The organism is Marinobacter mangrovi, assembly GCF_016798325.1.
GTDB lineage: Bacteria > Pseudomonadota > Gammaproteobacteria > Pseudomonadales > Oleiphilaceae > Marinobacter_A > Marinobacter_A mangrovi.
On sequence record NZ_JAERVO010000005.1, the window covers coordinates 171459 to 284825 of the forward strand.

General features: G+C 62.7%; 106 protein-coding genes and 1 other RNA gene (2 of these 107 running past the window's edge). 63 read left to right on the forward strand and 44 right to left on the reverse strand.

Annotated elements, in window-relative coordinates:
• From JL474_RS15640 to JL474_RS15655, 4 genes are all read left to right on the forward strand, one after another.
• Positions 1–1016, forward strand: the 3' portion of a protein-coding gene (locus JL474_RS15640; protein ID WP_123634005.1) for a TRAP transporter substrate-binding protein. 22 nt of this gene lie to the left of the window's left edge; only the last 1016 of its 1038 coding nucleotides appear in the window; its start codon lies beyond the left edge, outside the window; it ends in the stop codon at positions 1014–1016.
• A gap of 96 nt (positions 1017–1112) precedes the next feature.
• Positions 1113–1673 (forward strand): TRAP transporter small permease, encoded by a 561-nt coding sequence (locus tag JL474_RS15645; protein WP_203142812.1) that lies wholly within the window; start codon positions 1113–1115, stop codon positions 1671–1673.
• Entirely contained in the window at positions 1670–2995 is a 1326-nt protein-coding gene (locus JL474_RS15650; protein ID WP_203142813.1) for a TRAP transporter large permease, read from the forward strand. Before JL474_RS15645 ends, JL474_RS15650 begins: the two co-directional genes overlap by 4 nt.
• A gap of 118 nt (positions 2996–3113) precedes the next feature.
• The gene (locus JL474_RS15655; protein WP_203142814.1) at positions 3114–4841 is read left to right on the forward strand and encodes a tannase/feruloyl esterase family alpha/beta hydrolase; all 1728 of its coding nucleotides are present in this window, start codon (positions 3114–3116) and stop codon (positions 4839–4841) included.
• Between the two features lie 286 nt (positions 4842–5127).
• Here the strand turns inward: JL474_RS15655 and JL474_RS15660 are convergent, their stop codons facing one another.
• The 3 genes from JL474_RS15660 to JL474_RS15670 all read right to left on the reverse strand — a co-directional run bounded on the left by JL474_RS15660 (position 5128) and on the right by JL474_RS15670 (position 8336).
• Positions 5128–6411 carry a porin gene (locus JL474_RS15660; protein ID WP_203142815.1) on the reverse strand — a complete coding sequence of 428 codons (1284 nt, stop codon included), beginning with the start codon at positions 6409–6411 and terminating at the stop codon, positions 5128–5130.
• Positions 6412–6712: 301 nt separating this feature from the next.
• Positions 6713–7195, reverse strand: a complete 483-nt coding sequence (locus JL474_RS15665) for a MarR family winged helix-turn-helix transcriptional regulator (RefSeq protein WP_203142816.1) — start codon at positions 7193–7195, stop codon at positions 6713–6715.
• 268 nt (positions 7196–7463) lie between these two features.
• Entirely contained in the window at positions 7464–8336 is an 873-nt protein-coding gene (locus tag JL474_RS15670) for an aldo/keto reductase family oxidoreductase (RefSeq protein WP_203142817.1), read from the reverse strand.
• 98 nt (positions 8337–8434) lie between these two features.
• On the opposite strand from JL474_RS15670, the gene JL474_RS15675 reads away from it, so the two are divergent.
• Positions 8435–9337 carry a LysR family transcriptional regulator gene (locus JL474_RS15675; protein ID WP_203142818.1) on the forward strand — a complete coding sequence of 301 codons (903 nt, stop codon included), beginning with the start codon at positions 8435–8437 and terminating at the stop codon, positions 9335–9337.
• Between the two features lie 131 nt (positions 9338–9468).
• Here the strand turns inward: JL474_RS15675 and JL474_RS15680 are convergent, their stop codons facing one another.
• Entirely contained in the window at positions 9469–10071 is a 603-nt protein-coding gene (locus tag JL474_RS15680) for a PEP-CTERM sorting domain-containing protein (protein WP_203142819.1), read from the reverse strand.
• Between the two features lie 772 nt (positions 10072–10843).
• On the opposite strand from JL474_RS15680, the gene katG reads away from it, so the two are divergent.
• Together katG and JL474_RS15690 are read left to right on the forward strand one after the other, a co-directional pair.
• Complete coding sequence (katG, locus tag JL474_RS15685) at positions 10844–13057, forward strand: catalase/peroxidase HPI (protein ID WP_203142820.1); 2214 nt, start codon at positions 10844–10846, stop codon at positions 13055–13057.
• Between the two features lie 148 nt (positions 13058–13205).
• Positions 13206–13934: a hypothetical protein gene (locus JL474_RS15690; protein WP_203142821.1), complete on the forward strand. Its 729-nt coding sequence runs from the start codon at positions 13206–13208 to the stop codon at positions 13932–13934.
• Between the two features lie 161 nt (positions 13935–14095).
• Here JL474_RS15690 and JL474_RS15695 read toward each other — a convergent pair whose 3' ends face one another.
• Positions 14096–14269: an RSP_7527 family protein gene (locus JL474_RS15695; protein WP_203142822.1), complete on the reverse strand. Its 174-nt coding sequence runs from the start codon at positions 14267–14269 to the stop codon at positions 14096–14098.
• Positions 14270–14395: 126 nt separating this feature from the next.
• Between JL474_RS15695 and gcvA the strand changes: the two genes are divergently transcribed.
• A complete protein-coding gene (gene gcvA / locus JL474_RS15700) occupies positions 14396–15307 on the forward strand; it encodes a transcriptional regulator GcvA (protein WP_123634016.1) in 912 nt (303 codons plus the stop codon).
• 168 nt (positions 15308–15475) lie between these two features.
• Here the strand turns inward: gcvA and JL474_RS15705 are convergent, their stop codons facing one another.
• Positions 15476–15910 carry an Rrf2 family transcriptional regulator gene (locus JL474_RS15705; protein ID WP_203142965.1) on the reverse strand — a complete coding sequence of 145 codons (435 nt, stop codon included), beginning with the start codon at positions 15908–15910 and terminating at the stop codon, positions 15476–15478.
• A gap of 124 nt (positions 15911–16034) precedes the next feature.
• On the opposite strand from JL474_RS15705, the gene JL474_RS15710 reads away from it, so the two are divergent.
• A complete protein-coding gene (locus tag JL474_RS15710) occupies positions 16035–16958 on the forward strand; it encodes an NAD(P)/FAD-dependent oxidoreductase (protein ID WP_203142823.1) in 924 nt (307 codons plus the stop codon).
• A 111-nt stretch (positions 16959–17069) separates the two neighbouring features.
• Here the strand turns inward: JL474_RS15710 and JL474_RS15715 are convergent, their stop codons facing one another.
• Positions 17070–18518: a helicase HerA-like domain-containing protein gene (locus JL474_RS15715; protein ID WP_203142824.1), complete on the reverse strand. Its 1449-nt coding sequence runs from the start codon at positions 18516–18518 to the stop codon at positions 17070–17072.
• 322 nt (positions 18519–18840) lie between these two features.
• Here JL474_RS15715 and JL474_RS15720 point away from each other — a divergent pair, with 322 nt between their 5' ends.
• Together JL474_RS15720 and yghU are read left to right on the forward strand one after the other, a co-directional pair.
• Positions 18841–19338, forward strand: a complete 498-nt coding sequence (locus JL474_RS15720) for a DUF1993 family protein (RefSeq protein ID WP_203142825.1) — start codon at positions 18841–18843, stop codon at positions 19336–19338.
• Between the two features lie 259 nt (positions 19339–19597).
• Entirely contained in the window at positions 19598–20470 is an 873-nt protein-coding gene (yghU, locus tag JL474_RS15725) for a glutathione-dependent disulfide-bond oxidoreductase (protein ID WP_203142826.1), read from the forward strand.
• Positions 20471–20525: 55 nt separating this feature from the next.
• Here yghU and JL474_RS15730 read toward each other — a convergent pair whose 3' ends face one another.
• Positions 20526–21377: a hypothetical protein gene (locus JL474_RS15730; RefSeq protein WP_203142827.1), complete on the reverse strand. Its 852-nt coding sequence runs from the start codon at positions 21375–21377 to the stop codon at positions 20526–20528.
• Positions 21378–21467: 90 nt separating this feature from the next.
• On the reverse strand, positions 21468–22295 hold the full coding sequence (locus JL474_RS15735) for a helix-turn-helix domain-containing protein (protein WP_203142828.1): 828 nt from the start codon (positions 22293–22295) through the stop codon (positions 21468–21470).
• A gap of 171 nt (positions 22296–22466) precedes the next feature.
• Between JL474_RS15735 and JL474_RS15740 the strand changes: the two genes are divergently transcribed.
• The 6 genes from JL474_RS15740 to JL474_RS15765 all read left to right on the forward strand — a co-directional run bounded on the left by JL474_RS15740 (position 22467) and on the right by JL474_RS15765 (position 29213).
• The gene (locus JL474_RS15740; protein WP_203142829.1) at positions 22467–23942 is read left to right on the forward strand and encodes an alanine/glycine:cation symporter family protein; all 1476 of its coding nucleotides are present in this window, start codon (positions 22467–22469) and stop codon (positions 23940–23942) included.
• Positions 23943–24011: 69 nt separating this feature from the next.
• The gene (locus JL474_RS15745) at positions 24012–25415 is read left to right on the forward strand and encodes an aspartate ammonia-lyase (protein WP_123634023.1); all 1404 of its coding nucleotides are present in this window, start codon (positions 24012–24014) and stop codon (positions 25413–25415) included.
• A complete protein-coding gene (locus JL474_RS15750; protein ID WP_203142830.1) occupies positions 25412–26425 on the forward strand; it encodes an asparaginase in 1014 nt (337 codons plus the stop codon). Before JL474_RS15745 ends, JL474_RS15750 begins: the two co-directional genes overlap by 4 nt.
• 120 nt (positions 26426–26545) lie before the next feature.
• Entirely contained in the window at positions 26546–27391 is an 846-nt protein-coding gene (locus JL474_RS15755; protein WP_203142831.1) for a substrate-binding periplasmic protein, read from the forward strand.
• Positions 27392–27566: 175 nt separating this feature from the next.
• Positions 27567–28520 (forward strand): bile acid:sodium symporter family protein, encoded by a 954-nt coding sequence (locus JL474_RS15760; RefSeq protein WP_203142832.1) that lies wholly within the window; start codon positions 27567–27569, stop codon positions 28518–28520.
• 9 nt (positions 28521–28529) lie between these two features.
• Positions 28530–29213: a YoaK family protein gene (locus JL474_RS15765; protein ID WP_203142833.1), complete on the forward strand. Its 684-nt coding sequence runs from the start codon at positions 28530–28532 to the stop codon at positions 29211–29213.
• A 2-nt stretch (positions 29214–29215) separates the two neighbouring features.
• On the opposite strand, the gene JL474_RS15770 is transcribed toward JL474_RS15765, so the two are convergent.
• From JL474_RS15770 to JL474_RS15780, 3 genes are read right to left on the reverse strand one after another with little or no spacing between them, the layout of a single operon-like run.
• Positions 29216–30124, reverse strand: a complete 909-nt coding sequence (locus tag JL474_RS15770) for a DMT family transporter (protein WP_203142834.1) — start codon at positions 30122–30124, stop codon at positions 29216–29218.
• 19 nt (positions 30125–30143) lie between these two features.
• On the reverse strand, positions 30144–30920 hold the full coding sequence (locus tag JL474_RS15775; RefSeq protein WP_123634029.1) for a 2OG-Fe dioxygenase family protein: 777 nt from the start codon (positions 30918–30920) through the stop codon (positions 30144–30146).
• A gap of 1 nt (position 30921) precedes the next feature.
• Positions 30922–32163, reverse strand: coding sequence for an argininosuccinate synthase-related protein (locus JL474_RS15780; protein ID WP_123634030.1), 1242 nt, complete (start codon positions 32161–32163; stop codon positions 30922–30924).
• A 147-nt stretch (positions 32164–32310) separates the two neighbouring features.
• On the opposite strand from JL474_RS15780, the gene JL474_RS15785 reads away from it, so the two are divergent.
• From JL474_RS15785 to JL474_RS15820, 8 genes are all read left to right on the forward strand, one after another.
• Positions 32311–33255, forward strand: a complete 945-nt coding sequence (locus JL474_RS15785) for a LysR family transcriptional regulator (RefSeq protein WP_123634031.1) — start codon at positions 32311–32313, stop codon at positions 33253–33255.
• 111 nt (positions 33256–33366) lie between these two features.
• Complete coding sequence (locus JL474_RS15790; protein WP_203142835.1) at positions 33367–34557, forward strand: AGE family epimerase/isomerase; 1191 nt, start codon at positions 33367–33369, stop codon at positions 34555–34557.
• 72 nt (positions 34558–34629) lie between these two features.
• Positions 34630–35418: a hypothetical protein gene (locus JL474_RS15795; RefSeq protein ID WP_203142836.1), complete on the forward strand. Its 789-nt coding sequence runs from the start codon at positions 34630–34632 to the stop codon at positions 35416–35418.
• Positions 35419–35605: 187 nt separating this feature from the next.
• Positions 35606–36037 (forward strand): c-type cytochrome, encoded by a 432-nt coding sequence (locus JL474_RS15800; RefSeq protein ID WP_203142837.1) that lies wholly within the window; start codon positions 35606–35608, stop codon positions 36035–36037.
• 509 nt (positions 36038–36546) lie between these two features.
• Positions 36547–37059, forward strand: a complete 513-nt coding sequence (locus tag JL474_RS15805; protein ID WP_203142838.1) for a hypothetical protein — start codon at positions 36547–36549, stop codon at positions 37057–37059.
• A gap of 163 nt (positions 37060–37222) precedes the next feature.
• Positions 37223–38200, forward strand: coding sequence for an HlyD family secretion protein (locus JL474_RS15810; protein ID WP_203142839.1), 978 nt, complete (start codon positions 37223–37225; stop codon positions 38198–38200).
• The gene (locus tag JL474_RS15815; RefSeq protein WP_203142840.1) at positions 38190–39122 is read left to right on the forward strand and encodes an ABC transporter ATP-binding protein; all 933 of its coding nucleotides are present in this window, start codon (positions 38190–38192) and stop codon (positions 39120–39122) included. Before JL474_RS15810 ends, JL474_RS15815 begins: the two co-directional genes overlap by 11 nt.
• The gene (locus JL474_RS15820) at positions 39119–40234 is read left to right on the forward strand and encodes an ABC transporter permease (protein ID WP_328797834.1); all 1116 of its coding nucleotides are present in this window, start codon (positions 39119–39121) and stop codon (positions 40232–40234) included. Before JL474_RS15815 ends, JL474_RS15820 begins: the two co-directional genes overlap by 4 nt.
• 7 nt (positions 40235–40241) lie before the next feature.
• Here JL474_RS15820 and JL474_RS15825 read toward each other — a convergent pair whose 3' ends face one another.
• A complete protein-coding gene (locus JL474_RS15825; protein WP_407944066.1) occupies positions 40242–41177 on the reverse strand; it encodes a choline ABC transporter substrate-binding protein in 936 nt (311 codons plus the stop codon).
• 621 nt (positions 41178–41798) lie between these two features.
• On the opposite strand from JL474_RS15825, the gene JL474_RS15830 reads away from it, so the two are divergent.
• Positions 41799–43724, forward strand: coding sequence for a methyl-accepting chemotaxis protein (locus JL474_RS15830; RefSeq protein WP_203142842.1), 1926 nt, complete (start codon positions 41799–41801; stop codon positions 43722–43724).
• Between the two features lie 209 nt (positions 43725–43933).
• Here JL474_RS15830 and JL474_RS15835 read toward each other — a convergent pair whose 3' ends face one another.
• The 3 genes from JL474_RS15835 to JL474_RS15845 form a co-directional block, all read right to left on the reverse strand.
• Positions 43934–44938, reverse strand: coding sequence for a Gfo/Idh/MocA family protein (locus JL474_RS15835; protein WP_203142843.1), 1005 nt, complete (start codon positions 44936–44938; stop codon positions 43934–43936).
• 87 nt (positions 44939–45025) lie between these two features.
• Positions 45026–45790 (reverse strand): molybdopterin-binding protein, encoded by a 765-nt coding sequence (locus tag JL474_RS15840; protein ID WP_203142967.1) that lies wholly within the window; start codon positions 45788–45790, stop codon positions 45026–45028.
• On the reverse strand, positions 45780–46631 hold the full coding sequence (locus JL474_RS15845; protein ID WP_203142844.1) for a cytochrome b/b6 domain-containing protein: 852 nt from the start codon (positions 46629–46631) through the stop codon (positions 45780–45782). The genes JL474_RS15840 and JL474_RS15845 overlap by 11 nt, the downstream gene beginning before the upstream one ends.
• A 206-nt stretch (positions 46632–46837) precedes the next feature.
• Here JL474_RS15845 and JL474_RS15850 point away from each other — a divergent pair, with 206 nt between their 5' ends.
• Genes JL474_RS15850 through JL474_RS15860 form a run of 3 tightly spaced genes read left to right on the forward strand, consistent with a single transcriptional unit; the run spans position 46838 to position 49999 of the window.
• Entirely contained in the window at positions 46838–49420 is a 2583-nt protein-coding gene (locus JL474_RS15850) for a YdbH domain-containing protein (RefSeq protein ID WP_203142845.1), read from the forward strand.
• Between the two features lie 2 nt (positions 49421–49422).
• Positions 49423–49626, forward strand: a complete 204-nt coding sequence (locus tag JL474_RS15855; RefSeq protein WP_123634043.1) for a YnbE family lipoprotein — start codon at positions 49423–49425, stop codon at positions 49624–49626.
• A gap of 28 nt (positions 49627–49654) precedes the next feature.
• Positions 49655–49999, forward strand: a complete 345-nt coding sequence (locus JL474_RS15860) for a YdbL family protein (RefSeq protein ID WP_123634044.1) — start codon at positions 49655–49657, stop codon at positions 49997–49999.
• 122 nt (positions 50000–50121) lie between these two features.
• Here JL474_RS15860 and JL474_RS15865 read toward each other — a convergent pair whose 3' ends face one another.
• Genes JL474_RS15865 through JL474_RS15875 form a run of 3 tightly spaced genes read right to left on the reverse strand, consistent with a single transcriptional unit; the run spans position 50122 to position 52554 of the window.
• Positions 50122–50787: an ABC transporter ATP-binding protein gene (locus JL474_RS15865; RefSeq protein ID WP_203142846.1), complete on the reverse strand. Its 666-nt coding sequence runs from the start codon at positions 50785–50787 to the stop codon at positions 50122–50124.
• Entirely contained in the window at positions 50780–51574 is a 795-nt protein-coding gene (locus JL474_RS15870) for an ABC transporter permease (RefSeq protein ID WP_203142847.1), read from the reverse strand. The genes JL474_RS15865 and JL474_RS15870 overlap by 8 nt, the downstream gene beginning before the upstream one ends.
• Positions 51575–51585: 11 nt before the next feature.
• Complete coding sequence (locus tag JL474_RS15875; protein ID WP_203142848.1) at positions 51586–52554, reverse strand: ABC transporter substrate-binding protein; 969 nt, start codon at positions 52552–52554, stop codon at positions 51586–51588.
• Positions 52555–52730: 176 nt separating this feature from the next.
• On the opposite strand from JL474_RS15875, the gene JL474_RS15880 reads away from it, so the two are divergent.
• Positions 52731–53312, forward strand: coding sequence for a rhodanese-like domain-containing protein (locus JL474_RS15880; protein ID WP_203142849.1), 582 nt, complete (start codon positions 52731–52733; stop codon positions 53310–53312).
• Positions 53313–53421: 109 nt separating this feature from the next.
• The gene (locus JL474_RS15885; RefSeq protein ID WP_203142968.1) at positions 53422–54096 is read left to right on the forward strand and encodes a response regulator transcription factor; all 675 of its coding nucleotides are present in this window, start codon (positions 53422–53424) and stop codon (positions 54094–54096) included.
• A 195-nt stretch (positions 54097–54291) separates the two neighbouring features.
• Here JL474_RS15885 and JL474_RS15890 read toward each other — a convergent pair whose 3' ends face one another.
• From JL474_RS15890 to JL474_RS15905, 4 genes are all read right to left on the reverse strand, one after another.
• Complete coding sequence (locus tag JL474_RS15890; RefSeq protein ID WP_203142850.1) at positions 54292–56934, reverse strand: hybrid sensor histidine kinase/response regulator; 2643 nt, start codon at positions 56932–56934, stop codon at positions 54292–54294.
• Positions 56867–58030 carry a nitric oxide-sensing protein NosP gene (gene nosP, locus JL474_RS15895; RefSeq protein WP_236012321.1) on the reverse strand — a complete coding sequence of 388 codons (1164 nt, stop codon included), beginning with the start codon at positions 58028–58030 and terminating at the stop codon, positions 56867–56869. Before nosP ends, JL474_RS15890 begins: the two co-directional genes overlap by 68 nt.
• A 230-nt stretch (positions 58031–58260) precedes the next feature.
• On the reverse strand, positions 58261–59355 hold the full coding sequence (locus JL474_RS15900) for a porin (protein WP_407944067.1): 1095 nt from the start codon (positions 59353–59355) through the stop codon (positions 58261–58263).
• Between the two features lie 213 nt (positions 59356–59568).
• Complete coding sequence (locus JL474_RS15905; RefSeq protein ID WP_328797835.1) at positions 59569–60957, reverse strand: WS/DGAT domain-containing protein; 1389 nt, start codon at positions 60955–60957, stop codon at positions 59569–59571.
• A gap of 494 nt (positions 60958–61451) precedes the next feature.
• Between JL474_RS15905 and JL474_RS15910 the strand changes: the two genes are divergently transcribed.
• Positions 61452–62381, forward strand: a complete 930-nt coding sequence (locus tag JL474_RS15910) for an alpha/beta hydrolase (RefSeq protein ID WP_203142853.1) — start codon at positions 61452–61454, stop codon at positions 62379–62381.
• Between the two features lie 123 nt (positions 62382–62504).
• Here the strand turns inward: JL474_RS15910 and JL474_RS15915 are convergent, their stop codons facing one another.
• Positions 62505–62786, reverse strand: a complete 282-nt coding sequence (locus JL474_RS15915; protein WP_123634052.1) for a polyhydroxyalkanoic acid system family protein — start codon at positions 62784–62786, stop codon at positions 62505–62507.
• Positions 62787–63008: 222 nt separating this feature from the next.
• Here JL474_RS15915 and ubiE point away from each other — a divergent pair, with 222 nt between their 5' ends.
• From ubiE to JL474_RS15960, 9 genes are all read left to right on the forward strand, one after another.
• The gene (gene ubiE, locus JL474_RS15920; protein ID WP_236012302.1) at positions 63009–63794 is read left to right on the forward strand and encodes a bifunctional demethylmenaquinone methyltransferase/2-methoxy-6-polyprenyl-1,4-benzoquinol methylase UbiE; all 786 of its coding nucleotides are present in this window, start codon (positions 63009–63011) and stop codon (positions 63792–63794) included.
• Entirely contained in the window at positions 63794–64441 is a 648-nt protein-coding gene (locus JL474_RS15925) for a ubiquinone biosynthesis accessory factor UbiJ (RefSeq protein ID WP_203142855.1), read from the forward strand. The genes ubiE and JL474_RS15925 overlap by 1 nt, the downstream gene beginning before the upstream one ends.
• Positions 64438–66081, forward strand: a complete 1644-nt coding sequence (ubiB, locus tag JL474_RS15930) for a ubiquinone biosynthesis regulatory protein kinase UbiB (protein WP_123634055.1) — start codon at positions 64438–64440, stop codon at positions 66079–66081. The genes JL474_RS15925 and ubiB overlap by 4 nt, the downstream gene beginning before the upstream one ends.
• 26 nt (positions 66082–66107) lie before the next feature.
• Positions 66108–66533, forward strand: a complete 426-nt coding sequence (gene hisI, locus JL474_RS15935; RefSeq protein WP_123634056.1) for a phosphoribosyl-AMP cyclohydrolase — start codon at positions 66108–66110, stop codon at positions 66531–66533.
• Entirely contained in the window at positions 66530–66874 is a 345-nt protein-coding gene (locus JL474_RS15940; RefSeq protein WP_203142856.1) for a phosphoribosyl-ATP diphosphatase, read from the forward strand. Before hisI ends, JL474_RS15940 begins: the two co-directional genes overlap by 4 nt.
• Positions 66875–66994: 120 nt before the next feature.
• Positions 66995–67228: a Sec-independent protein translocase subunit TatA gene (gene tatA / locus JL474_RS15945; protein WP_203142857.1), complete on the forward strand. Its 234-nt coding sequence runs from the start codon at positions 66995–66997 to the stop codon at positions 67226–67228.
• An 11-nt stretch (positions 67229–67239) separates the two neighbouring features.
• Positions 67240–67686 carry a Sec-independent protein translocase protein TatB gene (gene tatB, locus JL474_RS15950; RefSeq protein WP_123634059.1) on the forward strand — a complete coding sequence of 149 codons (447 nt, stop codon included), beginning with the start codon at positions 67240–67242 and terminating at the stop codon, positions 67684–67686.
• A gap of 104 nt (positions 67687–67790) precedes the next feature.
• A complete protein-coding gene (tatC, locus tag JL474_RS15955) occupies positions 67791–68522 on the forward strand; it encodes a twin-arginine translocase subunit TatC (protein ID WP_223807854.1) in 732 nt (243 codons plus the stop codon).
• On the forward strand, positions 68519–69241 hold the full coding sequence (locus tag JL474_RS15960) for a 16S rRNA (uracil(1498)-N(3))-methyltransferase (protein ID WP_123634061.1): 723 nt from the start codon (positions 68519–68521) through the stop codon (positions 69239–69241). Before tatC ends, JL474_RS15960 begins: the two co-directional genes overlap by 4 nt.
• A 4-nt stretch (positions 69242–69245) precedes the next feature.
• Here JL474_RS15960 and JL474_RS15965 read toward each other — a convergent pair whose 3' ends face one another.
• The 4 genes from JL474_RS15965 to JL474_RS15980 are packed head-to-tail and all read right to left on the reverse strand — an operon-like array spanning position 69246 to position 73682.
• Positions 69246–70475, reverse strand: a complete 1230-nt coding sequence (locus JL474_RS15965) for an FAD-dependent monooxygenase (RefSeq protein ID WP_203142858.1) — start codon at positions 70473–70475, stop codon at positions 69246–69248.
• Complete coding sequence (ubiH, locus tag JL474_RS15970; protein WP_203142859.1) at positions 70472–71746, reverse strand: 2-octaprenyl-6-methoxyphenyl hydroxylase; 1275 nt, start codon at positions 71744–71746, stop codon at positions 70472–70474. Before ubiH ends, JL474_RS15965 begins: the two co-directional genes overlap by 4 nt.
• A 14-nt stretch (positions 71747–71760) precedes the next feature.
• Positions 71761–73077 carry a Xaa-Pro aminopeptidase gene (gene pepP / locus JL474_RS15975; RefSeq protein ID WP_203142860.1) on the reverse strand — a complete coding sequence of 439 codons (1317 nt, stop codon included), beginning with the start codon at positions 73075–73077 and terminating at the stop codon, positions 71761–71763.
• Positions 73078–73091: 14 nt separating this feature from the next.
• Positions 73092–73682 (reverse strand): UPF0149 family protein, encoded by a 591-nt coding sequence (locus tag JL474_RS15980; protein ID WP_203142861.1) that lies wholly within the window; start codon positions 73680–73682, stop codon positions 73092–73094.
• A 296-nt stretch (positions 73683–73978) separates the two neighbouring features.
• Here JL474_RS15980 and JL474_RS15985 point away from each other — a divergent pair, with 296 nt between their 5' ends.
• The 4 genes from JL474_RS15985 (at position 73979) to JL474_RS16000 (ending at position 75566) form a co-directional block, all read left to right on the forward strand.
• Positions 73979–74185 (forward strand): TIGR02449 family protein, encoded by a 207-nt coding sequence (locus JL474_RS15985; RefSeq protein WP_123634066.1) that lies wholly within the window; start codon positions 73979–73981, stop codon positions 74183–74185.
• Positions 74186–74239: 54 nt separating this feature from the next.
• Positions 74240–74530 carry a cell division protein ZapA gene (locus JL474_RS15990; RefSeq protein ID WP_203142862.1) on the forward strand — a complete coding sequence of 97 codons (291 nt, stop codon included), beginning with the start codon at positions 74240–74242 and terminating at the stop codon, positions 74528–74530.
• 85 nt (positions 74531–74615) lie between these two features.
• Positions 74616–74797: non-coding RNA, 6S RNA (gene ssrS, locus JL474_RS15995), on the forward strand.
• A gap of 61 nt (positions 74798–74858) precedes the next feature.
• The gene (locus JL474_RS16000; protein WP_236012303.1) at positions 74859–75566 is read left to right on the forward strand and encodes a 5-formyltetrahydrofolate cyclo-ligase; all 708 of its coding nucleotides are present in this window, start codon (positions 74859–74861) and stop codon (positions 75564–75566) included.
• Positions 75567–75618: 52 nt separating this feature from the next.
• On the opposite strand, the gene JL474_RS16005 is transcribed toward JL474_RS16000, so the two are convergent.
• Together JL474_RS16005 and ilvA are read right to left on the reverse strand one after the other, a co-directional pair.
• Positions 75619–75780, reverse strand: a complete 162-nt coding sequence (locus tag JL474_RS16005; RefSeq protein ID WP_190294844.1) for a hypothetical protein — start codon at positions 75778–75780, stop codon at positions 75619–75621.
• 330 nt (positions 75781–76110) lie between these two features.
• Positions 76111–77640 (reverse strand): threonine ammonia-lyase, biosynthetic, encoded by a 1530-nt coding sequence (ilvA, locus tag JL474_RS16010; RefSeq protein ID WP_203142864.1) that lies wholly within the window; start codon positions 77638–77640, stop codon positions 76111–76113.
• Positions 77641–77861: 221 nt separating this feature from the next.
• On the opposite strand from ilvA, the gene rpiA reads away from it, so the two are divergent.
• Entirely contained in the window at positions 77862–78533 is a 672-nt protein-coding gene (rpiA, locus tag JL474_RS16015; RefSeq protein WP_203142865.1) for a ribose-5-phosphate isomerase RpiA, read from the forward strand.
• A 203-nt stretch (positions 78534–78736) separates the two neighbouring features.
• Here the strand turns inward: rpiA and oadA are convergent, their stop codons facing one another.
• Together oadA and JL474_RS16025 are read right to left on the reverse strand one after the other, a co-directional pair.
• A complete protein-coding gene (oadA, locus tag JL474_RS16020) occupies positions 78737–80539 on the reverse strand; it encodes a sodium-extruding oxaloacetate decarboxylase subunit alpha (protein WP_203142866.1) in 1803 nt (600 codons plus the stop codon).
• A 12-nt stretch (positions 80540–80551) separates the two neighbouring features.
• Positions 80552–81973: an acetyl-CoA carboxylase biotin carboxylase subunit gene (locus JL474_RS16025; protein WP_123636449.1), complete on the reverse strand. Its 1422-nt coding sequence runs from the start codon at positions 81971–81973 to the stop codon at positions 80552–80554.
• 285 nt (positions 81974–82258) lie between these two features.
• On the opposite strand from JL474_RS16025, the gene JL474_RS16030 reads away from it, so the two are divergent.
• Entirely contained in the window at positions 82259–83401 is a 1143-nt protein-coding gene (locus JL474_RS16030; protein WP_203142867.1) for an acyl-CoA dehydrogenase family protein, read from the forward strand.
• A 17-nt stretch (positions 83402–83418) separates the two neighbouring features.
• On the opposite strand, the gene JL474_RS16035 is transcribed toward JL474_RS16030, so the two are convergent.
• Both JL474_RS16035 and JL474_RS16040 read right to left on the reverse strand, forming a co-directional pair.
• Positions 83419–83910 carry a hypothetical protein gene (locus JL474_RS16035; RefSeq protein ID WP_123636451.1) on the reverse strand — a complete coding sequence of 164 codons (492 nt, stop codon included), beginning with the start codon at positions 83908–83910 and terminating at the stop codon, positions 83419–83421.
• 2 nt (positions 83911–83912) lie between these two features.
• Positions 83913–84236 (reverse strand): DUF883 family protein, encoded by a 324-nt coding sequence (locus JL474_RS16040; RefSeq protein WP_123636452.1) that lies wholly within the window; start codon positions 84234–84236, stop codon positions 83913–83915.
• Between the two features lie 299 nt (positions 84237–84535).
• Here JL474_RS16040 and ppa point away from each other — a divergent pair, with 299 nt between their 5' ends.
• Positions 84536–85066 (forward strand): inorganic diphosphatase, encoded by a 531-nt coding sequence (ppa, locus tag JL474_RS16045; RefSeq protein WP_123636453.1) that lies wholly within the window; start codon positions 84536–84538, stop codon positions 85064–85066.
• Between the two features lie 94 nt (positions 85067–85160).
• Here ppa and JL474_RS16050 read toward each other — a convergent pair whose 3' ends face one another.
• Positions 85161–86207: a DUF2333 family protein gene (locus JL474_RS16050; protein WP_407944064.1), complete on the reverse strand. Its 1047-nt coding sequence runs from the start codon at positions 86205–86207 to the stop codon at positions 85161–85163.
• A 118-nt stretch (positions 86208–86325) separates the two neighbouring features.
• Positions 86326–88308: a bifunctional diguanylate cyclase/phosphodiesterase gene (locus JL474_RS16055; RefSeq protein WP_203142868.1), complete on the reverse strand. Its 1983-nt coding sequence runs from the start codon at positions 88306–88308 to the stop codon at positions 86326–86328.
• Positions 88309–88647: 339 nt separating this feature from the next.
• Here JL474_RS16055 and JL474_RS16060 point away from each other — a divergent pair, with 339 nt between their 5' ends.
• From JL474_RS16060 to JL474_RS16120, 13 genes are all read left to right on the forward strand, one after another.
• Positions 88648–90261 carry a diguanylate cyclase gene (locus JL474_RS16060; protein ID WP_203142869.1) on the forward strand — a complete coding sequence of 538 codons (1614 nt, stop codon included), beginning with the start codon at positions 88648–88650 and terminating at the stop codon, positions 90259–90261.
• Between the two features lie 332 nt (positions 90262–90593).
• A complete protein-coding gene (aroQ, locus tag JL474_RS16065) occupies positions 90594–91028 on the forward strand; it encodes a type II 3-dehydroquinate dehydratase (RefSeq protein ID WP_203142870.1) in 435 nt (144 codons plus the stop codon).
• A 47-nt stretch (positions 91029–91075) separates the two neighbouring features.
• Entirely contained in the window at positions 91076–91540 is a 465-nt protein-coding gene (gene accB, locus JL474_RS16070; RefSeq protein ID WP_203142871.1) for an acetyl-CoA carboxylase biotin carboxyl carrier protein, read from the forward strand.
• Positions 91541–91563: 23 nt separating this feature from the next.
• Entirely contained in the window at positions 91564–92904 is a 1341-nt protein-coding gene (accC, locus tag JL474_RS16075) for an acetyl-CoA carboxylase biotin carboxylase subunit (protein WP_203142969.1), read from the forward strand.
• Between the two features lie 156 nt (positions 92905–93060).
• Positions 93061–93957 (forward strand): 50S ribosomal protein L11 methyltransferase, encoded by an 897-nt coding sequence (gene prmA, locus JL474_RS16080; protein ID WP_203142872.1) that lies wholly within the window; start codon positions 93061–93063, stop codon positions 93955–93957.
• Positions 93958–94162: 205 nt separating this feature from the next.
• On the forward strand, positions 94163–95491 hold the full coding sequence (locus JL474_RS16085) for a DUF3426 domain-containing protein (protein ID WP_203142873.1): 1329 nt from the start codon (positions 94163–94165) through the stop codon (positions 95489–95491).
• Positions 95492–95724: 233 nt separating this feature from the next.
• Complete coding sequence (gene dusB / locus JL474_RS16090) at positions 95725–96723, forward strand: tRNA dihydrouridine synthase DusB (protein ID WP_123636463.1); 999 nt, start codon at positions 95725–95727, stop codon at positions 96721–96723.
• Complete coding sequence (gene fis / locus JL474_RS16095; protein ID WP_123636464.1) at positions 96720–97037, forward strand: DNA-binding transcriptional regulator Fis; 318 nt, start codon at positions 96720–96722, stop codon at positions 97035–97037. The genes dusB and fis overlap by 4 nt, the downstream gene beginning before the upstream one ends.
• An 83-nt stretch (positions 97038–97120) precedes the next feature.
• A complete protein-coding gene (gene purH, locus JL474_RS16100) occupies positions 97121–98698 on the forward strand; it encodes a bifunctional phosphoribosylaminoimidazolecarboxamide formyltransferase/IMP cyclohydrolase (protein ID WP_203142874.1) in 1578 nt (525 codons plus the stop codon).
• Positions 98699–98716: 18 nt separating this feature from the next.
• Entirely contained in the window at positions 98717–100006 is a 1290-nt protein-coding gene (gene purD, locus JL474_RS16105; protein WP_203142875.1) for a phosphoribosylamine--glycine ligase, read from the forward strand.
• Between the two features lie 65 nt (positions 100007–100071).
• Positions 100072–101028: an alpha/beta fold hydrolase gene (locus tag JL474_RS16110; protein WP_203142876.1), complete on the forward strand. Its 957-nt coding sequence runs from the start codon at positions 100072–100074 to the stop codon at positions 101026–101028.
• Between the two features lie 76 nt (positions 101029–101104).
• On the forward strand, positions 101105–101878 hold the full coding sequence (locus JL474_RS16115) for a substrate-binding periplasmic protein (RefSeq protein WP_203142877.1): 774 nt from the start codon (positions 101105–101107) through the stop codon (positions 101876–101878).
• A gap of 91 nt (positions 101879–101969) precedes the next feature.
• Positions 101970–103547, forward strand: a complete 1578-nt coding sequence (locus JL474_RS16120) for a cation:proton antiporter domain-containing protein (protein WP_123636469.1) — start codon at positions 101970–101972, stop codon at positions 103545–103547.
• A gap of 5 nt (positions 103548–103552) precedes the next feature.
• On the opposite strand, the gene cadR is transcribed toward JL474_RS16120, so the two are convergent.
• The 3 genes from cadR to JL474_RS16135 are packed head-to-tail and all read right to left on the reverse strand — an operon-like array spanning position 103553 to position 106493.
• On the reverse strand, positions 103553–104005 hold the full coding sequence (gene cadR, locus JL474_RS16125) for a Cd(II)/Pb(II)-responsive transcriptional regulator (RefSeq protein WP_123636470.1): 453 nt from the start codon (positions 104003–104005) through the stop codon (positions 103553–103555).
• Positions 104006–104022: 17 nt separating this feature from the next.
• A complete protein-coding gene (ybaK, locus tag JL474_RS16130; RefSeq protein ID WP_123636471.1) occupies positions 104023–104493 on the reverse strand; it encodes a Cys-tRNA(Pro) deacylase in 471 nt (156 codons plus the stop codon).
• Positions 104490–106493, reverse strand: coding sequence for a CASTOR/POLLUX-related putative ion channel (locus JL474_RS16135; RefSeq protein ID WP_203142878.1), 2004 nt, complete (start codon positions 106491–106493; stop codon positions 104490–104492). Before JL474_RS16135 ends, ybaK begins: the two co-directional genes overlap by 4 nt.
• Positions 106494–106936: 443 nt before the next feature.
• On the opposite strand from JL474_RS16135, the gene JL474_RS16140 reads away from it, so the two are divergent.
• Both JL474_RS16140 and JL474_RS16145 read left to right on the forward strand, forming a co-directional pair.
• Positions 106937–108337 carry a sigma 54-interacting transcriptional regulator gene (locus JL474_RS16140; RefSeq protein WP_203142879.1) on the forward strand — a complete coding sequence of 467 codons (1401 nt, stop codon included), beginning with the start codon at positions 106937–106939 and terminating at the stop codon, positions 108335–108337.
• The gene (locus JL474_RS16145) at positions 108334–109380 is read left to right on the forward strand and encodes a transporter (protein WP_123636474.1); all 1047 of its coding nucleotides are present in this window, start codon (positions 108334–108336) and stop codon (positions 109378–109380) included. The genes JL474_RS16140 and JL474_RS16145 overlap by 4 nt, the downstream gene beginning before the upstream one ends.
• Positions 109381–109394: 14 nt before the next feature.
• On the opposite strand, the gene JL474_RS16150 is transcribed toward JL474_RS16145, so the two are convergent.
• The 5 genes from JL474_RS16150 to JL474_RS16170 form a co-directional block, all read right to left on the reverse strand.
• Positions 109395–110018, reverse strand: a complete 624-nt coding sequence (locus JL474_RS16150) for a hypothetical protein (protein ID WP_203142880.1) — start codon at positions 110016–110018, stop codon at positions 109395–109397.
• Between the two features lie 5 nt (positions 110019–110023).
• The gene (locus JL474_RS16155; RefSeq protein ID WP_123636476.1) at positions 110024–110722 is read right to left on the reverse strand and encodes a C39 family peptidase; all 699 of its coding nucleotides are present in this window, start codon (positions 110720–110722) and stop codon (positions 110024–110026) included.
• A gap of 12 nt (positions 110723–110734) precedes the next feature.
• Positions 110735–111085 (reverse strand): hypothetical protein, encoded by a 351-nt coding sequence (locus JL474_RS16160; RefSeq protein ID WP_123636477.1) that lies wholly within the window; start codon positions 111083–111085, stop codon positions 110735–110737.
• Positions 111086–111142: 57 nt separating this feature from the next.
• Positions 111143–111865, reverse strand: a complete 723-nt coding sequence (locus JL474_RS16165; RefSeq protein ID WP_203142881.1) for a dentin sialophosphoprotein — start codon at positions 111863–111865, stop codon at positions 111143–111145.
• A 416-nt stretch (positions 111866–112281) separates the two neighbouring features.
• Positions 112282–113367 carry the 3' portion of an isocitrate lyase gene (locus tag JL474_RS16170; RefSeq protein WP_123636517.1) on the reverse strand. It continues 507 nt past the right edge of the window, so 1086 of the gene's 1593 nt are visible here — the last part of the coding sequence; the start codon falls outside the window, past its right edge — the gene reads right to left on this strand; its stop codon occupies positions 112282–112284.

Genomic DNA, 113367 nt, shown 5'->3' on the forward strand with positions numbered 1-113367 from the left:
GGTTGCTGGTGGTTCTCTTCCTGGCAGGAAGTGCAGCATCCGCCCAGGCTGCCGATGTCGTCCTGCGCCTGCACCAGATGCTCCCGCCGCAGGCGACGATTCCCGCCAAAGTCCTTGAACCCTGGGCCAAGAAGATCGAAGCGGAGTCCGGTGGGCGAATCGAAGTCCAGCTGTATCCCTCCATGCAGCTTGGCGGCCGCCCCGCCGATCTCGTCGATCAAGTACGGGACGGCGTGGTGGACCTCACCTGGACACTGTTCGGCTATACACCGGGCCGCTTCCCCAAGACCGAAGTGTTCGAACTGCCGTTCATGATGACCAACGCCACCGCCACGTCCATGGCGTTCCAGGCGTACTACGAAAAGTATATGAAAGGGGATCTGAAGGGCATCCATGTGCTTGCGGTCCATACCCACGGTCCCGGCCTGCTCCACACCCGCAACCAGGCGGTCCGCTCCCTTGAGGACCTCGACGGTCTGAAAATCCGCGGCACGTCACGGGTGGTCAATGCCATGCTGGGCTCCCTGGGCGCCAGCGCCATCGGCATGCCCGTGTCCGCCACCCCGGAAGCCCTCTCCAAAGGGGTGATCGACGGCACCGTGATGCCCTTCGAGGTCACCACCGCCCTGAAGATCGCGGAGCTGGCGCCCTACCACACCCAATTCTCCGGCAAGCGTGGCCTGTATACGGGCACCTTCCTGTTCGCCATGAATGAGGCCCGCTACCAGAGCCTGCCCGCCGACCTGAAGAAAGTCATAGATGACAACTCCGGCATGGCGCTCGCCAAGCGCTTCGGCCAGGCCATGGATGAGGGCGACCGCGAAGGCCGCGCAGCCGCGGACAAGGCCGGCAACACGACCGTCACCCTGGACGCGAAGGAAACCGCGCGCTGGCACAAGGCCAGTGAGGCGGTGACAGCTGACTGGATCGAGGAAATGAACGACAAGGGCCTGCACGGCCAGGAACTCTACGACGCGGCCAAATCGCTGATCGACAAATACGACGCCGAGATGTGAGGGGCAGGCGAACACCGCCTGCCGTTCTCCATGACAACGGCCCGGCCGCAAACGGCCGGGCCTCTGAGCCCAAGCCGTTCCAGATCAAGGTAACCAATGACTTCTTCCTCCGCCGGTCTCTATAGCCGTATCGAGGCGCTGGTCACCGCATCCGCCCGAATACTGATTGTCTTCAGCGGGTTCCTCCTCATCAGCGCCATTCTCATTACCTGTTCCAGCATCACCGGGCGAGCCCTGACATCGGCCGGGTTGTCCGCGATCCCCGGGGATTACGAGCTGGTGGAAATCCTCTGCGGCCTGGCCGTGTTTGCCTTCATGCCCTATTGCCAGCTGTCCCGGGGCCATATCAGCGTGGATCTGTTCATCCAGGGCCTGGGCCCCAAAGCGATGGCCTGGACGCAGCTGCTGGGCGACGTAGTGATGACCGGACTGGTGACGGTCATGGCCTGGCGTCACTTTGCCGGCACCCTCGACAAGCACGCCTACGGCGAGACCTCGTTCATCCTGCAGATTCCCGTCTGGTGGTCCTATGCCGTGGCCATGGTCCTGCTGGCCCTGTTCTGGCTCACCAGCCTGTTTACCGTGTGGCGGGACATCGTCGCGCTGCGTACGGGATCGTTCGACGATCACTCAGCTTCCGGAGGCGAGCACGCATGAGCAGTATCGACATCGCCCTGTGGTCGTTCCCGGTCCTGATCGCGCTGATCTTTATCCGAATTCCCATCGGCGCGGCCATGCTGCTGACCGGCCTGGTGGGCACCTGGCTGGTAACCGGGAGCTGGACGCCCATCCTGGCCCAGATGAAGAACCTGAGCTGGTCCAACTTTGCCAACTATTCCCTGTCGATTATCCCGCTGTTCCTGTTGATGGGGCAGTTCGCAGCACACGGCGGCATGTCCCGGTCGCTGTTCAAGGCGGCCGAGGCGTTCCTGGGGCATCGCCGGGGCGGCGTCGCCATGTCCGCCGTCGGCGCCTGTGCCGGATTCGGGGCCATCTGCGGCTCCTCACTGGCCACCGCCGCCACCATGGCCCAGGTGACCCTGCCGGAACTGCGCCGCTACGGCTACTCGGGTGGTCTGGCGACGGCGGCACTGGCCGCCGGCGGGACGTTGGGCATCCTGATTCCACCGTCGGTGGTGCTGGTGATCTACGCGATCCTGACCGAGCAGAACATCGCAAAGCTGTTCGTCGCCGCGTTCGTGCCGGGCATCCTCGCCGCCGTGTTCTACCTGGTGGCCATTTCGGTGATCGTGCGGGTCTCGAAGGACGCCGAAACCACCTGTGACCGCGTCCCCTGGCCGGCCCGGCTGTCGGCCGTCATCGAAATCTGGCCGGTGCTGTTGATCTTTTTCCTGGTGGTGGGCGGCATCTACCTGGGCTGGTTCACGCCCACGGAGGCCGCCGCCATTGGTGCGGCCGGCACCGGACTGGTGGCCTGGATCAAGGGTGGCCTGGACCGCGTGCGCCTGATGGATTGCCTGAAGAAGACGGCGGTGTCATCCGGCATGATCTTCTTTATCGTGCTGGGGGCCGGCGTCTACAACACGTTCCTGGCCTTTTCCCAGCTGCCCCAGAGCGGCGCGGCCTGGGTGGTCGAACAGGGCTTCTCTCCCTGGCTGATACTGACGATCATCCTGGCGCTCTTCATCGTTCTGGGCTGCATCATGGACTCCATGTCCATGATCCTGCTGACCGTACCGATCTTTTTCCCGATCGTCAGCGCCATGGATTTCGGCCTGCCTCCGGAGGAATTCGCCCTCTGGTTCGGCATCCTCATCCTCGTGGTCGCCGAGGTGGGCCTGATCACCCCGCCCGTCGGACTGAACCTGTTCATCATCAACTCGATGGCGCCCGGCGTTCCCATGCGCGACACCTACCGCGGCATCCTGCCTTTCATCTCGGCGGACATCCTGCGCACCTTGGTGCTGGTGCTGTTCCCGCCGATCAGTCTGTGGCTGGTCCGACTGCTTTATTCCTGACCCGCCGCTTTTCGGTTCGAGCCCTGCGCTGTACTCGAATCCATTCGCAAAGGGTCGCCCGGCGGCCCTTTGCTTCATGAGTGCCTTAAATAATTAAGACAATACCAAGGAGCTAATCATGATCAGAAAAAGGTATCCGGCATGGGTACTCGCCGGTTCCGTGCTGCTCACCGGGTGCAATTCGGACGACTCGTCTGACGATGCAGCCGCCAACACCCCAGCCCAGCGCTGCGAGTCACTGAAGCACCAGGCGCTGGACGAGACGCAACTCACCTCGTCCACCCTTGAAACCACCGGCGATAACGGTGTGCAGGCCTGCCACGTCGCCGGCAAAATCAACGAGCGAACCAGCCCCGTGGACGGACAGACCTACGCCATCGGCTTTGAGCTGTGGCTGCCGGTGGACTGGAACGGCCGGTTTTACTATCAGGGCGGCGGTGGCACCGACGGGGCGATTCAGTCCGTGGATCCGGCCATGCTGGCTGAGGGTTGGGCGGTCGTGGTTTCCGACAGCGGTCACAGTAACGACACCAACGTCTCGGAACTGGCCGGCACCAACGAATTCGGCCTCGATCCCCAGGCCCGGTTGGACTATGGCTACAACGGCCCGGCCCAGGCGACCCTGAAAGCCAAGGCCCTGACGGAATCGTTCTATGACGACGCCATCGATTACTCGTACTTCCAGGGTTGTTCCGAAGGCGGGCGTGAGGGGCTGATGTTCTCCCAGCGTTATCCGACCTACTTCGACGGCATCGTCGCGGGCAACCCGGGCATGGACCTGCCCAAGGCGGCAGTCGCGGAAGCCTGGGATTCGCAGGCCTTCGCCGAGGCCGCGACGCAAACCACCGAGTTCGGCAACCCGGACCTGGCCAGCGCCTTCAGCGATGACGACCTGTCGACCATTGGCGACGCCATTCTGGATGCCTGCGACGCCGACGACGGCCTGGTCGATGGCATGGTCTTCGATCCCCAGGCCTGCGACTTCGATCCCAGCACCCTGGGACCCGGCGGTACGGGTGATCTGACGGCCGCGCAGGTGACCGCACTGCAAAAGGTCTTCGGCGGCGCCAGAAACGCCCTGGATGAACCACTTTATGCCGGCTGGTTCTGGGATCCAGGCGTTGCCGCCCAGGGTTGGCGCGTGTGGAAAACCGGCCCACTGTCCCCGGACCTTCCCGGCAACAGCGGCCTGAACGTCACGCTCGGCGGCGGTTCGTTGCCTTTCGTTTTCACCACTCCACCCAATTCGATGACCAACGGCACCGCGATCACCACCGGGAGCCAGGTGGAAGACGCCAATCCCCTCGATCAACCGGGCATGAGCGGTTATGGCGGCGCCTTCGTGCAGTGGATCCTGGGCTTCAACATGGATACGGACGCCCCCAAGATCTACGCAACCGATGACACCTACACCGAAGCGGCCATGACCTTCATGGGCACCAGCTCCACGGACTATGCCGGCTTCCGGGACCACGGCAGCAAGCTGCTGGTGTACACCGGCCAGGCGGACCCGGTGTTCTCATCGAAATACCATCTGCAGTGGTACAACAACCTGGTCTCGGCCAACGGCGGGCTGGCGGCAACCCAAAGCTTTGCCCGGATCTTTGTCGTTCCCGGCATGAACCATTGCGGCGGCGGCCCGAGCACCTCCCAGTTCGACTCGCTCAATGCGCTGCAGCAGTGGGTCGAAAAAGACCAGGCACCCGAGCGCATCACGGCGACCGCGCCGGAAGGCACGCCCTGGCCCGGCAGGACGCGGCCCCTCTGCGCGTATCCAGAGCAGGCCCACTACACGGGATCCGGCGACATCGAGGACGCCAGCAACTTTGAGTGCCGCACCCCCTAGGCACGGCCTCGCGGCCCTGGGGATTCCAATCCGGGGCCACGCCTGATGGCGTGACGGCATGGGGCCGGGTGTCTTCCCGGTTACCATCGCCGCCACGCCATTTTTGTTGGGGGCTTTGTCAGGGGCCGCCCGGCCCCCACGACTCGAGGGTGCAGAGCCCTATGCCCGACGTCGAAGAGGCTTCCCTGTTGCGGGCCCCGAACACCACCCAAGCGCCGTGAGCCGCCCACAAAAAAGGGGCTGACATCCGCCAGCCCCTTTCTTCCCGCGTTGCAGCACCTGGGTTTCAGAACTTGTAACGCAACCCCACCATGTAGCCTTCCTGGCTCTCGCCGGCGGCCGGCGCGGTATTGGGACCGGCACCGGATACGGCGTAGGCCGCATTGTCGCTGTTGGTGATGTACCCCATCTGGGCATAGGTATCCAGGCCCGAGGCCAGGTTATAGATACCCCGGATCACCGCCAGCGTCGCGTCGGCATCCTGGTCGTCGTTCGTGATGTCGTACACCCCGCCATCCAGCGTGAATTTGGGCGTGAACTTGTAATTGGCAGTCACGTAGTACGCATCCGATTGGATGTTGGTGGCCGCGGTGTCCAGTTCGCGGCCCAGCCAGCCCACGCCGACCTTGCCATCCCCCAGCTTCACGTAGCCGCCCAGGCTGGTGCGGCGATCCGTGTCGCCGGAGTCGCTCATATCCACGGGCGGCTGGCCGTTGAAGAAGAACGCCTGCGCACCGTCACCGCCGTTGAGCGTGTCGATCGCCGCGGCGAGACCAAACGTACCGGTATCGTATTTGAGCATGGCCGACCAGGCCTGACAGGCGGAGGAGTCGCCCACCTGCAGGGACTCGCCGCCGCAGGTACCGGACGCCGGCACCCCCCCGCTGGTGTCGCGACCGAAGGAGTAGCTGACGCCGGCGGAAATCCGGTCGGTGAAACGATGCATCCAGGACAGGGAATTGTCGTAGCGGGCATTGGGCAGATAGGCATCCAGGGAACCCAGCGCATAGATGTTGGGGCCGATGAGATCGGAGGTCCCCTGGGCGAACAGGAAGACCGAGTACTGACGTCCTACGGTCAATCGGCCATAGGGGGTTTGCAGCCCGACATAGAGCTGGCGACCGAACAGTCGACCGCCCTGCCCCTGGGTGCCGTCATCGGCGTTGAACCCCATCTCCAGCTTGGCCAGACCCCGGTAGCCCTCGGCGATATCAATGTGGGCGTCGATACCCAACCGCGATGCCATGGTGCCGGTGATGGCGGGGATTCGTGTCAGCCCGTCGCTGTCTTCCCCGATGTTGGTGATGTGTTCGACGCCGGTATCCAGAACACCGTAGAGGGACACGTCGGAGCGATCCGCAAGCGACCCCGGCTCCGGTGCCTGCGCCTGTTGCTTCTGCAGCGCTTCAATCTGCTGGCGCTGGACTTCGAGCTGTTGTTGAAGATCCTCCAGGCTCGTTGCTGCCACAGCAGGCAGCGCCGGGAGAGACAGAGCCGCGATCAGGGCCAGGTTCAGCCCCCGTTTTGCAGGTAGGCTCGTTCGTTGTTGTTTTGTTGTTTTTGTTCTCATTCATCAACCTCCTATCAGGCTTTTGTCGGGCGTTGCTGCGCCCGGTCTCCGGAACGGTGCGTTGATCGCTGCGAGTGACGCCTAAGTGGAACGCACTCCGGCAATCAATTAAATATCAACTAAGTTGATATTTAATTGATGCTATTCCTATTATTGAACAAAAGCAAGACAATGCCGGCAGCGCCTCAGCAGCAGGCGCTATGCGGCCGACAGGTCACCATCCAGGGAGTGGAATGCGATTGACATCTTCGAATCGGAAAGGCCGGCTGTCCGGCGGAAACGCGAGTCAAACAGGAGAGGCTTAGAGTTCCGCCAGCATTCTGACCAAGCCGCGCAACTGGTTCTTCAGCGCCAGACTCTCGTCAACGGACAGTTCAGCCAGCATGCGACGCTCAAGCTCAGCGATCACCTTGTCTCCCTCCGCGAGGATATCCTTGCCCGCGTCGGTCAGGCTGATCTGAATGATGCGTTTGTGGGTGGGATCCGGTTTGCGTTCGATCCAGGCGTTTTTTTCCATCACCTTGATCAATTCGTTGGCCGCCTGCGGCGACACCATGGTGCGCTCTGCCAACTGCGCATTGGACTGCTGCCCGCGAATGTCGACAACAGACAGCGCGGTGTATTGCCCCACCGTCAGCCCCAGTGGCGACAAGGCGTGCCGTATATGGCGATTCAGCGAACGGTCCAGACGACCAATAATGTAGGCCACCCCCAGAGGCTTCTCCGTCGGCAAATCGTCTGAGCCTCTGAGCTTGTCTTCCGGCAGCGTCTTCTTGGTCGACAATTCTGAATCCTCCATCGAGTCTTTGAACAAACTGATACCCAGTCGACGCCGATTATAGAGTATCAACATCAAATCAAGCTACTTCATACAATTTAGCTTCCGCCTGATCGTGCCCCGTTCTTGATGGTTCCGCCCAAACGCCTCTTGCTCAAATACCAGCCACAGTCCGCCACGCCGCCGTTCATCAGGCTGACGGTCATTCATCCTGAGCTTACCCACGCTCTTATCCACAGATTTTGTGGATGGCGTGGGCAGGCCCGGCATGGATTCACTCAGGTTTGGCCACGCGCTCCAACGCCGTCAGCGCGGCGTCGGGCAAGGTCAGTGAAGCCGCCGCCAGATTTTCGCGCAAGTGCGCCAGCGACGAGGTACCGGGAATCAGGAGAATGTTGGGCGACCGCCGCAGCAGCCAGGCCAGCGCCACCTGCATCGGCTGAGCGTCCAGATCGTTGGCCACCTGGTCGAGAATCGACGACTGCAATGGCGAAAACCCACCCAGGGGAAAGAACGGGACATAGGCGATGCCATGGCGGGCCAGCTCGTCGATCAGGCCATCATCATCCCGGTGGGCCAGGTTGTACTGGTTCTGCACGCAAACGACCGGCGCAATACGGCGCGCTTCCGCCACCTGCGCAGCGGTGACGTTGCTTAATCCGAGGTGACGGATCAGTCCCTGCTGCTGCAGTTCGGCCAGCACAGTGAAAGGCTCTTCCAGGGAGCCTTCGGCCGGGCCGTGAGTGTCGAACATGGCGCGCAGGTTCACCACGTCGAGCGCCTCGATGCCAAGGTGCTCCAGGTTATCATGCACCGCCTGGATCAACGCCTGCCGCGAAAAAGCGGGCAACCAGTTGCCCTCGCCATCGCGACGGGCGCCGATTTTGGTGGCAATCGTCAAGTCGTCGCCATAGGGATGCAGTGCTTCCCGAATCAGTCGATTGGTGACGTATGGACCGTAAAAGTCCGACGTGTCGATGTGATTCACGCCACGGGCAATCACTTCCTTCAGAACGGCTTTTGCGGCCTGCGGATCTTTGGGCGGGCCGAACACACCGGGGCCCGCCAGCTGCATGGCGCCATACCCCAGTCGATTCACCCGTCGGTCGCCCAGCTGGTATGTGCCTGCGTCATGGATTGCGGTCATGGAAACTCTCCTTTGATGGGAACCGCAAACAGTCTAAAAAGCCGCCATCTGTGCGACAATCAGGTAAATTAAAGACGGGCTGTACGGATATTCGGACAATGACAACCGACCTGAACGACCTGGGCGCCGTCGTAGCCGTAGCGAAAGCCGGCGGCTTCCGGGAAGCAGCACGCGCCACCGGAAGTAGCGCCTCACGGCTGAGTGATGCCGTACGCCGGATGGAAGCTTCATTGGGCATTCGCCTGTTTAACCGCACCACACGAAGCGTGGTTCCCACCGAAGCCGGCACGCTGTTGCTGTCCCGGCTGGCGCCGGCCATGAGTGAGATCGACACGGCCCTGGATTCCCTGAATCGCCTGCGGGACCGGCCAAGTGGCACCCTGCGGCTGAATGTCCCCGTCAGTGCGGCGAAGCTGGTGCTGCCGGATATCGTGGTGCCATTCCTCGAGGCCTACCCCGAGATCAAGCTGGAGATCATCGCGGAAAGCAACGTGGTCGACGTCTTCAAGGCCGGCTGCGACGCGGGCATTCGCTATGACGAGCGTCTGGAACAGGACATGATCGCCATCCCCATCGGCCCGCGCACCCAGCGTTTTGCGGTGGCCGCCGCGCCGTCCCTGCTGGACCGTTTGGGCCGTCCCGGCCATCCGCGCGACCTGCTGGACTATCCATGCATCCGGGGGCGCTATGCCTCCGGCATGTCAACGGCGTGGGAGTTCGAAAAATCGGGAGAAATCATCCGGATCGAACCGACCGGACCGCTGACGGTCAGCATCGGCGCGGCGGTGGATCTGTCCGTGCAGGCTGCCGTTGGCGGAACGGGCGTCATCCAGCTGTTTGAGTCCTGGCTGCAGCCCCACCTCGACAGCGGCGCCCTGGAGCCGGTACTGGAGCCCTGGTGGCAGACCTTCTCCGGCCCCTATCTGTACTACCCCGGCCACCGCCTGGTGCCGGCGCCGCTGCGCGCCTTTATCGATTTCATCAAGGCCCGGGATCTTTGAGGCGATAGTCCGCCTCCAAAGTGCCCTGTGATGTCCGCAGTCGGCGCTTACGGCCCCTCAGATCCAACCCGAAGCGCTAACCCCGGGCCCGCTCTAAGCATGCCAGTCAGAGGGGCCAGCCCAATCACGTTTCAGACAGGCGTATCATTTTTTGCGAAAGCCGGGACCGGCTCGCCACATCGGTCACACGGTCGACCGATCCCGGTTCCGCGGCGTTTGCGCCGACCGGCCAGTATTCCCGCCAGCCCCAGACCGAACAACGCCATGCTGGCAGGTTCGGGTACATCAACCGTGCTGATCTTGGTCAAGCCGGCCATGAAAAAGTAGCCGGTGTGGGTACTGACCACCTCGACGGAAGCCCCTTCGAACGGAGCCGTTTTATCCAGGTTGTGGAAAATGTCCTCACCGGCTTCCAGGAAGAAAAGATCCAGATACAGGAAGCAGGACACATCCCCTACGGTAAACGGCTCAAAACCATTTTCGTAAAGTTGTCCGACATCCGATACCGGCTGATCGTACATCAGCGGCACGAAGCCCTCCCACTCGAAGTTCACCGGTGTACTGGCAAACGTGGCAGACACCAGGCCCCGGCGCTGGTCATCTACCGTAAAAAGTCCGACCGCATCATAGGACTCATACGGGTTTTCAATCTTGTTGGTATACGCATAGGTAATCAGTGCGGCATGAGCGGGTGCGATAACACTCAGCGCCAGCAGCAGTAGCAGGGCTCTCATAACGATCTCCGGATCCTTGCTCGGATGACGTGATAACGGGCCTGAATATCCCAGAGCAGGAAGTTGTCATTGTTGAAGCCGGAATCCTCACACATGGCGGGTTGAAAAGCAGGCGTTACCGCAAAGACCCGGGGGTCGCTTTTTCTCACCAAATCCCTGTCGGATTCTGACCAGTTACGTCTTCGGAAAAACACGGGCAATAACCGGGCCACAAACTGTTATCTCAGGGAGTTGCGGGGCAACGTGAAGGAGGACCGTAAAATAACCTGACACTTTGCGATTGGGAGGCTGCAGCCCCTTTTACACCGGTATCGGACAAACCTGAATCCGGCGTGGCCAACGGCTTGTTTTGACTCCCCATATCATCGGTGCGTCGGAAATATTGCCATCGACTGTTCAGGTACACGCCCCTGTCAAAGGCTCGCCATCAGTGAAACGGCCATAAAGCCCCCGGGCGGGAAACGGGTCAATTGCCGACCATCTTCACGCAGCCCATACCCCGTCTCGTTCTGATCGCTTCGTCTCCAGCCTACCCACACGCTTATCCACAGTTTCTGTGGACAGTGCCGGTTTCTGGAGCCCCATAATTTTAATCAATTGAACCAATTACCGGCTTGGCATGTCAAAGTCAAAAACTATTGCTCTGGTTAAAAAAGCAAATTTGTGCATTGGCCGCGGGTTGCTACGTTTATTAAATCGACAGACGCGACATCCGAGGTGTCGTCAAGCCTCGATCGCTGTTCCAACAACGCAGGAATAACGGAGAGAACAAATGGCCGAGAACATAGGAAAGTCAGGCGGGTGCCCGGTGATGCATGGGGCCCATACGAGGCTCGAAGACAAAGGCACCTACAACAAGGACTGGTGGCCCAACCAGTTGAACCTCAGCATCCTTCGCCAACACACCAGCAAATCCAACCCGCTGGGCGAAGACTTTAACTACGCCGAAGAATTCAAGAAGCTGGACCTGGCCGCGGTCAAGCGCGACCTGACCATGCTGATGACCGATTCCCAGGACTGGTGGCCGGCGGACTTCGGGCACTACGGCGGCCTGATGATCCGCATGGCCTGGCACAGCGCCGGCACCTACCGTATTGGCGATGGCCGTGGTGGCGCCGGTGGCGGTCAACAACGTTTCGCACCGCTCAACAGCTGGCCGGACAACGTGAACCTGGATAAGGCCCGTCGCCTGCTCTGGCCGATCAAGAAAAAATACGGCAACAAGCTGTCCTGGGCGGATCTCTACATTCTTGCCGGTAACGTGGCGCTGGAATCCATGGGCTTCAAGACCTTCGGTTTTGCCGGCGGCCGTGAAGATACGTGGGAGCCGGAAGAAGACGTTTACTGGGGCGCCGAGAAAGAGTGGCTGGGCAGTGACGAGCGTATCGTCGACAAGGCCAACCGCGAGCTGGAAAACCCGCTGGGTGCGACCCACATGGGCCTCATCTACGTGAATCCGGAAGGTCCCGAGGGCGAACCGGATCCGGTGAAAGCCGCCCACGACATCCGTGAAACCTTCAAGCGCATGGCGATGAACGACGAGGAAACCGTCGCCCTGATTGCCGGCGGCCATACTTTCGGCAAAACCCACGGTGCCGGCAGCGAAGACCAGATGGGGCCCGATCCGGAAGCCGCTCCCATCGAGATGATGGGGATGGGCTGGAAGAGCAGCTACGGCAAGGGTAAAGGCGAAGACACCATGGGCGGCGGTCCCGAGGTCATCTGGACCCAGACGCCGACCCAGTGGAGCAATAACTTCTTCGAGAACCTGTTCGGCTATGAGTGGGAGCTGACCACCAGCCCGGCCGGTGCCAAGCAGTTCGTGGCCAAGGGCGCCAAAGGCGATGAAATGCCGGGACCGGAGAAGGACTCGCCGCGCCGCGCCCCCACCATGCTGGTGACCGACCTGTCGCTGCGCTACGACCCGGAATACGAGAAGATTTCCCGTCGCTTCTACGAAAACCCGGAAGAGTTCGCCGACGCGTTCGCCCGCGCCTGGTTCAAGCTGACGCATCGTGACATGGGCCCGAAATCCCGCTACCTCGGCCCGGAAGTGCCGGCCGAAGATCTGCTCTGGCAGGATCCGGTACCGCCGGTGGATCACGACCTGATGAACGATCAGGACGTGGCCGACCTGAAGAGCAAGCTGCTGAATTCCGGCCTGTCTGTCTCTGAGCTGGTGTCCACGGCCTGGGCGTCCGCCTCCACTTTCCGCGGCTCCGACATGCGCGGCGGCGCCAACGGCGCCCGTCTGCGTCTTGCCCCGCAGAAAGACTGGGCGGTGAATGAGCCGGCCAAACTCGGCAAGATCCTGCAGACGCTTGAAGGCATCCAGAAATCCTTCAACGACGCCCAGTCCGGCAACAAGAAGATTTCGCTCGCCGATCTGATTGTGCTGGGTGGCAGTGCCGGTATCGAGAAGGCCGCGAAGGACGCCGGCCACAACATCGAGGTGCCGTTCGCGCCGGGACGGACCGACGCCAGCCAGGACCAGACGGACATCGAGGCATTTGAGCCGCTGGAACCCCAGGCTGATGGTTTCCGCAACTACCGTCGCACCAAGTTCGCGGTGCCGGATGAGGACATGCTGATCGATCGCGCCCAGCTGTTGCAGCTCACCGCGCCGGAAATGACGGTGTTGGTCGGCGGCCTGCGGGTCCTCGGCGCCAACTCGGGCGATTCCGGGCACGGCGTGTTCACGGACAAGGTCGGCGCGCTGACCAACGACTTCTTCGTCACCGTCACCGACATGGGTCTGGAGTGGAAGCCCTCACCCAGCGACGGCGATGTGTTCGAAGGTCACGACGTGAAGACCAACGACGTGAAATGGACCGGCACCCGGGTGGATCTGATCTTTGGTTCCAACTCGCAGCTGCGGGCCCTGAGTGAGGTCTATGCCCAGGACGACGCGAAGGAGAAATTCGTGAAGGACTTCGTGAAAGCCTGGACCAAAGTAATGAACGCCGACCGCTTCGATCTCGCCTGATCGCGTCGTCGGAAACCGAAGGGCGCCACGACCGGTGGCGCCCTTTTTTATGGCCGGCTGCCCGGCCGCATCACAGACAAGCCCGCTGTCCTGCGCTAACCTGTTGTTTCTGAAACGTTCAAGCCGCCCGCTCAAAACAGGTTTTCCCTTGCGTACCTACATCAAACAGTCTTTCCATTTCCTGACCGCCCACTTTCGCCGGATCTTCAGTCTGTTCCTGGTTTACCTGGTGTTCTTCGCCGCCGCGGACTGGCTACACACCCAGCTCTACCCTGTGGTGGCACAAAAGCAGATGCTGAGCTGGGGATTCATGATCGTCGACTGCGTGATCACGGCCTTTGCCTTTTCGTCCATACTTCAGCTGTTTGAAGATCTACGGGTGGATGCCGCGCAACCCGTGCTGAGCTACCTGAACCGGGCGCCGCGCTTCTTCGCGCCCCTGTTCACGTTGTTGCTGGCACTGAAGTTGGCAGCATTGCCGCTGCTGTTCTGGCCGTCCTGGGTGCTGATGCTGCTGATTTTCCTGGCGGGCGTGAAGCTGTCGTTTGCGGTCTTTGAAGTGGTCCGCATGCGGCGGGGAGTGCTCGACTCCCTATCGGCCAGCTGGGCGCGAACACAGGGGTTCATGGTCGCACTGGTGTTGTCATCGGTACTGGCGGGCGTCGGATCGGGACTGTTTGCCTGGCTGGTGCATGTCGTCTTTGTGAAGCTCGCGCTGGCCGGTGAGCCAGCCGTGTCCTACGACCCGGGCGTCGCCTTGCTGGTCCGCTTTATCGCGTCACTGTCCCTGTTTTTCTACGTTGCGGGCGGCGTCTTTGCGTATCGGCTGTATTGCGCGGCGGTGGAAGCCGGGGAAGGCTCATCCGTCAGGGAATGAGTATGAACGGGCTTTTCCGTTCAACGAAACGGAAGCAAATTGATTCAATCGATGACTTGCACAGGGTGCCCCTCTGTCCGAGACAGGGTGTCCCGGTGGCGCCGTGAGGCAGACGGGCCGGCCTGGAAGGCCAGCCAATCTCCACACGAGGATCGCAGCGCTTAGTGGCTGGGAGACAACTTCGTGGGTTGGGCGCTGAACAGTCCCTTGATCTTGGCTTTCAGTGCAGAACCCAGTTCAGCAACGTATTCGCTGCGCTGTTGATGGGCAACCTGGATGTAGTAATCAATATCGATGTTACCGAGAGAATCTGTTTTCAGTGCTTGCTTGGCCATGGTGGGTGTCCTCGTCTGGCTGTGTTTAATCTCTACGCTGCCAATGATATGGACACCGCCGCTGTTGAAAAAGCGATCATTTCTAAGGAGAATGCTGAATATTTCTCAACAGTAGTGGAAACCCGTATGCGCCGTCTTCCACCCCTGAATGCACTCCGTGTATTCGAGTCATCGGCCCGTAACAAGAGCTTTGCAGCGGCAGCCGAGGAACTTTTTGTCACCGCATCCGCGGTCAGTCACCAGATCAAGACGCTTGAAGAATATTTGGGTCTTTCCCTGTTCAGCCGCAGCAAACGCAAGGTGGAACTGACGCCGGCCGGGGAACAGTACCTGACCTCCGTCAGGCACGCGCTGGACGAAATCGAGATGGCGACCCACCGATTGACGGCCGCCCAGGAAACCAACGTGGTGCAGATCAGCGTGGCGCCCAACTTCCTGACGCGCTGGCTGATGCCGAGGATGGCCCGCTTCCAGGCGCTCTACCCGGACGTGGAACTGCAGATCAACGCGTCCATGGGCCTGCTGGACTTCAACCGGACCAGCACCGATATGGCGGTCTATTTCGGCAGCGGCGAATGGGACGATATCGAAGTGCATTTCCTGCGCAAGGTCATGCTGGTCCCGGTATGCAGCCCGGAGCGGCTGAAAGGCCCCTACCCCCTGGAGAAACCGGAAGACCTGCAACACCACACGCTGATCTACGTCAGCAAACGCACCTGGGAATGGGAAGACTGGATGCAGCAGGCAGGCGTGGAATTCATCACCCCCAAGGGCAGCCTGCAGATGTCCAGTGGCCAATTGGCCACCGCCGCTGCGCAGGAAAACCTGGGCGTAGCCCTGGCGGACAGCACGCTCACCTCACGGGAAATCAAATCCGGCCGTTTGGTGGTGCCGTTCGACATCAAGCTCGATACCCACAAGGCCTTCTATCTGGTCTATCGCAAGCACCGCCCCCTGACCACCGGCATGCGTGCATTCAAGGAATGGCTGATGAGTGAAATGCAGGCCCACGACGAAGAGGACGCGGCGACGGTCTGAACCGATCACTTTTCCAGCGGTTTGATCACGAAACAGACCGCCCTGCCAGGCCCTGGCCAATTGCGCGCCAATCCGCTGGAAGCCTCTCGCCACCCCGCCTCGAACCACTTCTCCTGCCACTGCTCACAGTGTTATCCACAGAATTTGTGGACAAGCCCGGCGAGCCTCTTACCCGCTGTTTGAGACCTTCTCGGAGCGGCTCCGGAACTGCAGCCGATCCAGGGTAACGTCCCGGAAGCGTGCCAGCAGAAGCGATTCCGCTTCTTCCAGGACATCATCAATCGCACCGTTGACGGCCTGTTCGATTGGGCAGTCGGTATGTTCGTCCGTCAGGCCAATGGTGAAGACCGAGCCCTCGCCCAATGCCCTGTGAACGTCGTAGAGCGTAATGGCTGAGAGCGGCCTGGCCAGCGACCAGCCGCCACCGTGCCCCTTCACAGACGTGACGTAACCTTCTGTTTTCAGGAGAGCCATGGTCCGGCGCACCACCACCGGGTTGGTGTTGAGCATCCGGGCAATGGTGTCGGAGGTGGCCGGTCCGTCCAGTTGATCCATATGAACGAGAACGTGGAGAACGCGGGATAAACGGCTGTCTTTGCGCATGACCATAAGGCTTCGTGAATGTCGCATCAGCTTATCATGTAACTTTTAATGTTTCATGTATTGCCAACCCGCCAGCCTTCAGGTAACAATAAATGTTACATGAAAGCCACTCAGGAGATGGACGATGGATGCCGATGTGATGGTGATTGGCGGCAGCTTTGCGGGCATGTCCGCGGCCCTGCAACTGGTGCGGGGACAGCGACAGGTGATCGTGATTGACGGTCGCAGCCCAAGAAACCGGTTTGCGGCGGCGTCCCACGGCTTTTTCGGCCTGGACGGCGTCTCGCCGGAGGAGATTCATGAACGGGCCCTGGAGCAGTTGCTTCGATACCCAACCGCACGGGTGATTGAAGGCCAGGCCTCAACGGCGGCGCAGATCGAAGGCGGGTTCCTGGTGACACTGGCCTCTGGTACCGCGTTCAGCGCCCGCAAACTGATCCTCGCCACCGGCCTGAAAGACGAACTGCCGGACATCCCGGGCGTCGAGGAGCGTTGGGGACAGACCGTCATACACTGCCCGTACTGCCACGGTTTCGAGTTGCGAAACCGACCATTGGGTGTGCTGGCCACCAGCCACCTCTCTGCCCACCAGGCCGGCATGATTCCGGACTGGGGCCCGACGACCTATTTCACCCAGGGCACTTTTGAGCCGGACCCGGAGCAACGCGACTATCTCCAAAAACGCGGCGTGACGATTGAACATGCCCCCGTGGTCGAGGTTCTGGGCGAGGCTCCGGCATTGTCCGGCGTCCGGCTCGCCGATGACCGGGTGATCGAACTCGGTGGGCTGTACGTCGGCCCCAAAACGCGAATGGCCAGCCCCCTGGCGGAGCAGCTTGGCTGCGTGTTTTACGACGGCCCCATGGGACCGGTCGTACAGATCGATGATCTCAAACAGACGACGGTCCCGGGCGTCTTTGCCGCCGGCGATATGTCCAACCCCATGCAGAATGCCACCCTGGCGGCCGGCTCCGGGGTGATCGCCGGCTTCAATGCCCATCGCATCCTGATGCAGGAAGATCCCGGAAGGATCGCCGCCCAGGCCTGATCACGGACTCGCCAGAACCGCGACAGGGTAGGTAGCTGGCGGCTTACCCGCGTCTCTACAGCGGTTGCTCACAGGGTTATCCACGGATTGTGTGGACAACCGTGCTGCCGCTCAACGGCGGGGTTTCATCATCTGTTTGAGCATCTGCACCAGGATGCGGCTGATCTGGGTGGCGAGGCTGCGCAGGAAACTCTTGGTGAACGCTTCGGTGGGTGTTTGTCGGCGACTGCGCTTGAGGCTGGCGTCCTTTTCGGGGACCGGCTGCTTTTCCGCCGCTTTTTCCTGCTCGACACGACGCGCCTGCAAACGCTCATGGGCACTGTCGCGATCAATGGCTTCGGCGTATTTGGCCGCCAGCGGGGAGTCGTCCCGCAGCGCATCCATCGCCGCGCCGTCGATGGGTCCGATCTGGCTGCGCGGTGGTGCGATCAGGGTCTTTTCCACCACTGAGGGCACGCCCTGGTCATCCAGCGTCGACACCAGCGCCTCCCCCAGGCCCAGCTCGGTAATCACCTGCGCGGTATCCAGGGCCGGATTCGGGCGGAATGTCTCGGCGGCCGCCTTGACGGCTTTCTGGTCGCTGGGTGTGTAGGCCCGCAACGCATGCTGTATGCGGTTACCGAGCTGGCCCAACACACTGTCGGGAATATCCGACGGCGACTGGGTGACGAAGTAGATCCCCACACCCTTCGAACGGATCAGGCGGACCGTTTGCTCCAGCTTTTCCAGCAGGGCCGGTGGTGCGCTGTCGAACAGCAGGTGCGCCTCGTCGAAGAAGAACACCAGCAACGGCAGGGGCTGGTCGCCCCGCTCCGGAAGCTGCTCGAACAACTCCGCCAGCAACCACAACAGGAAGGTGGTGTAGACCCGCGGCTGCATCATCAGTTGGCGGCCATCCAGCAGGTTGATCACGCCCTGGTCCTGTTCCGTGGCGATCAGGTCCTGGATCGCGAGCGCTGGCTCACCGAAGAAAACCTCGCCGCCCTCGTTTTTCAACACCAGAACCCGCCGCAGGATGGCCCCCAGACTCTGGGTCGAGAGGTTGCCGTAGTCGGCTTCCAACGCCTTGCGGTGGCCCATCATCCAGTTGATAACGGCTTCCAGGTCTTTCAGATCCAACAACGGCAGGTTCTGCTTGTCCGCGTAATCGAAGGCCAGCTGCATCAGGCCACTCTGGGTGTCATTGAGCTCCAGCAGGTTGGCCAGCAACGTTGGCCCGAGATCGGCGACGGTGGTGCGCACCGTTTGCCCGCTCCGGCCGAAGATATCCCACAACCGGGTGGGACAGCCGGTCGGTGCCCAGTCGGTGATTCCAATGGCTTCGATGCGCTTATCCACAGGCTTGTTGCGGCTGCCCGGCGCGGAAATGCCACTCAGATCGCCCTTGATGTCGGCGCTGAATACCGGAACGCCCAGCCGGGAAAAGCCTTCCGCCAGCACTTGCAGCGTGACCGTCTTGCCGGTTCCGGTGGCGCCGGCGACCAGTCCGTGGCGATTGGCCATGGCGCCGAGCAGATATTGCGGCTTGCCATCCGCCGCACCGATCAGAACGCGATTCATCACCACCGTCCCTGCCGGCGAAGATCCGGCCTTAGGCGATTTTTGGGAGGGAACCTTTGGATTTAAGGCCAGGGTCAGAAAATAATCAATCGCAGCGACCACGGCTCATGGATTGGGCAGCCGGACCCGTGCCGGTCATTCTGGAACCAGAACGCTGAAGGCCAGACGCCGGCCGGCTTCGGGATGGTTCTCCTTCCGTTACCCACAATGTTATCCACGGATTCTGTGGACAATAGGCGGTTGTTTTCCGGTCAAAAAACAGGGCATCCTTTGATCGGGACCCAACCCCCGCCCCCAACCTCCCAATCGCCGGAAACCCGCCATGATGACAGGCCCCAAACAATGGCTCATGCGGCCGCTGGAACAACTGGACGGCATGCTGACCGGAATACCGGACCGACTGTTTGGCGAAGCCCTGGCGCCGGACATGTTCCCACTGGGAACGAATGCGAAGATCGCCGCCAACTTCAGTCTGCGCGGCTATTGTCCGCTACTGGGGCAAGACGTGGTGTCGTTCGACGGGGGTGGAGATGACAAGACAGCCGTCATGCAGCAGGTTCGCCAAACGCTCAACCACCTGGCCTCGTTACCCGACGTCGACGACCTGGATCCGGACAAGACGGAACGGGACCGTGCCGGGTTCAATGAGATCGCCCTTCCCCAGCCGGCGTTTATCCAACACTACATCCTGCCCAATCTGTTGTTCCACAGCAGCATGGTGTACGCGATTGCCCGTTTGCACGGTGTCGAACTCGGTAAAGCGGATTTCGACGGCTTCCACAGTTATCCATCCGGGTTCCATTTTGTGAGCGGGAATTGACCAATACGATCAACCCGTAATCGACATCGCCACGCCTGATCAATTGCGCGCCATATCGCTGAATCGAAGTGACGGTGGCGCTTACCGGACCTTCTCCCGGAGTTGCTCACAGCGTTATCCACGGATTGTGTGGACAAGCGCTCGGCAGTGAACGAAAGCCCCGCGCGGGTCGTACCTTGTTGTTTGCAGAAACCCGACAGCTTGTCTCACTCCGGCCCTATGGGCACTATGAGGCATCGAACCGACACAGAGGGCAGTGATGAGCGACTCAACCTATACCCCACCCAAGGTCTGGAAATGGGATAACCAGAGCGGCGGCAAATTCACCAGCATCAACCGTCCGATCGCAGGCCCGACCCACGACAAGGCCCTGCCGGTTGGCAAGCACCCACTCCAGCTGTACTCGCTGGCGACGCCCAATGGCGTGAAGGTTACCGTGATGCTGGAAGAGCTGCTGGAGCGCGGTATCCGTGAGGCCGAGTACGACGCCTGGCCGATCCGCATCCTGGATGGCGATCAGTTCGGCAGTGGCTTTGTCGACGCCAACCCCAACTCCAAGATCCCGGCCATGGTCGATCACAGTATGGATCCGCCGCAGCGGATCTTCGAATCCGGCAGTATCCTGCTGTACCTGGCGGATAAGTTCGGGGCGTTTATCCCGGAAGACGTGGCGGGCCGGACCGAATGCCTGTCCTGGCTGTTCTGGCAGATGGGCAGCGCACCGCTACTCGGTGGTGGCTTCGGGCATTTCTACGCCTACGCGCCGGAAAGCTACGAATACCCGATCAACCGCTACACCATGGAGGTGAAGCGCCAGCTCGATGTGCTCAATCGCCAACTAGCGGAGCACACCTACATTGCGGGTGAAGACTACACCATCGCCGATATGGCGATCTGGGCCTGGTATGGGGCGCTGGTGAAAAACAAGGTGTATGACGCGGCTGAATTCCTGGAAGCCCACACTTACACCCATGTGGTGCGCTGGGCGGAGATGATTGCGAAGCGGCCGGCCGTACGCCGGGGCCGGATCGTCAACCGCACCTGGGGGGAGCCCGATCAGCAGCTGCACGAGCGGCATGACGCGAGCGACTTCGAACTGCGCACCCAGGACAAGCTGGAAACGGCGGACTGATCCCATGCCCGGCGCCCTGCGAATGGGGGCGTCGGGCATCGTCAGGGGCAGGAAATCAGGACCCCTGGGTGAACCGGGTCATCTCTTGTTTGACCTTTTCAACCTGCTCGCCCCACGCTTTCTGGTAAGCCGCAAAACGATCTCCAAGCCGATTCAGTGACAGCTGCACCTGGGCCAGCGCCTTGCTGCCGTCGGCGACGGACTGAACGGTGGGATCGTCCAGCTCTTCGCGATTCTCATCCAGTCGAATCACCGCCTGCTGCAGGGTCTGACGATCCTGGGGGGCCGCCTGGGGATTGTCTTCCAGGGCATTGCTGATGGACTCGGACAATGCCTCCATGGCCTCGTCGAGTTTCTCGGCGAAGTCGTCCATCTGCTTCGAGACATCCTCATTGGCGGTAGCCATCCGGTCCTTGAGCTGCTCCGACATGCGCTCGATGTCCTTGGCCGCCTTGTCCGACGATTCCGAAAAGCTGCTGCGCATCTGCTCGCCGAAGTCTTCCAGCTTGCGCATCATCTGGTCGAACAGCGGCCGGTTGGTGAACGCCTCTTTGGTGTGGGCGTAGTCCACCCGCCAGTCGCCGTCCTCCTGGACCAGATAGGTTGTGGTTTCCAGTGGCGTGTCGTCTTGGTCCTTCAGCCCCTTGATCCGGGTCGTAATCCGGGCGGTTGGCCCTTCAATCACGATCCGGCCAGACGAGGCCGTGGCACCCTGCCAGTCCTGCCCAAACCCGTCGAAGCGGCTTGCATCATCCAGGGTCGACAGATCCGCGACCTCGCCGGCATCGCCTTCGATGACCGATTGCCAGAAGGCTTTTGAAACCTCCTGTGGGGTTTCCGGACCGCCGCAGGCGGACAGCATCAGCGTACCGAGGATGACCAGGGAATAGCGTTTGATAGCGCGCATAAATCAACGTCTTCAGTGAACGGGAAAACGCAGTCTATCGGGCGACTTTCGTACCGCCAAATAACGATTGTTAAGGATTCGTCGGGGCGCTCAGTGGCGGGCCCGGAACAGCATCTCACCCGGCGCCATGTCGTTACTGACGGCATCCAGGATGGATTGGTCCACCCGGGGATCGTCGGTGCGGTACAAGCCACACAGCCGCAGGGCTTTTCTCAATTGCACGCTGGGCCCGAGGTATTCGTAGAGCACCCGGGCGCAACACGGCATGCGCTGGCTGTTGTCGGACACGCCGATCTTGATGCCCGTCAGGCGGGTCACCCGGTTGCGGAAGCTGGGGAACAGGATGGTCTGGGTAATTTCGTGGCGGTTCAGGGTCTCGTAGTCCACCAGGAACAGGCGGTCGCTCAGCAGGAAGGCCATGCCCTGATAGCGGTTGTGGCAAGGCGGCTCGCCGGCAACCGGCTCCATCCGCTCCGTACGCTGGAAGACCACCTGCCCGTCGCGCTGTTCCAGGCACACCAGGTTACGCAGGAGTTTGCCCGGCGCCGACATGGACAGGTAATACTCGAAGTAGTAGCCCAGGTAACGATCCATCGAACCGCCGGCGTGCTGCAACCGGTCCAGATGAGGGCCGGCCGAGCCTGACCGTTCATCGTCGACCGGCCGCACGCGGGGACGAACCTGCACCAGGCGCTCAAACTCCTGGTGAGGCCGCTCGATGTCCTGCACATCCACCCCGAAAAACTCACAAAGCCGGCGCAGGGTGTTGGCTGACGGCCGATGCTGGCCGCTGAGATAGCGGTTGAACTGGGGCCGGTTGATGTTGAGCCGCCGGCAGACTTCGGCGATGGACTTGTAATAGCTGCACAGCAGCCGGAGATTCAGCGCCAGGTCTTCGTGGACACCTGCTTCGCTCATAACCGATGGTTCCCGTGGGTGTGTATGGCGCCAGACTGCGATGGCGCACTATGACGCACTTAGCGCATCAGAGCGCGCCACTGTGCCGCCAATGCGCAAAATTCTATCAGCCCCCGACGGTTGTTTAAATGAGTTGCCTGTTTACAAGAACAACTTCCAGAGAGGCCCTTTATGTTGGAATTCCTCAATGATCTGCTCTGGGGCAAGGTACTCATTGCCCTGCTGATCACCGTCGGCGTTGGCTTCAGTGTCGCGTCCCGCTTTGTCCAGTTCCGCTATTTCGGGCGGATGTTCCGAATTCTCAGTGCCAGCCAAGCCTTCCAGCGCGACCAACACGGTCACCTGAGCTCCTTCCAGGCGCTGTTGCTGTCCATTGCCGGTCGTGTCGGTGGCGGTAACATTGCCGGTGTGGCGGTCGCCATTACCCTGGGCGGTCCCGGCGCCGTATTCTGGATGTGGGTCGTCGGCCTGATGGGCATGGCCACCAGTTTCCTGGAATGCACCCTGGCCCAGACCTACAAACAGTCGGAAGCGGACGGCACCTATCGGGGTGGTCCGGCCTATTACATCGCCCGGGGCCTCGGGCCGAAGTGGCGCTGGATGGCGGGCATCTATTCCCTGCTCCTGCTGGTCACCTTCGGCTTTGGCTTCACGGCCCTGCAGTCCTACGCGGTCGCCACATCGGTGGGCGACGCCTTCGGTGTTCCTGTCCTGTATACCGGCATTGCCCTCGCCGTCATCGTGGCCGCGATCATCTTTGGCGGCGTCAAGCGGATTGCCCGGGTCTCCGAGGTGCTGGTACCGATCATGGCGGCGGGCTACCTGATCATTACGGCGGTCGTCCTGGCGATGAACATCGAGCGCATCCCGGACGCCATCACCCTGATCGTGAAGAGCGCCTTCGGCCTCGAGCCGATGATCGGCGGCGGTATCGGTGCGGCCATCCTGATGGGCGTCAAGCGTGGCCTGTTCTCCAACGAGGCCGGCCTGGGCAGCGCCCCGAACGTGGCGGCGGTGGCCTACGTGCCACACCCGGCCAACCAGGGTGTGGTGCAGGCGTTCTCGGTGTTTATCGACACCATCATCATCTGCTCCTCCACCGCGTTCATCATCCTGCTGAGCGGCATCTACGATCCGTCGAACATGGCCGATATTGGTGGCGTCGCACTGACCCAGTCCGCCCTGGCGGACCACGTGGGCGATTGGGGCCGCAGCTTTGTGAGTATCGCGCTGCTGTTGTTCGGTTTCAGCACGATCCTCTACAACTACTACCTGGGTGAGAACAGCGTCGACTTCCTGAGCACGGCCAACCGCCCGCTGGCAAACACCTTCCGCGTGGCCGTTATCGGCCTGGTGTGCTGGGGCGCGACTACCGACCTGGGCACCGTGTTCGGCTTCGCCGACGTCACCATGGGCCTGCTGGCGCTGGTCAACCTGATCGCGCTGATCGGCCTGTTCAAGCCGGGCCTGCGCATCCTGAAGGACTTCGATCGTCAGATTGCCGAAGGCAACGAGCAGCCGATTTTCGAGGCCCGCAACTTCAAGGACATGAACATCGACCTGAAGGCCTGGGACCTGGAACCGGAAGACGTCGAGCGCCTGCGCGAACGTAACGAGGCAACCGGCGCCTTTCAGAGCCAGTCCTGATGCCATCCGGGCGGCGCCACCCGGTGCCGCCCTACTCCAACCTGAGAACACCGAAGGTGCCACGACACCATGAACACCCGCATTGAGCACGATCTCCTGGGCGATCTGGCGGTGCCCGCCGATGCCTGGTACGGCATCCAGACCCAGCGCGCGCTGGACAACTTCGCCATCACCGGCGTGCCGATCAGCCACTTCCCGCCGTTCATAAAGGCGCTGGCGATGGTCAAGAAAGCGGCGGCCCTGGCCAACCGCGACCTGGGTAGCCTGGCCCCGCACAAGGCCGACGCCATCACCGCCGCCTGCGACGACATCATCGCGGGCCACCTGCACGACCAGTTCGTGGTGGACCTGATCCAGGGCGGTGCCGGCACCTCCACCAACATGAACGCCAACGAGGTCATCGCCAACCTGGCGCTGGAGAAGCTGGGCCATCCCAAGGGCGCCTACCAGCACCTGCACCCCAACGATGACGTCAACCGCTCCCAATCCACCAACGACGCCTACCCCACGGCCGTCTGCCTGGCGGTGCAATTCTCTGCCGAGCCGCTGGAAACCGCGATCCTCAACCTGAAAGCGTCGCTGGAAGCCAAAGGCCGGGAGTTTGCCCACATCGTCAAGATGGGCCGGACCCAGTTGCAGGACGCCGTGCCCATGACCCTGGGCCAGGAGTTCGAGGCGTTTGCGGTCAATCTGGGCGAGGACATCGACCGCCTGCACGAAGCCAGCCGGCTGCTGTGCGAAGTGAACCTGGGCGGCACCGCCATCGGCACAGGCATCAACACCCACCCCCGCTACCAGGCGCTGGCGGTAAACTACCTGGCCGAGATCAGCGGCAAGCCCATCGTGTCCGCCAGCAACCTGGTGGAAGCGTCGTCGGACATGGGGGCCTTCGTGCTCTTCTCCGGCATTCTCAAACGCTTCGCGGTGAAACTGGGCAAGATGTGCAACGACCTGCGCCTGCTCTCCAGCGGACCGCGCACCGGCCTGGGCGAGATCCTGCTGCCGCCGCGCCAGCCCGGCTCCTCGATCATGCCCGGCAAGGTGAACCCGGTGATTCCGGAGGCGGTGAACCAGACCGCCTACCAGGTGATTGCCAGCGACTTGGCAGTGACCCTCGCGGCCGAAGCCGGCCAGCTCCAGCTCAACGCCATGGAGCCGATGATCGTCTACAACCTGCTCAACGCCATGAAGATGCTGGGGGCCGCCTGCTCCATGCTGGAAGAGCGCTGCATCCGCGACATCCGCGCCAACGTCGAGCAATGCGCCCGGCATGTGGATAACAGCATCGGCATCGTTACCGCGCTGGTGCCGCACATCGGCTACGCCAACGCCACCCGGATCGCGTCACAGGCCCTGCACACGGGCTCGACGGTGCGCGAGCTGGTGCTGGGCGAAGGCCTGCTGGCACCGGAAACCCTGGACCGGCTGCTCAGCCCGCAGGCGATGCTGGCGCCAGCCGCGGTGGACGCATGACGGCCCGGGTGTTGGTGGTCTACACCGGCGGCACCCTGGGCATGGTGCCGTCGGATCAGGGGTACGTTCCGGCGGCCGGATTGGAGGCGCGCATCCGCAAGCAACTCGCGGATGCCGCCGCGATACTGCCGAGCTACGATCTGCTCGAGCTGGACCGACTGATCGACAGCGCCAACCTGCTGCCGGCGGACTGGCAGCGGATCGGGCAGGTACTGCAGCAGCACTGGTCCGATTACGACGGCTTCGTGGTCCTGCACGGCACGGACACCATGGCCTACACCGCGTCGGCGCTGTCGTACCAATTGCGCGGATGCAACAAACCGGTGATCCTCACCGGCGCCCAGATCCCGCTGGGTCAGCCACGCAATGATGCCGTCGACAACCTGACCCATGCGCTGCTTTTGGCCGCTGACGCCCGTATCAGCGAAGTCTGCCTCTGTTTTCGGGGCAGGCTGTTGCGCGGCAACCGGGCCCGCAAGGTGAACAGCACCGCCTTCGCGGCCTTCGATTCGCCCAATGCGCTGCCGCTGGGACACATTGGCATTGACGTGGCGCTGTATGGGGACCGGCTGATGGCACCCGGCACTCCGGATTTTGCCTTCCCCGACAGCCAGCCGGACGCCGTCGCGCTGCTCACGCTTTATCCCGGTATTCCCGCACGGCTGGTGGACGCCGCCCTGGACCCGGACCAGACCCGGGGCCTGATTCTCCAGAGTTACGGGGTCGGCAACCCGCCCAATGCCGATGTGACGTTGATGGATGCGCTGGGCGCGGCGATCGATCAGGGGGTGACCGTGGTCAACGTCAGCCAGTGCCACCAGGGTCCGGTCAACCAGGGGGCGTATGCAACCGGCGCGGAACTGAACAGCCTGGGTGTCTTACCGGGCCTTGACCTGACGCCGGAAGCCGCATTCACCAAGCTGCATTTCCTGCTCGGCCTGGACTGCCCCGTGGACATCATCCGCGAGCTCATGGTGCGGCCGCTGGCGGAGGACTGCACACCGGCATAAGCGCCGTCGATCATCGTGTATCGTACGCGCCACCCTTTTTTGAGACGATGTTTGCCCGTAAACGTACTATGATTAGACAGCATTCTCTGCGAATCAGGGTATGTTCCCGGGGGGTGGTGTGTGACATCAGCGCATCCTGCGATCCTCGCCCTGGCAATGGCCATGGTCTCCGGTTGGCTTTGGTTTGAGCGATCCGCCCAGGCCCAGGAGGCCTTACCGCACGAGCTCACCTTTGCCGCCATTCCTGACAACCCGCTGAACCAGGTCGGCTTTCCCCTGATCCGCGATGTCTATGCCGAACTGGGCATCCGCATCCAGGTGCGTGAAGTACCTCCGGCGCGGGCCCGGGCCATGCTCCGGGACCAACAGATCGACGGTGTCATCGCGCGCCCTGCCGGGCTCAATCGTCAAATCCCTAATGCCGTGCCTATTGAGGTTCCCCTGACCCAACTGCAGCTGGTGGCTTTCGCCCGAAACGATGGGGTCACCGGGCTGCGACAGGGCGGCCATTATCGTCTGGGTCTGCTACGCGGTGTGACGTCCGGCCTCGATGCGCTGCCGGTCGAGCCGATCCTCACCAATACCACCGAACAGTTAATGGAGCTGCTGGCGCGCAATCGCATTGATGTCGCCGTGGATTCAGACCTGGTGGGCGCGTATTTCATCCAAAGAAACGGATTGAAAGACCTTCGCATCGTCAGCGCCCCGCTGAAGATAATGCCGGTCTACCATTACCTCGAAAGCCGCCACCGGGCACTGGTTCCTCGGGTCCGGAAGGTACTGGAGCGCCTGTCGCAGAACGGTGAGCTGGCGGCCCGGCACGCCGCCTTCGCCCAACAGCTGAAACTGGAAGACATCACCCTCCCCGTCGCGGAACAGTTGACGCCGGCCGACCTGAAAATCGAGCGGCATGTGTGGATGGGCCCTCTGCCCACACTGGGCCGCCGCCCGGCGTTGACCCCGTAGACGCGACTCCGTCGATCGGCGACGATTTGGCGAGCGAAGCACCTGCAGTCAGCCGCAGGCATGAGTCAGGCGATGACCAGGACAAGACCCGGCCGCTCAAATATCGTACGCTTGCACCCCATAATCAGAACCCTCTGCAGAGGGCCTTACCGTTAGCCAACTTGCAGGACTCTTCATGCCCGTATTCGAACGCATCAACCGACTGTTTCCCGTCTGGGCGATCCTTTTCGCCGCCGTCGCCGCTTGGCAGCCCACCTGGTTCACCGATTTTGCCTTCCTTATCAAGCTGCTGCTGGGCGTCATCATGTTTGCCATGGGGCTTACCCTGTCACGCCACGATTTCATGGGCGTGATCCGGGCCCCGTTGCCGGTCGGTGTGGGCGTGGTGCTGCAGTTTACCGTGATGCCGCTGGCCGCCCTGTTCGTGTCCTGGTTCCTGCAGCTGTCGCCGGAACTGACCATCGGTATGGTGCTGGTCGGCGCGACCGCCGGGGGCACGGCCTCCAACGTCATCACCTGGCTGGCCAACGGCCACGTGGCGCTGTCGGTCTCCATGACGCTGACCAGCACGCTCATCTCGGTTGCCGCCACACCGCTGCTGACCGCGCTGCTGGTGGGTCAGACCGTGGACGTACCGGTCGCCGGCATGTTCCTGAGCATCGCCCAGTTGGTGATCGGGCCGATTGCGGCGGGCGTGATCATCCACCATTTCCTGGGACGCCAGATCAAGCAGGTGGAGCCGGCCCTGGCGACGCTCGCGATGGCCGCCATCGTTTTCATCATTGCCATTGTGGTCGCACTCAATGCCGGCAAGCTGTCCACGCTGGGCCCCCTGGTGATTGTGGCAGTGGTGCTGCATAACATGATCGGCCTGGCCGGTGGCTATGCGGCCGGTCGCGCTTTGGGTTTCAGCAAGCGGGTGGCACGCACCATGGCCATCGAGGTGGGCATGCAGAACTCGGGACTGGCGGTGGCACTGGCCAACCAGTTCTTCACGGCGACGGCGGCCCTGCCGGGCGCCCTGTTCTCCATCTGGCACAACGTGTCCGGGTCGTTGCTGGCCGGCTACTGGAAACGCCGGCCGGCTGAAGACGACGGTCGGTCCATGCAAGCCGATACCTCCGCCTGAGGCAATGCCATGACCTCGCGATTGCCACGGTGGGTGGAATACGGCGCGTTCGTACTGGCCCTGACAGCCGGCAGCATCAATGCCATCGGGCTACTCGGGGTCTCCCACCAGGCACTGTCCCATCTGTCCGGTACGGCCACATCGGTCGGCACCTCTTTGGCCGCACTCGACCTGTCGGGTGCCCTGCTCCTGGTGGGTATTCTGGGGAGCTTCCTGCTGGGGGCGGCGCTGTCGGGATTCATGCTCTCCGGGCAGTCCCTGGAGCTGGGGCGCCACTACGATTCGCTGCTGGTGATTGAGGGCGTTCTGCTGCTGGCAGCAATCTACCTGCTCGAAAACGGGCACTTCCTGGGGGCCTGCCTCGCCTCCGCCGCCTGCGGCACCCAGAACGCCCTGGTCACCACCTACAGCGGTGCCATTGTACGCACCACCCATGTCACCGGTATTTTCACGGATCTGGGCCTGATGCTGGGCGGCGCCCTGCGCGGCGAGAGCTTTGACCGGCGCAAGGCGATCCTTTTCCTGTTGATCATTTCCGGCTTCGTATTGGGTGGCGCCGTGGGCGCGAGCCTGTTTGCCGCGCTGCACTTTATGGCCCTCGCCGCACCGGCGATCACGTGCCTGGTACTGGCCCTCAGCTATCGCATCTACACCATGCGCGCTCGCCCCCAGGCCAGCGATCTCGGCGACTGAAATCAGTTCAAACCGGTCGCCACCACGCCACGCGGCGTTCTCGGCACCATGGAGTACAGCGCCGAGAAGATGATCAGGCAGCCGCCGACCCAGCCGGACAGGGCAACCTGCTCGCCCAGCCACCAGACCGCAAACAACGCCCCGAAAGCAGGCTCGGTTCCCATCAGCAGCGAGACCCGGGTGGGCGCGATATTACGGGCACCGAAGTTCTGCGCGAAGAAGGCAAAGACGGTGCAGAACAGCACCAGGTACACCACGATCAACCAGAAACTCACATCCATCGGCAGTTGAACGAGGGCGGCCGGGTCCGACAGGGCCAATACCGCCAGCGCGCCCACCCCGACCACGCCGGACTGGATACCGGTCAGGCTGAGGGTGGAAATCCGCTTACCGGTGGTGACCTTGCGGGTCACGGTTACCATCAGCGCCCGCAGGACCGCCGCGCACAGGATCAGCAAGTCGCCGATATTCAGCGTGACGTCACTGCCGGTGGTCAGTAACCCGACACCGACAAACGACACACCGGCCAGCACGACATTCTCGAACGAGGGGCGCTGGTGCAGGACCAACCACTCGGTAAACGGGGTGAACAGCACGCACAGGCTGATCAGGAAGGCGGCGTTGGCGGCGGTGGTGTGCAGTACCCCGAACGTTTCGCAGATAAAGACCGATAGCAGGATCAGCCCCGTCGGCAGGCCGACCCGCCAGTCCCGGGCGCCACCGCCGCGATACTCCCGCACCAGCACCGGCAACAGCGTAAAGAACGTGGCGAGAAACCGGATGGCGATAAAGCCCATCACCGGATAGAAAACCAGGGCCTGTTTTGACAGACCATAGCTGGTGCCCCAGAAGGCAGCGACCAGCAACAGCAGGCACTCGGCCACCGGAAAACCGTGTCGTGTGTGTGTCATGGTTGAATCCTTTCCTGTGCTAAAGGAGCGCTTCCATACGCTCGAAGGCGATCACCAGGACGTCCCGGTAGGCCGGGCCCTGGTCATCCAGGGGATGAATCTCCGAGACCTCATGCAGGGTGGTTTCGTCGTCGGACAACAGCAGATCCATCGGTTCGGCGAGGGTGACTGACGACAGGGTGCCCCCCTCGGTATCGGTGACGCGCGTCTCGCCACCGGTCAGGTTGTGCCGGTTCACCAGCATCGAGGCGATGTAGGTCACACCATCCCGGTGCAAACCCTCCGGCGTTGGCCGGCCCGGCGCTTCCGTCGCCGCCAGGATCCGGTAGGGATGCAGGCGGATACGCCAGTTGGAGGCGTATCCGTCGGCAGCGGCGTAGATTTTGGCCATGGTCCGCAACAGACGTTGCAGCACCGGGCTGGCCACGAATACGTCCTCCAGCGGATCGAAGTAACGCTGGATCCCACCGTTCAGCGGGTTCACCGACAGGGGCTGGGAATAAGGCTGGTGCGGCAGCAGCCTTAGCGAGTCCCGGTCCGCCCGGTATTCGAAGCGGCCATAGCGTCGGTATCGGTATCGCCCGTGATCGGCCATATAGTTATCCCGGGTAAGCCGGTTCCAGCAATGGGCAAAAGCCCGCCACTCGGCGTCCGAAGTTCCGGGCGCCAGGTCCAGCAGGCCGGCCAGGGTCTGGCCGGGCACAAACGCAAAGTCCTGGATGATCAGGTCGGCTGCGGCCGCCTCCGCTGCCGGCACCAGGTTCTGGCGGGGCAGCGGTACTTCCTGCGCGCTCATGTCAGGCTCCCATGGCAAGACGGGTGGCCAGAGGCAGCACGTCCTCTTCCGGCTCCAGGTCGGCCAGTGAGCGGGCGCTGGCTGTCGCGGCGGTCTGCGCCTCCCACTCGTCGCGGTTGCGCAAATAGCGTGGGCAGACGCCCTGGATGGCTTCCAGGCAGAGCGTGCCGGCGGACAGGTCGTAGGTGACCTTGCCGGACACGTCCTGGGACGCACGCAACAGGAACTCGTCGATCGACGCCCGCAAGGTGCCGTACCAGCGCCCTTCCACGGCTTCCCGGACCCACAGTTGCTCCAGCGCCTGTTTTTCCCGCAGCAGTTCGTAATCCTGCACTGCGGTTTCCAGGTGGCGGTAGGCGTCCATCAGCGCCAGAGCCGCCGGCGCCTCGCGCACTTCCAGCACCTTCTCGCCGCCGGCCAGGTGCTCCAGTCCGGCAAAACGGCCGATGCCGTAGGCGCCCACCACGTTATTGAGGTGCTTGATCAGCGGCAGCGGTTCCATGGCACCATCGTTGACGGCCACCGGTTCGCCGGCACGGAACGTAATGGAGAGTTTGTGGCCGGTCGATTCCGACTGGCGAGTGGCATCGACCCGGGTCCAGGCGTAGAGGTTTTCCGGCACGCTGAAGCCCTCGGGGTTATCCAGCACGCCGGACTCGAACTCCCGGCACCAGAGGTTGCTGTCACCGCTGACGATGCGCTGCTCGAACGACATCAGTCCGGCCGACTTGAGCGCGCGAATCTTGTCGCTGCGGCTGATGGAGGTGTACTCGTAGGGTGAACCGTAGAAACCATTGAACCCGAGCTGCTCGATGGCGCCGTTGAGCCGCCGCAGGCTATTCTGCGATTGGGTCGCGGTGTGGAAAATGGCACCGCATCCCAACGACTCGGCAATATCCACCGCGGCCCGTGCTATAAAGGGACGTGACAGCGAGGAGCTGATTGGAAAGGTACTGAGGTAGCGGGCCTGGGCTCGAATCGCCGGCAGGGCCGCTTCCCGTGTGAACAGTTGCTTGAGATCAACAATGCGCAGCCGCGCACCGAACTTCGCGGCGACATGGTGCAATGTCGCAATATCCGGATCGTCGCCCAGGTCCACCGCGACAGCGGTGACAGCCACGTTCCGGTCGTTGAGTAATTTCAGGAGGTAAGTGCTGTCCAGGCCACCACTGAAAAGGGCCACCACGTGGTCAACCCGTTCACACACAAAATCCAGATCCGTCACACTGCGCAGCTTTTTCATCGTCACGCCTTCCCGTTTGAATTTCATGGTGTTATTGGAGGGGAGAACCGCAGGAAGCCAGGGGAGGTTTCCTGATAGGTCCACTGTTATGCTAACTAACTGACCCGAATCGGATTAGCCCGGGTTACGGAAAAGGAGTTGTGCACAGTGAGTGCAAATCGCGTGATGTCGATCATGCAGGACGTGGCCGTGTTCGTGACGGTGGTGGAAACCGGATCGTTCACGTCAGCAGCCCAGAAGCTGGGTTCCACGCCGTCTGCGGTCAGTCGCCAGGTCTCCCGGCTGGAGGACGCCCTCAAGGTGCGCCTGCTGGAACGGTCCACCCGAAGCCTGCGCCTTAATGCCACCGGGGAAAAAGTCTTCGCCCACTGCAAGTCAGTGCTGGACTCCGCCCAGGATGTCCTGGATATCGCCGACGAGGCCCATGGGGAACCCCATGGCCGGCTCAAGATCGGCGTGCCCAAGGCTTACTGCGCGCAGGTGCTGCGCCATGCCGTCCCGCCCTTCCTGAACCGCTACCCGGACGTGGAAGTTCAGTTGGTGGTGACGGACCGCACCCTCGATCCCCATTACGACGACATCGATGCGGTGGTCACCATTACCGACACGCCCATCGAGGGCCTGGTGGCGGCGCGGCTGGGCGTGGTCAAAGCGGTGCTCTGCGCCTCACCGACCTACATCGCCCAGCACGGCAAGCCAAGACACCCCAGCGAGCTGGTCAACTTCGATTGCCTGTCCCTGGGCGAGACGGTCACCGACAACATCTGGACATTCCGCCGCGGCGACGAAACCGTCACCGTGGAGACCAACGGCCGCTACATCGTCAACCACACGGAAATCCGCATGGACGCCGTGTGCAACCATTTCGGCATCGGCATCTTTCCCGATTTCACGGTCAACACCCAGTTGCGCAAGGGTACGGTGGTGACAGTCCTCGACGACTGGGCCATCGAGGGCCGCTATCAGGGGCGCGTCAACATCCAGTACCCCCGCTCTCGCCATATCTCACCGAAATTGCGGGCTTTCGTGGATTTTGCCAGCAGTTTCCTGGAGGGCGATTTCAAACGTTCGGGCCACGGCTACGGCGGCTGAGAGCGCCCACCTCCCCTTCACACAGGTCATCCCAACGGCCAACAGACGTCGGGTGTCCGGTAGGATAGGGTGGCGCAGACAACAACAATCCACCCAGCAACGGATGGCCCCATGAGCGAGACCCCGAATTTCCGCGACCCCGCGTTCCTGACCGATCACATCCGCAGCATCCTGGCGTTCTACGAAGGACGCTGCAAAGACCCCGACGGCGGTTTTTTCCAGTATTTCCGCAACGACGGCACGGTCTACAACGCGCACCATCGCCACCTGGTCAGCTCGACGCGGTTCGTCTTCAACTACGCCAAAGCCGGCCACTTCTTCCAGCGGCCGGACTACCTGGAGCTGGCCCGCCATGGGCTGACCTATCTCGAACAGGCGCATTGGGAGCCGGCGCAACGGGGCTATGCCTGGACCCTGGACCATCATCGGCCGGAAGACAGCACCCGTCACTGTTATGGCATGGCGTTCGTCCTGCTGGCCTACGCCACGGCTTTCGAAAGCGGCATCGGCGAAGCCCGCAGGGGCATCGGGCAGGCCTTCGATCTGATGGAAGAGCACTTCTGGCTACCGGACGCCGGACTCTATGCCGACGAAGCCAATGCCGACTGGTCGGTGCTGTCGCCCTATCGCGGCCAGAACGCCAACATGCACACCTGCGAAGCGCTGCTGGCCGCGTTCGAAGCCACCGGTGAAACCCGCTACCTGGACCGGGCCCATACGCTTGCCCGCAACATCTGCGAACGTCAGGCCGCCCAGGGCGATGGCCTGATCTGGGAGCACTACGACGCCGACTGGCAGATCGACTGGGACTACAACCGCGACGACCCTCGCCACCTGTTCCGCCCGTGGGGCTTTCAGCCCGGCCACCAGACGGAATGGACCAAGCTGCTGCTGATCCTGCACCGCCACCGCCCCGAAGCCTGGATGATCGACCGCGCCCGGGACCTGTTCGACCGGGCCCTGGCCACCGCCTGGGACGACGTGCACGGCGGCATCGTTTACGGCTTTGCGCCGGACGGCTCAATCTGCGACGACGACAAGTATTTCTGGGTGCAGGCGGAAACCTTTGCCGCCGCGGCGCTGCTGGCCGAAGCCACCGGCGAGTCACAGTACTGGGACTGGTACGACCGCATCTGGCGCTATGTCTGGTCGCATTTCGTCGATCATGAATACGGCGCCTGGTACCGCATCCTGACCCGGGACAACCGCCAGTACTCCGACGAAAAGAGCCCGGCCGGCAAGACGGACTACCACACCATGGGCGCCTGCTACGAGGTGATCCGGACGCTCAAGCGGCGCTGACCAGCCGCACTCAGGCACACCGGGGGCTCACCTGCTACGCTTAAAGGCAGGAAGGGCCACCCCGGAGATGCCATGGCGTTACCCTCGACAGGCGCACAACACTACACCCTCCTCCTGCTCCCCGGCCTCCTCAGCGAGATCGAGCGACTGGGCCTTCGCAAGGTGATTGCCCGGTCCAGCCTCACCGCCGCCGACATCAGCGGCCTGTACTTCGAAGCGAAAACCATCACCCGATTGCTGCCGGACGATCTCGATGCGATCGATGCCGACCTGTGGCCGGACCTGGTGGAATGCGCCCGCATCCTCGCCATGCTGGTGCGGGAAGTGACCCGGGAGGATCTGGCCCGGACCAAGCGCCAGGCCATCAACCAGTTCCTGCCCCGGGCCCGGCATCAGGTGCGGGATGAAGTCCGCCGCCAGCTCGGCGAAGGCAATGTGGATTTCCGCCTCGCCGGCATGACGCGCCCGCCGACCGGTGACGCGCAGGCAGAAGAAACCTGCATCGAAGCCATTCGTCTGGAACGACAGCGCCGTTACCAGACCATGATGGGCCTGGATACCGAGTTTCTGGGCAGCCACCAGGCCGCGATCGTGGAAGAAGCCCGAGCCTATGTGAGCAGGCAGATGGATGACCCTCCCGAAGACTTTGGGGCGCTGGACCTGCTGATTCATCTTGGCGATGTGCTCCGGGTGCTGCTGAAGGCGGAACAGGAAGGCGTCACCGACGAGGGAACCGCCCCACCCGGCCATATCTCCATCGGCAACGTCGTCATGGGCATCGGCAACCTGCTTTACGCCGATGAACTGGGGCTGCGCGGGGCACGCGTACCGCGGGAAGCGACGCAGGAGGCGTGCGTCTAGGCCGACGTTGAAGACCGGATTCGACAGTGATTGACTTGGCCGCCAAAGGGATTACCTTAAATTTTGCGGTCAAGCGTGATCGCGTCCCGTGTCGGAGGCCATTATGGTCGCGCGCACTGTTCTCCCATCCCCATGTTTTCGCTGTTCCAGAATCCTCCTGGCTCTTACGGTCTGGCTATTGTCGGCCGTGAACGCCGTTGTCGCCGCCGATGACGACACCGAGCTGATTCGTCACGGCCGTTACCTCACCCAGATCGCCGGCTGCAACGACTGCCATACCCCGGGTTATGCCATGTCCGGCGGTCAGGTCCCGGACAGCAACTGGCTGACCGGCGACAGCCTCGGCTGGCGCGGCCCCTGGGGCACGACTTACCCCAGCAACCTGCGGCTGACCATGCAGTCCCTGACGGAGGACCAGTGGCTCAGCCTGGCCCGCAATACGCAGTACCGACCGCCCATGCCCTGGTTCGCCCTGCGGGATATGTCGGACCAGGACCTGCGGGCCATCTACCACTTCATCCGCCAACAGGGCCCCGCCGGGCAGCCGGCCCCGGCCTATGTCCCGCCGGACCAGGAACCCCAGGGACCTTACGTTCAGTTTCCGGCACCGCCGCAATAGCGGATGCCGGCCGGTGCCGGACGTCGTTTCGGCACCGGGCTCCTCTTTCCCCTCGCCGATGGTCCGGGGCATTAAACTTCGTTAACGCGCCGGACGGGCTGGAACGACCCGTAAAACATGACAGCCCCAAGTCAGCGCCGGCCTACCCGGTAACCGACCGTCGTCGCCGCTGATCCGACACTCACAAACGCTCACACCCCGCCTTTATTTTCAGCCGCCTGCATGCGCGCGCCATCAGCAACCCCCAAGCCTGGCGCACCGCCCTCCAGGATCAAAACACGACAGGTTTGCCCATCAGGACCGGCCCTGGTTCCGACACGCCCGGAACGTCACATTACAAATCGGGCGGGAGGCGGTCGCGCCGTTGTTTTGACTTCTAGGCTCAGAATGAGAAGTCACGGTGCGGTCCCTGACATCCCACGCGCGCAGGGATTCAGGAGGGCAAGGTTCCATGGGCCGGAGGAAACGATCTCCGGTGCGCGCCCGCACGACAAGCAGGAGGCAACGCCATGCGCTGCACCGCTTCAATCGCAATCCTTTGTCTGACGCTGCTGCCGATGCTGGCATCGGCCGAACCCACCAAGGGAGACCGCCTCTTTACCCTGGCCGGCTCCGGGTCCAGCGATACCGATTTCGACAACAACACGGCCAGCGTGAGCTTCGATCTCGGTAAGTTCTACAGCACCTCGACCGCCTTTGGGCTGCGCCAGAGCATCGGCTTCGCGGACACCAACGACAACTCCAGCTGGAGCGGCGCCAGCCGGTTCTTCGGGGATTACCATTTCAACGCCGGCGACTGGCGGCCTTTCGTGGGCGCCAACCTGGGCGGCATCTACGGCGACGATGTGGATGAGACGTTTTTCGCCGGACCGGAACTGGGCGTGAAGTACTACGTGCTGCCCAGGACCTACATCACCGTGCAGACGGAGTACCAGATCTTCTTCGACAACGCCGACGAAGCGGAGAGCAACTTCGATGACGGTGCCTGGGCCTACAGCGCCGGCATTGGCTTCAACTTCTGATTCTATCCCACGCACCACACAGGGTCCCGATCCGGGACCCTCGTATCGTCCGGGTTCTTGATCCCGCTCAGTGCGGCGCCGCCGGACCGGCGTCTATACTCATCAGCAAGTCACGGAATGCGCACTGCTTTTTCTCTCCCTGCTGAAGGACACTGATGCCATCATGGCTGCACTGAAACTGCTCCTGATCACGTGCCTCGGCCTGACCCTGGTCAGTGGATGCGATCGTGCCGCCAAGCCCCTGCTGGGAACGGTCGAATGGGACCGTATTGTGGTTCTGGCGGAAGCGTCCGAGCCCATTACCGAGATGGCCGTCACCGAGGGGCAAGCGGTTTCCAAAGGCGCCCTGATCCTGCGCCAGGATGCCCGCCGGCTGCAGGCCCAACTGGACGAGGCCCGGGCCACGCTGCAGCAGCAGGCGGCCCGCCTGGAGGAGCTGCGCCACGGCGCCCGACCGGAAACCATCGAAGCCGCCCGGGCCGACCTGGCCGGTGCCATCAGCCAGGCGCGCAACGCCGAGCAGGCCCTTCAACGCACGCAAACGCTCTATCAACGCGGCACCGCTCCGAAAGCCCAGCTTGATGATCGGGAAAGCGCCCTGGACAGCGCCAATGCCGCCGTGGAATCCCGCCAGGCCCAGCTCAATGAACTGCTAAAAGGCACCCGGGCCGAGCAGCTGGACCAGGCCCAGGCGGCGGTGCAGAGTGCGGATGCGAAAGTGCGCCAACTGACCGTCAGCCGCGAACGACTGGATGTTCATGCGCCGCGGGGCGGACGGGTGGACAGCCTGCCCCACAAACTCGGCGATCAACCGCGAGTGGGTGATCCGCTGGTGACGTTGCTCAGTGGGGAGGCGCCTTACGTCCGCATTTTTGTCCCGGAAGCCCGCAGGACCGTCATCCAGGCGGGCGACCGTTTCCGAGTCAAAGTAGACGGCGTGGCCGAGGATTTCGACGCCGTGGTCCGCAGCATCCGCAGCGATCCGGCCTTCACGCCGTATTACGCGCTTAGCGGCGATGACGCCAGTCGCCTGGTCTACCGGGCCGAGCTGGTCCTGCAGGGCGAACGGGCACGATCTCTGCCGGCCGGCGTGCCCGCCCAGGCCTGGCCCGCGTCTACGGAGCCGGGCGATGGCGAATGAGCCGGCCGCCATCGTCACCCACGGGCTGACCCGCCGCTTTGGCGACCTCACGGCCGTCGATCATCTCGATCTCCAGATTCCCCGGAGCCGCGTCTACGGCTTCCTCGGCCCCAACGGCTGCGGCAAATCCACCACCATTCGCATGCTGTGCGGACTGCTGCTGCCCAGCGAGGGCGACATCCGGGTGCTGGATCTGGACATTCCCAGACAGGCGGAAACCCTCAAGCGCCGCATCGGCTACATGACCCAGAGTTTTTCCCTGTACCGGGACCTGAGCGTGACCGAGAACCTGCAGTTCGTCGCCCACCTGTTTGGCCTCGACCGCACCCGGACCCGCCAGCGCCTGGAGCAGCTGATCCAGACCTATCGCCTGGACGCCCTCACGACGCAGTTGGCCGGCACCCTCAGCGGTGGCCAGAAGCAGCGGCTGGCGCTGGCTGCCGCGGTGCTCAACGAACCGGAACTGCTGTTCCTGGACGAACCCACCAGTGCGGTCGATCCACAATCACGACGGGATTTCTGGGCCGAGCTGTTCAAACTGACCGAGGCGGGCACCACCCTGCTCGTGTCCACCCACTACATGGACGAGGCCGAGCGCTGTCATCAGTTGGCCATCCTGCAGGAGGGCAGGCTGATGCGGGAAGGCTCGCCGGACCAGCTCAAGGCGGATCTGGGCGCCCTGCCCCTGCTGGTGGAAACGGCCCGCCCCCACGCGGCCGAGCTCGCGCTGGCCAACCTGCCCGGTGTGCTGTCCAGCGCCCAGATTGGTGCCAGCCTGCGGGTACTGGTAGACAGCGAGAACACCCGGGAACCGGTCGCCGACCGCCTGCACTCCGAGGGGATCAAGGCGCGGGTGGCCCGCACCGATCCCAACCTGGAGGATGTATTCGTCGCCGCTACCCGGGGAGGCAACGGACCGTGAGCGGTTTCAGCCTGCGCCGCCTGCTCGCCGTGATCCGCAAGGAACTGCGTCAACTGCGCCGGGATCGGCTGACCTACGCCATGATCGTCGGCATTCCGCTGATGCAGCTGCTGCTGTTCGGCTACGCCATCAACATGGACGTCCGCCATTTGCCCGCTGCCGTGGTGGACCAGGCGGGATCCAGCGCCAGCCGCGAGTTGGCCGAGCAGCTGCTGCAGTCCCGGGTGTTCGAATTCAATGAGGTTCTGACCGCCCCGGCAGCGGCCGATCGTCTGTTGCAGCAAGGCACCGTCAAGGCGGCCGTGATCATTCCTCCGGATCTGGAGGAGCGGCTGTCAGACCCGGATCGCAAGGTGTTCCAGCTGGTGGTGGACGGCTCGGACCAGGTGGTCCAGCAGGCCGCCCGCCAGATCGGCCAGTTCCCGGTGCGAAGCCTGATGCGGGGCGACGCGTCAGCGACCGCCGACAGCGTCTCGGCGGTGGAAATCGTGAGCTATTACAATCCCCAGCGAGAGGCGCCGCTGAACACGGTACCGGGGCTGATCGGCGTGATCCTGACCATGACCATGGTGATGTTTACGGCGATCGCGTTGGTGCGGGAGCGGGAACAGGGCAACCTGGAATTCCTGATCACCACGCCGTTGTCGTCGGCAGAGCTGACCATCGGCAAGGTGCTGCCCTTCATCGGCATCGGGCTGGTGCAGACGACGCTGGTGCTGATCCTCGGCGCCCTGGTGTTCCAGGTGCCGGTGCGCGGCAGTCTGCTCGCCCTCTACACTGCGGCGCTGGTCTTTATCATCGCCAGCCTGGCCCTGGGTATTTTCATTTCGACACTGGTCACCACCCAGTTCCAGGCCATGCAGGCGGCGATCTTCACCTTCCTGCCGCAGATGCTGCTGTCCGGTTTCATCTTTCCGTTCGAAGGCATGCCCGCACCGGCGCAGTGGCTGGCCGAGGTGCTGCCGCTGACTCATTTTATCCGCCTGGTGCGGGGCATCATGCTGCGGGGCGCCGGTCTCGTCGACCTGTGGCCGGAACTGCTGGCGCTGGTGGTGTTCGCGTCGGTGGCGATGTGGATCGCCACCTTGCGGGTGCATAAACGGTTGGACTGAGCGCCGGTTACAGCCCCAGGTCCTGCTTGACGGCGGGCAGCCCCGGCTGGCCATCAACGGTGGTCACACCGTCAAGCCAGGCGGACAGCACCTCCGGGTGTGCTTTCAGGTAGGTGCGTGCGGCCTCGTCGGCCTCCTCGCCATCGTTGAGGATGCGGCCCATGATCTGGCTTTCCATATCCAGTTTGAACTGCAGGTTATCCAGCAGCGTGCCCACATTGCTGCAGTCGTCGCTGTAGCCGTTCCGGGTCAGCGTGTAAATGGTGGCGCCACCGTAGTTGGGCCCGAAGTAATCGTCGCCGCCAGACAGATAGGTCAGGTCGTGCTGCAGGTTCATCGGATGCGGTTCCCAGGCGAGGAACACCACAAACTGGTCTCGCCGTTCGGCACGGCTGACCTGGCTGAGCATGCCCTGCTCGCTGGACTCCACCAGTTTCCAGTCGCCCAGGCCGAAGTCGTCGTTGTCGATCATCTTCTGGATCAGGTTATTGGCCGGCGCGCCCGGTTCGATGCCGTAAATCTTGTGGTCGAACTGTTCGGCGTGCTTGTCGAGATCGGCAAAGCTCGTCACGCCCGCCTTCTCCTTGACGTCATCCGGCACGGCCAGGGTGAACTTGGCGCCCTTCAGGTTGGCCCGCAGGCGTTCGTAACCGCCCTCATACTGGTCGGCGAACTTCTGCTGGGCCGGCATCCAGTTGCCCAGGAACACATCGATATCGTCGTTCTGAAGTGATTTGAAGCCGATCGGCACGGACAGCAGATCGATGCTGGTGTCGTAGCCGAGCCCCTTCAGTACGGTCGTGGTCAGGGCGTTGGTGACGTTGATGTCGGTCCAACCGGGATCGCTGAAGCGGACCGTCTGGCATTGTTCCGGAACGGCCGCCTGAGCCGAGATAGCCAGCGTGCAGGTACCCGCCAACAGCAAGGGTTTCAGCGCTCGCATTCGATGCTGCATGGTCGATTCTCTCCTTTGTGCTTCGTTATTTATTCGGTCTAAAGCAGGAAGGCGCATCCGGCGCCAGCGTCTGTCCTGATCCATCAGGCTGGCCAGCCGAATCAGCCTGTAACTCCGCACGGCTCGGGGGATAGGCGGCCGGCAGCACCTGTTGTGTGGGTCGATCAACGTGTAACGGCTGGATAATGCCCCATCCGTCAACGCGCTATCGATCCGATTCGTTGTTATCAGGGTCATAAGTGGCATTTACTTGAAGCCATTCATGGTGCGCGCGGCTGGGCAACCTGTAAACCAAGGTCTGGCTAATGCCTGACATCACCCCAGCTAATACCAAGCATCGAATCACCCCCTGCTATCCGCTGGCCGGCAATCACTCATAACGTCGCTCGACCGACCGGGGCATCGGCTGGATGCGGCCGCATTCGCGGCCTTTCCGGGGAGCCGCCCCCGAAGTCGATTTGATGTTATCCCGATCAACCGTCAGCCAGCGATGATCCAGGCAACGCCGGGCTGGGTGACAGAGTAAAGTTTGTCGACTATTGGTCGATAAGTACCCAACGAATACCGCCAGCAGGACGGCGGTGCCTTATCGATCAGGAGCCCGACTCGATGTCCGTCAAGAAGAAGTTTTTCCTTGCCATCACCCTGCTGATTTCCGTCGTCGTAATCGCAGGCGCCATTTTCACCATCGTTTCCCGCGACAACGAACTGACCCACACGGCGGAAAGCCAGTCCACCGACGCACGACAGCGGGTCATACGACTGCTCTCGGTTACCGATTCCATCATGATGGAGCGGGTCAAGAGCAGCATGAACGTGCTGATCAAGCGCGGCAAAGCCATCGGCATACCGGGACGCGGCGACGACACCCGCGTGGGCGACCGCACCGTGCCGGATCTGCAGCTGGGCGGCGAGCCCATGGCCAACCACTATGAGCTGGTCGACGCCCTGACCGACGACATGGGCGGCACCGCCACACTGTTCGTCTACGACGGCAGCGACTACGTGCGCGTCTCCACCAATGTGAAAAAAGACGGCGGCCAGCGGGCCACCGGCACCATTCTCAATCCGGAGGGCGCCGCTTTCCGCGCCATCCAGTCCGGCAAGGCGTTCTATGGCCAGGTGGATATCCTGGGCAAACCCTACCTCACCGGCTATGCCCCGATGCGCGATGGATCCGGCCAGGTGGTGGGCATCTGGTATGTCGGCTACTCGGCGGATATGTCACTGCTTGAGGACGCCATCGCCGGCTCGCGGGTTCTGGACCGGGGTTTCGTAGCGCTGGTGGACGACAAGGGCCGTATCCGGATGCATTCGGACAACCAGACCGACGATGTGGTTAAGGCCGCCCTCGCTGGCGACAACGGCGAATGGGTGAAATCGGAAACGCCCTTCGATCCCTGGGGCTACAAGGTGGTGTCGGCCTATTCCAGCGACGAACTGACCGATACGATCACCGCCGACTCTCTCGGCACTGCCCTGGTCATCGTGATTGTGGGCGCCCTGCTGATTCTCGCCATCCACCTGTTGGTGTCTGCCGTCATCACGCGCCCGCTGAACCGGATGATCGGTGCGGTCAACGACATTGCCGAGGGCGAGGGCGACCTGACCATCCGCTTCAATGCCACCAGCCGGGACGAGTTCGGTCAGATGGCCAATGGCTTCGACAAACTTCTGGCCCGGGTGCAGGACACCATCCGCGGCGTCAGCGCGTCGTCCCGTGAAGTACTGAACGCGTCCCAGGGATTGGTGAAGGTGGCAGAGGATTCCAGTGCGTCCATTGCCCGTCAGACCGGCGATACCGAGCACGTGGCCTCGTCCATGCACGAAATGTCGCTGACGGCACAGAACGTGGCGGAAAGCGCGTCCATCGCCGAGGAAGCCGCCAAGGGCGCCGATAACGACGCCCAATCCGGCCACGCGCTGGTGCAGGAAACCATCCGCATCATCGAGCAGCAGACCCGGACCATCGCCGAGTGTGCCGAATCGGTCACGGAGCTGGACGAGCACAGCGAGGCCATCAGCAGCGTACTGGATGTGATTCACTCCATCGCCGAGCAGACCAATCTGCTGGCGCTGAACGCCGCGATTGAAGCCGCCCGGGCCGGTGAGCACGGCCGGGGCTTTGCGGTGGTGTCCGATGAAGTGCGTATGCTGGCCACCCGCACGCAGAATTCGATCGACGACATCCGCGAGCAGATCGAGCGCCTGCAATCCGGTGCCAAGGGCGCGTCCCAGAAGATGGATGCCACCCGGGAGCTGGCGGGCAACCTGTCCGCCAAGGCGCAGGAATCCGGCGACGCCATCAATCAAGTGCGCGAGGCGGTAGCCCGCATCTCCGAGCGCAACACCGATATTGCCAGTGCCGCCGAGGAGCAGAGCCAGGTGGCCGAGGAGATCAACAACACCCTGGAACGCATCCACAACAATGCCCAGGAAACCTCCTCCCAGGCGGATCAGACCCGCGCGGCCAGTCAGGAGCTGATTGCCCTGGCGGAGCGGTTACAGAAGGAATTGGCGCACTACAAGGTGTGAGGTGCAAGCCCGTCACCCTGAGGTTCCAAGCCTGCCAGCTCGTGCAGGCCGTGAATGGACACCCTTGTCTACGCTGACATTAGACGGCCATCCATGGCCGGCTAGTGCGACCGGGACATCCCTGTCCCTCCTCCGACAAGGGCATCCATTCACGGCCGGTAAGAATCGGCGTTAACGCCAACGAAAGATCCTATGGGGCTGGGACTGTCCTACTGCAAGAACGGATAGTCCACACCGCCATCTTCCAGAATCCAATCAATTACCCGCGCCGTCGCCAGCGTATCCGCCCAGGGAATGCGGGCGTTCTGCAGTCGACCGGCACGAATGTCGGCCATGGCCGCCTCGATCTGATATTCGAAGCCGTTGATCCGGCGAGGCCGGTCCGCGACGTCCGGCTCGGCGTCGTGACGCGTCAGGGTGGCGCGATCCGAGCCCCAGAAGGGCCCGTCGATCACGATGTGGCCGGCGTTGCCCTCGATGCGCATGGTGTTGTCGCGTCGGGCGATAAAGCTGCTGGTGAAGGCGCTGACGGCATGGCCGTAATCCAGCAGTGCCGCAGTGCGAATATCCACACCGGTTTCCCCTTTCAACACCGACGCCTGCACCCGGTCCGGCCCGCGCCCGAACAGGAAGTTGGACAGGGAGATCGCATAAATGCCCATATCCAGCGTCACACCGCCGGCCTGGTTGATGTCCCAATGCCGTCCATTGGATTTGAACGGCAGCCGGAAGCAGAAGTCGGAGTGGACGGAATGAATCTCACCGACGGCACCTTGCCTGACCCAATCGCGGACCTGATCCCAGACAGGCAGGAAGCGTGACCAAACCGCCTCCATCAGAAACACGCCCCGGTCTTCGGCCAGTTCGAACAGGGACTCCGCGCCGGCCGTCGTGACGGTCAGCGGCTTTTCACAAAGCACCGGCTTGCCCGCTTCCAGGCAGCGCCGCACGCAGTCGGCGTGAAAGCGGTGCGGGTTGGCGATGTAGACACCATCAATATCGGGCTCGTCGATCAGGCTGTCGTAGTCAGGGCAGACGCGGACCGAATGGTCTTCTGTCGAATAGGCTCGGGCAAACTCGGCTCCCCGTACCGGATCCCGGCTGGCGACAGCCGTCAGCACGGCGTCGTCGATGCCCGCAAGGGCTTCAGCGAAGGTGTGGGCGATACGGCCGGGCGCGATGATGCCCCAGCGGAAACGGTCGGTCGTGGACATGACGCTCCCCGGGATAAGAACCAATGAATCGAAGCATTCCAGCTTGATTCATGTTTCCGGAAGCGACAAGTCACGTCCCGATCCAGGTCAAATGCCGGCGTACCAGGCGTAGCCCCGGTCCTCCCAGAAGCCGCCCTTGCCACGGCCAATGTGATCGAAACGGTCGACCACCTCGATGGCCATCACGTACTTGGCCATCTTGTAGCCCAACTGTCGTTCCACCCGAAGCCGTAGCGGTGCACCATTGGCGATCGGCAGCGGTTCGCCGTTAAGCTCGTACGCCAACAGCGTTTGTGGATGATGGGCGTCTTCCATGTCGATGCTTTCGTAATAGGGGCTGTCGCTGCGACCGTAGCGGTCTGCGCAATGGAACACCAGGTAGCGCGCTTCCGGCTGGGGACGCGCCTGTTCCACCAGGGCGCTGAGCCGGGCGCCGGTCCACTGGCCGATGGCACTCCAGCCTTCCACGCAATCGTGTCGGGTGATCTGCGTGCGTGACGGCAACGCGCGGATGGCCGCCAGATCCAGCGTCATGGGGTTCTCCACCATACCACCGACTTTGAGCCGGTAATCGCGGAAGCCGTTGGCGGCCAGCGCACGGTATTCCGCCCCCTCTGGATCGGTCGTGCCGTTGGCGCGGAAGCGGGGCGAGATATCCGCCGGGGTGAACTCCCGGGCCATCGCTTTGCGCGGCGTGATGGCGTGCTGGACCGCATCGCTGAGTTTTTCGCTCTGGGCCAGGGTGTCGCGGAACCAGGGTTTCTCCGACAGATAGTCGCAGCCGGTCAGGGTAGCCATACCGCCACCGGCCAGCAGGGTCTTGAGGAATCGGCGGCGCGTGTTATCCGTCATGGCGGTTCTCCCGGTTTGAGGCCACTCCGGTGGCGTGGTCGTGGTAGCGGAAATAGCCGGTGATCATCGAGCGCAGCTGGTTGACCGGGCCACTGACGATCACTTCGAACAGATGAATGGCGACGAACAGCACAAAGCCGCTGGCCGCCAGGAAATGGATACTGCGCGCGGACTGACGCCCGCCGAAGAATTCAAGCACCGGTTCCAGCACCGTATCCATCCGCGGCGACATGCACAGGCCGGTCAGCACGATCAGTCCACCGAGGCCGAAGATCACGGTCAGGTAAGCCAGCTTCTGCAGGATGTTGTAGCGGGTCGCCGCTTCACCGGTCGGGTGGCGCAATCGCAAGTGGTCGATCACCGACTGGCCGAAGCCACGCCAGTCTTCGACGGTGGGCACCAGACGCTTCAGGTGGCCGGCGAACAGCGCCCAGATCAGGAACAGGCTGGCGTTGATCACCAGGATCCAGGCGAAGAAAAAATGCCAACTGCGCCCCATCGCCAGCCAGCGGGAGCCGGGGATGGTCAGCCAGGCCGGAAAGGCCCGGCCTTCCAGTTCACCGTCCGCCCCTGGCGACGCGCCCAACACGCCGGTGGTGTCCGCCTGCCAGTCGTAGACACGCGTCCAGCCGGAATAACCATCGTCCCGGGACCAGTGGTAATCAATTGACAGCCAGGGCGACTCAAAATCCGAAGCGCTGCCCCAGTAGAGATGCGGGTGGGCGTTGAAGATCTGCAGGCCGCTCAACAGCAGGATGAGCAGGCACAGCGCATTGACCCAGTGCCCGATGCGGACAGGCAACGGGTGGCGGTAGACGGTTTTCAGGCGGGTTCGGGCCATGACGGTGTGCTCCGTTATGAATCGCCTCCAGCTTAGGCCCGCCACAGTGGGATTGCATGACAACGCCATCACCAAATCATCACCAAAGTATCACGCGCTCCCTGAATGCCGGCGAAGACCTGTATAGTCGGGCTTGAACATCACGGATTGGCGGTCGGTGGAACCGGTCGCGGACGGGCCATACGCAGAGGGAGTCAGGGAACGTCATGAGCCGGAGACGTGTCGTATTCGGGCTGGTGATTGCCGTCATTGTCCTGCTGTTGATCGGCGGGCTGTGGGCGCGCCATTGGTGGCAGGCGACCCGTGAGTCGCAGGGCATCGAACGACTGGACTGGCAGGGGCTGGATCTGGGCCTGTCACACCTTGGCGCAACCGGCTTTCAGGTGGCGCTGAACCGATCCGGTCAGCGGTGGGCGATCCGTGGGAGTGATCTGTCCCTGCAATGGCATTGGAAGGGCATGGTCCCTCAGCTTGACCAGCTCCACCTCGACCGGCTTCAGCTGATCGTAACCGGCTCCGAGGCTGACACTCCGGATAGCACGGATGACACCTCGCCACCGAATGAACGGCCCATCTGGCTGCCCCGCCTCGTCAACGTCGACCACTTCCAGGCGACGTTGCCCTGTCAGGCGGGACAATGCGAACTGGCCGGTTCCGCCAGTCTGAGCCTCAACGGCAATCCCTACCCCCTGGCGCTCAGCCTGCAACTGAAACGGGACGGGCATCGTCTGGATCTCCACACAACGCTGGACGGCCAGCCACCGGAACAGATTAACGCCACCGCCCAACTGACCATCGACGGCCAACCCACCCTGACGGCGCAAACCGAATACAGCAGCGGCCCCACCCATCACTGGACCGGGACCGCCCGAATCCCCGAATGGACCCAGGCGCCATGGCTTGCGGACTGGCTACAGCAGTGGACACCGGTACCTGACGACGCCCTGCCCGGCCAACCAGCCGCGGCGAAGCTCGAGGCTCACTGGGCTCTGGACTGGCCCGACGGTCAACCGCCGCTCGAATCCGCGTCCGGCTCTGTAGCCCTACAAGGCGAATTGCCCCAACCCTGGCCGGTGCCCGTTGTCGGCACGGTATCCGGTAACCTGGCGGTCGACCTGGTCGCTTCGAAGGGCCAGTGGCAGGCGCGCTCGCTGCGGTCCGACCTGACCCTGACCCAGCCGGCGGCCTGGGCCGACGCCTTGCCGGCGCTCATCCGGCCAGACTCCCTGACCCTGACAACGCAACCACGTGAGTCCGGAGACAACGCCCCGCCCGGCACCCTGCCCCTGGCCGTCACGCTGACCAGCCAGGGACGCAGCCAGCTCACCCTGGACGGCCGGGTGACCCTGGCCCTGACATCGCCCTGGTCGGTGGCGTTCGACCAGACCCGGCTGACCGGTCGCCTGCCGACAACCCGGGTGGGCGACTGGCAACTGACATCGCCACGGCTGGACCTGACCCTGTCCGGACAGGCGGACGCCACCTCCCTGAAGTTGAAAACGGGCCCCGACGCCCATGCCACGCTGGCCCGGCTCACAGCACCCAATAACCTCGATCTCAAGCTGGACACCGTCCGTGGCGATATTCCCTCGATGACCCTGAATGCCCGCTACCACAAAGACGAACCGGCACTCGACAGCCTGCAACTCAAGGGGCCGGTCTGGCTGTCCGCCGGGCAGATCACGCATCCGCAATTAAAGCCACAGTCCTGGCGCTTCAACGGGTCGCTGGCCAGCACCCTGAAACAATTCGACCTGGACGGCCAGCTCACGGCCCAGTCCGGTGCCGATGCGCAGGTGGCATTGCAGGCGCCGTTTGGTGGTGACCTGAATGCCCAGATCACCAGCCACCTGCAGGCGCCGAAGGACAGTAAAGCCTGGGCGGCCACCTGGGCAGGCTGGCCAAAGCTGCTCGATGTCACGGCGGGGACGGTGGACATCGACACCACGCTGACCCGACCCGCGTCCGGTCCATGGCAACTGGACAACGGCGCCGAGCTCCAGAACGTCGGCGGCACCTTCAACCGGACCGCCTGGAGCGGCATGACCGGTCCCGTTTCAGTGTCCCTGCAGGGCGACCAGCTCACGGCCCGGATGCCGGACCTGTCGATCCAGACGGTCAATCCTGGTGTGCCCATCGGGCCCATCCAGTTCGCCGCTGACTACGCAGCGACCCGTAGCCAGTTCCTCAACGGCACATTGAACCTGCAAACGGCACGGGCAGATCTGGTGGGTGGCCAGGTTCACGTCGAACCGCATCAGTGGAACCTGGCCCGCCTGCCGATCCGGATACCGTTGATCGTCGAGAAACTGGATCTGGAACAGGTCATGAAGCTTTACCCCAGCGAGGATCTGGACGGCTCTGGTCAACTCAGTGGCACCGTACCGGTCCGCATCGGCCGGGACGGCGTGGCGGTGGAAGACGGTGACGTGAGGGCGCTCTCGCCTGGTGGCCGCCTGGTGCTGCCGGGCAGCCGGCTGCAAGCCCTGGCAGGTGACAATATGGCAATGGGCATTGTCGCCGAGGCTATGAAAAACTTTCACTATTCGGTGCTCGACAGCACCATAGACTATGATCGGGACGGCACCCTGCAACTGGGTTTGCACATCGAGGGCAGGAACCCGGATGTCCACGGCGGCCAGCCGGTGGTGCTCAACGTGAACCTGGAAGAGGACATTCCCGCCCTACTGACCAGCCTGCAGCTGAGCGGCCGGGTGAACGATACGGTGACCGAGCGGGTCAAAAAGCTGATCGAGCAACGGCAGAACGACAACACGAAGGAGCAGTAACCATGACGATAACCGGAACCCGGTCCCGGGCGGCGCTGGCTGCCGTGGCACTGGGGTTGATGGCGGCGGCCTGCACGCCGACGGTGAAGATGGAGGCGCCCAAGGAGCCCATCACCGTCAACCTGAACGTGAAGATCCAGCACGAGATCTACGTGAAGGTGGACAAGGACGTGGAAGCACTGTTTGAAGACGAAGGCCTGTTCTGATCGTCATCGCACTGGAGGAGAAACTGACATGACTGTATCCGCACGCATCGGCGCCCTGTTGATCGCGCTCTGCCTCAGCCTGCCGGCCCTGGCGATGGACCTGAACACCGCCAAGGGCAAACTCGAAACCGCCAAGACCCAGGGACTGGTGGGCGAAACCCCGACCGGCTACCTGGAAGTGGTGAAACCCCAGGGCGACGCTGCAGACATCGTCGAGGCCATCAACGAAGCCCGCCGCGCCGAGTACGCCCGCATTGCCGAAAAGCACGGCATCGCGGTGACCAAGGTGGAATCCGTGGCCGGCCAGAAGGCCATCGAAAAAACGCCGTCCGGGCAGTACGTCAAGCAGGATGGGAAGTGGGTCAAGAAGTAGATGGCCGACTCAAGGGGCAGCCCAGCGGGCTGCTCCGAAGCTGAAGCGTCGGCTACATGTCAAAGCTCACTCGAGCGTGTAGCAGATGCTTCAGCTTCTGAGGCGCCAACAGGCGCCCGTCTTCAGGCCAACACCACCCCTCTCAGGCGATCCAACAGTGTTCCTAGCTCACCCACTCCATTAATCCGCTCATCCCACCGCAACGTCGCCGGCGCCCCATCCAGATACCACAGTCGATTGGCCAGCTCGGCCGCATCCGCCGGATCGTGCGTCACGCAGATCATCGCCATCCTGGGACGGCGCGTCAGCAGCGTACGGATCAGATAGCGCAGTTCCGTTGCCCGCTCGGCATCCAGTGAGGCAAAGGGCTCGTCCATCAGCAACAGGTCCGGCTCGATCGCCAGGCACCGGGCCAACGCGGCCCGCCGGGCCATGCCCAGCGACAGCTGGTCCGGCAGTGATTCGGAATGCTCCGACAGCCCCACGTCCGCCAGCAATCGATCGATCGTCTCGTCCGATGCCCCCACCAACCGGATATTCTGGCGCACCGTCCGCCACGGCAGCAGGCGGTGTTCCTGAAACAGGTAAGCCAACCGGATCCGGTCCCGCCCAACCACCGCGTTTTCCGGAAGTCGCGGTACCAGACCGGCAACCGCATTGAGCAGCGTGGTCTTGCCGATCCCCGAGGGCCCCAGCAGACAGACGTGATCGCCCGGCATCACTCGGGTGCGGATGTTCTCCACGACGACTTTGTCATAAGCGAGGCGATCGATCCGCAGTTCAAGCATGTGCGCCTCCAATGTGGCGCCATGCCGAAGCCCGGCGCTCCAGCGGCTGCAACAGAACAATTTCCACCAACTGGACCACCGCGATGAACACCAGGCTGTAGGCCAGGATGGTGGCCACATCGAACACCTGAAAGGCCATATGGAGTTTGAAGCCGATGCCGTCAGAACGCCCCAGCAACTCCACCACCAGCACGATTTTCCAGATCAGCGCCAGGCCGCCACGGGTGGCCGCCATCAGATACGGGAACAGCTGCGGCAGCCAGACCTCACGCACCCGCTGGCCGAAGGTAAAACCGTACACGTCCGCCATCTGCTCCAGCCGGCCATCCAGGCTGCGGGCGCCTTCGCGCAGGGTCACCGTGACATTGGGAACCTTGTTGATCACCACGGCCAGGATGGCCGCCGTCTCCACTAGCCCGAACCAGACATACAACAGGATGATGGTGACCAGGGCCGGCAGGTTGAGGAAGAACACCAGCAGCGGGTCGAGTACCGCATTGGCGCTCGTGTGCCGCCCCATGAAGACGCCCAGGCCGGTGCCCAGCGCCATGGCCAGCACAAAACTGATCGCCACCCGCCACAGGGTGACGCCCAGGTGATGGACCAATTCACCGGAGGCAGTTTCCCGCCAGGCGGCCTGCGCCACGTCCACCGGCGTCGGCAACAGCGGCGTCGCCAGTCCGTGAGCCAGAAGCGCCCAGATGGCCAGCAACGCCGGCAGGGCGATCCAGCGCGTCCAGAAACGGACCGGTGGCGAGGAAGCCGTGGTGACGAGACTGCGGGACATGGTCAACTCGCTCAGGAGGGCGGCGCGTAGAACAGGCGGGCCGGCATCAGGGCCGCCTCACCGGTTCCCAGCAGTGTCAGCAGCCGTTGCAGATCGTCCACCCGGGATGCGGTAAGAGGCGATGGCGCCCCGCTCAGAAAGCCGTCCCGGAGCAGCGCAAAGGTGGCCTCGTCGGTCACCTGCATCATGGGGCGCAGGGCCTGCCAGGCGTCCGGCTCAGTCGACAGGTGTCTCTGGGTCTGTTCCAGGGCCGTCGCAAACCCCGCCAGGATTTCCGCATGGGCGTCGGCCCAATCGTCGCGGAAGACGTAGCCCAGCACCGGCAGGTCGGGATCCAGCTCCAGGGCCGTCAACAGGTCGCGCATGGCGAAGGCACTGCGGAACCGGCCCTCGGCGCGCAAGCGCGCGGCGAAGTGCCAGTAGGTCACGATCGCGTCCAGTTGGCCCCGGCGCAGGGCTTCACTCAACAGGGGCGGTGCCGCGTACTGAATCCGGGCGGAACGGGGCAGGTCCAGTCCCTGTCGCGTGGCCACGGTCTTGAGCAGCATCCAGCCCTTGCTGTCCGGCCCGCCGGCGACGCCCAGACGCAGTCCGGCCAGGTCAGCGACCGATTGCACCGACGAATCCGCGGGGACCACGATGTCACCGATGGACGCGGAGAACGGGAGGTAGCGGTAGTCCATCCCGCGTTCATGCTGGGCCTGCGCCCAGACCAGGTCCGCCACCGCCGAGTCGGCGGAGCCACTGGTGACTGCCAGATGCGATCCGGCCAGGTTGGCAACCGGCTGGACCTGCAACTCAAAGCCGTTGGCCCGGTCCAGCCCGGCCTCCTGCATGGCGACCAGTTCCCAGTGCGCCGTACCAAATTGCAACACGCTGACCCGCAGCGCCGGTTGAGCGGCCAAGGCGGTTGACAGCAACCAGCCGGCCAGCATCAGGGCTGGCTTCAGCGGGGTCCGGAAAAGCGGTCTCAGGTTCATGTACTCACGATACGAACCCCACCAGGGCGCCAGAATAGTACTTTAGTGCCTGTTTTTTGGTGCGATGGTCGCATTCAAGCCACACGCCTTATGGCGTGTAATGGGATCAAACAATAGAGGACAGCTGGCCCGGCGATCCGCCGCCAGCCTGTCATGAATAATCAAGAGGTCTGGCCATGTTCAGAAGCATGCTGAACCTGGCGTTGCTGGTCAGCCTGGCCGTCCCGGCCCTGGCTGAATCGATACCAGATACCGCCAGTAGGGCTCTCGCCGATAACCCAGCGCTGTTTTCAAGCGACGGCTTTCGCCAGGATCGCTATCGCAGCCCCACACCCGAAGCCGCCCCCGGCGCGACGACCATCGACACGCCCGGACTGCAGGCGATGCTGGCCGAGCGTCCCGATCTGGTCCTGATCGACGTGATCAATGCCGAATACCGGCACGATCGCTTTTTACAGGATGAACCGCACCACACCATTCCCCAGGCGCACTGGCTGCCGAACACCGGCAAGGGCCAGATCGACGCCCTGTGGAAAAACTACCTGCTGGACAATCTGGCGCAGCTGACGGGCGATCGCCCGGACCAGCCGGTGGTGGTGTTCTGTAAATCCGACTGCTGGCTGTCCTGGAATGCGGTCAAGCGCATTACCGAAGCGGGCTACAGTCACGTCTACTGGTACAAGGATGGTATCGACAGCTGGATGGGCGCAGGACTGCCGACCCGGATCGCCGATCCGGTCAAACCCACGCATTCATGAGGACGGGGCTATGACTTCTCCGCTTGCCTTCACCGATACCCTGGACGACAACTTGGGCTATGCTACGCCTGAGAAACCCGAGATTGACGAAACCCGAGCACCCGACTGCATGGAACCTGCCTACAAGATACTGATCGCCGACGACCACCCGCTGTTTCGTGAAGCCATTACCAGTGTGATCGAAGCCGGTTTTGGCGGCAGCGAAGTGGTGGAAACGGACGACCTGGACACCGCCCTGGAGCTGACCCGGGAACAGGATGACTTCGACCTGATCCTGCTGGATCTCAACATGCCGGGGATGCACGGGCTCAACGGGCTGATTGCCCTGCGCAACGAGGCCCCGACGATTCCGGTGGTGATTGTTTCCGCCGAGGAAGACAAACAGGTGGTGCTGCAGGCGATCACCTACGGGGCGGTGGGCTTCATCACCAAATCCTCGCCCCGGGCGCAGATGACCCAGGCGATCGAACAGATCCTGGCGGGGAATGTGTACCTGCCGTCGGACATCATCCGCACCGGCAAGGAAAACACCCGGCGCCATCGCCACGACGAGAACAACATCTCACCGGAGCTGCTCAACTCCCTGACCCGCCGCCAACTGCTGGTGCTGGAGCGGATGTCCAAGGGCGAGTCGAACAAGCAGATTGCCTACAACCTCAACATCGCCGAGACCACGGTGAAAGCCCACGTGTCCGCCATCCTGCGCAAGCTGGGGGTGCACAATCGGGTGCAGGCGATCCTGTCGGCGAGTGATATCGATTTTAATCAATATTTGAAGCGTTAAACGGGGCTAACCATGCGGGTAGGTTGGGCTGACGCAGGAAGCCCAACATGTCATCGTCTGTCTCCCTCATGCCATTCCCCGGGAAAAGGCAGGCTGGCGATTCCCGCGACGAAACCTCACGATCGTTCCAAAGAACGTTGGGCTTCCTGCGTCAGCCCAACCTACCCGTCGCTCCCCGCCCCGGGGCACGATCACCTACCCCAACAAGAGATGATGCAGCACACTCCGTAGCTTCAGCGGCTTCACCGGCTTGTTGATCAGGTGATAGCCGAGGCCGCGAATGTGCTGCTTGAGCTCGTTGGTGTAATTGGCGGTGATCATCACCACCGGCACCGCGTCATCACGCCGGGCATGAATGGCGGCGACGGCATCGACGCCGTTCTCGTCGTTATCCAGGTGGTAGTCGGCGAGGATCAGATCCACCGGCGTGCCCGAAATATCCAGCTGCTCGTCCAGATCGTCCACGGACACCGCCGTCACGACCTCACACCCCCACCCTTCCAGCAGGGTGCGCATGCCATCGCAGATGGACCGGTCGTTGTCGATCACCCAGACCCGGCTGCCATCGAGAGACTGCGGATGGACCGGCACGGACGCGTCGGTCGGTTGCTGGTCCGGCCGCAACTGCCCGAGAGGGACTTCCACGGCAAACATCGACCCCTGGCCTTCCACCGAATGTACGGTAATCCGGTGATCCAGCATCCGGGCAATCTTGTCCACAATGGCCAGCCCAAGACCCAATCCCTTGTCCTGCGGCGCGCCGGCGGGGCGAATGCGTTTGAACTCCTGGAAGATCTCGGTGAGCTTGTCGGCAGGAATGCCCGGTCCGGTGTCCCAAACCTCCAGCATCACGCTGTGGCGCTTGCGGCGGCAGCCCAGCAGGATGCGGCCCTCGCCCGTGTAGCGTATGGCGTTGGTGAGGAAATTGCGCAGGATGCGGGCCAGCAGCTGGGAGTCCGACTCCACCACGGCCGAGCACGGCACGAAGTGCAGGTCGATGCCCTCGGCCGTCGCCATCTGGCGGAACTCCCGGGCGATGTTGTTGAGCAGGTCACGCAGGTCGAAGGCGTTGATGTCGGGCTTGATCACGCCCGCATCCAGTTTGGAGATGTCCACCAGCGTGCCCAGCAGATTCTCCACATCGTCGAGGGAGGTGCTGACCGAGCGCACCAGACCTTCAGCACGCGGGCCGAAGGACTGCTCCATCAGGGCGCTGGTGAACAGGCGTGCGGCGTTGAGCGGCTGCAGCAGGTCGTGGCTGACGGCCGCCAGGAATTTGGTCTTGGACAGGTTGGCCCGTTCCGCTTCCATCTTGGCGTCACGCAGCCGCGCCTCGATCACCGCCCGCTCGCTGATCTCCTGGCGCAGCTTGTTGTTGAGGCCGGTGAGCGCGGCGGTGCGTTCCTTCACCCGCTGCTCCAGGTTGTCGTAAGCCTGTTGCAGGGCCAGCGCGGTGCGGCGGCGGTCGGTGATGTCGCGGATCAGGACGAAGAAGCCGATGACACGACCGTCACTGCCCCGGTTGGGCACATAGGAGCGCAACATGTAACGCTGCTGGCCGCGGGCGTTGCTCTCCTCGAATTCGAAGGTGACGTTGTTGCCCGCCAGCGCGTCCTCGACGTGCGGCATCAACCGGGCGTAGAGCTCCGGCGTGTGCACATCTTCCAGGTGACGTCCCAAAAGCGACTGGCTGCCGTCGCCGTACCAGGCCTCATAGACCTTGTTGCAGAACTGCACGGTCAGGTCCGCGCCGACATAGGCGATCAATGCGGGCACGTGGTCGGTGACGACGCGGATCCAGCGCTCGCTTTCGCGCAGGGTTTCGGCGTAGCGGTAGCGCTCGGTAATGTCAGTGTAGGTGTTGACGTAACGCCCGTCTGTCATGGGGTGGGTGCGGATTTCCAGTACCCGGCCGTCCCGTGCCCGGTGTTCCAGCGCGTGGCAGGGCTGGCCCTGCGCATCCACGCTGGCCGGCGTCAGCAGCGGCGTGTCGGACAGGGCCATCAAGGCATCGACGCGGGTGTCCTGGCTCACCTGGCTTGGCAACAGTCCGGTCAGGGTAACGAAGCGGTCGTTCCAGATTTCCGGCTTGCCTTCCTCGTTCACCAGCACCACGCCCTGGGACAGGTTATCCACCGTCGATTGCAGCAGACGGGACTTTTCCGCCAGCGCCCGCTCCCGACGTTCGTCCTCGGTGTTCTTCACGTCGGTGATGTCGGAGTACAGGATTACCAACCCGCCTTCCCGGGTGGGGCGTTCACTGACCTGCACCCAGCGCCCGTTGGCCAGGCGATAGACCACGCCGCCGGACTGGCTGTCCCGCTGCTCTTCCACCACCAGGCCGGTTTCCACGGCCAGGCGCTTCATGTCGGCGATGGCCACGCCGGGCTGGATGGCCTCGCCGTTGTCCGCCCAATAGCTGCGGAAGCGGCTGTTGGTGAGCACCACGCGGTGCCGGTGATCGAACAGGACAAAGCCGTCAGCGATGCTCTCAATCGCGTCGATCAGACGCTGACTGGCGGTTTCGGCGTCTTCCCGGGCGGCGATCAGGGCGCGGTTGCTCGACTTGAGTTCGGCCATCGCCAGGTTCAGGGCTTCGGTGCGCTCCCGTACCTGCTCGGCCAGCACGACGGAATGCTCGAAGGCAGCATAGGGCGCCGGCTTGTGGGCACCGCTGGACTCCACCCGGGTAATCAGAGCGTCCCGGATGGTCCGTAGGCGGGCGTTTTCCGCCTCCAGCTCGGCGATGCGCTGATCCCGCGCATCCGGCTCATTCGCGATCGGCAGGGGGCTGGCCAATGACCACTCCGGTAAAGGTCTGGTTGATGTGCATGCCATCGAACTGTTCGCCGTAGGTGTTGAAGCCGATGACCCGGTGCTCCACCAGAAAATCGGACGTCTCCTGCACGAAGCCGGAATACTCGGCTTCCAGCCGGCGCAGGAAGCAGTCGCAACCAATGGTCAGGAGCGGCGGACCAACTAGCTCTTCGGCCAGCGCCAGCTGTTCGCGCAGGTTGGCCAATAGTGGCCCGGGGCGCATGGCGGTCAGCACGATGCCGGTTTCCACCGCGCAGTAGAAGGTCAGGCTGCCGTCGTCATTGACCCGCTGGACAGACCGAACGAAATACTGATCGCCAATACGCACCGCCATGGGCCGCAGGGCAAACACCTTGCGATCCAGTTCGGCGACGGTGACGCCGGCCGCTCGGGCATAGGCTTCCGCCGCCGGCTCGGCATTGAGTTCGTAGACGGTGCGTTGCTCACTGTCGGCCCGGGTCACGACCAGTTTGTCGTCCCCTTCCAGCATGTGGTGGGTCGAGAAGACCCGGAAATCGAGTGAGGTGTTCACCATCAGGACGATGGCGGCGTTGGTGTGGAAGGCACCCTGAAAATAGACATGGGTGTTGGCCAGGCGCTCGTCGTCGCCGGCGGACCCGCCAAAATGGGGAATGCTGCCCAGTGCTGCATTGAGCGTTGTCAGGACCAGTTCCTCCCGGCTCGAGAGGCCATCCAGCAAGGTGATGGCGAAGGTGTGCCCCTTAACCGGCGCCAGCGACGCTTCGCGGAACGTGGCCAGCAGGTTGTCCACAAGGCTCTGGGCGTCCTGCAGGCTGAATTGTTCCAACTCACCGATCAGCGCGCAGTCCACGGAAAAATAGCGACGGTCAAAACCGATGGCCGTGATGCAGCCTCGCCCGTAACCTTTCGGCGTGATTTCCCCGGCGGAGGTGCAGCCGGTGACCTGGATTTCCGGAAAGACGTGTTCCAGGGCAATACCCAGCCTGGCCAGGTCGTACTCGGCGGAGCAGAAAAACAGCACACAGGCCAGATCGGGATGGTAGAGCTGGCTGGCCAGACTGGTGGCAGCCAGCTGTGGGTCGCGGGCATCGGAGCTGGCCACGCGGACCGGTGCAACGGAGGTAACGGGTAGCATGGCTTTGGGCTCGCAACCAGAATGTTTCCACTCCGATTCTACGCGCTCCAGCCACGCGTCCAATTCAACTTCAGTGCCGCTGCGGGCACGACGCATTCGAACGTAGGCCATTGATTCTCAAGCTCTGAAAACGCCCATCAACACCCTTACAGCCGCACCCGGCCGGCAAAACGACACTTTGGTAGTAGGCGGCCGGCCCGATTCACCGGCCGCCTGCTTCGCCTGCCGGGTCAGAACAGCACGATGGCACCCAGGGCGATGGTGTCCGCATCGGCGGCATCGGCGCCGGTGGACTTGGTGGTCTGCTCGAACATGTTGTATTCGGCAACCAGCTTGAAGTTACTGTTGATGTCGTGGAACAGGCCGATGGACGTGTTCTCGGTTTCGAAATCACCGATATCGGAGTCCGTTTCACCGTAGGACAGCACCAGTTTGTTGGAACCCAGCTGGTAGGCGCCCTGCACCAGGAAACCGTCGGCGTTGTCTTCCGGCAATGCGGCGGCCTGGTTGGTGATCAGCACGGGCGGATCGCCATCCGAGTTGAAGCCGGAGGCGGCCAGGGTCAGGCCGGCCACGCTGGCTTTGAGGCCGTAGCCCACAGCGGATGAATTCACCTCGGTATCGGTGGTGTCGCTCTTCGAGGTCTGGTAGCGGCCGTTCACCCAGGCGGTCAGGGCCACGCCGTTGAGATCCATGTTGTAGGTGATCTCGGATTCGAAGCGGGGCGCTTCCTCATAGGCGTCGGAACCGGCAGTCGAGGCCGGATCCAGAATACCGGCCGCGATGTTCAGGCCACCCATATCCGGAGACCGGTAGGTGATCTGGGCGGTCGGCGTCGGATAGGCGTAACCGGTGCGGATGTTGCCGAACGATACGCCACCCGGCGCGCCCGGCGATCCGAAGCCCATCAGGATCTCATCCAGGAAGATGTTGTTGCGGGAATACAGGCCAAAGTCCTTACCGATCAGCACCTGACCGAAGCTGCCGTCCACCGTGGCGTAGAACTGGCGCACGTCGATCGAGGTATCGGTGGGTGAATCCAGGCTGTCGTTGATGCTGGTCCAGAAGGAGGACCGGCCGCCCAGGGTCAGGTCGCCCATCTCCTTGCTGAAGTTGAAGCCGATGGTATTGGGCAGGAAACCCATCTTGACCCGGGACTGGCGCACGTCGGCGATGTTGTCGTCCCGGTTCACGTAGAACGCGTTGAAATAGCCGTCCGCAGAGAAAGTCGTTCCGTCCTCGTTATAGAGCTCGACGGCCGCATTGGCCTGCGCGGCCACACCCGCGGCAATCGCGAGCGCGAGAAGCTTCTTGTTGTTCATCATAGCCCCCAGATGTTGTTGTTCGATCATCAGGGTCGCCGGACAGCGGGACCGGTCGCCCTGGCAGGCATCCGTCGGGATGCACAGGCCCATGGTCGGTTAAGGGCTGTGGGGGAGATATGCGCCAAGAGCGCTGATTTGGCGGTCTTTTGGGAGGTAACACAGAAGCGACTTTAGCCTTACGACCGTACCGGCCGATGGTGCTATACCGGAGAGTTACTGCCAGTTCTGGAGAGCTTTGACGCAATCATCGAGAAAGGGTTTGGGATCCGCCATGACGGCTTCGTCCGCCACCACGCCAAACTGTACGCAGCCGGCGTAGCTGACAATGCTCACCCCCAGTCCGATGTCGCCGGACTGGGGCACCCAGAACATCTGTTCTCGCACCCTGCAACCGGCCAGATAGCGCGGCTCCGGCGTGCCCGGGACGTTGGAAACCACCGCGCTGGCCTTACGGCAGAACAGGTCCGCCACCGATTGCTGCCAGCCCCGGGGCAGGAGTCCGGCCGAACACATCAGCCCCCAGGAAATCCCCGGTTGCCAGGAGCGCTTGAGGCGGCGGGTCTCATGCTTCACCCGGTACAGGCACTCCAGCGGGCTGTGGGCATCCACCGGCAACGGCACGAAGACGGTGCCGAACAGGTTGCCCAGTTCGCCGGGTTCGGGCTTCACCGAGTCCGGCAGCAGGCCGCGGATATCCACCGGTACCGCAGCGTGGAGCAATACCTCTTCCAGATCCAGCTCGTCGTTTTCCAGCTGCTTCCGCAGGGCCTGGGCCACACAGGCCAGCAACACATCGTTGATCTTGCAGTGTGTGGTGTTGGCGATGTGACGGAACGCCGCCAGCGGAATCGGCGCCGACCAGCGACACTGGCGTCGGCCCAGCAGACCCGGTTTGAGGCGCGTCGGCGTGTCTTCCGGCTCCAGCACGTATTCGCTGAGTTCGTTGACCAGTTTCAGCCCGGTCCAGGCGGCCTTTTCCAGTTGCCGCCGACGTTTCGACAGAGCGTCGGCCGGCTCGTCCGAGGCCTCGACATCTTCCACGCGGCCCTCATCCGCCAGGGTGACCTGCGACTGCAGCCAATCCCAGCCCGCATCCAGCCAGCGATTGGCGCCGGTGATCCGATCGCCGCCGGCCAGGTCCGGCGGCATGGCGTCGGGTGCGGTGGTGGTCAGCGCGTTGAACAGTTCAATCAGGGACAGGCCATCGGCGTAGCAATGGTGCATGCGCAGCAACAGCGCCGCCCCACCCTGGGCCCGGGGAATCAGCCAGAAGCCCCAGCGCGGACGGTAGTCCGGCATCGGCTGGTTGAGGCGGGCCGACAGCCATTCCTGCAGGCGCGCTTCGTCCATGGGTTCGGGTTCAACGTGGACGTGGTGGCGCAGGCGGAACAGGTCGTCCTCTTCCCAGACCCAGGCCGCGCCCTTGCGAACCGGTCGACAGCGGAAACGGGCAATGCGCAGCCAGTGGTTCTCGAGGAAATGCCGAAAGACGGGGGCCGTCAGACCGTCCACCCGCAACAGGACGGTAATGGTCATGGGGTTGGCGGGAGACTCCATGGAAAGCCAGGCGGCATCGACCGGGGACAATAAGCTGGATTCCATGTGACTCAACGTCTGACCCTAACTGATGCGGTAGCTGAACAACGCCCCGGTGGTTGTTATTGGTACCGGTGACATTCCCATGACAGGCAAAGCATTGTGCCAGACATGCAGGACCCGCTCCATATCGCCTGCCACAAACTGAAAAACCCGTAACAACGCGATATTACAAAAAATAACCCGCACCCGGGCGGACATCCTTATACTCGGGGTAAGGAAAAGATTGCACCCTAACTTGTCATCCCGGGCCAAAGCAGTATTAAGACCATGGTCTAACGACTACCCTAACCCCCTGATTCTTCGTGCTATAACTTGGGGTGACCCAAATGGCAGCGAAAAAGGGGTAATCCGCGCCAATAAAGGTCTGGAATAATGGGTTAGTGTCCACTCAGAGACACCAGCACTGACCGGGTGAACCTCACAAAACAATAAGCCGTGCCGTTCATTTCTGACGTATAACCAGGCAGGGCACCATAACCCGGATACGGGAGGCCGACATGAAAGCAAGTCACGTTCGCAAGCTGATCAAGCCGATCGACAGCGCCTATTCGGAGATGTTCTCAGGCCGCGTCTATCGCGTGGGCAAGGGCGCGGTGTCCGTGCGCAACCACAGCGGTGAAGCGGAACAGACGGTGATTGGTGTTCACGGCTTCCTGGAAAACCATTGTTACTTCACCCAGGCCTACGAGTCCCCCACCACCGAGCTGATCCTGCTGACCTGCAGCAACTACCACATTCCGGTCAACGGCGTGACGCCGGAGACGCCGGACTGGGAAGTGCCGATCAAACACCTGGAAGCCACCATCGAATACGACGCCTGTATCCTGAACCAGGCGCTGGCCAACCTGCCGACCACCGAACGGGTCCGGCTGCACGGCCACTCCCGCGGCGGCGCGGTCATTCTGGAAGGCGTCCGCCAGCGTCCGGAGCTGTACGAGAACGTGGAAGTGGTGCTGGAAGCGCCGGTGCTGCCCCAGGCCAGGCTGCACGCACTGGTGACCACCCTGCTGGAACCGGTGAGCCACGGCATGTGGCCCTGGCTGATCCGTCTGATCAACACCGCGCCGTCATCGGCCTACGGCCAGACCTTCTTCGGCAAGATGAACCCGCGCAAGAAACAGCTGCTGAGTCACCTGTTCTCCGCGACCCGGGATCACCTGACCATCGTGCGCAACATCGAGAACATCATGGCGTGGATGGAGCGCACCCCGACGGACGTCTACAACGACATCCGCCACGGCACCTTCCTGATTCCGCAGGTGGATCGCATCCTCGACCGCGGCGCCATGCTCAACAGCGCCCGCCAGAGCCCGACCACCATGCGCATCATTGAAACCGAAGCGCCCAGCCACTTCATCACGCTGGACAGCAAGGAGTGGATTCCGTCGCTGGAGACCTTGCCCCAGGCGTCGTCCGGGTTGGCTTGAATCGACTCAGAGACTGACAGCCGACTCATCGAGAGTGAGACGCCGTAAAACCCCTCGCCCCTGGCGGGAGAGGGGCTTGGGGAGAGGGAGTGAATGACTGGAATTCGGGCGCTAAGAATTTCCTCAGGCGCCGTCGACCAGCTTGTCCAACTGGGACTGAATTTCCGATTCGAACCGCGACTTGAACGGTCGCAGCATCAGACCCAGCTCCAGGTGCACCTGCAATTCTTCCGGCGTCACGTTGAGATGCCCTTTCACGCCGCTGCGCTTGAAACGCAGGGTGTCGCCTTCCCACTGGTAATCCACATCGAACTGTTTGGACAGATCCTGGGCCAGGGATTCGGCGGCCTGGCGGGCGTGGTCGTGATCGAGGGAGTGGTGACGGTTGATATCAATGGTGGACATGCTTACCCCGGTAAATGATGGAAAGGTTGATTCGGGCGCCTTCTGGGAGGGCCTTTAAATGGTTTACCCGGCAGTTTAAGGCTTTCCCATACGGGCGCAACCGGGTGCCTGACAACGCTTCCCGCTTGTAGCCTGCCGTCTTCCCGTTAGAATACAGGATTGCCCGGCGAGGACGGCTGAATGTTCAGCCCGCGCCTTCATTTCCCGAGGGGACCACTGCTCATGACTGACCCGCAGACCAAACACGCCGAGACCCAGTCGTCACCGGACGAAAGCACCGACTTCGGCTATCGCCAGGTGCGGCGTTCAGAAAAGGCTGGCCAGGTGGCAGAGGTCTTCCATTCCGTAGCCGGCAAGTACGACATCATGAACGACCTCATGTCGATGGGCATCCACCGGCTGTGGAAACGGTTCACCATCGAACTGAGCGGCGTGCGTCCCGGCCACCGCGTACTGGACATTGCCGGCGGCACCGGCGACCTGACCATGAAGTTCTCCGACCTGGTGGGCCGTGACGGGCAGGTGGTGCTGGCCGACATCAACGCGTCGATGCTGCAGGTGGGCCGTAGCCGCCTTACCGACCGCGGCTACGTGGGCAACATCGAGTACGTCCAGGCGGACGCCGAGCACCTACCCTTCCCGGACAACAGCTTCAACGCCGTTAGCATCGCTTTCGGCCTGCGCAACGTCACCGACAAGGACCAGGCCCTGCGCGACATGTGCCGGGTGCTGAAGCCCGGTGGAAAACTACTGGTGCTGGAGTTCTCCAAGCCCACCAACCCGCTGCTGAACAAGGCGTATGACCTGTATTCCTTCAACGCCCTGCCGCTGATGGGCCAGCTCATCGCGGGCGACAGCAGCAGCTATCAGTACCTGGCGGAATCCATCCGCATGCACCCGGACCAGGAGACACTCAAGGGCATGATGGATACGGCCGGTTTCGTACAGACCCGCTACCACAACATGACCGGCGGCATCGTCGCCCTGCACGCCGGGATCAAGCCCTGATGTTTCCAGGCCCGACCCTGCAGGCGGCGGTCACCCAGGTCGTCGAACAAGCCCTCAACCGGGCGCTGGCCCTGGATCCGGCGGGACGCCAATCCCTGCTGGACGCCGTGGCGGCGCCGGTGCAGTTCGATTTCAGCGGTCTCGGGCTCTGCCTGTCCCTGCGGACGGTGGGCGAACAGGTGCAGGTGGGCAGCACGCCGCCGGAGGACGCCGTGTTGATCGTCAGCGGGCGCCCCATGGCGTTTGCAGCGCTCGCCCAGGGCGACGATCGGGTCTTCAGCGACGAGCGGCTGCAGGTGCAGGGCGATGTCAGCCGGGCCCATGCGCTGCAGCGCGCCCTGGCGCAGCTCCAACCCGACTGGGAGGCCGCGCTGGCCCGCTACACCGGTGATGTGCCGGCGCATTTCATCGGTCAGCGCGTGCGCGGCGCCCTGCGCTGGCAGAAGCAGGCGTTCGCCTCGCTGAACGCCAACCTGGAAGAGTACATCCACGAAGAAAGCCGGTCCCTGCCCGGGCGCAACGAACTGGCCGCCACCTTTGAAGACATCGACCAACTGGCCCTGCAGACCGACCGTCTGGCCGCCCGCCTGGACCGCCTGCAACAGCAGCTCGATGCCGATTCATCCCCGTCGACGGAGTCGTCGTGACGCGCATTCAACGCCTTTTCCGCATTGCCTGGGTTTTCAGCAAGTACCGACTGGACGAATTCCTCCCCCTGGCCGACCTGCCCTGGCCACTGCGGTTCCTGCTGCTGTTCGCTCCCTGGCACCTGTTCCCGACCTATCGTGCCAGCCGGGGGGAGCGACTGCGCCTGGCCCTGGAGGAACTGGGCCCGATCTTCGTCAAGTTCGGCCAGATCCTGTCCACCCGCCGCGACCTGTTGCCGGACGACATGGCCAACGCCCTGCAGCAACTCCAGGACCGGGTGCCGCCGTTTCCCGGCAGCGAGGCCCAGGCCATTGTGGAAGACTCCCTCGGCCAGTCCGTCGGTCAGCTGTTCAAGACCTTCGACAGCAACCCCATGGCGTCCGCCTCGGTAGCCCAGGTCCACGAGGCGACCCTGCATTCCGGACAGTCCGTGGTGGTCAAGGTCATCCGCCCCGGCATTGACCGGGTCATCCGCCAGGACATTGCGCTGATGCTGATGATGGCTGCGGCGCTGGAGCGGTACTGGTCGGAAGGCCGGCGCCTGCGTCCGGTCGAGGTGGTGCGCGATTACGAGCAGACCATCCACGACGAACTGGACATGCAGCGCGAGGCCGCCAACGCCTCCCAGTTGCGTCGCAATTTCGAGGGTTCCACGCTGATTTACATCCCGGAAGTGTTCTGGGACTACACCGCCCGCAAGGTGCTGGTGATGGAGCGCGTCCAGGGCATTCCCGTCGCCGACACCCAGGCCCTGAATGCCGCCGGCGTGAACATGAAGGTGCTGGCCGAGAAAGGCGTGGAAATCTTCTTCACCCAGGTGTTCCGGGACAGTTTCTTCCACGCGGATATGCACCCGGGCAATATCTTCGTGGACGCCAGCAACCCGCAGGATCCGCGCTACATCGCCATCGATTTCGGCATCGTCGGCACCCTGGCGCCGGAAGACCAGAGTTACCTGGCCCGCAACCTGCTCGCCTTCTTCCGCAGGGACTACCGGCAGGTGGCCGAACTGCACATCCAGTCCGGCTGGATTCCGGCGCACACCCGGGTCAACGAATTCGAGGCCGCCATCCGCACCGTGTGCGAGCCGATTTTCGAACGCCCGCTGAGCGAGATTTCCTTCGGTCACTTCCTGCTGCGCCTGTTCCAGACCGCCCGGCGCTTCGAGATGGAGGTCCAGCCACAGCTGGTCCTGCTGCAGAAAACCCTGCTTAACGTGGAAGGCCTGGGTCGCCAGCTTTATCCCGAGCTGGATCTGTGGAGCACCGCCCAGCCCTTCCTGGAAACCTGGATGCGCCGTCGCATCGGCCCACCGGGCATGTTCAAGACCCTCAAGGAACACCTGCCCGCCTGGCTGGAACAGTCGCCGGAAATGCCGCAACTGGTGCACGACGCGCTGTTGCGGGTACGCGACCTGGATCGCGCCCCGGCCGCCGATCAGGCTACACTGAAGGCCTTACAGGACGCCGAGGAAGGCCGTCGCCGCAGTTTCCGGCGCACGCTGCTGGGCGTGGCCTGCCTGGCCGGCGCCTGGCTGACCACACAACCGGTCAGTTGGGCCGCGATCTCGACCATCCCCACCCAGGGCTGGATCCTGATTGCCGCCGCCGGCTGGCTGTTGATTGGCCGGCGCACCTGAACGAGACACAACCGGACCGGAGAACCATGCAAGACACGACTGCCATCCCCACCGACTGGCTGGATGAGATCAAGTGGGACGACCAGGGCCTGGTGCCCGCCATCGCCCAGGACGCCGCCAGCGGCGATATCCTGATGATGGCCTGGATGAATCGCGAAGCCCTGGAGCTGACCGCCGCGGAAAATCGCGCCATCTACTGGTCGCGCTCGCGCGGCAAACTCTGGCGCAAGGGCGAGTCCTCCGGCCACGTGCAGCAGGTGTCCGAAATCCGCCTGGACTGCGATGCCGACGTGATCGTCCTGAAAGTCGAGCAACTGGGCGGCATTGCCTGCCACACCGGACGGCGCAGCTGTTTTTACCGGCGCCTCGAAGACGGCCAGTGGGTCAGCGTCGAGCCGGTGCTGAAAGATCCGGACGCCATTTACGGTCACAAGGGAGATCCGTCCGCATGAGTGATACTCGGAACGATGTATTGGGCGAGCTGGCCAAGGTTCTGGAAGCGCGCAAGGCCGCGAGTCCCGACAGTTCCTACGTCGCCAGCCTGCACCACAAGGGCCTGAACAAGATCCTGGAAAAGGTCGGCGAGGAATGCACCGAGATGCTGCTGGCCGCCAAAGACGCGCAGCAGACGGGCGAGAAAGACAAGCTCATCTACGAGACCGCGGACCTGTGGTTCCACAGCCTGGTCGCCCTGTCTCACCTGGGCCTGGGACCGGATGACGTCCTGCAGGAACTGGCGCGACGCTTCGACCTGTCCGGCCTGGACGAGAAGGCGGCCCGAAAGCCGCAATAAAACAGTAACAAACAACGACTACTGTGCCGTCTGGTAACCGCTCCGTCATCTGCGGCTTTACCAACCCCGTTGCAGGTAGCGTACAATCAAAGACACAACACCTATCGTGAGGGCTCTGACATGGGTATCAGCATCTGGCAACTACTGATCGTTCTCGGCATTGTGGTCCTCCTGTTCGGCACCAAGAAACTGCGCAATATCGGTACCGACCTGGGCGGAGCGGTCCGTGGCTTCAAGAAATCCATGGCCGACGAAGACCAGAACCAGAAAAAGGAGTCACTGGACCAGAGCGAGGACGGCAACGTTTACGAAGCCACCCGCACTGAATCCGCTGACAAGAAAACCCACAGCTGAGCCGACGCCCGATGTTCGACATTGGCTTCATGGAGCTGCTGATCTGCGGCATCATCGCCCTGCTGGTGCTGGGCCCCGAGCGTTTGCCCGGTGCCGCCCGCAGTGCGGGCCGCTGGGTCGGACGCACGCGCCGGCTGGTGCGGCAGTTCACCAGTGAGCTGGATCGGCAGATCAAGGCCGAAGAGCTCAAGGAGCAGCTCCGCAAGGAAGGCGGGATCGACCTGGATGGCGTCGAGAAGAACGTCCGCGACGGCCTGAGCAAGGCCCGTGACTACGAGCACCTGCTGGTGTCCGACGAGGACAAACGCAGCGATCGCCCGGCACCGCCCGCCCGTGAGGAAGCCCTGGAAGAAGCCGGCTACTACGCCGAGCAGGACGCGGCCGCCGCCGCTGAACAGCGCGCCTCCGATTCCGATGCCCCGCAGGACAAACAGGCCACACCGGAAAACCGAACATGACGTCGCGCCCCTCTGGAGATGCCGTGTCCTCCACCGACGAGGAAAAGCTCAAGACGCCACCGCCCGCCAACGACGGTCCGGACGAGGAAGAACTTCATCAGGAAATGTCGCTGATCGACCACTTGCTGGAGTTGCGCAACCGGCTGCTCAAGATGGTGTTGGCGACCCTGATCTGCTTTGCCGGGATCTACCCGTTCGCCAACAAGATCTACCTGTGGATCTCCCAGCCCCTGCGCGACCTGCTGCCAGAAGGCCAGGTGATGATCGCCACGGACGTCACCTCACCGTTCTTCGCACCGTTAAAGCTGGCGCTGGTGCTGTCGGTGTTCGTGGCCATCCCCTACATCCTCTACCAGCTGTGGAGCTTTGTGGCGCCCGGCCTGTATCGCCATGAGAAGAAGCTGGCTTTCCCGCTGCTGTTCTCATCGGTCGTGCTCTTCTACCTGGGTGCCGTTTTTGCCTACTTCGTTGTCTTTCCGCTGGTGTTCGGCTTCTTCACCACGGTCGGGCCGGAAGGCATTTCCGAGATGCCCGACATCAGCAGCTACCTGACCTTCGTGCTGAAGATGTTCTTTGCCTTCGGGGTGGCGTTCGAGATTCCCATTGCCGTCATCCTGATGATCCTGGCGGGCATCACCACGCCGGAAGATCTGGCCGCCAAACGCCCCTACGTGGTCGTGGGCTGCTTCATCATCGGCATGCTGCTGACCCCGCCGGACATCATCTCCCAGACCCTGCTGGCCGTGCCCATGTGGGTGCTGTTCGAGCTGGGCATCCTGTTTGGCCGACTGGCCCGCCGGCGCACGGAAGACGCACCCGCCGACGAGGCGCCATGAACCTCGGCCTGCTGTTCGACGAGGATTTCGTGGACGACAACCGGGTGATCTTGCGGGACCGGCGCCGCAAGCACCTGGAAGAGGTCCTGAAGGTCGACGTTGGCGATCGCGTGCCGCTGGGCCGCGTCAACGGCGCGATGGGTTACGGCACCGTCGATTTCCTGGACGCCCGCGAAGCCCGCCTCTCGGTCACCCTCGACACGCCGCCGCCGGCGCCCTTACCGCTGACCCTGGTACTGGCCATGCCGCGCCCCAAGATGTTCCGACGCGTCCTGCAGACCTGCGCGGCCCTGGGCGTAAAGGACATCTGGCTGATCAACGCCTACAAGGTGGAAAAAAGCTTCTGGCAGACGCCCTGGCTCTCCGACGCTCACCTGCGTGACAACCTGACGCTGGGGCTGGAACAGTCGAAAGACACGCAGATGCCCGAGGTGCACATCCGCCAGCGCTTCAAGCCGTTCGTGGAGGACGAGCTGCCCGGCCTGATGCGGGAACGCCCCGGCCTGGTCGCCCATCCCGGCACCGACGTGCCCTGCCCCGCGCACACCAACACCCCGGCGACCCTGTGCATCGGTCCGGAAGGCGGTTTTATTCCCTACGAGGTGGATAAACTGGTGGAAGCCGGCGCGCGGGCCGTCCACCTGGGTTCACGCATTTTACGGGTGGAAACGGCGGTGCCGGTGCTGGTGAGTCGCCTGTTCGACGCCTGCGAATTCTGAGCCTTCAGACCGCTTCGATACCCATTGCCTGAGCCGCCAGCCGGTTCTTGATGCCGCCCTGACCGTCCAGCCAGCGCATGCCGGCATTGCGGATCCAGCGCAGGGGCAGTTCGTCCCGCGCAAACAGCTGCTTGAAGCCTTCCATCGCCGCCATCATGGCGAGGTTTTCGCCCTTGCGGCGGCGCTGGTAACGGGCCAGGGTCGACGGCTCACCCGCGGGTAATCCACTGTCACGCAGACGCGCCATTTCTTCCAGCAACACCCGCACATCGCCATAGCCCAGGTTCACGCCCTGGCCCGCCAATGGGTGGATAGTGTGGGCGGCGTCGCCGATGAGGGCCAGGCCCGGTTTGACGTAGTCCTTGGCGTGGCGCTGGCGCAGCGGGAAGGCAAAGCGACGGGAGACGGCCTTCACCGCACCCAGCTGGCGTTCGATGGCCGCTTCCAGTTCCGCGGTGAACGCCGCGTCGTCCAGCGCCATCAACCGCCGCGCTTCGGCCGTGTCCTGCGACCAGACGATGGAACAGAAGTGGCGACTGCCGGCTTCGTTGGCCAGCGGCAGGAACGCCAGCGGGCCGGTGGGCGAGAAACGCTGCCAAGCCGTCGCCTGATGCGGCTGGACGGTTTCCACCGTGCAGACGATGCCCTGCTGGTCGTAGTCCCATTCCCGCGTCGGCAGGCCGGCCCACTGGCGCACCCGGGATTGCGGACCGTCCGCGGCCACCACCAGATCGGCTTCCAGACGACGACCGTCTTCGAGTTGAATGCAATGGCTCCCGGCGGCCTCTTCCGTCCAGTCGCTCACCGACACCCCGGCGAACAGGTCCAGAGCAGCATCGGAAACAGCGGCCATCAGGGCGCGCACCAGGATCCGGTTTTCGACAATGGTGCCCAGCGACGAGACGCCCATGGCCGGGGCCTCAAAGTGGATACGCCCGGTGCCGTCCGCGTCCCAGACGGTCATATCCGCGTAGGGGCAATGCCGTTCGGCCGTCACGTCACTCCAGACGCCGAGGGCATGCAGCAGCGCCTGACTGGCCAGCGACAGGGCACTGACCCGCGGCTCGAAGTCATCCACCGTCGCAGCGGGCTCCAGCGGGCGCAGGGTTTCTTCCAGCGTCGCCGCTTCCACCAGACCCACACGCCAGCCTTGCTGACAAAGACCCAGTGCGGCGGCGGCGCCGGTCATGCCACCGCCCACCACCAGGATATCGAAGCGTTGGACGTCACTCATGAGCGTTTTCCTGCAGAACGGCCGGCCGCGTTGGGGCCCAGCCCCATAGCTCGGCGGGCAAACCAGCGCCGGGCGCCGGGAACCAGGTCCAGCCCCACCAACCCGGCGTCCCGGGCCGCGGACAGCGCCCGGGAGTGGTGACCAAAAATCTGGATGAGCGAATCGGAAAAACGGACGGTGTCCCGCTGATCCTGCCGGTGACGGGCCTGATAGCCCTGCAACACAGCAATGTCACCCAGTGGGCGGGCAGAGGCGGTGGCCTGCTCGAACGCCTCCACCAGCGTCATCAACCCCCGCAACGCCAGGTTAAAGCCCTGCCCCGCCACCGGATGCAGCGTGTGGGCAGCGTTGCCGACCAGCACGATGCCGGGGCGCACGGCCTCCTGCACGGTGGTGAGGGTCAACGGGTAATGGGCACACTCGCCCATCTTCACAAAACGGCCCAGGCGCCAGCCGAAGCGGGCCTGCAATCGCGCCAGCCGCTCACCGTCATCCAGGGCCAGGGTTTCTTCCAGGGCCGCATCGGCCAGCGTCCAGACCAGGGCCGCCTCGCGCCCGGCCCGACCGGGCTTGCCCCGCGGAAGCAGCGCCAGCGGTCCGGCGTCGGTAAACCGTTCGTAGGCCACAAAATCATGGGGATTGCTGAACGTGACGTTGGCAATCAGGGCGTTCTGGCCATACTCGCTGGTCTCGACGTTGAAGCCCAGCTGCTCGCGCAGGCCGGAGCGACCGCCGTCGGCCACCACCAGGCAGCGAGCCGTGAGGGACGATGACTCGTCATCCTGTTCCAGTCGCGCCGTAACCCCTTCACTGAGCGGCTCGACACCGACCACTTTTGCCGGGGCCTTCCAGCTGACCGCAGGCTGTTCTCCCAGCGCCCGCATCAACGCCAGCCCGAGCAGCCGGTTGTCCACCACGTAACCCAGGGCATCCTGACCGTGCTCCTCGGCGGACAGCCGGGTCGCGCCGAAACGGCCCCGGTCCGACACATGGATGCGCCGGATCGGCGTGGCATGGGGGCTCAACGCAGACCACAACCCCAGGTCGTCGTAGATCAGCCGCGAGCCCCAGGCCAACGCCGTGGAACGGGCGTCGTAGCTGGGCTGGTAGTCCTCGGGACGGGCGTCCGGCGACAGGGGAAAGGCTTCCACCACGGTCACCCGCAACTGCGGCAGCCGGTGGGCCAGCGCCAGCGCCAGGGTGGCGCCGGCCAGGCCGCCACCGGCAATCAGGATATCGGTATCGAACGCAGGAGAATGCGGCTCGCTCACAGGTCGTGCAGTCCTCAGTCGGCCATCAGGGCTTCGATGTCGGCGATGGTTTTCGGCGCGCCCTCGCTCAGCACGCGGCAGCCCTCTTTGGTGACCACCACATCGTCCTCGATGCGGATGCCGATGCCCCGCCACTGCTCATCCACATCCATATTGTCCGGCGCGATGTACAGGCCGGGCTCCACCGTGAGCACCATGCCGGGCTCCAGCACCCGCCAGGCACCACCGACCCGGTAATCGCCCACGTCGTGCACATCAAGGCCCAGCCAATGTCCCGTGCGGTGCATGAAAAACGGCCGGAAGGCTTCCTGCTCCAGGGCTTCCTCCAGCGTCATGTTCTTGAGGATGCCCAGATCGATCAGGCCCTGGGTCAACACATTGAGAGCCGCCTCGTGCGGATGGTTCCAGTGATTGCCCGGCTTGACCGCCTCGATGGCCGCATCCTGGGCCGCCAGCACGATCTCGTAGACCGCCCGCTGGGGATCGGTAAACCGGCCACTGACCGGGAAGGTCCGGGTGATGTCCGAGGCATAGTTGTCCAGCTCGCAACCGGCGTCGATCAGGACGAGGTCGCCGTCTTTCAGCGGCGCGCGGTTCTCGATGTAATGCAGGATACAGCCGTTGGCGCCACTGCCGACAATCGACGGGTACGCCGTGGAGCGGGCACCGTGGGACATGAACGTATGCAGCAGCTCGGCTTCCAGGTTGTATTCATGACCGCCCTGGCGCGCCCGTTTCATGGCATTGCAATGGGCCTCGGCGCTGATCTTGCCGGCCTTGGCCATCACCTTGATTTCCGCCGCGCTCTTGTAGAGGCGCAGGTCGTGCAGGCTGTGTTCGAGGGCCACGAATTCACCCGGGGGGTGGGCCCCGGTGCGCACCTTGGAACGGATCGTCTTGACCCAGTCCATCACCTGGTTGTCGAACGCCTTGTCCTTGCCCAGCGGATAGTAGACCCGACTGCGCCCCTCGATCATGCCCGGCAGGATGTCGTCGATATCGGCAATGGGAAACGCGTCGTCGAAGCCGAGTTTTTCGATGGCGCCTTCCGGGCCCATCAGGAAACCGTCCCACAACTCCTTCTCGGGGTTGCGTTCCTTACAGAACAGGACCGCCTCGCCGTGCTCCCGGCCGGGGATCAGCGCCAGCACCGCATCCGGCTCCTCGAAACCGGTCAAATAGTAGAAATCGCTGTCCTGCCGGTACGGATGCAGCACGTCACGATTGCGCACCCGCTCGGGCGCCGCCGGAACGATGGCAATGCTGTCCGGCGCCATGAGTTCACTCAGGGCCTTGCGACGGGCGGCAAATTCTTTGATCGGCATGGACATAAACGGGGCCTCTCTCAGTGAAGCGTTTTATCAGCGGGCGGTTCCGGGGCATTGAATTCGGTAAACACCGTGAGCGCGCCCACCCGCACGTACTCGGTAATCTCGTTGAACTGCTGTTCGCCTTCCTCGCTGTCGCCCTCGCCTTCGGCGACCTGGCTGATGGCGACCAGGTCTTCCACCAGCTCGCGGACCTCGCCGGTGGCTTCGCCCAACTGGCGGCTGGCCATGACGGCCATGCCTTCCAGGAATCCCCGAACCCAGGCGGACAAGGCCTGCAGACGCTGATCGAGGGCATAGTCGTCGTCTGGCAGCAGCGGGGCAAAGCTCAGGTCGGACGATTGCAGCGAGGCCAGGGTGACCTCGTAGGCGGTGTCGAGGAAGGTCTGCAGTTCTTCACTGCTCTCAACCGCCTCCGGCGCCACGCCCATGTTCTCGCAGGCCAGGGCGCGCCATTCATCCGTCTTGAGGCGGCCGCCCGCGGCCAGCCGGCCACAGAGACCACCGTGCAGTTCGGCGGGGTGGCTGAACGCCTTGTAGGAGGCGAACAGATTGGCCCAGGATTCGAAGTCACCCAGGGACGTTGTTGTGGATTCGTTCTCGGTCATTACTCGACTTACGTTGGCTGCTTTGAATGGGTCACTATCGTAGCACCCGCAGCCGGCAAAGGCATCGGGCACGCCCGCCGGAACCGGCGTTCTTCCTGACCGGGCGCAACTTTTATGCAACCGCTGCCCACAACGTCGCCAATCTGCCCTGTGACGTGGACGGCGTCGCAGATCCGGCCAACATGACGGGACGGCAAGGTCCGCAAATTGACCCCCTAACGGGCCGCATTTATAGTTGATCGGGTAACTTACGGAGAATTCCTCTTCCAGACTCTTCGCCCAGGAAGTAGAACGCCATGGATCAGTCCGAACTGCAGGCCCTCGCCGACAAGGTGGATCGCCTGATTGCTCGTTGTCAGAAACTGGAGCAGGAAAACGCTTCCATGCGTCAGATGCAGGATGACTGGAACCGCGAACGCGCCCAGCTTATGCAGAAAAACGATCTCGCCCGAAACAAGATCGAAGCGATGATTGGCCGCCTCAGAGCACTGGAGCAACACTGATTCCGGCTTTCAGGGGCCGCCAGAATCGCCACCCGACTTAATCAGAGGTTCCCGATGCCCGACAAACCCACCACGGTCGAAGTCAACATCCTCGACAAGTCCTACCTGGTTGCCTGTCCGGACGAAGCCCGCAGCGAGCTGCAACAGGCTGCCCGCCACCTGGACTCACAGATGCGGGAAATCCGCGCCAGCGGCAAGGTCTTCGGCACCGAGCGAATCGCCGTCATGGCCGCCCTCAACATCACCCACGAATTGCTCCAGAACGACATGTCCGAAGGCGCTTCCAAGGTGCTCGATCGGATGAACAGCCGGCTGGATGAAGCCCTGGGCGAGTCCGGCAACTGATGCCGTGACCTCATTGTCATTTCCGATGATGGGGATTTCCGAAACGGGTTTGCAATCGCACCCGGTCTAGCCCGTATAATGACATCACTTCCTGGGATGTTCGCTGGTCGGATACGTCCTCGAGCCGATGCGCAATACCCAGGTGGCTACTTCAGGGCATTGTGAGCATGTCCCCCACGTAGGGGAAAGCCTAATGTGTCACAGCGGCCACCACCTTGAACTTTTGGGTTCAAGGGCCACATCCGATAACGGCATCCCGGGAAGCTTTCTTTCTCTCTTGCGCCCGCCCTCACTGCTTCAGGACAACGGACCGCACGTGACTGCCTTCTTGCCTCCCCTTCCAGCCAGTCCGGATCGCAAAGGCCTCCGCCGCCAGTTGCGCCAGCGCCGCCGCTCATTATCTCCAACCGCCCAGCGCGTGGCCTCACGAGCCCTGGTCCGCCAACTGATGCGCTACTTCGGCCAGTCCCGCGCGCGCCATATCGGGTTGTATCTCCCCAACGACGGTGAGATCGATCCCCGGGCGTTTATCGTGGAAGCGCGCCGCCGACGTCAGACGGTCTACCTGCCGGTCCTGCACCCGATTCTCGGCAACCGCCTCTGGTTCTATCGACTGGATCCCACCACCCGCCTGAAGCCCAATCGCTTTGGCATTCCCGAGCCGGCCCACCGGAACGCTCCGCGTCGGGCGCCCTGGGCGCTGGATGCGGTTCTGATGCCGCTGGTGGGGTTTGACCGGGAAGGTGGACGACTGGGCATGGGAGGTGGCTTTTACGACCGCACATTCGCCTTCAAGCATCTGGAGGCTGCGCGGCCGCCGGTTCTGATCGGACTGGCCCACGACAGCCAGCAGGTGGAACGACTACCGATCCAGCCCTGGGACGTGCCCATGAATGCGGTGATTACGCCCGCACGGCAGGTGGCCTGTGATACAGGTGGTGTGCAGGAGCGACAGGAAGCGGGCCGGTTGTTCATCGGCCATTATCGGCTGGGCGAGAAACGACAGGGACGACTGCGGCGCCGCACCCGGAATTGAGAGGAAAAGCCCGACAAAGCGCCGGGACTTTTCTTTACGCTCGAAAAGCTTGTCAGTCTTCCAGCAATTGCAGCAGCGGTGAATCCGACGAGTCGGCCATGCTGACCGCCCTGGATTTCGGTTCGGACGCCTGCAACGAGGTCAATCCGGTCACCGCCAGACCAATGACGAAAAGAAAAACGAGCGCCCGTATGACGTCAGGCTTTCGTTCCATGGTTTTGCATCCCCCAATGCGAACGGCTAATTGGCCGTTTTCTATCTCTGTTTTTAATGTGCGCAGCCTGGACACCCGACCGGACTGAAAGTATGACGAGCCCGTCATGAATCCCGGACTTCAAAACCTTACATCAATCAGGTGTTTATTTTTTATTCAGAGAATTGCTCTAAATAGTATCAGCTAACTGCGGTATTACAATTTTTTACAGGTTACAGAAGGTTCATTTTTTGAAAGCGTTCGTAGGCCCGTAAAAAACCGGCCGGAATCCGCCATTTAACGCGGATTCCGGCCGGCCTGGAGTGAGACTGAGGTTGTCCCGGTAAGTTCCTAGCGCCCGTTGCCGTTCCCCAGGAAAAGCCGATAGGCCTCGTTGTCGGTCACGTCCTCATAGCGGAAACCGACCTTGTCGAGCATCTTGGTGAAGGCGCCGGTCTCATGATCCTCGACCTGCGCGCCCATCAACACGCGACTGTAGGCCGCACCATGATTGCGGTAATGGAACATGGAGATGTTCCAGCGCGTGCCCAGCGACATCAGGAACTTCAACAGCGCGCCCGGGCGTTCCGGGAACTCGAACTGGAAGACCTTTTCGTTGTGGATATGCGGCGCATGGCCGCCCACCATGTGACGGATGTGCTGCTTGGCGATATCGCTGTCGGTCAGGTCGATCACCGGATAGCCACCGTCGCGCAGATCCTGCACCAGTTCGTCCCGGCCGAGGCCACCGGACTGGATCTGGATGCCCACAAAGATGCGCGCCTCGTCTCCGTCGGAGAACCGGTAGTTGAACTCGGTGATGTTGCGCTTGTGCAGTGCGTTGATGAACGACTTGAAAGCGCCCGGCCGCTCCGGGATGGTGACCGCCAGGATCGCCTCGCGCTGCTCACCGATCTCGGTTCGCTCTGAAATGTAGCGCAACCGGTCGAAGTTCATGTTCGCGCCACTCAGGATACCCGCGAGGTTCTGGCCCACGATGCCTTCGCGCTGCACATATTTCTTGATACCGGCAACCGAGAGCGCGCCGGCCGGCTCGCAGATGGAGCGGGTGTCGTCGAACACGTCCTTGATGGCGGCGCAGATCTCGTCTGTGGACACGGTGATCACCTCGTCCACACACTCCTTGCAGACGTCCCAGGTGTTTTTGCCGATCTGTTTGACCGCTACACCGTCGGCAAAGATGCCTACTTCATCGAGCACCACACGCTCGCCGGCCGCCAGGGCGGCCTGCAGGCAGTTGGAGTCTTCCGGCTCCACCCCGATGACGCGGGTCTCCGGACGCAGGTATTTGATGTAGGCCGCCATCCCGGCGATCAGACCACCGCCACCGACCGGAACAAACACGGCATGCAGCGGCTTGGTGAACTGCCACAGCAGTTCCATGGCCACCGTACCCTGTCCGGCGATGACGTCCGGATGGTCGTAGGGCGGGATGTAGGTCAGGCCCTGCTTTTCCATCAGCTCGGCGGCATGAGCGGCGGCTTCGTCAAAGGCATCGCCCTTGAGCACAACCTTCGCACCACGGTCCCGCACCGATTTGACCTTGATCTCCGGCGTGGTTTGCGGCATCACGATCACCGCCTTGATGCCCAGCTCCTGGGCCGCCATGGCCACACCCTGGGCGTGGTTACCGGCGGAAGCACAGATCACCCCCTTTTCCCGCTGTTCCTCGGTGAGATGGGCAATTGCATTGTAGGCGCCACGACACTTGAACGAGAAAACCGGCTGCAGGTCTTCCCGCTTGATAATAATGTGATTGTTGAACCGCTTGGACAGGTTACGGGCATGAGTCAGCGGCGATTCAATCGCCACATCGTAGACTCGGGCATCGAGTATTTTCTTGATGTAGCGCTGTGGCATGGAGCAATTCCCTTCTCTGGGTTTTCGGGTTTGTGAGCCTCTGATGGACTCGATAGTGAATGGTGGGTGAAAACCCTCAAGTCTAAGGACTTAGCGGCCGGGGCGTCCAGCACTATTGGCGCGCGTTCGCGACGCAGGTCAGCTTTTCCTGTATGCCCGTGAACCGGGCCGGTATACTGGTGGCCCTTCGACAATTCCCATTTCCATCTGGCGAGGACGCTATGACCCAGGACGAACTGAAACAGGCCGTCGCCCGGGCCGCCATCGACATCATCACTCCCAAGCTGGCCAAGGACAGCGTGATCGGGGTAGGCACCGGCAGCACGGCGAACTATTTCATCGATCAACTGGCCGAGCTGAAATCGCGCTTCGATGGCGCGGTCGCCAGTTCGGAAGCCACCGCCGATCGTCTGAAGCAACACGGCATCCCGGTCTACGACCTCAACTCTGTCACCAGTCTGGAGTTCTATATCGACGGCGCCGACGAAGCCAACGATCACCTGGAACTGATCAAGGGCGGCGGCGCGGCCCTGACTCGGGAGAAGATCGTGGCGGCGGTCGCCAAGACCTTCATCTGCATCGCTGACGAATCCAAACGGGTCGACCTGCTGGGCGCCTTCCCGCTGCCGGTGGAAGTCATCCCCATGGCCCGCAGCCATGTGGCTCGGCAGATCGTCAAACTGGGCGGTGATCCGGTGTACCGGGAAGGCGTGACCACGGATAACGGCAACGTGATCCTCGATGTCCATAACCTGACCATCAACAACGCCATCGAACTGGAGCGAGACCTGAACCAGATCGTGGGCGTGGTGACCAATGGCCTGTTTGCGCATCGTCCGGCGGATATTCTGTTGCTGGGGACGCAGAACGGGGTGGAAACGGTGGAGCGGTAGTCGTTCCAGCCGTCGGGCGCCTGCCGGCGCCTCAGAAGCTGAAGCATCTGCTACATACTCGAGTTACGGCAAAATGTAGCCGACGCTTCAGCTTCGGAGCAGCCTGCAAGGCTGCCCTGCCACAGCACCAGCTGACGGGTGCCCCAACACCCACAAAAAAGCCCGGCCGAAGCCGGGCTTTTTAGTTCAGGTCATCCAACCGCTCAGGGCTCGATTTCCATCAGGACTTCGGATGGGGTCACCCGGTCGCCCTTCTTGATGAACACACCGACCACCTTGCCGGAAATCGGGGCCTTGACCTCGGTTTCCATCTTCATGGCTTCGATGATCAGGACCGGCTTGCCGGCGTCGACGCTGTCGCCCTCATTGACCAGAACGTCAACGATGTTGCCCGGCATGCTGGTGGTCACGTGGCCTTCCTTCGAGGCCTTGCCGCGACCGGAGCCGCCACTGCCTTCACGCTCAAAGCCGCCGACGGATTCCATGCTGATCTCTTCCGGAACGCCATCGACCGTCATGAAGAACCGACGCTCGTCGTCGCCTGACGGGCTGACGCCCGTGACGTTGACGTCGAAGGTCTCGCCGTGAACGGTGATCTTGAACTCGGTGGACACCGAGCCCGGGCTGGCCGCAGTCGGTTTCGGCTCCAGCGGTTCCGGCTTGAGGGTGCCTTCCTTGCGCTGCTCCAGGAACTGGCGAGCCTGATCCGGGAACATGGCGTAGGTGAGGATGTCCTCTTCGGACTCGGCCAGGTCGCCGATGTCGTCCTTCAGGGTGTGGAACTCGTTCTTCAGCTGGTTGGCCGGACGCTCTTCGATCAGCTCCTCATTGCCTACCGCTCGCTTCTGCAGGTCGGCATTGATCTCGCCCGGCGCAGCACCGTACCAGCCCTGCAGGTACTTCTTCACCTCGTTGGTGATGTTGTCGTAGCGTTTGCCGGACAACACGTTGATCACCGCCTGGGTGCCGACGATCTGTGAGGTCGGAGTGACCAGCGGCGGGTAGCCCAGATCCTTGCGCACACGCGGGATCTCGGCGAACACGTCACGGATCTTGTCCAGTGCACCCTGCTCTTTCAGCTGGTTGGCCAGGTTGGACATCATGCCGCCCGGGACCTGCGACAGCAGGACCGCGGTGTCCACACCGTTGTACTCGCTCTCGAACTGGTGGTACTTCTTGCGCACCTCGCGGAAGTGGCTGGTCAGCTCATCCAGGGTTTCCAGATCCAGGTCCACCTGATAGCCCGCTTCCTTCAGGGACGCCACCAGCGACTCGGTGGGCGGGTGACTGGTGCCACCGGCAAAGGCGGACAGTGCGGTATCGATGTGATCGACACCCGCCTCGATGGCCGCCCACTGACACATGGAGGCCATGCCCGAGGTGTAGTGGGAGTGCAGGAACACCGGCAGGCTCAGCTCTTTCTTCAGGGCGCTGACCAGATCAGCGGTGGCGGACGGGGTCAGCAGACCGGCCATGTCCTTGATCGCGATGCTGTCGACGCCCATGTCGGCCATCTGCTTGGCCTGCTTGAGGAACTTCTCCGTGCCGTGCACCGGGCTGACGGTGTAGCAAATGGTACCCTGGGCATGCTTGCCGGCCTTCTTGACCGCCTTGATGCTGGTTTCCAGGTTACGCACGTCGTTCAGGGCGTCGAAGATACGGAATACGTCGATGCCGTTATCCGCTGCTTTCTGGCAGAAGGCTTCGACCACGTCGTCCGCGTAGTGACGGTAGCCCAGCAGGTTCTGGCCACGCAGCAGCATCTGCAGGCGGGTGTTGGGCAGGGCCTTGCGCAGCTGGCGCAGGCGCTCCCAAGGGTCTTCCTTCAGGAAGCGAACGCAGGCGTCGAAGGTGGCACCGCCCCAGCACTCCAGCGACCAGTAACCGGCCTTGTCCAGCTTGTCGCAGGCCGGCAGCATGTCTTCGGTACGCATACGCGTGGCGATGAGGGACTGGTGGGCGTCCCGCAGGATGACGTCAGTGATTTCGATTTTACGCTTGGTCATAAAAGACTCCCATCAGATTCCGGCCTGGGCGGCGATCGCGGCGGCCACAGCGGCGGCCAGCGACTCCGGACGCTTCTTGATGCTGTAGTTGATCAGTTCCGGGTGGCCTTCGACAAACCCGGTGTTGAACGAAGCAGCCCTGAACTCCGGATGGCTGAGGATTTCCAGGTAGTAGGGAATCGTGGTCTTGATGCCGTAGATCCCCATATCCTTGAGGGCCCGCTGGGAACGGTCCAGCAGTTCTTCCCAGTCCATGGCGCTGACGATCAGCTTGGCGCACATGGAATCGTAGTACGGCGGGATTTCATAGCCGGTGTAGATGGCCGCATCGGTCCGCACGCCGGGGCCGCCCGGTGAGTAGTAGCGGGTAATCTGGCCAAAGCTTGGCAGGAAGTTGTTCTTGGGATCTTCGGCGTTGATCCGGAACTGGGCCGCGTAACCGCGGTAGCTGATGTCTTCCTGCTTGAAGCGCAGCTTTTCACCAGCGGCAATCCGGATCTGCTCCTTGACGATGTCCACCCCGGTGATCTGCTCGGTGATGGTGTGTTCCACCTGCACCCGGGTATTCATCTCCATGAAGTAGAAATCACCGTTGTCGGCGAGCAGGAACTCCACCGTGCCGGCGTTTTCGTACCCGGTTTCCTTGGCGACACGAACCGCCAGGTCACCGATGTACTCGCGCTGTTCGTCGCTCAGCTGGGGCGATGGCGCCAGCTCGATCAGCTTCTGGTTACGGCGCTGGATGGAGCAATCGCGCTCGTACAGGTGAATGGCGTTGCCGTAGCTGTCCGCCAGGACCTGGACCTCGATATGACGCGGGTTGACGATGCACTTCTCCAGGAAGACATCGGCACTACCAAAGGCCTTGGTGGCCTCGGAAATGACCCGATCGTAGTTCTGGCGCAGGCTCTCCTCGTCGTCGCAGCGGCGAATACCCCGACCGCCGCCACCGGAGGTGGCCTTGAGCATCACCGGATAACCCAGCTCGCCCGCCTGTTTCACGGCGTCCTCGACATCCGTGAGGTTGTCTTCAGAACCCGGGGTGACCGGTACTCCGGCATTCACCGCCGTCTGACGCGCCTGGGTCTTGTCGCCCATTGAGGAAATCACGTCCGCTGCCGGCCCGATGAAGCGGATGCCCCGCTCCTTGCAGACTTGCGCCAGCGTGGCGTTTTCGGAGAGGAAACCATAACCGGGATGCAACGCATCACAGCCGGTTTCCACCGCCAGGTTCACAATATGATGGGGGTTGAGGTAGCCCGTCAGTGGATCCGCACTGATGCAATGCGCCTCGTCCGCCTTTTTAACGTGCAAGGAATAGCGGTCGGCTTCGGAATAGATCGCCACAGCCTTCACGCCAAGCTCTTGGCAGGCGCGCGCTATTCGGACCGCAATCTCACCACGGTTAGCGATGAGAACTTTCTTTATGGTCATCTGAGGTGCTCCCTGTCATTCGTCAGGAAGTGGGATGAAAGGCCGTCATTGGCCACCCGCCCCGAAGAGCCACCCACTGGGCGGGAGTACGTACTTTAACGCATGAATATTGTACACACGTAAAAGCGGCCGAACACTCTATCCGCCGACCCATGGCCCGACCAGACCCGAATTGATCCAGATCAACTATATGACCAAGCGCTTGCTAGGTTATGCTTGATAAGCGACACTCACTTATCTCTCGCATCCAATACGGCTCAGACAGGGGGCAGAACGGATTACGCCATGGATACCGATTACTTTAACGACACCCACCGCCAGGTCCGCGAAACCACAAGAAAATTTGTGTCGACCCATGTGCTTCCCTACATCAACGACTGGGAGGAAGCCGGCGAGTTTCCTCGCGATCTCTACCGGCTGGCCGGCGAAGCCGGCATTCTCGGCGCCGGCTATCCGGAGGCGTTGGGAGGGCACAGCGAAGGGGATGTCTTCCTCAAGGTGGCCATCAGTGAGGAACTGATGCGCTCCACGTCCGGCGGCCTGGTGGCCGGTCTCGGCTCACTGGATATCGCCCTGCCCCCGGTCGTTCGCTGGGGACAACCGGCGTTGAAAGAAACCGTGGTACCGGCCGTGCTGCGGGGCGACAGGATCATGGCCCTGGCCATTACCGAACCGGGCGGCGGCTCGGACGTGGCCAACCTCAAAACCCGGGCGGTGCGCGAGGGTGACCATTACGTCATCAACGGCAGCAAGACCTTTATTACCAGCGGGCATCGGGCCGATTACTACACGGTGGCCGTCCGCACCGGCGAGGCGGGCCACAACGGCATCAGTCTGCTGCTGGTAGACCGGGACACACCCGGCTTCACCCGCGGCCGCAAGCTGCAGAAAATGGGCTGGTGGGCCAGCGATACGGCCGAGCTGTTCTTCGAGGATTGCCGGGTGCCCGCAGACCGCCTGCTGGGCGCGGAAAATGCGGGCTTCATTGCCATCATGACCAACTTCCTGTCCGAGCGCCTGATGCTGGCCATCATGGGCTACATGGGCGCCCAGCTCGCGCTGGAAGCCTCGCTTGATTATTGCCGCTCGCGTGAAGCTTTCGGACGCAACCTGAACGGCTTCCAGGTCACGCGCCACAAGCTGGTGGACATGGCTAGCCAGGTGGAGATCGCGCGGGAATACACCTACCGCTGCGCGGCGCTGATGCAGGCGGGCAAGAACCCGATCAAGCAAGTGGCCATGGCCAAGAACTTCGCGGCGGAGGTGTGCGAAAACGTCACCCGGGAAGCCATCCAGCTCCACGGTGGCATGGGCTACATGCGCGAGACCGGCGTCGAACGGCTCTATCGCGACGGCAAACTGCTCTCCATCGGCGGTGGCACCACGGAGATCATGAAGGAAATGATCGGCAAACAGATGGGCCTTTAAGACCCGGCCGACGACCGTCAGGCGCCGTCGTTGGCGGACGTCTCCGGCGGCGGCTCGTCATTCTCCGCCTCCCCGTCGTCCATGGCGTTGGCGGCCTTGAGGAACGCCAGGCCGCTCTGGATCAGGAACTGCCGCATGCGCGGATCGCTCTGTTCGGTAATACCGAGGGCAAAGGCCGTCAGAACCGCTTCCCAGGGGTTTTCCACGATCAACTTGCGGAAGGCCGCCAGCGGCGACGACCCACCTCCGGTCGACGCCTCACGGGACGGCGCCGGCGTGCGCATCATCCGGTAAAAGAAGAAGCCCAGCAGCGCAAAACAGACACCACCGGTGATCCCGAAGGCGCCGGCTTGCCCCACCCAGGGCTCAAGCCCGAGGGCGGCGGCTTTTACCAACAGCACAAAGCCGCCGATAAGCAGCGCGCTGAGAAACACCAGCCCCAGGGCCGCGCCAATCAGCGCGGCCAGGGCTTTACGCAGCAGGGCTTGCAACTCGCCGGAAAAAGGCATGATCAGCGATCGAGCAGTTTGCCGACCAGCAGGCCGACCAGGAATACGATCACCACACTGAGGAACGGGCGTTCCTCGATCTTGTGCTCGACGTCGTGAATGGCCTTGTCGCCGGCCTCTCGGGCGCGATTGAACGCTTCATCGCCCCGCTCACGGGCATGCCGGAGAGCTTCGCGGCTTTCCTTGCGGATTTCGTCGCGAAGGTTGCTGATGTTGCTTTTCTGGCCGTCAGCCACCGCCCGGGTCAGCTTGGCCAGATCTTCACGCAGTAACTGGATGTCTTCCTTGACCCGCTTGTAATCGTCCTGGGGTGTTTGCGCTTCCATGGTGTGTCTCCCTGAATGAAACATACCCGGCGGATTCGCCCGCACTGTTCGGTCACCGGCAAATCCGCCCGCCATCTGGCGCTACCGTTCTGTGTGTACCGGTATGACGCGCCAGACGTTTTCACTGTAGCACAGCAGTGGGAGAACCTCTGACGACCACATGACCATTCGTACAGGATGGCGACTGTCTGACGAACAGGCCCGAAGGTATGTTTCACCCCACGGGACCGACGGGTATAATCCGTGGCCATTCACCGGTTCCATTTCACTTCACTGACGACAGTAAAGAAGGACGCCTCATGAACTTCGACAATATCCCGCCCGGCAAGAACCCGCCTGAAGACATCAACGTACTGATCGAGATTCCGGCCAACGCCTCCTCTCCGATCAAGTACGAGGTCGACAAGGACATGGGTGCCGTTGTGGTGGATCGCTTCATGGCCACGCCGATGTTCTACCCGGCCAACTACGGCTTCATCCCGAACACACTGGCCGACGACGGCGACCCGCTGGACGTACTGGTGGTCACGCCGTATCCGGTCATGCCGGGCAGCATCATCCGCTGTCGTCCGGTAGGTGTCCTGAACATGGAAGACGAAGCCGGCGGCGACGCCAAGCTGGTTGCCGTGCCTCACGACAAGGTCACCAAGCAGTACACCGACGTGAAAGACGTGCACGACCTGCCGCAACTGCTGCGCGATCAGATCCAGCACTTCTTCGAGAACTACAAGGATCTGGAAGCGGGCAAGTGGGTCAAGGTCGACGGCTGGGATGACGCCGCCGCAGCCTGCAAGGCCATCGAATCCGCCGTCGCCGCTTACCAGAAGTAAGCGCTCCGGCACGGATTTCCGGCCCGTAGCGGCCGGACACAAAAAAGGCAGCGACCCTCGGGCTCGCTGCCTTTTTTATCGCTGACGGGCTGGTTCAGCCTTTGCTCAGCAACTCCCGCAGATCGATGATGGCGGAGTTGGCCCGGGCCAGATAGGACGCCATGGTCAGAGAGTGATTGGCGAGGATGCCAAAGCCGCTGCCATTGAGGATCACCGGACTCCACATCGCCTTCTGGGACCCCTCCAGCTCGACGATGATCTGCCGCACGCTCACCAGCGCGTTCTTGTCTTTCAGGACATCACGGAAATCCACCTCGATGGCCTTGAAAATGTGCAGCAGGGCCCAGGAGGTCCCGCGGGCTTCGTAGAAAACGTCGTCAATCTCGGTCCAGGGCGTCTGCACCGAGGCGATGTCGTCCTCCTTCGCCTGGTCCGGCAGTTCTTCCATGTTCTCGTCCACCGACTGTTTGCCGACGCTTTCACTCAATCGGCGTGACAGGCTGCCCAGACGGGTTTCCAGATCCGCCAACCAGCTGTTCAGATTGTCCGCCCGGGCGTAAAACTGGGCCTGGGGACCGTTGGGGTTGGACAGGCGATCGAGATAGCGCTTGAGCGCGGCAATACCGCGCCGATACTCGGATTCGGTGGAAGGCAGCATCCAGCTGCCGTTATCGAAGTGCAGTTGGGGTTCAGCGATGGTCAGGTCCGGGTCTTCGGCGGACTGGCTTTGGGAGCGGCTGATGTTCTGGCGCAGCGCCCTGGCCATATCGCGCAGCTGGATCAGCACCCCGTATTCCCAGTGCGGCATGTTATCCATCCACAGCCCCGGCGGCATGATGTCGTTAGTGATGTAACCGCCCGGCTTGTCGAGCAGGGTCTCGGCCATGTGAATGAGCGTCGAGGTGGTGGTGAAGCCGGTCACCATCTCCCGATTCATGGCCTGGGCCCGCTGCTGGGCCTCATCGCGGACCGAGTAGGTGTCCGGCTCGCTGCTCCAATAGATCCCCAGCACCACCGCGACGATCAGGTAGATCACCAGCAGGACAATCAGGCCCTTGAACACTTTGCCGCCACCGAGATAGTCCTGGATGTCCTCCAGCCGCTCCCGGAAAAATCCTCTGGTCTTGCTCAACATAACCATCCACCTTGTGTCATTCGTTCTGATTCGTCGTTATTCGAACGCCACCGGAGCCTCCTGGCCACCGGGAGCCCATACCTTGCCGGATTGTCATGGGCACCGCAATTGTGGGACGTGCCACTCAGACCGATGGCAAGGTATCCCCTGGCCGGGCCAGGTGATAACCGATGCCGCCATCGACGCCAAGCACCGAAACCAGGTGCCATTCCGCGGCGGTTTCGACGCCCGCCACAAACACCTCGACGCCGCGACTGTGAGCGATCGGCACAATGGACTCCAGATAGAAACGGTTGTCCGGATGCGTATCGATATTGCGGATAAAGCTGGGATCAATACGCAGGGCCTGGAAGGGCAGATTACGCAGGTAACTGAACGGCACGCCGCCGACGCCGAAATGATCCACCAGCACCCGCACGTCATGGCGACGCAATAGCTTGACGCAGTTGCCCACATCCGCCCGGTGGTGGTGCACCGCATCCTCAGGCAGGTAGACCCAGAGCCGAGCCAGCACCGCGGCACCCTCCTCGGACAACGTCCTCGCCAGCCAGTCCCGGAAACCGGCATCGGCAATGGAGGAACTGCCCAGGGTCAGACTGAAGGATTGCAGCGGGTACTGGCGTAGCAGATCGAGCACCCGCCGGAACACGATCCGATCCAGCCGTGCCATCATCCGGAACCGTTCGGCCATGGGCAGGAAGATCCCCGCAGCCACCCATTCGCCATTGACCTCGATGCGCGACAGCACGTGGTAATGGTGAACGGACTGATCAACGGTCCGCAGCATGGGCTGATAGACCAGCCGGATGCGTTCGGCGTCGAGGGACGATTCCAGGTGCTCGCGCCACTGGTCGACGCTGTGCTGCACGGATTGGGTGGTGTCGAACACCTTGCAGTCGGTTTCCCGCGACATCTGGGCCTGGCGCAGGGCTTCATCGCAGGCGGCCAGCAGCTCGCGGGTGCCGGCCAGATGGCCATTGGTAGCGGCGAGACCGGCGTGGACGGCCACGTCACGACCCGCCGAACGATCGGCGTAGATGCCGTCGAGGTCCGCCAGCAGCTGGCGTACCCAGAACTCGGCATCCACCGGCGCTGCACCGGGCAGGAACAGGGCAAACTCGGCCCCGTTACGGCGACCGGCAAAGCTGCCGGGGTGCTCGCGTACGAACGCCTGGATGCGTTCGGCCACCGCCAGCAACAGATTATCCGCCGCCTGACGACCCTCCAACTGGTTACAGCGCCCGAAATCCGCCAGCTGCAGCAGCACCAGCGCGCCCTGGCGCCGGGAATCCCGGCTCTCGACGGCCACCGACATGCGTTGCTCGAACGCGCTGCGACTGGCCAGGCCGGTCAGCCGGTCTTCGTTGCTCATGCGCCGCAGATGCTGGATCAGCTTGGCCTGCCCCTCAAACAGGGCACCCAGGTCGTGGGTCATCTGGTTCATGGCGGACGTCACCCGCGCCAGCTCGCGCGTGCCTGCCTCCGGCGCCCGCGATCGGAAATCCCGGTTGCGGATGGCTTCGGCCTGACGCTCCAGCCCGGCCAGTGGCCGCAGAACCCGGCGCAGGATAAAGAAGAGAATCAGCAAGGCGACGATGCCGATCAGTAGCGCCCCCAGCGCCATCTGCCGGGCCATTCGCCACAGATCCCGGTAGCCCTGCCCCGGATGGCTGACCACTTCGACGAACCCCAGGCGCTGCCAACCGCGAACCACCTCGGCGCGCTGGCCGAAGCGCTCGACGGGCAGATCCACCAGAGACACGAACCAGCCCGGAACCCCCGGCGTCCGCAAACGATCGCGGCGCTCGATCTCGAAATCGGCCGACGTATTCTTGTAGCGAATGACCAGGTAGCGGCCGCTGTCGAAGGTCGCGTCAATCAGTGAGGACGCCGCCACCGCATCCCGGCCGTCGATGGCGTTGGACAGGGAGAGGCCCACGGCGACCGCCCCGTCATGGGCGTGCCCCTCCAGTTGCTCGACGATATACCCGCGAAAGCCGATCATACCGGCGAGCAGGCTGGCCACCATCAGCAGCAGGATCAGACTGCCGGTGAACAGCAGCAACAGCAGTTGCAATGAAATGATGCCACGGCGTGTTTTCCGCATTCCCTGGCCAGCCCCCTGGCATGAATCGATCGGATTCAATGGCTCCTGACGCGACAAAAGCGTCGGATATGACAAACATTTACACAGCGTCACCTACGCCGACAACATAAAACACTATAGACTCTCCAGAGAGCCATTGAGAGCTCTACAATCACAACAGAGCGTCTGGATCGCCTGACGGCGTTCAACGACTCACAAAAACGATGTTCTCAGCTTCACTGCCTTGGCGTGAGGGAACCGACCATCCGGAACGGCTGCGAAAGGGCGTACCGGACCAGGAAGTGGCCGGAGACAGCAACCTGGCTCGGCCACTGCGCAAGAAGACAGGCCAGAGACCCAATGACTGACGACAATCAAAAGGAAAAGCTGAAACAGCATTTTGCGCGGCGCGTTACGACCCAGGCAAGAGTCGTCCTCGACACCTGGCAAAAAGTGAAGGAATCCGACAGCCAGGCGGAAATCCTGCACCGCGACCTGTCCAGCGCGACCGAAAAGCTGGTGCGCTACGCCCAGCGTTTTGAGATGGTCAAGCACGCCAGCGCCGGCGAGGCGCTGCTGGGCATCCTGCAACGCTGGGCCCCTGACGCCTCGCTGCCCGACACCGTGCGTGAGGAACTGCAGGGGGCGATGGACCAGCTCAGCCAGTGCACCCTGCGCCGCACCGACCAGGATCTGGACGAAGCGCCCCGCACCTACCTGCGCACCCCGGTTTATGTGGCCCTCTGCGAGCTGGAAATGGCCAACCGCCTGATCAAGCAGCTGGAATTCTTTGGATTCCGTGCCGCCGCTTTCGAGGACGCCGAAGGGCTGATGGACGCCTGCAGCCGCCACAAGCCGGAAACCATCCTGATGGACGTCAATTTCGGCGGCAGCGAACTGGCCGGCATCGCCACCGTCGAGGCGCTGCAGGAGCGCCACGACACACCGATCCCCGTGATCTTCATGAGCGATGAGGACGGCACCATCGAAACCCGGCTGCGTGCGTCCCGTTGCGGCGGCGAGGAATTCTTCTTCCCGTCGGTGGATCCGGGCCAGTTGATCGAAAAGATCGAGACCTACACCCACGGCAATACCGTCGAACCCTACCGCGTGCTGGTCCTGGACGATTCCCGCGCCCAGGCCAAATTCATGGAGAACGTCCTGACCCGGGCCGGCATGACCGCCCACATCATTACCGATCCCATGCAGATCATCCACGCGCTGGAAGCATTCTCGCCGGAAATCATCGTGCTGGACATGTACATGCCCGGCTGCACCGGCATGGAAATCGCCCGGGTAATCCGCCAGCAGGACCGCCTGCACAGCGTGCCGATCATCTACCTGTCCGCCGAGGACGACGTTTCCAAGCAGCTGCACGCCATGAGCCTGGGCGGCGACGACTTCCTCACCAAGCCGATCGACCCCAAGCACCTGATCGCCACCATCCACAACCGGGGCCGGCGCGCCCGCTCCCTGTTGGCGCTGATGATCCGCGACAGCCTGACCGGCCTGTACAATCACACCCACACGTTGCACCTGCTGGACCAGGAAATCGTCAAGGCGAAGCAGAAGGACCAGCCGCTGTGCTTTGCGATGCTGGACATCGACTACTTCAAGAAGATCAACGACACCTACGGCCATCCGATTGGCGACCGGGTGCTGCGCAGCCTGTCCATGTTCCTCAAGCAGCGTCTGCGCAAGACCGACCACATCGGTCGCTACGGCGGTGAAGAATTCGCGCTGATCCTGCCCAACACCCGGGAAAGCGATGCCAAGAACGTGATCAACGAAATTCGCGAGCGCTTTGCCGAGTTGTTGCAACCGGCCGGCGCCCAGGAGTTCAAGGTCACCTTCAGCTGCGGTGTTGCCGCCTGGCAGGGCGAGAGCGCCCAGACCCTGTGTGAACGGGCCGACCGCGCCCTCTACGACGCCAAGGGCCTGGGCCGCAACACCGTCGTCTCGGCCAGCCAGTAACCGGTCAACGCTCCGGCCCGCCCGAGGGTCGGAGCGCGATTCCACAGACACTCACGACCGCACAAACCTCCCCGTTCCCCGCCACTTCCTGACCATTACCGGCAGACTCCGCAAAGAAGGGCTTTCGGCGCCTTAGACCACCCGATATGAAACCAACGTCTTATGGACGGGTCTACCTTGCTTGACAACAATGGTGCCAATGTCGGCGTGACTGACCCGGGCCGATTGTCAAAATGTGTTGAAGTCATAGACTATACTGGTCATGATGACTGGAAAATGTCGCTATATTCGGCGATCCTGTCAGAAAACGAGCCAATAACAAGGTTTTCCCCATGGCCACGATTCTCGTGCTGCACGGCCCCAACCTGAACATGCTTGGCGTTCGGGAACCGGACGTCTACGGCCACGAGACCCTCAATGACATCAACGATCGCCTGCATCGGCAGGCCAGTCAGGCGGGTCATCATCTGCTGCATCTGCAATCCAACGCAGAGTATGAATTGATCGACCGTGTCCACGAGGCACGACAGGAAGGGGTGGATTTCATCCTGATCAATCCAGCGGCCTTTACACACACCAGCGTTGCCCTGCGCGACGCCGTATTGGCGGCGGAGATCCCTTTCATCGAAGTGCACCTCTCCAATGTGCACGCCCGTGAACCCTTCCGCCATCACTCCTATTTTTCGGATGTGGCGGTCGGCGTGATTTGCGGCCTCGGCAGCCAGGGCTATGACCTGGCGCTGCAGGCCGCACTGGCACGACTTTAGATTCAATGTCGACGAGAGCTGTCAATTAATTCCGGCGAGAACAGACTATGGATATTCGTAAAGTAAAGAAGCTGATCGAACTGATTGAAGAATCGGACGTGGAAGAACTGGAGATCCGCGAAGGCGAGGATACCGTTCGCATCACCCGTCGCCGCGGCCAGGCCGAATTCGCCCAGATGATGCCGGCCCATTATGCACCGGCACCCGCGGCCGCACCGGCACCGCAGCCGGCGGCAGAGCCTGCCGCCGCCGAAGCGCCGGCCGACAACACGCCGGCGGGCCACCAGGTTCGCTCACCGATGGTCGGCACCTTCTACCGCTCGCCGTCGCCCACCGCCAAGGCCTTCGTTGAAGTCGGTCAGACCGTTGCCGCCGGCGACGTCATCTGCATCGTCGAAGCCATGAAGATGATGAACCAGATCGAAGCCGACAAGAGCGGTACCATTGTCGACATTCTCGTAGAGAACGGGCAGCCGGTAGAGTTCGACCAGCCGCTCTTTATTATCTCCTGATCGAAGACGACTGACCCATGGCCATGATTGAAAAAGTCCTGATCGCCAACCGGGGCGAGATCGCGCTTCGTATCCTGCGAGCGTGCAAGGAGCTGGGCATCCGCACGGTTGCCGTTCACTCCCAGGTCGACCGTGACCTGATGCACGTCCGGCTCGCCGACGAATCCGTCTGCATCGGCCCCAACAGTGCGACTGAAAGCTACCTCAATATTCCTGCCATCATCAGCGCCGCGGAAGTTACCGACTCGGTCGGTATCCACCCGGGCTACGGTTTCCTGGCAGAGAACGCCGATTTCGCCGAACAGGTCGAGAAGAGCGGCTTCCGCTTTATCGGCCCACGCGCCGAAACCATCCGCCTGATGGGGAACAAGGTGTCCGCCATCAACGCGATGGTGAAGGCCGGTGTCCCCACCGTACCGGGCTCCGACGGTCCGATCACCAATGATGATGCGCACACGCTGGAAGTGGCCCGCAAGATCGGCTATCCGGTCATCATCAAGGCCGCTTCCGGCGGCGGTGGTCGCGGCATGCAGGTGGTGCACTCCGAGGCGTCGCTGCTGAAGAGCATCCAGATCACGCAATCCGAGGCCCGCAACGCCTTTGGTGACGAGACCTGCTACCTGGAGAAGTACCTGGAGCGGCCCCGTCACGTCGAGGTACAGGTCCTGGCGGACATGCACGGCAACGTGATTCACCTGGGCGACCGCGACTGCTCCATGCAGCGTCGTCACCAGAAAGTCATCGAGGAAGCCCCGGCGCCGAACATCGATCCGGAAGCACGCGAGAAGACCCTGCAGGCCTGTGTCGACGCCTGTAAGGAAATCGGTTACGTGGGCGCCGGGACGTTCGAGTTCCTGTACCAGGACGGCCGTTTCTACTTTATCGAGATGAACACCCGGGTTCAGGTGGAGCATCCGGTGTCGGAAATGGTCACCGGCGTGGACATCGTCAAGGAGCAGCTGCGCGTCGCCAGCGGCCTGCCGCTCACCTTCTCCCAGGACGAGATCCGGGTGGCCGGTCACGCCATGGAGTGCCGGATCAACGCGGAAGACCCGCAGACCTTCATTCCCAGCCCGGGTCAGGTCAAGCACTTCCATGCCCCCGGCGGCAACGGCGTGCGGGTCGATTCCCACATGTACACCGGCTATTCGGTCCCGCCCTACTACGACTCACTGATCGGCAAGCTCATCAGCTTTGGCGAGGATCGTGAGACCGCCCGCAAGCGCATGAAGAACGCGCTGGACGAGCTGGTCGTGGAAGGCATCAAGACCAATCAGCCCCTGCATCGCCGATTGATCCTTGACGGCGGCTTCAAGAATGTGGAATTTACCATCCACTATCTCGAGAAGCTGATCAAAGACTAGTCGTGCCGCGTCAATGTGGTATTGACGGCCTCAGCGCCCCCAATGATGCGTCGACGCGATGCGGCATTGGGGGCGCTGCCTTCAGGAAGGCTGATCGTTTCGCACTCGGGGCCAGACCGACTGCAGTCGCCACCCTCACATTGACGGAGTAACCCTATGCGCTGGATCCAGGTGCGCGTTCCCACCGATCCGGAACACGCGGATTTACTGGAGGATATCCTCATGGAAGCCGGCGCCGACGCCGTCACCATGGAGGATGCCGCCGACCAGCCCCTCTATGAACCGGACCCGGGCACCACGCCGCTGTGGGGCCAGACCCGGGTCACCGGCCTGTTCAATGCCGACACCGGCATCGACAGCCTCAAGGCCATGCTGGCCGAGGCCTACCACCAGCAGACCCAGCAGGAAATCGGCGAGATCGACGTCTCGCTGCTCGAGGACAAGGACTGGGAACGGGCCTGGATGGACGATTTCAAGCCATTGCGCTTCGGCCAGCGCCTGTGGATCGTGCCCAGCTGGCACGACGTTCCCGATGTGGAAGCCGCCAATCTGATGCTCGACCCGGGCCTGGCCTTCGGCACCGGCACCCACCCGACCACCGCCCTGTGCCTGGAATGGCTCGACGGCAAGCCGTTGCAGGACACCCAGGTGATCGACTACGGCTGCGGCTCTGGCATTCTGGGACTGGCGGCCCTGCTGCTGGGCGCCAAACACGTCATCGGCGTCGATACCGATCCCCAGGCCCTGGATGCCAGCCGCGACAATGCGCGTCGCAACGGCATCGATGATCCGCGGCTCGACCTGTACCTGCCGGACCAGGAGCCGGACACCCAGGCGGACGTCCTGCTGGCCAACATCCTCGCCCAGCCGCTGCTTGGCCTGGCCCCCAAACTGGCCAGTCGGGTGAAGGATGGCGGCGATATCGTGCTGTCCGGTATTCTGTCCAACCAGGCCCGGGAGGTGATGGACGCCTACGAGCCCTGGTTTATCATGGACGAGCCGGTCCAGCAGGAGGATTGGGTCCGCCTCACCGGACAACGTCGCGACAGATGACGACAACCGGCGGACCGTCTACACTGTGGCCCTCACAGATCCTGCGGCCCACCGCTCCCATCGGGGCGGACAACAAGGACGGGTAGCCGGCCAGGCCAACATCGGCGAACCTTCTGCAAGCCCACAATCGGGGCGCTTGCGAGGTTCTCCGGGCCTTTACGATGCGACAGGGATTCCGAGCCGTGACCTGCGACAGGAATAAAGGATGAGCCAGAGCAGTACGCTGACACGTTGCCCCCATTGCGACACCCGATTCCGGGTCACCGAGGAACAGCTCGGCATTGCCCGCGGCAAGGTCCGCTGCGGCAATTGCATGGAAGTGTTCAACGCCCTCGAACACAGCGAAACCGAAACCAGCAAGCCCCGGCCTGCTGCGACGGCCGCATCCCCTTCCAAACCTGAACCGGCACCGTCGCCCAGCGCATCCTCCAGTTCCTTTATGGAGGAAGAAGAACTCATCTTCGAAGACGATCCCGAAGAGGACGCCGCCGAGGGCAACTACGCCGGCACCAAGACCACCTTCGATGACGACGAGCTGAGCGACAGCTTCCTGAATTTTGACGAAACCCGGGACAGCGGATACCGCGACGACGAAGACGAGATCGAGACCGACATCGACGAGAGCTGGGCAGAGGCCATTCTCGACGAAAGCGAGTCCATGACCCGCAAGCCGCCGGCCTCCAGGCCCAGCCAGCCTGAGCCGGAACCGGCGCCGTCGGCGGACGACGAGGACTTGCTGGACGACCCGTTCAGCCAGCGTACCGCCTTCCAGGCCCCCAAATCCGAGCCGGAGCGCCCGCAACCTCGCCCCAAGGCCGAACCGGAGCCCGCGCCTGAACCGGACACCGAATCCTTCGGTCCGGCGACAGAAACGTCGCGCACCAGGCCGGCGCAGCCTACCCAACCGGCCCCCGAGCCGGCTCCGGACCCGGATGCCATTCGCCCGGAGCGGGATGAACCGCTCGCCGCCACCCGCCGGCTGGGCAGCAGCAACGCGTTCCAGGATCTGCGCCACGAACCGATCGCCATCGGCAAACCACAACGCTCCTGGTTGCGCCGCAGCATCTGGACGCTGCTCATCCTGGTGTTGTTGGGCGTGCTGGTCTCACAGGTCACCTATTTCCAGCTCGATCGCCTGTCCAGCATTCCGGAACTGCGCCCTTATTACGAACAGGGCTGCGAGGTCCTGGGCTGCGAGTTGCCGCCGCTGGTGGCCATCGACCGCATCCAGAGCCAGAAACTGGTGGTGCGCACCGATCCGCAACAGCGCGGCACGCTGGTGGTGGATGCGGTCCTGGTCAACGAAGCGCGCTTCGAGCAACCCTTCCCCAACATCGGCCTGACGTTCTCCAACCTCAACGGCGACGTCGTGGCGCAAAGCCTGTTCGAGCCGGATGAATACCTGTCCGGCGAGGCCCAGGACCTGTCGATGATGCCCAGCCAGACACCCATCCGGATTTCCATCCACATTCGCGATCCGGGTCGGGATGCCGTCAACTACAACATCACCTTCATCGCTCGTTCGACGAAGTAGAACCGCCTGACAGGCCGCCCGGCAGTGAACGCCGGGCGGCCTTTTCGTCAATAGCCGATTGACGAGAAGCCCGCCCCCGAAACGCATCACGGCGTCGAAAAGTCAACCAGATAGAGCGAAAAATAATCAATTTTTTCGCGACATTACCCCTTCAATCCCGTGAGGGTCAGGGGTATCATTGTCGCCCCTTGAGAACTGGTTGACTTTTAACCAGATCAACGAGGTGCGAGCAGATGCTACCCGAAGCGAAAATCGGTCCCTACACACTACCCAACTCGTTAATCGTTGCGCCCATGGCGGGTGTGACGGACCGACCGTTTCGTCTGCTCTGCCGTCGTCTCGGCGCCGGACTCGCGGTGTCCGAGATGGTGATTGCCGACAGCCGGCTCTGGCATACCCGCAAGTCCCGGCTGCGCCTGGACCACGCCGGTGAGCCAGAGCCCCGCAGTGTGCAGATCGCCGGCGGCGATGCCGAGATGCTGGCCAACGCCGCCCGACTGAACGTCGAAAACGGCGCCCAGATCATCGACATCAACATGGGCTGCCCGGCCAAGAAGGTCTGCAACAAGGCCGCCGGCTCCGCGCTCATGAAGGACGAGCCGCTGGTTCGCGACATCCTGCATGCGGTTGTCGACGCCGTGGATGTGCCGGTCACCCTGAAGATGCGCACCGGCTGGGACCGCGAGCACCGAAATGCGCCACTGATCGCGCGCATGGCACAGGACGCGGGCATCCAGGCCCTGTCGATTCACGGGCGGACCCGGGCCGACGCCTATAAGGGGGAAGCCGAGTACGACACCATTGCCGCGGTCAAGGCCAGCGTCGAGATTCCGGTCTTTGCCAACGGCGACATCGACTCGCCGGAAAAGGCACAGCATGTGCTAAAGCATACCGGCGCCGACGGCCTGCTGATTGGACGGGCCGCCCAGGGCAGCCCCTGGATTTTTCGGGAAATCGAGCATTTCCTGCGAACCGGCCAGCATATGGCCGGTCCCTCATTGGACGAGGTCGAGACGCTGCTCATCGAGCACCTGATCGCATTGCACGGGTTTTACGGCGAACGCATGGGCGTTCGCATTGCCCGCAAGCATGTGGGCTGGTACCTCCAGTCCCACGACGAGGACAAACAGTTCCGCCGCCACTTCAACCAGCTTGAAGTGGCCCAGGCGCAACTCGACCACATTGAACAGTACTTTTCAGGCTTACGAAATGGAGAGGTATTCGCAGCATGACCGCTGAGACACTGGCCAACGAACAGACCACCAACCCCAACGGCGACGGCAATCCCGGCCTGCAGACGCCCGGGCATAACGGCACCACCGTGACCCTGCGCGACAGCGTCGAGGTTGCCCTGACCAACTACTTCGAGCAGCTCGACGGCGCCCCGGTCACCGACGTGTACCAGCTGGTGCTGAGCGAAGTGGAAGCGCCGCTGCTGGAGCAGGTCATGCGCTACACCCGCAACAACCAGACCAAGGCATCCACCATGCTGGGCCTCAACCGCGGGACGCTCCGCAAGAAGCTCAAGCAGTACGGTCTGCTATAATCGCGTAACCCGTTTCGACGAGGGCCTCCGGTAACCACCGCGCGGCCCTCATTTCGTTCAGTCCCCGGAAAAATCGTACTCTCATGGCAAACAAGGCTCCCACCCCGATCCGACGCGCCCTGATCAGCGTCTCCGACAAAACCGGCATCGTTGACTTCGCCCGCACCCTGAGCGCCCGCGATGTTGAACTCCTCTCCACCGGCGGTACGTTCCGCCTGCTCCAGGAAAACGGCATTCCGGTCACCGAAGTGTCCGATTACACCGGTTTCCCGGAAATGATGGCCGGTCGCGTCAAGACCCTGCACCCGAAAGTCCACGGCGGCATCCTCGGCCGTCGCGGCACCGACGACACCGTGATGGACGAGCACGGCATCAAGCCCATCGACATGGTGGTGGTGAACCTGTACCCGTTCGAGCAGGCCGTCGCCAAACCGGATTGCGACCTGCCTACGGCCATTGAGAACATCGATATCGGCGGTCCGACCATGGTCCGCGCCGCCGCCAAGAACCACGACGATGTGGCCATCGTGGTCAACGCCACGGACTATGATCGTGTCCTGGACGAGCTGGAGAACGACGGCGCCCTGAGCTACGGCACCCGTTTCGATCTGGCGGTGAAAGCCTTCGAGCACACTGCGGCGTACGACGGCGCCATCGCCAACTACCTGGGCGGGCGCACCGCGGACAACGACAACCCGGATTTCCCGCGCACCTTCAACACCCAGTTCGTGAAAGTGCAGGACATGCGCTACGGCGAAAACCCGCATCAGCGCGCGGCCTTCTATGCCGAGCGCAACCCGCAGGAAGCGTCCGTAGCCACCGCCAAACAGTTGCAGGGCAAGGAACTCTCCTACAACAACGTGGCGGATACCGATGCGGCCCTGGAATGCGTCAAGCCGTTCGCGGATCCGGCCTGCGTCATCGTCAAGCACGCCAACCCCTGCGGCGTGGCCATCGGTGCGGACATCCGCCAGGCCTATGACCTGGCCTTTGCCACCGATCCCACCTCTGCGTTTGGCGGCATCATCGCCTTCAACCGCGAGCTGGACGCCGAAACCGCCAAGGCCATCATCGATCGCCAGTTCGTGGAAGTGATCATCGCGCCGACCGTCGCCGACGAGGCCGTCGAGATTGTCGCCGCCAAGAAGAACGTGCGCCTGCTGGCCTGCGGCGAATTCGCCGACCAACGCGAAAAGGCCATGGACTACAAGCGCGTGACCGGTGGCCTGCTGGTGCAGGACCGGGACCTGGGCATGGTCTCCATGGACGACGTCAAAGTCGTCAGCGAGCGCCAGCCCAGTGAGGACGAACTGAACGACCTGCTGTTCGCCTGGGAAGTGGCCAAGTACGTCAAATCCAACGCCATCGTCTACGCCAAGGCCGGTCGCACCATCGGTATCGGCGCCGGCCAGATGAGCCGGGTCTACAGCGCCAAAATTGCCGGTATCAAGGCCGCGGACGAAGGCCTGGAAGTGCCGGGTTCGGTCATGGCGTCCGACGCTTTCTTCCCGTTCCGGGACGGCATTGACGCGGCGGCAGCAGCCGGCATCAAGGCCGTGATCCAGCCGGGCGGTTCCATGCGCGATCAGGAAGTCATCGACGCGGCCAACGAACACGGCATCGCCATGGTCTTCACCGGCATGCGCCACTTCCGCCACTGAGCCGACAGGACGACAACCATGAACATTCTGATTATTGGCAGCGGCGGTCGTGAACACGCCCTGGCCTGGAAGGCCGCCCAGTCCCCCAACGCAGACAAGGTCTTCGTGGCCCCGGGCAACGCCGGCACCGCTCGCGAGCCGAACCTGGAAAACGTCGACATCGACGTGATGGAACTGGACAAACTGGCGGACTTCGCCGAAGCCAACGCTGTCGGACTGACCATCGTCGGCCCGGAAGCCCCGCTGGTCGCCGGCGTGGTGGACCTGTTCCGCAAGCGCGGTTTGCGGGTCTTCGGCCCGGACAAGGGCGCGGCCCAACTGGAAGGCTCCAAGGCCTTCACCAAGGACTTCCTGGACCGCCACCAGATTCCCACCGCGGCTTACGCCAACTTCACCGACATGGACGAAGCACTGGACTACGTCCGTGAACAGGGCGCACCGATCGTCGTGAAAGCCGACGGCCTGGCCGCCGGCAAAGGCGTCATCGTGGCCATGACCCTCGAAGAAGCCGAGGACGCCATCCGCGACATGCTGGCTGGCAACGCCTTCGGCGATGCGGGCAACCGTGTGGTGGTCGAGGAATTCCTGGACGGCGAAGAAGCCAGCTTCATCGTCATGGTGGACGGCAAGAACGTGCTGCCGATGGCCACCAGCCAGGACCACAAGCGCGTTGGCGACGGCGACACCGGCCCCAATACCGGCGGTATGGGCGCTTACTCGCCGGCCCCGGTGGTCACCGATGCGGTCTACCAGCGCATCATGGACGAGGTCATTACACCCACCGTCGAAGGCATGGCGAAAGAAGGCCACCCCTATACCGGGTTCCTGTACGCCGGCCTGATGATCGACACCAACGGCGCGCCCAAGGTGATCGAATTCAACTGTCGTTTCGGCGACCCGGAAACCCAGCCGATCATGCTGCGCATGCAATCCGATCTGGCGGAACTGTGCTCTGCAGCCGTCGATGGCAAACTGGACCAGTGCGAATCCCACTGGGATCCGCGCGCGTCCGTCGGCATCGTACTGGCTGCCGGCGGCTACCCGGGCAGCTACGAGAAAGGCAAGGCCATCAGCGGCCTGCCGGAGAGTGAGACCGAGGGTGAGAAGGTCTTCCACGCCGGCACCAGGCTCGACGGCGATACCGTGGTCACCAGCGGCGGCCGGGTACTCTGCGCGACAGCCCTGGGTGACAGCGTCACCGAGGCCCAGAAGCGGGCCTACAAACTGGCGGGCCGCATCCATTGGAACGGCGCCTTCTATCGCAAGGACATCGCCTATCGGGCCATTGCCCGCGAGACCAAGGACTAAGCTGAACCCCAAGCCCGGTCACCGACCGGGCTTTTTTGTGCCCGCTCCACGAACAAGGACCCGTTATGCTGCGACCACTGCCTGCCGCTTTCCGCCCCTGTGCACTGCTGACACTCCTGGTGTCGATCCTGCTGCTATCCGGTTGCTCCCGGGAGGCCATCTACGACGCCATGTTGGCCCACGAACGCAAGGCGGCCGGCTTGCTGGATGCGCAAATTGAGGTGGATGACCGGACCATTGCCTACCTGCACAACGAATACCCCGTCGATGGCCCCACCTTGGTCCTGCTGCATGGCTTTGCTGCCAACAAGGAAAACTGGCTGCGGCTGTCCCGCGAACTGACCGACCACTACAACGTCTACGCCATTGACCTGCCGGGCCACGGCGCCAGCGACAAGGACCTTAACCGGGATTACACCATCGGCGCCCAGGCCGGTTATGTGAAGGCCATCCTCGATGCACTGGACCTGCAGCGCGTCCACATGGTCGGCAACTCCATGGGCGGCGCGATTACCGCGCAGTTCGCCGCCACCTACCCGGACCGGGTGGCCAGCGCGACACTACTGGATCCGGCCGGCGTCATGACGTACGACAGCGAACTCGTGGAGCGGGTCAAGGCGGGTGACAATCCGCTGATCGTGGAGCAGCCCGGCGACTTCGAAAAGCTGGTGGACTTCGCCCTGGAGCAGAAGCCTTTTGTGCCCTGGCCCATCTACAGCGTGATGGAAGACCGGGCGCTGGCCAACCGGGCCATCCATCACAGGATCTTTGAGCAGATTGAAAACTCCGGCTATGACACCGCCTTTCGCGACCGACTGGCCAGCATCCGCGCCCCGGTGCTGATCGTCTGGGGACGGGACGACCGGGTGATCGACTATCGCAATGCCGACGTTTTCGAGACGCGTATCCCCAATGCGCGCAAGGTCATCCTGGACCACGTCGGCCATGCGCCGATGATCGAAGTTCCGGAACAGACCGCCCGGCTGATCCGCCACTTTATCGAGGAGCAGCCCGGCAGCTGAAGGCCTTCCTGGCACTGGCAAACACTTCCAGCTTTCATATAATAACGGCACGCTCTCACAGTCAGGGACACCTCCATTGCATTGTTTCCGGGTTGCGGTTGGCCTCACTCTGTTTGCCTGGCTTCTCCCACTACGCGCCGAAACGCTGACCCTGGTGGCCGATTACTGGTGCCCGTTCAATTGTCAGCCGGAAAGCGACGATCCGGGGTTCATGATCGAAGTGGCCGACCGGATTTTCGGTCGCGCCGGCTACACCGTCATTTACCTGACCCGCCCCTGGAGCCGCGCCATCAAGGAAGTGGAATCGGGCCAATACACCGCCCTCGTCGGCACCGGCCGAAAGGAAGTGTCAAACCTCGTCTTTCCCAAACGCTATCTCGCCATGGCGCGACACACCTTCTTCACCCAGAGCGATTCCACCTGGCAATACAGGGACGACGATTCCCTATCCGATATCAGGCTGGGCGTGATCGACGACTATTCCTACGGCGATCTCAATGATCGCTACATTCTTCCCCATCGCGCGGACCGGCAGCGACTGATGATCCTCAACGGCCAGAATGTCCTCGGCCGCTTTCTGGAGATGCTGGGCCTGAAACGCATCGATGCCTTCGTCGAGGAGGAGGCGGTCATGCGCTATTACCTGAGCCAATCCCGCAATCCCACGACCCTGCGCAAGGCCGGCGTTGCGTCCAGTGAGCCCCTGTTCATCGCCTTTTCCCCGGCCGATCCCAATGCCCAGCGTTACGCCGACATTCTCGACAAGGGGGTTCAGGCGCTCCAGGAATCGGGGGAACTGGACCAACTGGCCGACAAATACCGCATCGTCCTGAACAGCCCCCAGGATTAAGACCCGCTTCCACAGCACTGGCGAGCCCCGACAGAACTTGTAACAATCGGGCCGTGGCGAAGGCGCATAGGGACATCACGACAGGCCAATCATGACTGAAGCACTCTGGATCTTTTTCGCTTTCACATTGGGCTTGCTGGCCCGCTCCGCCGGCCTGCCGCCGCTGGTGGGTTACCTGATCGCCGGCTTCACCCTCAATGGCCTTGCGGCGCCTTTTGACCTGCACACCGAGGACAATCTCATCCTCAGGGAGCTGGCCCACCTGGGCGTCCTGCTCCTGCTGTTTACCGTCGGCCTCAAGCTGAAATTCCGCTCCATCATCCGCCCGGAAGTGATCGGCGGCAGCCTGCTCCATTTCGCCATTACCTGCCTGGTCTTCATGCCCGGGCTCTACCTGCTGCTGGATCTGAACACCACCGACGCGTTGATGCTGGCCATTGCCCTGTCGTTCTCCAGCACCGTGCTGGCCGCCAAGGTCCTGGAATCCAAACAGGAGTTGCGGGCGTTTCACGGCCGGGTGGCCATCGGCATCCTGGTGATGCAGGATCTGATTGCCCTGGTCGTCATGAGCCTGACCGCCGGCCATTCCCCATCCGTCTACGCGCTCCTGGTGTTTGCGCTGCCGCTCTTGCGCCCTCTTCTATTTCGCTTACTGGATGCGTCCGGTCACGATGAATTGCTGGTGCTGCTGGGTCTGATGCTGGCCCTGGCCGTCGGCGGTATCGGCTTCGAGCTGGCCGGACTCAGCTCCGAGCTGGGCGCCCTGTTGATGGGAGCCCTGCTGGCCAAACATCCGCGCGCGGTGGAGCTGTCCAATTCCCTGTGGAGCGTCAAGGAAGTGTTCCTGGTGGGCTTTTTCCTGCAGATCGGGATGGGCGGATTGCCGGATGACCATGCGCTGCTGTTTGCCGTCGTGGCGGCCCTGTTGCTGCCACTCAAGGGCCTGCTTTTCTTCGGGCTGTTGCTGGTGTTCCGTCTGCGGGCGCGCAGCAGCTTCCTGTCCAGCCTGCTGCTGACCAACTACAGCGAATTCGGCCTGATCCTGGCCAGCGTGGCCCTGCCCCAGTGGCTGGTGCCACTGGCCGTGACCGTGGCGCTGTCGTTCATCATCTCGGCGCCGCTCAACCGCCTGGCCCATCCGCTTTACGCGCGCCTGGCCCGCTACATCGACCCGCTGGAATCGAGCAAGCGCCATCCGGACGAGCAGCCGGTTTCCCTGGGCGACACCCGGGTGCTGATTATCGGTATGGGCCGGACCGGCACGGCCGCCTACGAAGAACTGCGACACACGGAGCCCCGGCTGATGGGGCTGGATTCCGACCCGGCGCGACTCAAGGGACACCGTACCGCCGGTCGCAACGTGTCCTTCGCCGACGCGGAGGATTTCAATTTCTGGCAAACCCTGGACATGCCCGAACTGGAAGCGGTCATCCTGTGTCTGCACGATATCGAGGGTAAGAAGATTGCGGCCCGCAAACTCCGGGAACGGGGCTTCACCGGTTTCATTGCGGCGCACACCCTGCATGAGGACGAGGTGCCGCAAATTCGCGAGGCCGGCGCCGACGACGCCTACCTGACCATGAACGAGACGGGGGTGGCCCTGGCCGGCCACGTCAACCAGCACCTCAACCCCGTGGACCGCACGCCCCTGCCGGAGAGTCTCGGCTAGACGCCTCAGCCGGGACGGTGACCGTGACTGCCGGGCACGTGGCTGTTTTCCGGCTCCTCCACCGGCTCCATCCGATCCAGCTCATTCAGAATGCCGCAGTCCCGTGCGGGCTGATCCACATCGCACTGACCCTGAATGACTTCCAACTGACGTGCCAGCTGATTCAACTCCTCAACGCGGTGGCGAACATGCTCCAGATGCTCCCCCAGCAGCGCGTTGGCCTCACCACAACGGGCCTCGGGATTGTCCCGCAGCTCGAGCAGGTGGCGGACTTCATCCAGGGTCATGTCCAGTGACCGGCAGTTGGCGATGAAGCGCAACCGGTCGAGGAAGGCGTCCCCATAGTCCCGGTAGTTGGCCTCGTTGCGACCGGGCTGAGGGATCAGGCCGATCTTTTCGTAGTAACGGATGGTTTCCTGGGAAAACCCGGTCTTGCGCGCCAGGGTTCCGATTCGCATGACTCGTTGCCTCGCTTTCAGTTTTGAGCGATCGGGGCAAAGGCCCCGCCGGTCAGGGCCACCAGATCCGCTGGCGCCAGCGCGATTTCCAGTCCCCGTCTACCGGCGCTCACATGCACCGTCGGCAGCGACTCGGCGGAGGCATCCACCACGGTCTTCAGGCGCTTCTTCTGGCCCAGCGGGCTCACCCCGCCCAGCACGTAGCCGGTCACCCGCTCCACGTCCCGGGCCTCGGCCATGGTCGCCTTCTTGGCGCCGGCCGCCTTGGCCATCTGCTTGAGATTCAACTTACCGGTAACCGGCACAACGCCCACCGCCAGCGCGCCGCTGTCCAGCTTCACGACCAGCGTCTTGAACACCTGGTCCGGTGACAGCCCCAGCTTCACAACGGCTTCCTCACCGTAGCTTTCAGCGCCCGGATCGTGTTCGTATTCCTGGATCTCGAAGGCAATGCCGGCCTTGCGGGCCTGGTCAATAGCCGGTGTCATACAGGGGCCTCCCTGGTTTCGTGGTCGGCGGATGCGCTGGTCTGGCCGGCGCTGCCACCAAGAATCACCAACCGGTCTCCGGTCTGCAAGTCCAGCGGTGTCGTCCGGTCCGGATTCAGCATGACCCAGGAGCCGTTGCTGTCCGGCCGGGTCCGGAAGACACCCAGCGCGGTCTCGCCGTGACGGCCGGCCGCCGCTTCCAGGGCCGCAAAGTCAGGTTCCGTCGGTAAGTCGTAATCGGCGAAGTCGCGAAAGATGATTTCAGCGCCGCCCGGGGTAAACAGCTCTTCCAGCACCACCCGCAGCTCCCGACGCAGGGCCACCTGGGCCAGAATGTGACTGAGGATCATCGGGCTGACCATCGTCTCGCTCTGGTTGGTGACCAGCAGGGTTTCGTTGTCCGGATCGCTCAGTTCCAGGATCACCTGCGGCTGGGCGTCGGCATCGGCCAGCACCTCCTGCAGTTGCAGGTAGCCCATCATGGTACGGGCATCGGCTTCCTCACCGGACGCCAGCCGATCGCTGCTGAGCAGCAGGATACAGTCGTACCCCGCTGGCTCCAGCGCACGCAGCTCGGCGTCCACGACGAAATCCGCCTCGATCTGATGGTGGCGGACGCCCTGGCTGTCGCCAAAGTACCGGTCGATCGCCAGTTGCCGATCGTCGGCGGGCACGATCGACACCAGGTCGACCTGGAAAGCGTGGCTGTCATAACCCGCCATTTCCGAAAGCAACGCTGGCACCCGATCGTTCCAGCCCAGCATCAGGATCCGGTGGCGGGGACCGGTATGGGTCAGCGGCAGCACCGGCATCGCGCCGCGCTCAATCGTATCCAGTGGGGTCTTGAGATCCGCCGGCGGCTGGGTTTCCGAGTAATCCCGGGCCAGGATGATGAGACGGTCCTCGTCCCGAATCGGCGTGTCTGACGGGGCGTTCAGGCGAACCTGCCAGCCGTCTGCTCCGTCCTGCAGGATCCCCAGCACAATCGCTTCCGGGCAGGTCCGGGCAAATTCCCTCAGGGTCAGACCTTCGGCGATGTCGCCGGAACGCACATAGATATCATTACCCACCCGCGCCGTGAGCAGTTCGTTCAGCACTTCCGACAACCCGGGATGCAGGATGGTCTGAACCATCAGCCGACTGATCACCGCATCGCCGGCAATCACTTCCAGCGGTCCGGGATAGGCCCGTTCCACCACCGCCTGCTTGCGGATATCGTCGATCTCGGCGACCACGTAAGGCAAGGGCCGGTGCTGATATTGGGCCTGGGACGCCATCGACAGCAACGCCTTGACCGTGCGGACATCGGCCGATACGAGGCTGTCGGAGCCATGTTCACGCCCGCTGGGCACGATCACCGCCGCCGCGTCCAGACAGGCCACCCGGTGCAGGGCTTCCGGCTGCAACGGGGTACCCGAGCGCAGCACGATCTGGCGCGCGCGCCGGCCAATCTCCCGGTCGCTGCTCAGGCTCAGCACCTGTTCCGAGGACACTTCCTCCGACAGCACCACCATGCGCAGTCGGCGCGTGGCATGCAGGGCCAGGAAACGCCGCACCCGGCCACTGGAGGCCAGCAGCTCCTGGATCAGGGGAATCGTCCGGTTGTTCCAGCCGAGAACCACCACGTGATGGCGCAGGGTGACCGGCGTCAGCCCGCGTTCAAGATCGGTCATGCGGGCAATCAGCGAGCGGGTCAGGATCGCCACCAGCGTGCCCATGAACACCACGTAGCCGGTGATCGTCAGCAGGGTCGATACCAACCGCCGCCAGTCGCCCTGGTCATCCCCCAGGTAACCGGGGTCCGTCAGCCGCAGGAAGGCCCACCAGACCGCGTCACCGAGGTCGCCGAAAGAGTCGCTGCCCGGCCAGACCAGCAGTCCGCCGACCAGGGAAATCAGCCCGATAAAGACACCAACGACCAGCAGCTGGAAGAGCGCACCTTTCACAAACTGGCGTTCAACGATGTACTTCACTCGGTCCAGGAACGGCAATGGCAGCATGGGCTGTCCTCTTACGTGAACAAAATCATCATGTTGGCAAATCCGGAAGCGGTCAAGGCAAGCCACCACCTCCGACGCAGTTAGCGGTACGTCGACAATATTTACAGGAAGAACCGACGTTAGCGGTTCAGGATCTGCAAGTGGTCAGAAACCACAGCATTTTCCCGGATGGCACCAATTATGCTCAATTCCAGTTCCGGGGCCTATTCAGCCGGCCAGTGTAAGGCGATCTGACTGGCCCCGAGGGAGCATTCTCCAGCTTGCCGCCAGATTCGATGGCGTCTGGAGAGAGGGCAGTCTCCCCGGGCATCAGGAGCATTGAGTGCCTGTAAGAACGGCCGAGGCTGTCCGCCCTGATTCCTGCCTAGTGAACGCGGCTCCGGTCAAGGTAGCCGCACAGTTGCGCCGACTCACGACGAACTTGTGTTCAGAGGCACTAGGCTATGCACAACCATAAAACCCTCATCTGGCTGGCGCCCGGTGGAACGATACCGGATTCGTGCAGCGAACTGGCCCGACATTGGGCCCTCTACCCGGCGGATCTTACGATACCGCCGCGTCGCCGGACCGCCACCCTGCCCAAGGTGCGGGTCGGTGTCATTGACCTGACCCACTTCACGCCGGAACTGGCCCCGCTACTGGAGGGCTGGATCGAAGCGCTCTGTCCCACCCAGTGGGTCGGCCTGCTGGCTGAACAGCCGGAACCGGACAGCCCGCTGAGTGAGATTGTTGCCGCTCACTGCATGGATTACCACACCCTCCCCTACGACATGCTGCGCATGGACAACGCCCTGGGCCATTTATGGGGCATGGCGGATCTATTGAGCCGCCTGCAAGGCCGCGTCCGCCAGCCGTTCCAACTCCACGCGCTGGCCGGACGCTCACCGGCCATCCAGGCAACCCGGGCCCTGCTCCGGCGCCTGGCCCAGACCGCCGAGCCGGTGCTGATTACCGGCGAGAGCGGCACCGGCAAGAACGCGGCCTGCCGGTTCATCCACGAGCATTCGGCGGTCCAGCAAGGGCCGTTCGTCACCGTTAACTGCGCGGCCCTGCCGGTCAATCTGACCCAGAGCGAGCTGTTCGGCCACGAGAAAGGCGCCTTCACCCATGCGCTGACCGCCCGCCCCGGCCGCATCGAACAGGCGGACCGCGGCACGCTGATCCTGCGTGACATCGACGAACTGCTACCGGAACAGCAATCCACCCTGTTGCGTTTCCTGCAGGAAGGGCTGGTGGAACGCCTGGGCAGTCAGCGCCAGCGCCGGGTAAACGCCCGCGTCATTGCCACCAGTTCGCAACCGCTGGAGCCGCTGGTGGCGCAGGATCAGTTCCGTGCCGACATTTTCTACCGGTTGGGCAACCTGCAGGTGTCGCTGCCTCCGTTGCGCGACCGTCTGGAGGATCTGCCCGAACTGGCCAGCTCGATCCTGCGGGCCGCCGCCCGGCATGGCCGCCACCATCGCCGGCGATTGTCCGAAGACGCCATGGCCAGCCTGCTGGAGCACAACTGGCCGGGCAACCTGCGTGAACTTCAAAACCGGCTGCAACGGGCCATCCTGCTGAGTGAGTCAGACACCATTACGCCGGCCGACCTGGGCCTGCAGACTCATACCCCGGATGCCACTGTCTCTGCCCAATTCTCCCTCGCCCGCTTCCGCGCCCGCGCCGAGCGCGAAGCCATTACCCATTGCCTGAATCTCTCCAATAACAACATTTCCGCGGCCGCGCGCATGCTGCAGATCTCGCGCCTGTCGCTCTATCGGCTGATGGCGAAGCACGGTACCGGCCCCACCACGCCGGAATCCGGTCGGTCATCGGTCGTCCGAAAAGGAGGATTGTCATGATCCGCTATGCCCTGGTTCCCGCTGTCCTTGGCAGCAGTCTGCTCCTGCAACCCGCCCTCGCCCAGACGTCAACCGCCGACGAGGAGGCCCAACGTATCAACGAAAAGGCCAGCGAAATCGCGTCGATCACCACCGATCGGGGAATCGTGACGCGCCCCGGCAAGTTCGTCATCGAACCGGCGTTTTCCTACGCCAACAGCAACTCGACGCTGGTGGCGATCGAGGGGTACACGGTCATTCCGGCGCTACTGGTCGGGCTGATCAACGTCTCCGAGGTGCAGCGCGATATCTTTGTCGGCGCGCTGACCCTGAAATACGGCATTACCAGCCGTCTGGAAACCACGATCCGGGTTCCCTACCTGGATATCCACGAAGATTTACGCGAGCGCGAGGCGTTCCAGGGCACACCGGTGGACCGGCTGACCGAATCGTCCGGCCAGGGTCTGGGGGACATTGAGGCCACGCTCCGCTATCAGTTCAACGACGGCGTCGAGGGCTGGCCCTACATCATCGGCACCTTCCGGGTGAAGGCCCCGACCGGGGAGGGGCCCTACGACGTGGACCGGCGTGTGCTGGAAGACAGTCAGGGCAACCCGATTGGGGTGGCCTTCACCGAGCGCCCAACCGGCTCCGGTTTCTGGGGTGTGGAGCCGGGCTTCTCCTTCATTTACCCCTCCGATCCGGCGGTGCTGTTCGGCAACCTCAGCTACACCTACACCATCGAGGAAGACGAGGGCGTCGAGAACGGCGGCACCATTGATCCCGGCGATATCATCCGGTTCGGGTTCGGGATGGGGTTTGCCTTCAACGAGCGCACGTCGTTCAGTCTCGGCTATGATCATTCCGTGATTCCCAAGACCGATGTCGAGTTCGACAACGACCTGAACAACGCGCAGTTCGATCGCATCCAGGTGGGCTCACTGTCCTTCGGACTGTCCCAGCAGCTGACGCCGGATACCAGCATGAGTCTGTCCGTCAGCATCGGCGTCACCGAAAACGCCCCCACGACGGAACTCACCCTCAAATTGCCGATCGCCTTCTGAAGACACGCCCCGGCTCAGCGAGCCGGGGTTTGCAGGAAGTTGTCAGGCAGGTAGCTGGGCAGACCGACGTTGTTGAGCTGAATGTTCAGCGAGCGGATGTTCTGGATAACCCGTTCATTGACGTCATTCTGGATGCGGGTCGCCCAGGCGCCACTGCGCAACTCGCTGGCCACGATGGTGGTGGCATTGGCGCCGGTGCTGATCATCGGCGAGCTGATGGTCGTACCTTGGGCAGGCGATGATGAGGCCACCGGGGTGGACTGACTCGAGCTGCCGCCCACACCGCTGCCGCTGCTGCCGGATGTCGGAGACGCGGCCGGACGGGAGACCTGCACCTGCTCAATCTGGTGCGCCACGGCGCCACTGCCGACGGACTGATTCAGGTTGGGAATCAGCAGCCGGTTGATCACCTCGATCTGGCCGTCGATGGCCACCACCTGCTCCAGCCCGATGCTGATCTCCAGGTTACCAATGCGGAAGCCACCCCGTTGCTGATCCAGAATCGGATCGTCCAGGGTCGACAATCCCCATTCGGTGGCCGCACCGACCGGACCAGCGCCCGCGACGCCTGCTACGAGCAAAGCCAGCATGAGCGCTGTGTGGCGAGGCGGTTGTTTGTTTTCATTGTGGGTTTCCATAAGTGTCACCATTCCACACCGAGCGGCGCAAACAGCGTCGGTGCCGCGAGGGCCGAGTCGCCCGGTGCATTGTTGTTGCTGATCGGGGCACGGGCCACCTGTCGCCACTCCACATCCCGGTTGAAGTGCGCCCGTCCATCACCGAGGTGGCTGCGAATCACAAACGCCACCCCATCCCAACGTGACTCGAAATCCTGATGGGTGAAGACCTTGAGCCCGCGGGCCGGATCGCCCACCAGGACTTCCTTCTCGGTGATCCCCTTGACGATGACGAAGTGGCGGAAGCCATTCATGTCCAGCAGCACGATCAGGGGAATCCTCACCTTGTCCCGGATATCCGCCAGGCCCATGCGGAAGCCGTCCGCCTGGAATCCCTGGCCCTCCAGGTAATGCTTCATGTCGAGCATGGAGAAGCCCTGTTGCCGGACCTTCTCCTCATCGGCCACCGCGATCATCGAACGAAACACGGTCTGTTCACTCACCGGGTGGCCGTAATGGTAGGTCAGCAGCGACGCCAGGGCCGCCGAGCCGCAGCTGAAGTCATACTGCTGCTGCACGACGGTCAGGAAGCGACGCTCCTGAAAGCTCATGACCTTGACGGGCATATCGCCGCCCAGTCCGGGCAACCGGACGGTCCCTGCCAACGCCAGGGGACTGACAGCGACCAGCCCGGCCCACACAAGTGCGGCAGCCCTGTTCCCCATGGCGCTTCTCCTCTAGTGGTTGATCAGGACATTGATCTGTGTGCTGTCCTGGATCACCACGTGGTTACCGGTGTTCTGGATCACCGTCGCGACACCATTCATGTTGTCAAAGGCATGATCCGAAATGACGTTGTCACCCGTGATAACCGTACCGTTGAGCACGTTGTCGGCGACGATCGCATTCTGGTCGGTGTCGTTCACCTGCCACTGGAAGGGGATGCCCTGACGGCCATTCGCCTCCTGGAGTTGGTCCGCGCTGAGCGCTTCACCGGTGAACAACGCGTCATCGGCAGCGGCCAGCGAACTCAACAATGGCAGAACTATCCAGAGTGCGTGCCGGGTATTACGCCGTCTTTCAACCATGGCTGCACCTCCTGGAAAAAAGGATCACGCCCGCAGCTGGGGCGTGATCCGAGCCGATCACTGACCTGCAGTCAGGTTGGACTGCACGCTCACGTTGGCCTGAGTCACGCTGGCGTTGCCGGCGTTCTGGGCAAAGGCACCGACACCGGTGAAGTTGGCCGACCCACCGGAGATCTCGTTGGAGTGGTTGACCCAAGTGTAGGCCCCTTTCTTGTCGGCACTGCCGTAGTTGGTGGTCACACCGGACACACTGCCTTCAAGATCGGCATTGTTCAGGAAGACGCTCAGACTCAGCGAGTTGGTGCTGTTGTTCGAGTTGTCGCTGTTGTCTGAGTTGTCGTTGCCGCTATCCACCGTGTTGTAGGAATCGGCGGTATTCATGCTGTTATCCGAACTGTCGCTGTTATCGGAGTTGTCGTTGCCACTGGCAAGATTGTTGTTGGACGCTGCGGTATTGGTGCTGTTATTGGAGTTATCGCTGTTGTCCGAGTTGTCACTATTGTCGGAATTGTTGCTGTTATCCGAGTTGTCGTTGCCGCTGGCAAGCGTGTTATTGGACGCGGCGGTATTGGTGCTGTTGTCAGAGTTGTCGGAATTGTCCGTGGAGTTGTCGTTTCCGGAGTCGGTATTGCCGGAATAGCCGTTGTTTGCGGTGGAGGTGTCATCCGCGTTTGTATTGGGGCTACCGTCACCGCCCTGGTCGCCACCCGCCAAGGCAGCACCGGACAGACCGAGACTCATCGCAATAGCCATCGCTAGCAAGCTTTTCTGTGCTCTCATGATCCCATTCCTTCTATCGTATTGGCATTGTTATGGATCCACGTCGGTGCCGTGTCCGTTCGACGACGGCGGACCAAGGACGCATGATCCGCGAAGGTAGCCAGAGCGATTCCCGTGCCAATCGCCCGGTTTTCGGCCTAACACTCTCATCCATAAGGATTTTCAAGGCGCCCCATAACCGTGCCTGTGGATCAGGCCTACGGGACTGTTTCACCGCTGAAACAGGCCGATGGCGGTTTCTTCTGAGGCGTGGGAAAAATTGATTGGCAACTCAATCAGATAGGAAAGCAATGGGGTGTATCTGCAACTGACGGCGTCACTCAGGCATAAAAAAGCCCCGCCGGATGGCGGGGCTTTCGGGTATCGGTCCAGGACGGACGGGGGTGTCCCGACCGATAACAACGGATAAACCGGTTTTAGAACTGGTTCATCGTGTTGTCTTTACCACCGGCCTTCAGGGCAGCGTCACCGGCGAAGAACTCTTTGTGGTCGTCGCCGATGTTGGAGCCGGCCATGTCCTGGTGCTTGACCGTGGCGATGCCCTGACGGATTTCCTTACGCTGAACACCACCCACGTAGGCCAGCATGCCTTCGTCACCGAAGTAGCCCTTGGCCAGGTTGTCGGTAGACAGGGCCGCAGTGTGGTATGTCGGCAGCGTGATCAGGTGGTGGAAGATGCCAGCTTCTGCAGACGCCTTGCGCTGGAAGTCAGCGGTCCACTCGTCAGCCAGTTTGCCCAGCTCGGTGTCGTCGTACTCGGCGTTCATCAGGTCGCCACGCTCGTAGGCCGACACGTCCTTGCCTTCTTCCTTCCAGGCGTCGAAGACCTGCTGACGGAAGTTCAGGGTCCAGTTGAAGGACGGGCTGTTGTTGTAAACCAGCTTGGCATCGGGCACCACTTCACGGATGCGGTTAACCATGGCTGCGATCTGGCCCACGTGCGGCTTCTCGGTCTCGATCCACAGCAGGTCAGCGCCGTTCTGCAGGCTGGTGATGCAGTCCAGGACAACACGGTCTTCGCCAGTGCCCGGCTTGAACTGGAACAGGCCAGACGCCAGACGCTTCGGCTTGACCAGTTGACCGTTCTGCTTGATCACCACGTCGCCGTTGTTGATGTCTTCGGCTTTCTCGATGACGTCGCCATCGATGAAGCTGTTGTACTGGTCGCCCAGATCGCCCGGCTCGTTGGTCACGGCGATCTTCTGGGTCAGGCCAGCGCCCAGGGAGTCGGTACGGGCCACGATGACACCGTCGTCGATACCCAGTTCCAGGAACGCCAGACGAACCGCGTTGATCTTGGACAGGAAGTCAGCGTGCGGAACGGTTACCTTGCCGTCCTGGTGACCACACTGCTTCTCGTCGGATACCTGGTTCTCGATCTGGATGCAGCAGGCACCGGCTTCGATCATCTTCTTGGCCAGCAGGTAAGTCGCCTCGGCGTTACCGAAACCGGCGTCGATGTCGGCAATGATCGGCACCACGTGGGTTTCGTGGTTTTCGAT

What these genes read in the sequence shown, in the direction of transcription:
- JL474_RS15645 (WP_203142812.1), top strand. Translation starts at nt 1,113, where the DNA reads ATGACTTCTTCCTCCGCCGGTCTCTATAGCCGTATCGAGGCGCTGGTC.
- JL474_RS15650 (WP_203142813.1), top strand. Translation starts at nt 1,670, where the DNA reads ATGAGCAGTATCGACATCGCCCTGTGGTCGTTCCCGGTCCTGATCGCG.
- JL474_RS15655 (WP_203142814.1), top strand. Translation starts at nt 3,114, where the DNA reads ATGATCAGAAAAAGGTATCCGGCATGGGTACTCGCCGGTTCCGTGCTG.
- JL474_RS15660 (WP_203142815.1), bottom strand. Translation starts at nt 6,411, where the DNA reads ATGAGAACAAAAACAACAAAACAACAACGAACGAGCCTACCTGCAAAA.
- JL474_RS15670 (WP_203142817.1), bottom strand. Translation starts at nt 8,336, where the DNA reads ATGACCGCAATCCATGACGCAGGCACATACCAGCTGGGCGACCGACGG.
- JL474_RS15675 (WP_203142818.1), top strand. Translation starts at nt 8,435, where the DNA reads ATGACAACCGACCTGAACGACCTGGGCGCCGTCGTAGCCGTAGCGAAA.
- JL474_RS15680 (WP_203142819.1), bottom strand. Translation starts at nt 10,071, where the DNA reads ATGAGAGCCCTGCTACTGCTGCTGGCGCTGAGTGTTATCGCACCCGCT.
- katG (WP_203142820.1), top strand. Translation starts at nt 10,844, where the DNA reads ATGGCCGAGAACATAGGAAAGTCAGGCGGGTGCCCGGTGATGCATGGG.
- JL474_RS15695 (WP_203142822.1), bottom strand. Translation starts at nt 14,269, where the DNA reads ATGGCCAAGCAAGCACTGAAAACAGATTCTCTCGGTAACATCGATATT.
- gcvA (WP_123634016.1), top strand. Translation starts at nt 14,396, where the DNA reads ATGCGCCGTCTTCCACCCCTGAATGCACTCCGTGTATTCGAGTCATCG.
- JL474_RS15705 (WP_203142965.1), bottom strand. Translation starts at nt 15,910, where the DNA reads ATGCGCAAAGACAGCCGTTTATCCCGCGTTCTCCACGTTCTCGTTCAT.
- JL474_RS15710 (WP_203142823.1), top strand. Translation starts at nt 16,035, where the DNA reads ATGGATGCCGATGTGATGGTGATTGGCGGCAGCTTTGCGGGCATGTCC.
- JL474_RS15715 (WP_203142824.1), bottom strand. Translation starts at nt 18,518, where the DNA reads ATGAATCGCGTTCTGATCGGTGCGGCGGATGGCAAGCCGCAATATCTG.
- JL474_RS15720 (WP_203142825.1), top strand. Translation starts at nt 18,841, where the DNA reads ATGATGACAGGCCCCAAACAATGGCTCATGCGGCCGCTGGAACAACTG.
- yghU (WP_203142826.1), top strand. Translation starts at nt 19,598, where the DNA reads ATGAGCGACTCAACCTATACCCCACCCAAGGTCTGGAAATGGGATAAC.
- JL474_RS15730 (WP_203142827.1), bottom strand. Translation starts at nt 21,377, where the DNA reads ATGCGCGCTATCAAACGCTATTCCCTGGTCATCCTCGGTACGCTGATG.
- JL474_RS15735 (WP_203142828.1), bottom strand. Translation starts at nt 22,295, where the DNA reads ATGAGCGAAGCAGGTGTCCACGAAGACCTGGCGCTGAATCTCCGGCTG.
- JL474_RS15740 (WP_203142829.1), top strand. Translation starts at nt 22,467, where the DNA reads ATGTTGGAATTCCTCAATGATCTGCTCTGGGGCAAGGTACTCATTGCC.
- JL474_RS15745 (WP_123634023.1), top strand. Translation starts at nt 24,012, where the DNA reads ATGAACACCCGCATTGAGCACGATCTCCTGGGCGATCTGGCGGTGCCC.
- JL474_RS15750 (WP_203142830.1), top strand. Translation starts at nt 25,412, where the DNA reads ATGACGGCCCGGGTGTTGGTGGTCTACACCGGCGGCACCCTGGGCATG.
- JL474_RS15760 (WP_203142832.1), top strand. Translation starts at nt 27,567, where the DNA reads ATGCCCGTATTCGAACGCATCAACCGACTGTTTCCCGTCTGGGCGATC.
- JL474_RS15765 (WP_203142833.1), top strand. Translation starts at nt 28,530, where the DNA reads ATGACCTCGCGATTGCCACGGTGGGTGGAATACGGCGCGTTCGTACTG.
- JL474_RS15770 (WP_203142834.1), bottom strand. Translation starts at nt 30,124, where the DNA reads ATGACACACACACGACACGGTTTTCCGGTGGCCGAGTGCCTGCTGTTG.
- JL474_RS15775 (WP_123634029.1), bottom strand. Translation starts at nt 30,920, where the DNA reads ATGAGCGCGCAGGAAGTACCGCTGCCCCGCCAGAACCTGGTGCCGGCA.
- JL474_RS15780 (WP_123634030.1), bottom strand. Translation starts at nt 32,163, where the DNA reads ATGAAAAAGCTGCGCAGTGTGACGGATCTGGATTTTGTGTGTGAACGG.
- JL474_RS15790 (WP_203142835.1), top strand. Translation starts at nt 33,367, where the DNA reads ATGAGCGAGACCCCGAATTTCCGCGACCCCGCGTTCCTGACCGATCAC.
- JL474_RS15795 (WP_203142836.1), top strand. Translation starts at nt 34,630, where the DNA reads ATGGCGTTACCCTCGACAGGCGCACAACACTACACCCTCCTCCTGCTC.
- JL474_RS15805 (WP_203142838.1), top strand. Translation starts at nt 36,547, where the DNA reads ATGCGCTGCACCGCTTCAATCGCAATCCTTTGTCTGACGCTGCTGCCG.
- JL474_RS15810 (WP_203142839.1), top strand. Translation starts at nt 37,223, where the DNA reads ATGGCTGCACTGAAACTGCTCCTGATCACGTGCCTCGGCCTGACCCTG.
- JL474_RS15815 (WP_203142840.1), top strand. Translation starts at nt 38,190, where the DNA reads ATGGCGAATGAGCCGGCCGCCATCGTCACCCACGGGCTGACCCGCCGC.
- JL474_RS15825 (WP_407944066.1), bottom strand. Translation starts at nt 41,177, where the DNA reads ATGCGAGCGCTGAAACCCTTGCTGTTGGCGGGTACCTGCACGCTGGCT.
- JL474_RS15830 (WP_203142842.1), top strand. Translation starts at nt 41,799, where the DNA reads ATGTCCGTCAAGAAGAAGTTTTTCCTTGCCATCACCCTGCTGATTTCC.
- JL474_RS15835 (WP_203142843.1), bottom strand. Translation starts at nt 44,938, where the DNA reads ATGTCCACGACCGACCGTTTCCGCTGGGGCATCATCGCGCCCGGCCGT.
- JL474_RS15840 (WP_203142967.1), bottom strand. Translation starts at nt 45,790, where the DNA reads ATGACGGATAACACGCGCCGCCGATTCCTCAAGACCCTGCTGGCCGGT.
- JL474_RS15845 (WP_203142844.1), bottom strand. Translation starts at nt 46,631, where the DNA reads ATGGCCCGAACCCGCCTGAAAACCGTCTACCGCCACCCGTTGCCTGTC.
- JL474_RS15850 (WP_203142845.1), top strand. Translation starts at nt 46,838, where the DNA reads ATGAGCCGGAGACGTGTCGTATTCGGGCTGGTGATTGCCGTCATTGTC.
- JL474_RS15855 (WP_123634043.1), top strand. Translation starts at nt 49,423, where the DNA reads ATGACGATAACCGGAACCCGGTCCCGGGCGGCGCTGGCTGCCGTGGCA.
- JL474_RS15860 (WP_123634044.1), top strand. Translation starts at nt 49,655, where the DNA reads ATGACTGTATCCGCACGCATCGGCGCCCTGTTGATCGCGCTCTGCCTC.
- JL474_RS15865 (WP_203142846.1), bottom strand. Translation starts at nt 50,787, where the DNA reads ATGCTTGAACTGCGGATCGATCGCCTCGCTTATGACAAAGTCGTCGTG.
- JL474_RS15870 (WP_203142847.1), bottom strand. Translation starts at nt 51,574, where the DNA reads ATGTCCCGCAGTCTCGTCACCACGGCTTCCTCGCCACCGGTCCGTTTC.
- JL474_RS15875 (WP_203142848.1), bottom strand. Translation starts at nt 52,554, where the DNA reads ATGAACCTGAGACCGCTTTTCCGGACCCCGCTGAAGCCAGCCCTGATG.
- JL474_RS15880 (WP_203142849.1), top strand. Translation starts at nt 52,731, where the DNA reads ATGTTCAGAAGCATGCTGAACCTGGCGTTGCTGGTCAGCCTGGCCGTC.
- JL474_RS15885 (WP_203142968.1), top strand. Translation starts at nt 53,422, where the DNA reads ATGGAACCTGCCTACAAGATACTGATCGCCGACGACCACCCGCTGTTT.
- JL474_RS15890 (WP_203142850.1), bottom strand. Translation starts at nt 56,934, where the DNA reads ATGGCATGCACATCAACCAGACCTTTACCGGAGTGGTCATTGGCCAGC.
- nosP (WP_236012321.1), bottom strand. Translation starts at nt 58,030, where the DNA reads ATGCTACCCGTTACCTCCGTTGCACCGGTCCGCGTGGCCAGCTCCGAT.
- JL474_RS15900 (WP_407944067.1), bottom strand. Translation starts at nt 59,355, where the DNA reads ATGATGAACAACAAGAAGCTTCTCGCGCTCGCGATTGCCGCGGGTGTG.
- JL474_RS15905 (WP_328797835.1), bottom strand. Translation starts at nt 60,957, where the DNA reads ATGGAATCCAGCTTATTGTCCCCGGTCGATGCCGCCTGGCTTTCCATG.
- JL474_RS15910 (WP_203142853.1), top strand. Translation starts at nt 61,452, where the DNA reads ATGAAAGCAAGTCACGTTCGCAAGCTGATCAAGCCGATCGACAGCGCC.
- JL474_RS15915 (WP_123634052.1), bottom strand. Translation starts at nt 62,786, where the DNA reads ATGTCCACCATTGATATCAACCGTCACCACTCCCTCGATCACGACCAC.
- ubiE (WP_236012302.1), top strand. Translation starts at nt 63,009, where the DNA reads ATGACTGACCCGCAGACCAAACACGCCGAGACCCAGTCGTCACCGGAC.
- JL474_RS15925 (WP_203142855.1), top strand. Translation starts at nt 63,794, where the DNA reads ATGTTTCCAGGCCCGACCCTGCAGGCGGCGGTCACCCAGGTCGTCGAA.
- hisI (WP_123634056.1), top strand. Translation starts at nt 66,108, where the DNA reads ATGCAAGACACGACTGCCATCCCCACCGACTGGCTGGATGAGATCAAG.
- JL474_RS15940 (WP_203142856.1), top strand. Translation starts at nt 66,530, where the DNA reads ATGAGTGATACTCGGAACGATGTATTGGGCGAGCTGGCCAAGGTTCTG.
- tatA (WP_203142857.1), top strand. Translation starts at nt 66,995, where the DNA reads ATGGGTATCAGCATCTGGCAACTACTGATCGTTCTCGGCATTGTGGTC.
- tatB (WP_123634059.1), top strand. Translation starts at nt 67,240, where the DNA reads ATGTTCGACATTGGCTTCATGGAGCTGCTGATCTGCGGCATCATCGCC.
- tatC (WP_223807854.1), top strand. Translation starts at nt 67,791, where the DNA reads ATGTCGCTGATCGACCACTTGCTGGAGTTGCGCAACCGGCTGCTCAAG.
- JL474_RS15960 (WP_123634061.1), top strand. Translation starts at nt 68,519, where the DNA reads ATGAACCTCGGCCTGCTGTTCGACGAGGATTTCGTGGACGACAACCGG.
- JL474_RS15965 (WP_203142858.1), bottom strand. Translation starts at nt 70,475, where the DNA reads ATGAGTGACGTCCAACGCTTCGATATCCTGGTGGTGGGCGGTGGCATG.
- pepP (WP_203142860.1), bottom strand. Translation starts at nt 73,077, where the DNA reads ATGTCCATGCCGATCAAAGAATTTGCCGCCCGTCGCAAGGCCCTGAGT.
- JL474_RS15980 (WP_203142861.1), bottom strand. Translation starts at nt 73,682, where the DNA reads ATGACCGAGAACGAATCCACAACAACGTCCCTGGGTGACTTCGAATCC.
- JL474_RS15985 (WP_123634066.1), top strand. Translation starts at nt 73,979, where the DNA reads ATGGATCAGTCCGAACTGCAGGCCCTCGCCGACAAGGTGGATCGCCTG.
- JL474_RS15990 (WP_203142862.1), top strand. Translation starts at nt 74,240, where the DNA reads ATGCCCGACAAACCCACCACGGTCGAAGTCAACATCCTCGACAAGTCC.
- JL474_RS16005 (WP_190294844.1), bottom strand. Translation starts at nt 75,780, where the DNA reads ATGGAACGAAAGCCTGACGTCATACGGGCGCTCGTTTTTCTTTTCGTC.
- ilvA (WP_203142864.1), bottom strand. Translation starts at nt 77,640, where the DNA reads ATGCCACAGCGCTACATCAAGAAAATACTCGATGCCCGAGTCTACGAT.
- rpiA (WP_203142865.1), top strand. Translation starts at nt 77,862, where the DNA reads ATGACCCAGGACGAACTGAAACAGGCCGTCGCCCGGGCCGCCATCGAC.
- oadA (WP_203142866.1), bottom strand. Translation starts at nt 80,539, where the DNA reads ATGACCAAGCGTAAAATCGAAATCACTGACGTCATCCTGCGGGACGCC.
- JL474_RS16025 (WP_123636449.1), bottom strand. Translation starts at nt 81,973, where the DNA reads ATGACCATAAAGAAAGTTCTCATCGCTAACCGTGGTGAGATTGCGGTC.
- JL474_RS16030 (WP_203142867.1), top strand. Translation starts at nt 82,259, where the DNA reads ATGGATACCGATTACTTTAACGACACCCACCGCCAGGTCCGCGAAACC.
- JL474_RS16035 (WP_123636451.1), bottom strand. Translation starts at nt 83,910, where the DNA reads ATGCCTTTTTCCGGCGAGTTGCAAGCCCTGCTGCGTAAAGCCCTGGCC.
- JL474_RS16040 (WP_123636452.1), bottom strand. Translation starts at nt 84,236, where the DNA reads ATGGAAGCGCAAACACCCCAGGACGATTACAAGCGGGTCAAGGAAGAC.
- ppa (WP_123636453.1), top strand. Translation starts at nt 84,536, where the DNA reads ATGAACTTCGACAATATCCCGCCCGGCAAGAACCCGCCTGAAGACATC.
- JL474_RS16050 (WP_407944064.1), bottom strand. Translation starts at nt 86,207, where the DNA reads ATGGTTATGTTGAGCAAGACCAGAGGATTTTTCCGGGAGCGGCTGGAG.
- JL474_RS16055 (WP_203142868.1), bottom strand. Translation starts at nt 88,308, where the DNA reads ATGCGGAAAACACGCCGTGGCATCATTTCATTGCAACTGCTGTTGCTG.
- JL474_RS16060 (WP_203142869.1), top strand. Translation starts at nt 88,648, where the DNA reads ATGACTGACGACAATCAAAAGGAAAAGCTGAAACAGCATTTTGCGCGG.
- aroQ (WP_203142870.1), top strand. Translation starts at nt 90,594, where the DNA reads ATGGCCACGATTCTCGTGCTGCACGGCCCCAACCTGAACATGCTTGGC.
- accB (WP_203142871.1), top strand. Translation starts at nt 91,076, where the DNA reads ATGGATATTCGTAAAGTAAAGAAGCTGATCGAACTGATTGAAGAATCG.
- accC (WP_203142969.1), top strand. Translation starts at nt 91,564, where the DNA reads ATGATTGAAAAAGTCCTGATCGCCAACCGGGGCGAGATCGCGCTTCGT.
- prmA (WP_203142872.1), top strand. Translation starts at nt 93,061, where the DNA reads ATGCGCTGGATCCAGGTGCGCGTTCCCACCGATCCGGAACACGCGGAT.
- JL474_RS16085 (WP_203142873.1), top strand. Translation starts at nt 94,163, where the DNA reads ATGAGCCAGAGCAGTACGCTGACACGTTGCCCCCATTGCGACACCCGA.
- dusB (WP_123636463.1), top strand. Translation starts at nt 95,725, where the DNA reads ATGCTACCCGAAGCGAAAATCGGTCCCTACACACTACCCAACTCGTTA.
- fis (WP_123636464.1), top strand. Translation starts at nt 96,720, where the DNA reads ATGACCGCTGAGACACTGGCCAACGAACAGACCACCAACCCCAACGGC.
- purH (WP_203142874.1), top strand. Translation starts at nt 97,121, where the DNA reads ATGGCAAACAAGGCTCCCACCCCGATCCGACGCGCCCTGATCAGCGTC.
- purD (WP_203142875.1), top strand. Translation starts at nt 98,717, where the DNA reads ATGAACATTCTGATTATTGGCAGCGGCGGTCGTGAACACGCCCTGGCC.
- JL474_RS16110 (WP_203142876.1), top strand. Translation starts at nt 100,072, where the DNA reads ATGCTGCGACCACTGCCTGCCGCTTTCCGCCCCTGTGCACTGCTGACA.
- JL474_RS16120 (WP_123636469.1), top strand. Translation starts at nt 101,970, where the DNA reads ATGACTGAAGCACTCTGGATCTTTTTCGCTTTCACATTGGGCTTGCTG.
- cadR (WP_123636470.1), bottom strand. Translation starts at nt 104,005, where the DNA reads ATGCGAATCGGAACCCTGGCGCGCAAGACCGGGTTTTCCCAGGAAACC.
- ybaK (WP_123636471.1), bottom strand. Translation starts at nt 104,493, where the DNA reads ATGACACCGGCTATTGACCAGGCCCGCAAGGCCGGCATTGCCTTCGAG.
- JL474_RS16135 (WP_203142878.1), bottom strand. Translation starts at nt 106,493, where the DNA reads ATGCTGCCATTGCCGTTCCTGGACCGAGTGAAGTACATCGTTGAACGC.
- JL474_RS16140 (WP_203142879.1), top strand. Translation starts at nt 106,937, where the DNA reads ATGCACAACCATAAAACCCTCATCTGGCTGGCGCCCGGTGGAACGATA.
- JL474_RS16145 (WP_123636474.1), top strand. Translation starts at nt 108,334, where the DNA reads ATGATCCGCTATGCCCTGGTTCCCGCTGTCCTTGGCAGCAGTCTGCTC.
- JL474_RS16150 (WP_203142880.1), bottom strand. Translation starts at nt 110,018, where the DNA reads ATGGAAACCCACAATGAAAACAAACAACCGCCTCGCCACACAGCGCTC.
- JL474_RS16155 (WP_123636476.1), bottom strand. Translation starts at nt 110,722, where the DNA reads ATGGGGAACAGGGCTGCCGCACTTGTGTGGGCCGGGCTGGTCGCTGTC.
- JL474_RS16160 (WP_123636477.1), bottom strand. Translation starts at nt 111,085, where the DNA reads ATGGTTGAAAGACGGCGTAATACCCGGCACGCACTCTGGATAGTTCTG.
- JL474_RS16165 (WP_203142881.1), bottom strand. Translation starts at nt 111,865, where the DNA reads ATGAGAGCACAGAAAAGCTTGCTAGCGATGGCTATTGCGATGAGTCTC.